Source organism: Tessaracoccus aquimaris (genome assembly GCF_001997345.1).
Taxonomy (GTDB): domain Bacteria; phylum Actinomycetota; class Actinomycetes; order Propionibacteriales; family Propionibacteriaceae; genus Arachnia; species Arachnia aquimaris.
Genome location: NZ_CP019606.1, coordinates 3,077,741 through 3,192,113, shown reverse-complemented (window position 1 = coordinate 3,192,113; position 114,373 = coordinate 3,077,741). Strand labels below are relative to the sequence as shown.

The window sequence follows — 114,373 nt, the reverse complement described above, 5'->3', positions numbered from 1 at the left end:
GTACGGGGCGTCCTCGTAGCTGTTGATCGTGAGCACCTGCGCGATCTTCTCGTCGGGCAGGAAGTTCATCAGCCCCGCGACGTGACCGCCCTTAGCGTCACGGCCCGCCTCCGGCAACTGCCACGCCTTCGACCGGTACACCCTGCCGAAGTTGGTGAAGAACAGGATCCACTGGTGGTTCGTGGTGGTGAACAGGTGCTGGACCTCGTCGTCGGCGCGCAGCGTGGCACCGCGCACTCCCTTGCCGCCGCGCTTCTGCAGGCGGTACTGGTCGGCGCGGGTCCGCTTCGCGTAGCCGCCGTGGGTGATGGTGACGACGACGTCCTCATTGGGGATGAAGTCTTCCTCGGAGAAGTCGCCGTCGGCCGCGACGATCCGGGTGCGGCGGTCGTCGCCGTACTTGTCGACGATCTCCTGCAGTTCGGCGGAGATGATCCGGCGCTGCCGGGCCTCGTCGGCCAGGATGTCCTTCAGGTCCGCGATCTTGCGCTCGCGCTCAACCAAGCGGTCGATGATCTTCTGGATCTCCATCGACGCGAGGCGGCGAAGCTGCTGGTCCAGCACTGCTCGCGCCTGGACCTCGTCGATGTCGAGCAGTTCCTGGAGGCCGGTGCTCGCCTCGTCCGCCGTCCGGCTCGCGCGGATCAGCGCGATCACCTCGTCGAGCATGTTCAGGGCCTTGACGAGCCCGCGGTCGATGTGGGCCAGCTTCTCCTCTTCGTCCAACTGCCACTGCGTGCGGCGGCGGATGACCTCGAGCTGGTGCTTGATCCACAGCGAGATGAACTGGTCCAGGCGCAGGGTGCGGGGCACCTCCTCGACGATCGCGAGCATGTTGCAGCCGAACGTGTCCTGCAGCGCGGTGTGCTTGTACAGGTTGTTCATCACGACGCGCGGCTGGGCGTCACGCTTGAGCACGATCACCAGTCGCTGCCCGGTGCGGGCCGAGGTGTCGTCGCGGATGTCGGCGATCCCGGTCAGCTTCCCGGAGTTGACCAGGTCCGCGATCCGCTGGGCGAGGGTGTCGGGGTTGACCATGTACGGCAGCTCGGTGACGACGAGGAGCTGACGACCCTTCGGGTCCTCCTCCATGTCGATCACCGCGCGCATCGTGACGGAGCCGCGCCCGGTGCGGTAGGCCTCCTCGATGCCGCTGCGGCCGACGATCAGGCCGCCGCCCGGGAAGTCGGGGCCCTGGATGCGCTGCATCGCGGCCTCGAGGAGTTCCTCGCGGCTGGCGCCTGGGTGCTCAAGCGACCACTGCACGGCGTCATTGACCTCGCGCAGGTTGTGCGAAGGGATGTTGGTGGCCATGCCGACGGCGATGCCGGTGGAGCCGTTGACGAGCAGGTTGGGGAAGCGGGCCGGGAGGACGACCGGCTCCTCCTCGCGGTTGTCGTAGTTGGGCCGGAAATCGACGGTGTTCTGCTCGATCTCGCGGACCATCTCGACGGCCAGCGGAGCCATCTTGCACTCGGTGTACCGCATCGCGGCGGCCTTGTCGTTGCCCTGGCTTCCGAAGTTGCCCTGCCCCGACACGAGCGGGTTACGCATCGCCCACGGCTGCGCGAGGCGCACGAGGGTGTCGTAGATGGCCGAGTCGCCGTGCGGGTGGTAGAGGCCCATGACCTCGCCGACCACGCGGGAACACTTGTTCCAGCCGCGATCCGGGCGGTAGCCGCCGTCCCACATGGCGTACAAAACCCGTCGGTGCACGGGCTTCAGCCCGTCGCGCACGTCGGGAAGCGCTCGACCGACGATGACGCTCATCGCGTAGTCGAGGTAGGAGTTCTGGATCTCGACCTGCAGGTCGATCGGATCGACGCGCCCCAGCCCAGGAGCCTCGATCTCGTCGGTCGTGGTCTCGTCCTTGTCGTCAGCCATGCTGCTTAACCCTCAATTGCCTAGTAAGTGATACGTGAGTGGGAGTCGGCTCAGATGTCGAGGAACCGGACGTCCTTGGCGTTGCGCTGGATGAACGTGCGGCGCTGCTCGACGTCCTCGCCCATCAGGATCGAGAACATCTGGTCGGCCATCGCCGCGTCCTCGAGCGTCACCTGCAGCAGGATCCGGTTCTCCGGGTCCATGGTGGTCTCCCACAGGTCGTCGGCGTTCATCTCGCCGAGGCCCTTGTAGCGCTGGATGGGGTTGACCTGCGGCAGTTTCTTGCCCTCGGCAAGGCCCGCGTCGCGCAAGACGTCGCGCTCGGAGTCGCTGTACGCCAACTCGTGCGGCGCGTTTGTCCAGCGGAGGCGGAACAGCGGGGGCTGCGCGAGGTAGACGTGGCCTGCGTCGATCATGGGGCGCAGGAAGCGGAACAGCAGCGTCAGCAGCAGGGTGCGGATGTGGGCGCCGTCGACGTCGGCGTCGGCCATCAGGACCAGCTTGTGGTAGCGCAGTTTGTTGAGGTCGAAGTCCTCCTGCATCCCGGCGCCGAGCGCGTTGATGATCGCCTCGACCTCCTTGTTGGCGAGGATCTTGTCGATGCGCGCCTTCTCGACGTTGAGGATCTTGCCTCGGATCGGGAGGATCGCCTGCGTGCGGGGGTCGCGGCCGCCACGGGCGGAGCCACCTGCTGAGTCGCCCTCGACGATGAACAACTCACACTCGGACGGGTCGGTCGACTGGCAGTCGACCAGCTTGCCGGGCAGGCCGGAGCCCCGAGCAGGCCCTTACGGGAGCGGGCCATGTCGCGCGCCTTGCGGGCCGCGATGCGGGCCTGCGCCGCCGACTGGGCCTTGCGGACGATGTCCTTACCCTCCGCCGGGTTGCGCTCCATCCAGTCGCCGAGGCGGTCGTTGAGCACGCGCTGCACGAAGCTCTTCGCCTCGGTGTTGCCCAGCTTGGTCTTGGTCTGGCCCTCGAACTGCGGCTCCGAGACCTTGATCGAGACGATCGCGGTGAGCCCCTCGCGAATGTCGTCGCCGGAGACGCGGTCCTCGCGCTTGCGGATCAGGCCCCAGGACTCGCCCCAACGGTTGACGGTGTTGGTGAGCGCCGCGCGGAAGCCTTCCTCGTGCGTGCCGCCCTCCTGGGTGTTGATGGTGTTGGCGAAGGTGTAGACCGAGTTGGTGTAGCTCGAGTTCCACTGCATCGCGATCTCGACGCCCATGCCCTGATCCGGGGCGTGCGCCTCGACGTCGATCACGGTCGGGTGGATCGCGTCCTTGCCGGAGGATAGGTACTTGACGTAGTCGGTCAGGCCGTTCTCGTACAGGAACTCGTCGTAGGGGGTGTCGGTCTCGCCCTCGTCGCCGGTGGCGATCTGACGCTCGGTGCGCAGGTCCATCAGCGAGATCCGCAGGCCCTTATTCAGGAAGGCCATCTCGCGGAAGCGGGTGGCGAGGGTGTCGTAGTTGTACGTCGTCGTCTCGAAGATCTCGGGCGAGGGGTAGAACGTGATGGTGGTGCCGGTCTCTTCGCTGGCCTCGAGCTGCTCCAGTTCCGTCACGGGCTCGCCGAGGTGGAAGGTCTGCTGGAAGCGGAAGCCGTCGCGGCACACGTCGACGATCAGCTTCTCCGACAGGGCGTTGACGACGGAGGAGCCGACGCCGTGCAGGCCGCCGGAGACCTTGTAGCCGCCGTTGCCGAACTTGCCGCCCGCGTGGAGGACGGTGAGGACCAGCGTGACCGTCGGGATCTTCTCGACCGGGTGCTCCTTGACGGGGATGCCGCGACCGTTGTCGCGCACGAGCACGCCGCCGTCGTCGAGGAGTTCGACCTCGATGGAGTCGCAGAACCCGGCGAGGGCCTCATCGACGGAGTTGTCGACGATCTCGTAGACAAGGTGGTGCAGGCCGCGTTCGCCGGTCGAGCCGATGTACATGCCCGGACGCTTCCGGACCGCCTCGAGCCCTTCGAGCACGGAGATCTGGTCCGCGTCGTAGTTACCCGTAACGGTGATGTCCGCCGCGTCGAGGAGGCCCTCCAGGCGCTCCTCCGGGGTGAAGTCCTCGTAATCCTGCATGTCTTCCGACACAATGCTCCTGACCACACACATTGGCGCCGGCGGTTACCGGCGCCTTTGAACGGGCCAATTCTACCGCCTCGCACCAAAATTCTGGGCATCGACCAGGGCGATTGCCCCTGAAACGCCCAATTTGCCCGCTTGGCGCGATTGGGGGTGCGGTCCGCGTGGGTCCCTACTTCCCCCGGATCCGGCACACGGGAGATCGTCCGACGCCTCAGCGGTTGCCCGATGGGCCCACCCCATCCTTTCGGACCGTCGGCTCAGCCCGGACGCCCCACCCGTATCCTGACGACGGAATCGAGCCGCAGAGACCTGGAGTGAACATGGAATGGGTGCTGCTGGTCGGCGCGGCGCTGCTGATCGGCGTAGCCAAGACGAGCTTCGGGGGTCTCGCGTCGCTGTCGGTGGCCATGGTCGCCCTGACGATGCCAGCAAAGGAGTCGACCGCGGCGGTCCTGCTGTTGCTGATCACGGGCGACATCGTCGCCGTGCTTCGCTACCGCAAGGCGGCCGACTGGAAACTGCTGCGCGGGTTGATCCCCGCCGTCATCCCGGGTCTGCTGCTCGGCGCCTGGTTCCTCTCGCTGGTGGACGACCTGGTCCTGAAGCGGAGCATCGGCGCGCTCCTGCTGATCTTTGTCCTCATCCAGTTGGCGACGAAGGTGTTTGTCAGGCAGCACGCGCGGGCGCCGCACGACGAGACTGCCGATGCCAAGCCCCACCGGGCGCTGACGCTCACGGCGGGCGTCACCGCCGGCTTCACGACCATGGCGGCGAACGCGGCGGGCCCCGTCATGGCGCTGTATCTGCAACTCGCACGGGTCGAGAAGTTGCGGTTCCTCGGGACGGGGGCGTGGTACTTCCTGATCATCAACATCGCCAAGACCCCGCTGACGGCCTCACTCGGGCTGTTCACGCCAGAGGTGCTCCGGACCGCGGCGTTCCTGGTGCCCGTGGTGCTGCTCGGCACCCTCGGCGGCATCGCCATCATCGGGAAGGTTCCCCAGCGGGCCTTCGACATCATCACGTTGATCACCTCGATCATCGCGGCCGGGGCGCTCATCATTCTCTGATGTTTGCTCTCTGACAATCCGCATGAATGCAGCACAAATAGCGCGCATTCATTGATGTGAATATTGCGCGCTATCCGTCGCTCTGAAATTGTGGTTGATGACAATCATCGCGGCCTGGCTCGGCTCTCACTGTGGAGAGATCGAGCACCGGCCGGGGGTCGGTCAGCGTGGCGGAAGCCAATGCAGCGACGCCGTTTCGCGCCGGGCGACCTCACGCTGGCTGGCGCGCCAGAGTTGGGCGTCCAGGTGTGGCTGGCTCGGATGCACGGTGCGCTCGATGACCCACAGGCTGAGCCTCAGGGCCCATCGGTCGCGCCAAGGGAGGCGGTCGAGCGATGGGACGACGATGACGGTGTCAGGGCTGGATCGGGGGGTGGTGGACTGGTGTGTGATGTTCACGAGGGTGCTTTCGACAGGAATCTGCGCGCGTCTGAGGGCGCGGTGGGACGGAATACGTCCCTGGGGTGGATGTGGTTGCGTGCTGCGGGGACCCGGTCGGGTCAGGCGCGACGCCCGGCGGAGGGCGCAGTGCTGCCAGTGCGAAGACGAACCGCCGTCGTGGCGATCTGGATCTGAATCATGGTGCGACCTCCTTCCTGTCGAATAACCGGGAGTAACACTAATACGCCTGCTAGGCATTCGTCAATACCGCCTCAAGATTTCTCTGCATTGGCGCTATTTCCCCGGATATCTCCGATGAAATGCTGGCCGGCCGACTCGCGGCATAAGCTTGCGGGGTGACGTCCATCGGCTTTCCGAACGCAGCGCAGGCCTTCTACCACGACCTGGAGGAGGACAACTCGCGCGAGTTCTGGGTCGCCAACAAGGACAGGTACGACGCAGACGTCAAGGCACCCCTGCTGGCCGTCGCGGCCCTGCTCGAGGAGGAGTTCGGGAAGGCGAAACTGTTCCGCCCCAACCGTGACGTGCGGTTCAGCGCCGACAAGTCCCCGTACAAGACCCACCAGGGCGTGTTCGTGTCGGTGGCGCCCGCCTGCGGGTTCTACCTCGAGGTCAACGCCACCGAGGCGATCGCCGTCGGCGGCTACTACGCCGCCAAGCCTGAGGCGCTGGCGCGCGTGCGCGCCGCCATCGACGACGAGGCGACCGGATCGCAACTCGACGACCTCCTGGCCGGCCTGCTCGCCGACGGATGGCTGAAGACCGGCGACGGCGTCAAGACCGCGCCGCGCGGCTACTCGAGGCAGCATCCGCGGATCGACCTGCTGCGGCACACGTCGCTCGCGGCCGAGCGCGAGGTGGTCTCCGAGTCGGTGGAGGCGTTCGCGGCCGAGGTCGCCGTCGCGTGGCGAAGGGTCGCGGCCCTGATCGACTGGTGCGCGGTGCGCCTGCGCGACTGACGCGCTACGCGGCCGGCGAATCGGTGCCGGTCGGCGCCTCTTCCGCGACAGCGGTCTCGGAGGCCTTGCCCGTCTCGGACGCGGTGGTGGCCTGCGTCGCGGTGCTGGTCTCAGTCGCGGTGCTGGTCTGTGTCGGAGTGCTGGTCTCTGTCGACCCCGCCGTCGGCGAACCGGTCGTCGTCGGTGTAGACGACGCGGAGGCGGTGGCGGAGGCGTCGGTGGTCGGCGTCGCGGTGGGCGAGCCTGTCCCGCTTGGGGTGACTGCCGGCGTCGTGCCAGGGCTGGGCGTCGTCGGGCTAGGTGGCGTCTGTGTCCCGGTCGGCGAAGGAGGTGTCGGGGTGGGAGTCGGGCTGGGGGTCTTCGCCGGCGAGGGCGTAACCCTCGGCGTGGGTGTCGGGCTGGGGCTCTTCGACGGCGTGGGCGTAACGCTCGGCGTGGCGCTCGCCGATGGCTTCGGCACCGACGTGTGCTGCATGCTCGACAGGTCGATCACCACGGGATCGCCGTTGAGCCAGGGCTCGGGGTCGGTGAACTGGCCGTTGACGATCACCTCGAAGTGCATGTGGCACCCGGTCGAATAGCCGGTGCTCCCGACCCGTCCGACACCGTCGAGCGCCTCAACCTTCTGGCCGACCCGCACGCCGATCGATGACAGGTGGTTGTAGGTCGTCACGACGCGGTAGCCGCGCAGCATCCCGTGGTCGACCTTGACCTGGATGCCGTTGCCACCGGCCCAGCCGGCCTTCACGACGGTGCCAGCCTGGGCCGCGCCCACGGGCGTTCCGCAGGGGACCGCCCAGTCGAGGCCGGTGTGGAGCTTCCAGACCCTCAGGATCGGATGGAACCGCATGCCGAACTTCGACGTGGTGCGTCCGTTGACGGGCCGCGTGAGGAGCGCGCCCGCCGCGGCCTTGCCGAGCGGCTTGACCGTCTCCTTCTTGATGGTCGCGGGCGCGGTGGGCAGCGGAACGGGACTGCCGGAGGGCCCGACGGCCTCCGGCGTGACGGCGTTGAGGGGGTCCAGGACGTGCTGGCTCGCGCCGGTCGCACCCTCCTCGGAGTAGACCGCGACCCGGGGGCCGTCGACGGCGCGCGTCGGATCGGCGGGCGGCGAGAGACTGGAGGTCGGCTGGATGTCGGGAACCGCTTCGACCGATGTCATCGGGTCGGCTACGACGTATCCCACCAAGCCGCACGCGACAAGGGCAGACAGCACTGAAGCGATCGCACGGAGCTTCACTGCATCCCCTCCCCCAAGTCCACCAGCCCCCATGGAACCACGGGGAACCGGCGAGCGGAAGGGGTTCGCCGCAATTGTGATCATTCAGCGGCGCGTCGCGCCGCCACCTCCCCTTTCGGGGCTACTCGCCCGGACGGCGGGCCGCGAACTTCACCCCGAGGGTGGCCGTCACCTCGACGTCCTCCGGGTCGAGGTCGAAGCTCGGCGCCCCATCGGCCATCGCCATGGCCATCTTCCCGCGGGCGAAGCCGTACGTGGGCGCGCCGTTGTCCTCTATCGACGACACCTCGAGCACGCTGCGCCCTGCGGCCTCGGCGATCCACTGGGCGCGACGCGAGGCGTCCGCGAAAGCGCCCGCGAGCACCTCGGGCTGGAGCTTCAGCATCGTCGCCTCGAACAGCTTCCAGTTGAGACCCTCGACCTGGACGCCCTCGGTGGTGGCAAGGGATCCGAGGAACGGCCCGACTCGGGTCAGGTCCTTGATCGTCACGCTGCCGCGCACCTGCGAGACGTGCTGGGGCTGGCCCGGCTTTCCCTCGTTGTCGTAGGGGATGTTCGTCCAGGTCCGTAGGGCGCTGAGGCGGGCTTCGCTGCCGCCGTCGTCGGCCACGACGGCGTCGAGCTCGGCCTTGACCCGTTCGGCGAGCTGGGCGGTGTCCCTCGCGACGGTGTCCCGATCGGGGCCGGTGAACGACAGCGACAAGGTGATCACGACGCACTCGGCGGGGAGGGTCACAGACGTGGTGCCAACAACAGAGATGTCCATGGCGCCAGCTTAGGGATCCGGTGACGGCCGCGCCCGCTGGCGGCGCAAACCCGTCGTCGGGCGTTGTCGGACGCGTCGACTCCCGGCCGATCGGCCCGTAGGTTGGGCTGGGCCGCAACGAAAACCGGCCGGAGGGCGTTGAGTAGGGGCATGGCAGGCAGTTTCGAGGAGTGGGTGCTGGGCGCGCAGGGCTCGCTCATCAACTACGCCTACCTGCTGTGCGGGGACCGCGAGGAGGCTCGTGACCTGGTGCAGGAGGTGCTGAGCGCCGTCTCACGCCGTTACGACGTCATCGTGGCCGACGGCAACATCACGGCCTACGCGAAGCGGTGCGTCACCAACGCCGTGATCTCGGCCCGGCGTCGCGCCAGGCCGGTGCTCGTCTCGCTGACGCACGAGATCGCCCGACCCGCCGAGAGCGACAAGGTGCCGGACAAGATGGTCGCGTGGCAGTTGTGCGCCGAACTGCCCCCGCGGCAGCGCGCGGCCGTCGTCCTGCGGTTCTGGGAGGACGCCAGCTTCGCCGAGATCAGCCAACTGCTCGACATCCCCGAGTCCACCGCACGTTCCCACGTCCACCGGGCGCTCGCCACGCTGCGCGAACGCCTCGGCGACGGTGCAGAGGAGACAGCATGACCGACCGCGCCGAACAGGCCTTCCGTGACGCCTTCGCCGAACACGCGAACGAGGCGCCCCTTCCGCTGCGCAGCGCCCCTCCGCCGCGTCGACGCAATCCCTGGCTGATCGCCGTCGCAGCGGCAGCACTGGTGGTCGCCGTCGCGGTCCCCGTCGGTGGGATCCTCCTGGACCGGGAGCCTCCGCAGGTTCCGATCGCCAACCCCGCGCCTGCGCCCCTGACCGCGCTGCCCGAGCCGGCGAACGGCTACACCTGGGCCTCGGCCCACGGCGTCGCCGCCGAGATCCCCGAAGGCTGGCTGCCGTCGTCGCTACGGGAGAGCGGGTGCGCGCCAGTCGCCGGCGCCCCCGTCCGTGGCTTCGCCGACCCCGAACCGGCGGACTGCCCCACCGCGGGTCGCTCCGGCGTGGTCCTGGAGTTCCTGCTCGGGCGTGAGCAACCCGTCGACAACGGTCCCGCCAAGACGCGGACCGTCGGCGGGGTCACGGTGTGGGTGGGAATGCCCGACGACCCGACCCCCGCGCAGGAGGCGCTCGCCGCGCGCATCCTGAAGAGCGCCGTCACGGTCGCCGTCGACGAGAACGCCTGCCCGAGCGAAATCCCCTTCACCGACGCGTCGGCGCGACCGGAGCCGTGGGACCTGACGTCGACCTCGCCCACCGGATCGATGTCGTACTGCTCCTATGCCTCCAGCGCCGCCGGCGTGACGCTGGAACGTTCGTGGGAGATCAAGGTCGACGACGCGGCCGCGCTGGCCATCGCGCTGCAGCAAGCCCCGGTCATGGAGAGCCCCGACCCGGCCTGCACCACGGATCGACCGGGCGTGCTGCGCGTCACGCAGGATGGCACGAGCCGCGAGATCTTCGTCCGCGGGGCGTGCGGGATTGACGACGGCGTCAGCGTCCGCGAGTACACGCCCGCGCTGTGCGAGGCGATCTACGGGTCCGTGATGGGGGTGGAGACCAACGGCGGGAACGTCGGCGGTTGCGCACCGGTTCCGCCCGGCTCCGAGCCCCCGCGATCGTCGGACGGGTCGGTCATCGTCAAGGACCTCGGGGAGCCGAAGCCCGGCTGGAGGTGGGTCACCGGCGAGGGGGTTGCCGTCCAGGTCCCCGATACGTGGGGCGAGTCGAACTGGCCCTGGGAGGGCCCGTGCGTGGGCACCATGCCCGAGACCCCCTACGTCGCGACGCCGGTTGGCACCGTCGCGGAGGTCGACTGCCCGCTCAAGGATGTGCCCGAGTCGGAGCGACCGCGGGTGATGCACCTCGAGTTCGGCCGCAGCGTCAACCAACTTTCGGGCGTCGGCGCCGAGGTCGGCGGGACGTGGATCATGGTCAGCTTTGGCGACCCGGAGCACGCCGTGGCCGACGAGAACGACCTGGCCACCGAGATCCTCGACAGCGCGGTGCCCTTCGAGCCCTGAGTCTCGGCCCGAGGGTCGCTGTTGGGCATGAGCCCGGTGAAGGACAGGCGTTGAGCAGCATTCCTAGCTCGCCTCCGATCTGAACGATCAAACGTTCCGCTCCCGCCATCGAACACGGACTACTGCTCAACGCGATGCCCACGCCCGCCGGGGAGAACGGGGTAGCACATCGCGGTCGTCTGGTGACGGGCACCTCCCCGAACGACCAAACAGGTCAGACCTATTCTGGAATTACTTGCCGGTCGGCAAGTAAAAGGGCCTGACGGCCCCAGACGAAAGGTCCACCAGTGACGAGCACCCTTGTTCTCGGCGGCACCGGCCTCCTCGGGTCCCACACCATCACCGAGCTTCTGAAGCACGGCTACGACGTCACCGCCGTGTCGCTGCCAGGCTCCGACAACGGAACCCTCCCGCAGAGGTCGACGCCGTCTGGGAGAACCTGTGCGACCTGCCCGACGAGCAGGTCCTCGACCTGTTCCGCGGCAGGCACGCCGTCTTCTACGCCATCGGTGCCGACGAGCGCACCGTCCCCGCGATCCCCGCCGCCCACTTCTTCTACGAGGCCAACGTCGTCGGGACGCAGCGCATCGCGCGCCTGGCGCGCCAGGCAGGCGTCAAGAAGTTCGTGCTCTACGGCTCCTACACCGCCGAGATGGGCGAGCGCTGGACCGACTTCGCTTACGGTCGCGACCCCTACCCGCGCACCCGCCTCGCGCAGGAGGAGATCGCCTGCCTCGAGGGCGAGGGCGCGATGGACGTCATGACGCTGCGGCTGCCCTACATCTTCGGGCTGGTCGGCGGACAGCGGCCGCTGTGGCAGTTCGTCATCGACACGGTGACCCACGTCAAGCCGATCGTCGGCGTGCTCGGAGGCACCACCTCCGCCGTGACCGCGCGCCAGGTCGGCCAGGCGGCCGTCGGCGCCATGGAGCGCGGCGAGCACGGCGCCAAGTACGCCATCAACGCCTACGACCTCAGCTACCTCGAGCTCAACCGGCTGGCCTGCGAGGCGATCGGGCGCGACCCGGAGGACGTCAAGGTCGTGCCGCTCGAGGCCGTCCTGCCCGCCTACGCCGCCCGCGACGAGGAGTGCCGCGCCAAGGGCGTCGAGCACGGCGTCCCGGTCGTGCACACCGCAGAGTTCCAGAACAGGCACGCCGTCAACGACCCGGCACAGACCATGGATCTGCTCGGCATCGAGCAGGAGGACGTGGTTGCGGCGATCGTCGAGTCGTTCCGGTGGTGCGTCGAGCACCCGATGGAGCGCCCCGCCACCTGAGGCGGGCGCGACCAACGCTCAGCCGTAGGTGTCGCGCGGCCCTCGGCCCTGCACGGACCGGGGCCCTTCTTCCAACTCGGCGCCTGGGGGCCGCGGAACTGGACGCGCAGCACGGTCCGCTCCCCCAGCGCCTCGTTCAGCCGGGCGACCAGCACCGAGGCCGTGTACTTCATCGCCTGTGCCCACGCCGTCGAGTCACAATCGACGATCAGCACGCCCTTGTCGTAGTTGACCGGGGCAGAGTGCTCCGCATTGGCCTCGCCGACCAGGTCGGGCCAGTGCCGCAGCACCGTCGACAGCCCGATGCGCCGCTTCCAGCCCCGCTCGACGACGACGCGGTCGAGCACCGCCCCCACCAACTGCGGGTCCCGGTCGTCCGGATGGGCACCGGAGCGCTGCTGCTCGACGACGCGCTGACGGCGACGCGGCTGCTTCGGGGCGGCCGGCTCAGGAAGGGCGACGACATACTCGGAGGCCTCAACGGTGGCCCGCGCGATCTCCGACGCGAGCTCGAGGCCCGTCGGGTCGTGCGGTTCCTGGCTCATGGCCCGAGACTACCCTCCGCCGCTGGAGTCGAGGCACCCTGGACCGACTCGAAATGTAAGCCACCTGTAAATTGGTGATGATTTTACAGTTGGGGCGACGACTCCACGACGCGCGCGATGTCGTCGACGGGCCTCCATTCCAGGCTCCGGCCGACCCTCGTCGAGAACAGGATCCCCATCGACTCCAAGGATGCGAGGTCGGTGCGAGCGGTCGGGAGCGTGATCCCGTGGCTGTTGGCGTGGCTCTTGACGGTGAATCTGGCGGTCGAGTCCGCCAGGGCTCGGGTGAACACCGCCAACTGTCGATGATTGAGCCCGAGCGATCGGACCCGCCGTGCGGCCTGCGCATCCTCAGAGGCCTTGCGCGACAGGTACTGGTCGAGGTCGTCGAGTGCCTGCTGGAGCGTCGTCAACTGGTGGATCACGAAGTAGGTGATGTCACCATGGTCGACCTCCGTATCCAGGTACGCGCGGGCGTACTTGGCCGGCGCCTTCGTCAGCCGCTGGGACAGCGACAGGAACTCAACCAGCCAATGACCCTCACGCAGGGCCACCCAGTAGAACAGGGCTCGAGCGGTGCGGCCGTTGCCGTCAACAAAATAGTGGTCATAACCGAACATGAAGTGGACGACGATCGCGCGCACAAGGGGGTGGAGCCAGGGCTGGCCTGCGCCGGCACCGTTCGCGAAGGCACAGAGCCGGGCCAGCCGGGCGGGGAGTTGATCGGCCGGGGGCGGCTCGTGGAGCAATTCGTCGTTGGCGCCTCCGACGACGACCCGCTCTTCCTCTGGGGTCTGGAGCCGTCCCTCATCGGCCTCATCAGAAAGCGTCCCGGCGGTCAGGAGGGCGTGCAGGTGCAGCACCGCCTCCTCCGTGATGTCCTCCTCGCGATGCTGGCGGATCCACTGCATGGCCGCGTAGTTGTTGGCCACCATGCGTTCGCCCTTGGTGCGGGGCGCACGCCCGGCCCGCAGCATGTCGTGAGCGACCCGACGCGTGGTGACGGCTCCCTCAAGGAGACTCGATGACACCGCCTCCTCCCGGATGGAGCTCAGCAGGAAGCGGTCCACCTGGGATTCGGGCATGCCGGGTACCGACGACGTCAAGGTGCCCGCCGTCCTGATCGAGACCTCATGCAGCAGTCGCTGCACGATGACGGGCTGGGCGACTCGGAATGGGTTGCCCAGCCGATCACTGAGGGGCAGCGGTTCGTAGCTCCTGCTGAACCGCACTCCCATCCACAACTGCTCATGGGTCAGGCCCGCGGGAGCCGGACGCCTGCGGAGCTTGTCCCAGGACGGGTAGTCCGGCATTGCGCGCGCGAGCTCGGTCGCACGGAACAGTTGAGTCATGTCGAGCTCGGCGAGCGTCGCACCATCGTCGGGAGGCGTTGCGGGCAGCTTCACACGTCAAGTGTAAGCCATCTGTAAATTGCTGAAGAATTTACAGGTGAGTGCTAATTCTCGTCCCTGGCGACCGTGCCCGCCTCGACGCGGAACCTTCGCTCCGCGGGAAACTCGGGGACGTCCGCGCCGACGGCGGCCGTGATGAGGACCTGCTCGGCCCCCTCGATGGCCGTCGCCAAGCGCTCGCGGCGCGCCACGTCCAACTCGGCGAACACGTCGTCGAGCACCAGCACCGGTTCGGTGCCGTCGTCGCGCACCAGCGTGAAGCCGCCGAGCCGCAGCGCGAGGGCGAGCGACCAACTCTCCCCGTGCGAGGCGTAGCCCTTGGCCGGCAGTGGGCCGATGTTGAGTTCCACGTCGTCGCGTTGCGGGCCGACGAGGGTGACGCCGCGCTGGATCTCGTCGCGCCGCAGTCGTTCCATGGCGGCGAGCAGTCGGTTCGCCAACTCCGCGCGCACATCCGGGGCGGCGGAGACGTCGTCGAGGTCGAGGATCGTCTTGTAGGTGGCGTCGATCTGGTTGTTGACGGGGGCGATGGTCTCGTAGGCGCGCTGCGCGTGGGGCAGCACGTCGGCGAGCGTGTCGAGGCGGGCGTGCAGCAGTTCGGCGCCGATCGCGGCGAGTTGGTCGTTCCAGACCGAGAGCGTGATCTCCTCGTCGCCGCCGGTGGGCGTCATGGAGCGTCCCGACATCGACTTCAGCAGGGCGTTGCGCTGCTTGAGGACGCGGTCCAGGTCCTGCCTGACGCCCGCCATCCGCGGCCAGCGGGTCACCACGAGGGAGTCGAGCCAGCCGCGCCGATCCGACGGGTCGCCGCGCACGATCGCGAGGTCGATCGGGGAGAACACCACGGTGCGCAGCGCGCCGATCAGGTCGCGGGGGCGCTGCAGCGGCGCGCGGTTCAGCCGCGCCACGTTGGAGCGCCCGTTCGCGATCTCCAGTTCGAGCGAGATGACGCGGTCATCGTCGGCGGACGCCTGCACCTTGGCGCGCACGATCGCGGAGTCGGCACCGGCCCGGATCAGCGGCGCGGTGGCGGCGACCCGGTGCGAGGTCATCGTCGACAGGTATTCGACGGCCTCGACGAGGTTGGTCTTGCCCTGACCGTTCGAGCCGACGAAGACCGTCACCCCCGAGGTGAGGTTGAGCGTGGCGGTCTCGTAGTTGCGGAAGTCGGTGAGGGCCAGTTCGGTGACGAACAGGTCTGCTCAGTCCTTCGACACCTGGACGGCGTGGCCGCCGAACTGGTTGCGCATGGCCGCGACCATCTTCATGGCGGGCGAGTCCTCCTGGCGCGACACGAAGCGGGCGAACAGGCTCGCGGCGATCGTCGGGACGGGCACGCCCATGTCGACGGCGGCGTTGACGGTCCAGCGGCCCTCGCCCGAGTCCTCGGCGTAGCCCTCGATCTCGTCGAGGTGGGGGTCGTCCTGCAGCGCGAGCACCATCAGGTCGAGCAGCCAGGAGCGGATCACGGTGCCCTCGCGCCACGACTCGAAGATCTCCGGCACGTTGGTGACGATGTCGGAGGCCTCGAGCAGTTCCCAACCCTCGGCGTAGGCCTGCATCAGGCCGTATTCGATGCCGTTGTGGACCATCTTGGCGAAGTGGCCCGCGCCGTGGCTGCCGGCGTGCACGAAGCCGAACTCGCCCTCGGGCTTGAGCGCCTCGAAGACGGGCATCGCGGTGGCGACGACACTCTCAGGGCCGCCGACCATGAGCGCGTAGCCGTTCTCGAGGCCCCACACGCCGCCGGAGGTGCCCGCGTCGAGGAACTCGATGCCCGCCTCGGCGAGGTAGGCCGCGTGCTTGGCGTCGTGGGTCCACTTGGAGTTGCCGCCGTCGATGACGATGTCGCCGGGGCTGAGCAGCGGGCGGAGCGTCTCGATGACGGGCGTGACCGCCTGGATCGGCACCATCAGCCAGATCACGCGGGGGCCGTCCAGCTTCGCGACGAGGTCGGCCTCGTCGACCGCGTCGGAGATCTCCTTGTTGCGGTCCAGCCCGACGACCTCCACGCCGCCGCGGCGGAGCCGCTCGCGCATGTTGCCGCCCATCTTTCCCAGACCGATCAGACCGACGCGCATGAGGACTCCTTGGTGTTCGAAGGTGGGCGGATGTGGGATCAGCCGGGCAGGCGCATCAGCATGATCACGTGGCGGTAGTCCGTCAACGGATCGGCGTCGATGCTGGCCAGCCCCATGATGAGGCAGGGCTTGCCGGGAAGCGTGAAGGAGAAGTGTGCGAACGGCGCGTCAAGGGCGGTCAGCGCGTCGAGCAGGTAGTGCGGGTTGAACCCGGCGTCGGTGATCGACTTCTCGTCGCCGACGACCTCGATCTCGGCCTCGAGCGCCTCGGAGGCCTGCGCCTGGTCGCCGGTGGCGGCCTCGAGCGCGATGTGGTCGTCGTTGATGCGCATCCGCAGCGGGGTGTTGCGCTCGGCGACGAGCGAGACGCGCTTGACGGCGGCGAGCAGGTCGGCGGTGCTGACGCGCACGGAGACCGTTGCGTTGACGTCCATCAGGTGGCGGACCTTCGGGAACGCCTGGCTGAGCAGGCGGGTGGTCGCCTCGCGGCTGCCCTTCGCGCCCTCGCCGACGAAGCCAGCGAGGCCCTCGCCCTCGGCCTCGGTGGTCGACAGGGCGATCGTGACGGACTCGCCGGAGGTCATCGACTTGGCGGTGTCCGCGAGCACCTTGCCTGGGATCAGGACGTTGGCCTCGACACCCGGGTTGCCGGGGTTCCAGGTGAGTTCCTTCAGCGCCATCCGGTAGCGGTCGGTCGCGAGCAGAGAAAGCTGTTCGCCGTTGATCTCGAGCTTGATGCCGGTGAAGACGTTGAGTAGTTCGTCGCGGCCTGCTGCGACGAAGACCTGGCCGACGGCCTTCTCGAACGCCGAGCCCTCGACCTGGCCGGTCTCGGTTGGCATGTCGGGAAGCGTCGGGTACTCGTCGACGGGAAGCGTCTGGAGCGTGAAGCGGGCCTGGCCACAGGTCAGCTCGACCCTGGTGTGGTCGGCGACCATCTCGACGGGCTTGTTGGGCAGCGAGCGCGCGATCTCGGAGAGGAGGCGGCCCGAGACGAGCACGGTGCCCTCGTCGCTGACGGTGGCCGGCAGCGTGACCTTCGCGGAGGTCGTCGAGTCGAAGCTGGAGAGCGTGAGGCCGTCCGCGTCGGCCTCCAGGAGCATGCCTGCGAGGATCGGTGCCGTCGGGCGGTTAGGGAGGCTGCGGGCCACCCAGGCCACGGCGTCAGCCAACGCGTCGCGCTCAACTCGAATCTTCACGAAGCTCCCCTTTGATGGTCCGTTGTGCAAAAGCTCGTCGCCAGCATCATAGCCGGGTGATCTGCAGGCCCGCTCACTCGGTCGCGATGGAATCGAGCACGTTGAGCCTGGCCGCCCGGCGGGCCGGTCCGACCGCAGCCAGCACCCCGAACAGGGCCGCGACGACGACGAAGACGGCCAACTGCCAGCCGGGGATCGCGAGCGTGTCGATCCCCTGGTCGTCGAGCAGCTTCACCAGGGCGGACCCGAAGATCACCCCGAGGACCACGCCGAGCAGGGCGCCGAGCGTCGCGACGATCACCGACTCGAGGGTCACCATGGTGCGCAGTTGCCCGCGGGTCAGGCCGACCGCGCGCAGCAGCCCCAACTCGCGGGTGCGTTCCATCACCGAGAGGCCGAGCGTGTTGACGATGCCGAGCACCGAGATGACGATCGCGAGTGCGAGCAGCGCGTAGATCACCGCGAAGAGCTGCCCGAACTGCGCGACGCGGGCCTCGACGAACTCGTGCACGTCGGAGACGGCGACCGTCGGGATGTCCTTGACGGCGGCCTGCAACCCGGTGCGGACGGCCTCCTGGTCGGTGCCGTCCTTGGTGAAGACGACCAGGTCGGAGACCAGCGAGGTGTCGGCGATCTTGGCGAGTGCCTCGGGGGTGATCACGATCTGCCCCGCCGGGAAGGCGGTGCCCCAGTTGTGGATGCCGGTGATCAGGACCTCGACGCTGCCCTTGGGGCCGGTCAGGTCGAGCAATTGACCGAGGGCCAATCCGTGTTCGGTGGCGTAGTCGGTGGCGAGCACCGCAGGCTGGACGTCGCCATCTGCCTGGAGCCCGCCCGCGAGCAGGTTGAGCGCGGTGCCGCGCTCGATGGCGTCCTTCGAGGCGGCGAAGATGCTTGTCGGCTGCTCCTGTCCCGCGACCTGAGCCGAACTGCGGAAGTACTCGTAGACTTCCGCGACGCCGTCGACCTGGCGCGCCTTCTCTGCGACCTTCGCGTCGAAGGGCTGGTAGCCGACCGGCGCGATCAGGAAGTCGCCGCGCTGGTCGGCGGAGAGCCGGTTGCCGAGCGAGGTGGTGGTGCTGGAGGCGAGGATCGCCACGGCGCTGACCAGGGTCAGGCCGATCATCAGCGTCGCGGCGGTCGCCGCGGTGCGCCGGGGTTGGCGGACGGCGTTGAGTTGGGCCAGCTTGCCGACCTCCCCGAAGCCCCTACGGAAAAGCAGGCCGAAGAGCCACACGATCGGGGCGCCGACGATGGCGGCCGCGAGCACCATGCCGATCAGCAGCAGCGCGGCTCCGGCCCCAAACCAGACCAGCGGTTGCGGCACGGGCAACCAGACCGCGCACACGATGGCCGCAACGCCGACCTCGATCAGCGCGATGCCCGCCATCGGCAGGCCTCCGACCTTCTCGGGCCCGGACTGCGCGGCGGCCGCGAGGGCCTCCACCGGGCGCGTCTTGGACGCACGTCTGGCGGGCAGATAGGCGGCGACGACCGTGATGACGATGCCGATCGCGTAGGAGGCGACGATCGTCTGCCACGTCAGTTGGGGGGCGACGGGGCCCAGATCCATGCCGACGGCGCGCAGCACGGACAGGATCGCCCAGGCGAGGCCGTAGCCGGCGAGCAAGCCGAGGGTCGCGCCAAGCACGCCGATGATCAGGGCCTCGAGCAGCACCGAGTTGCGCACCTGGGAGCGCTTGGCGCCGACGGCCCGGAGCAGCGCGAGTTCGCGCGAGCGCTGGGCGACGAGGATCGAGAACGTGTTGAGGATCAGCAGCGTGGCCACCAGCAGGGCGATGCCTGCGAAGACCAGCAGGAAGATATTCACGAAACCCAGCCCGACGTCGAGTTGGTCCTGGATGGTCTCGGCCATCGCGTGGCCGGTCTCCGCGACAAACCCCTCGGGGAGAACCGCCGCGACGGCCTTCGCGACGGCGTCCACGTCCGCCCCGGGCGAGGTTTGCACCCACGCGGCGTAGAACGTGTCCTGGCCCTGCTGGATGATCCGCTGGGCCTCCGTCGCGGTGAAGAAGAGGTAGCTTGCGCCCGCCGTCGAGCCTGCGCCGAAGGTTCCGGTGCCGACGAGCGTGAAGGATTGGATGCCGTCGCGCGGGGTGGACACCTCGACGGTGTCGCCGACCTGGTAGCCGCCGCGTTTCGCGGTGGAGGGGTCGAGGACCACCTCGCCCGCGGCCTCGGGTGCCCGTCCCTCGACGATCCTGGCTCCGGTCTGGCCGTCGGCGGCAGGGGTGTCGTGCCAGTTCATGGCGATGCCGGGGGCACCGACGAAGGACAGCAGGTTTCCGTCCTTGTCGAGCGGGTAGACCTGGGTGCTCGAGACGATCCCGACGGCCTTCTCCACGCCGTCGACGGCGCCGATCTGAGCGACCTGAGCGGGCGTCAACTGGGGCAGTTCGCTGGGATTGACGTTCTCGAAGCCGGCCACGCCGCCCGCCTCGGCGCTGACGTTGATGTCACCGAGGGCGCCCGTGACGATCTGGTCGACGCTGTCCTTGAGCAGGTTCGTGAACATCAGCGACCCCGCCACGAAGGCGACGCCAAGCACGATCGACAGGGCGCTGAGGATGAGTCGGACCTTGCGGGCCCACAGCGACTTCAGGGTTGCGCGAAGCATGATCAGTCCAGGGCCGCACGCCTGGCGAGCGAGCGCTCGACCGTTGGCTCATCGCCCTGCGGTTCGCCGGGATGCGTCGGGGCTTGGCCGCCGTCGCGATAGACCGCGGAGCGCGAGTCGTCGGCCGGGGTGGCGGCGTCGACCGAGGCCGAGGCATCCGCCGGGCGGTCGGTCGGCTCGGCGGTATCGGCGTCGTGGCGTGGGTAGATGCGGGCCATGGCGCTCAGCAGGTCCTCCTGGTTCGCGCCGCGCAGTTCGTCGACGATGCGTCCGTCGGAGAGGAACACGGCCCGGTCCGCGTAGCTGGCCGCGTGCGCGTCGTGCGTGACCATCACCACCGTCTGGCCGAACTCGTCGACGCTGCGCCGCAGGAAGCCGAGCACCTCGGCCGCGGAGGTGGAGTCGAGGTTGCCGGTCGGCTCGTCGCCGAAGACGATGTCGGGCCGGTTCATCAGCGCCCTCGCGCAGGCGACGCGCTGCTGCTGGCCGCCGGAGAGTTCCGACGGTTTGTGCGTCAGCCGGTCGCCGAGCGCCAGGGTGTCGATCACCTTGTCGAACCATGCCTCGTCGACCGTGCGACCCGCGATCGCCAGGGGAAGGACGATGTTCTCGCGCGCCGTGAGGGTCGGCACCAGGTTGAACGCCTGGAAGATGAAGCCGATCCGGTCGCGGCGCAGCACCGTCAGGGGCGTGTCCGCGAGACTGCCGACCGCGGTGTCGCCGATCCACACCTCGCCGTCGGTCGGTGTGTCGAGGGCGGCGAGGAGGTGCATCAGCGTCGACTTGCCCGAACCCGATGGCCCCATGATGGCGGTGAACTCGCCCTGGGTGACCTCGAAGTCGACGTTGTCGAGCGCCGTCACGACCGCCGAACCGGAGCCGTAGATCTTGGTGAGGCCCTTGGCCCGCGCTGCGATGCTCACGGCCCCAACCTACCAGCGGGCCGTCGCACGGAAATCGGCATGACTACCGCACTAGGCGGCCGCCGGGTCAGGCTGGTGAATGCCGAAGACGTTGCCGTCGGGGTCGGTGAAGTAGCCCTGCCACGCCATTCCCGGCAGCGCATACTTCGCGAGGGCGACCTGCCCCCGTTCGCCAGGATCGACTCCTCGGCCGCGTCGTAGTTCTCGACTCCCATGGTCAGCACCGCCGCGCCGATCGGGTTGTTCTCCGCGAGGGGCGCCTTGCGGACCATGAGGGCGCCGTTGATGCCTGGTTCATCTTCCGGGCCGGTGACGATGCCGAAGTAGGGCTGCCCGGCGTAGTCGGAGTAGTCCTCGTAGCCCCAGCCGAACACGGCTGCGTAGAAGTCCTGCGCGCGGCGCATGTCATCGACATGGATCTCGAAGTGGACGGGTCGTGACGTCATGGTGAGTTTCCCCTCTGGTGGTGGCCGTCCCATCGTGTCAGGCTTGACCGACAGATGAGCGGCGTTACCCACATGCGTGACTTTTAGTTCCTTGAAGTAATTACATCTTCTTCATACTCATCACCCCTGTTGATGCTGTGGATAACTGGCGAAGTGCCAAGCAGGGGTGGGTTTGACGGTGTTGATCCGCTGTGGATGGATCAAAAACTACACGTGGAGGATTTGTGGACGACCGATGGGCGGAAAGTTATCCACAACCCCTTCCCCAGCCGTGGACACATGGTTGTGCCCAGGCGCTGACTACCCTCAAGGCATGAGCTACGACGGTTACGACGTGGTCGCGGAGGCCTACGCGAATCACTTTCCGGGCATGGAACCGGAGGAGCCGGCCGAGCTCGGCGCGCTGGCGCGGTTCGCGGCGGAGGTGGGCGCTGGGGGTCTCGTCCTGGATGCTGGCTGCGGCGCCGGCCGCGTCGCGGGGCACCTGCGCTCGCTCGGGCTCCGATGCGTCGGGGTCGACCTCTCCCCCGGCATGCTGGCGATGGCGCGCCGCGACCACCCGTGGCTCCCGACCGCTGTCGCGACGATCACGCACCTGCCCATCGAAACAGGTAGCGTCGATGGCGTCATGTTCTGGTTCTCCACGATCCACATCGACGACAGGGACCTCGACCGGGCGCTTCTGGAGGCGGCGCGGGTGTTGCGTCCGGGCGGAGCCGTCATCGCAGGCTTCCAGACGGGCGACGGCCCTCGCGAGGTGGGAGAGGGCTACCGGGAACTAGGCCTGGACGTGCGGATGCTTCGCTACCACCGTCGGGTCGCCTGGATGGTCGATCGGTTCGAGCAGTCGGGCCTCTGGGTGATCGAGAGCGTCGACGCACCGCCAACGAAAGACGGTGGCGACGGGATCGGGGTGGTGCTGGGTCGCCGCTGAGCTCAGGACTGCTTGATCTGGTTGGTGAGCTCGGTGACCTGGTTGTAGAGAGCCCTGTCCTCACCGATCTTGTCCGTGATCTTGCGCACGGCGTGCAGCACCGTCGAATGGTCGCGCCCGCCGAACTTCGCGCCGATCTTCGGAAGCGACAGGTCGGTCATCTCGCGGCACAGGTACATCGCGATCTGGCGGGCCTGCGCAATCATCTGCACGCGGCTGCTGCCCGTGAGGTCGTCCATGGTGATGCCGAAGTACTGCGCGGACGCGTCCATGATCGCCTGCGCGTCGACCGGGGCGGCGTCGTCGGGCATCAGGTCGTTGAGGACATCCTCGGCCAGCGTGACCGTCATCTCCTGCTGGTTGAGGCTGGCGAGAGCGGCCACCCGGGTCAGCGCGCCCTCCAGTTCGCGGATGTTGGTGGGGATGCGCGAGGCGATCAGTTCCAACACCTGCGTGCCCGCCGTCAGGCGCTGCGACGCGACCTTCTTGCGGAGAATCGCGATGCGGGTCTCGAGGTCGGGAGGCTGAATGTCGGTCATCAGGCCCCACTCGAAGCGCGACCTGAGCCGCGGCTCGAGCGCCTCGAGCAGCTTCGGGGGACGGTCGGAGGTCATCACGATCTGCTTCTGCGCGTTGTGCAGCGTGTTGAACGTGTGGAAGAACTCCTCCTGCGTCTGGATCTTCGACTCCAGGAACTGGATGTCGTCGACAAGCAGGACGTCGACGTCACGGTAGGAACTGCGGAACTCCGCCGTCCGGTTCGACGAGATCGCGTTGATGAAGTCGTTGGTGAGTTCCTCGGTCGAGACGTACTTGACGCGCAACTGCTCGTAGTAGTTGCTGACGTAGTGGCCGATCGCGTGCAGCAGGTGCGTCTTGCCAAGGCCGGAGGGGCCGTAGATCATCAGCGGGTTGTACGACTTGCCCGGGGTTTCGGCGACGGCGGCCGCCGCGGCGTGCGCGAAGCGGTTCGAGGATCCCGCGACGAAGGACTCGAAGGTGTAGCGCGGGTTCAGCCGCACCTCCTGCGCCTTGGAACGCGGCAGCATCGGCTGCGGAGGCAGATCCGCGGGCGGCGCAGGCTCGGGGACGGGCTCCTCGAGCACCAACTCGGGGTTGATCATCACCGCCAGATGCGTGGGTTGTCCACATACCTCGCTGAGCCTGTCCTCGATCTGTGCACGCAGCCGTGTCTCGACCCGCTCGCGGGTCGTCTCGTCGGCGACGGCCAGCATCAGGGTGCTTCCGTGCATGTCCATGGGACGGGTTCGCCGTAGCCAGGCGCGGGATGAGAGGTCGGCATTGTCGACGACCTCGTCCCAAAGACCCGCCAGGTCCGGCGTAGGCGATTCGCTCACCGCACCCACTTCCCGGCGGTGCGCTTCCTGCCCGCCTCGTCGCTCGTCCACAAGGTTTTCCACAAGAGGGTATAACTCTTTCTGGAATGCTGCTCGCGAGGTGGACCTTGTGGATAACCAGCCGAGCAGAACAACGAAACTAGTGCTCTTCTGGGGCCTACGCAAGGCGAAAAGGACAACACGCCGGAGTGTCGACTGGACTACATCAGTGTTATTTGCTTAGTTGTCCGGCTGTACGCTTGCGGGTTTGGATAACCGGGCCCTGTCCACGTATCGTTGGACAGTCGCCAACTTTCGGCGCCACTTCCCCCTGCCCATCCGGGCAGTAGCCAACTTTTCGATGTAGAGGGAGTAATCCCATGAGTAAGCGCACGTTCCAGCCGAGCAATCGTCGTCGGAGCCGTACCCACGGTTTCCGCGCCCGCATGCGTACCCGCGCCGGCCGCTCCATCCTGAGCGCCCGTCGTCGCAAGGGACGCGTCGAGCTCTCCGCGTAAGGACCAGGGCGTCCGTGCTGCCGGGTCCGCGTCGCCTCAAGCGACCGAGTGATTTCGGTACCACCGTGCGGCGTGGCTCACGAGCAGCGACGCCGACCGTGGTTGTGCACGTTGGGCGCTCCAACCTCCAAGATCCACCCGAGTTCACCCGGGTGGGTTTTGTTGTCTCCAAGAAGGTGGGAAATGCGGTGACCCGCAACCGCGTCAAGCGGCGGCTGCGTCACCTCGCGTCCGACCTCGCCTCGCCGTTCGTGACGGACGTCGTCGTGCGGGCCCTCCCTGCTGCCGCCTCAGAGCCGCAGCGCCTCGGGGACGACCTGCGCGACGCCTGGAGCCGCGCGTTCACGAAGGCGGCGTCATGCTGAAGTACCCGCTGATCTGGTTCGTGAAGGGATGGCGCAGGTTCATCTCGCCGATGTACGGCGACGTGTGCAAGTTCCACCCGACCTGCTCCGAGTACGGGCTGACCGCCCTGGAGACCCACGGCGCCGTCAAGGGCGTCGCACTGATCGTCAAGCGCTTGTCCCGCTGCCACCCGTGGTCCATGGGTGGCGTGGACTACGTGCCTGGGACAGCGGCAGCCGCCGCCTGGGCGAAACAGAATTCTGATGTAACCCGGGACGCCACGTCCCAGCCGAATGAGGTGTCGTAAGTGATCGAACTGTTCGTCTCGCTGAACCTGTGGGACAGCTTCATGGGTGTGCTGTCCGCGATGATGCAGCCGCTCTACTGGGCGGTCTCCGGCCTGCTCGTCTTCTTCCATTGGGTCTTCTCGCCGGTGCTCGGCGCGGACACCGGGTGGACTTGGGCGCTGTCCATCATCATGCTCACTGTCACGATCCGCACGCTGCTGATCCCACTGTTCGTCAAGCAGATCAACTCGGCGCGCAACATGCAGATCCTGCAGCCAAAGATCGCCGACCTGCAGAAGAAGTACGGCGCTGACCGCGAGAAGCTCGGGCAAGAGACGATGAAGCTCTACCAGTCCGAGGGCGTCAACCCGATGGCGTCGTGCCTCCCGATGCTGATCCAGATGCCGATCTTCATCGCGCTGTTCCGTGTGCTTCAGGGAGTCTCGCAGGGACCCGTCCGCGGTCAGTGGCTCAAGGACGCGCCCGAGTTGGTCTCCTCGCTGCAGAACGCCGAGATCTTCGGTGCCCGGCTGGCCGGCCACATCTTTGGCGACGGCGGCTTCGGTGCCACCCAGATCCTCGGCATCGTGCTCGTGATCGCGATGGTCGGCGTCTTCTTCGTCACCCAGCTCCAGTTGATGCGCAAGAACATGCCGCCGGAGTCGCAGACCGGCCAGGCCGCGCAGATGCAGAAGATGATGCTCTACTTCTTCCCGGTCATCTACGCCGTGTCTGCCGTCGTCATCCCCATCGGCGTCCTGGTCTACTGGCTGACCTCGAACATCTGGACCATGGCGCAGCAGGGCATCCTGATCCGCAACAACCCCGCGCCGAACACCCCTGCCTACATCGACTGGGAAGAGCGGATGCTCGCCAAGGGTCGCGACCCTGAGGCCATCGTGCTTGCCCGCGCGGAGAAGCGTCGCAAGACCAAGAAGACCCCCGCTACGAGCCGTCTCAACCCCACCACGACCACGACGTCGGAGGGCGAGGAGACCACGGAGGCGCCGAAGGTCGTGCGTCAGCAGGTGACCAGGCAGACCGTGCGCACCACGGAGGATGGCCGCCGCGTCGTCACGCGTCAACAGCCGCGTGCCCAGTCGCGGTCCACCCGCAAGAAGAACTAGCTAAGCCACGCCCCGCGTGAGGGCACGAGGAGAGGAACTCCATGTCTAATCACGAGACCGAGGCGACGATGCTCGCCGAGGGCGACCTGGTCGCCGACTACCTCGAGGAACTGCTCGACATCGCAGACCTCGACGGCGACATCGAGAACTCGGTGCAGGACGGCCGCGCCTACATCGCCATCGACACCGACTCGGAGAAGCTGGTCGGCAAGGACGGCGAGGTGCTCGACGCGCTGCAGGAGCTGTGCAGGCTTGTCGTCATGACCGAGACCGGGCACCGCTCGCGGCTGATGGTCGACGTCGCCGGCTACCGCGCCCGTCGTCGCGCCGAGCTGGTCGTGATGGCCAAGGACGCGATCGCCGCCGTCCAGGAGACGGGCGAGCCCGTCCGGATGACCCCGCTCAACGCCTACGAGCGCAAGATCGTCCACGACGAGGTCGCAGCCGCGGACCTGGTCTCGGAGTCGGAGGGCGAGCCCCCGCACCGTCGCGTGGTCGTCCGCACGAAGTGAGCTCACCGGAGCTGGACGCTCGCCAGATCCTCACCGGGGCCTTTCCCGAGGGGGCTGGCGAGCTCGTGCGTTACGCGGAGATCCTCGGTACCCGCGGGATCGAGTGGGGCCTGATGGGCCCCCGCGAGGGTGACAAGATCTGGCAGCGCCACATCGCCAACTCCCTCTCGCTCGTCGACGCGATCGGCCAGGGCGTCGACGTCGCTGATGTGGGCAGCGGCGCAGGGCTTCCGGGGCTTCCGATCGCGATCGTTCGGCCTGACCTTCGCGTCACCCTCATTGAGCCCCTGCTGCGTCGCTCGACCTTCCTGACGGAGGCGGTCGACGAACTGGGGCTCGGCGACCGCGTCACGGTGCTGCGCTCCCGCGCGGAGGACTGCAGGGAGCGCTTCGATGTCGTCGTGTGCCGCGCGGTCGCGCCGTTGGAGAAGCTGCTCGGCTGGACCACTCGGCTGTTCCTGCCCTCGGGTGCCCTCGTGGCTCTCAAGGGGGAGTCGGCCGAGGAGGAGATCCGCTCGGCCGGGAAGCGCCTGACCGCGGACAAGTTGAGCGCCGAGGTGCTGGAACTCCGGGCGGCTCCTGGCGTCGACCCGACCCGCGCGATCCGCGTCACCGCGCGCTGAGCCCGGCTGCCTGGCGGCGGCTAGGCGACGAGAGTGAAGGCCGCCGCGAACAGGTCGAGCCCGGTGGGGTCCCCCTCGACGGCGACGATGCCCTGAGCCCGCGCCTCCTCCTGCGTCAGTTCTCCCGCGATGAGGCGCTTGATGTCGGGCGTCACGCGGAGCACGGTCGGTGGATCTGCAAGGGGTCCCGGAGCGAGGTGGAGCCCCTCGCCGTCGATCAGGATGCCGAGCACGATGTCGGCCAGGTGCAGTTCGATGACGCCTTCCATGGCGCCCGGCGTGGTGTAGGTGGTGCGTAGCGCCATCGCCAGCGACTCGGCCGTGACGCTCTCCCCGGCCTTGGCTCTCCCATCCGTTCTGCGCCCCAGCGTCCGAGCGCGACGAGTGTTGGCTCTAGTGCCCTCCCGTCGTCGGTGAGGGTGTAGGCCGTGCCGCGTCGGGGGCTCGTGACTGGCACGCGTTGGATGATGCCTGCGTTCTCCAGGTCCTTGAGGCGGGTGGCCAGCACGCTGGTGGGGATCGGGGCGAGGGAGTGCTCCAGTTCGCCGAAGCGGTGCGGTCCGCTGAACAGATCCCGGACGATCAGCAACCCCCACCTCTCCCCAGCACCTCGAGTGCACGGGAGAGGCCGCAATACTGTCCGTAGCCCCGAATCGCCATGGCCTCAGTCTAGCTCGAAAACTTTCCTTGACAAAGGAGACTTTGAAAGTCAAAGTAGAGCTACACAACCGAGAGGACAACGTCATGCGAAAGATCACCGCCCACCTGTTCAGCTCCGTCGACGGAGTGGTGGAATCCCCCAACCTGTTCCAGTTCGACTCGTTCGGCGAACGCGAGGGCGAACTGATGACCGAGGCCATGGACGGGGCCTCCGCAGCGATCATGGGCCGCGTCATCTACTCACAGTGGGCCGACTACTGGCCGCAGAACAACGAGGACTTCGGCCTGGTCATCAACCCCATGAAGAAGTACGTCGCCTCCTCGACGCTGTCGGGCGAGCTCGCCTGGGAGAATTCAACGCTGATCGACGGGGACCTGATCGACTTCGTCACCGAGTTGAAGGCCGGCGACGGCGGCGACGTCATCGTCTGCGGCATCTCGGTGATCGCCCAACTGCTGGCCGCGGATCTGCTCGATGAACTGATCCTGACGGTGCATCCCGTGTTCATGGGCGAGGGACGCAGCCTGTACGACTCCCTGGAGGCCCCGCTGCGCCTCGAGTTGGTCCGATCGGAGGCGACGCCGGTCGGCAATGCCTTCCTCACTTATCGGAAGCGCTCCGACTGAGTCGAGGGTCGGGCGCCGGCTGGATGCGGCAACGTCACGGGCGGGTCCCGGTCAATCGACCGGGACCCCGCTGTGTGTCGGTCGTGGCGTGCGATGTGGAGGTGATCGCGCGGATGGGCGCCATTGCCAATAGGAGGTGTCGCTTTGTCGGGGGGGGGTGATTGAGTGTTGCTGCCAATGCGCCCAGCAGTCGGGTGCGCCTGGACTCACCTCGCGCGGTCGGTGCCTCCTGCCGGTTCTCAGTCCGTGCTCATCCCGCCTGCAGCCTCCGTGTTCGCCCGTTCCACGTGAAACAGGCCCTAGATCGAGATAGTGATAAGTCGATATACCTATGTATCCGCAGGTTGCCTCGCGGATGTGTGATGGCTAGTGCGGCACTCCCCCAGTCGGCCAGCCTAGACCGTGGAGATGCTGCGCGACCTGTCCCCCACAAGGCCCCTGGTGTTGGCCGCCCGTCTGGCGAGATGCTCGGTACGCGCGACCCGGTCCTCGTGCTTGGGAGACCTCGGCTCTGGGACCAATAGGCGCCCGCCGGGGTGCTGGATCTGGACGCGAGGCGCCTGACTGGGCAGCCTCCTCGGGCTTTGGGCATTGGGCCCGCAGACGCCCGGTAAGGAGGTCCTGGGGATCCCTGTCCAGAGCCGGGCCGCGGTTCCCGGGTTTCGGTCGCTCAGTAGTGCGACGGACCGCGACCAACTCCGGCGCGTCCTGCGGACGTTGCTCGGGCTACCTCAGGCTTACGCAGGGTTCTCGAGCCACGAGAGGCGGCGATGTCGGGGAGAAGCGGGCGTTTCACGTGAAACGGAGGCCGGGGTTGAGGGTCCGGATCGTGTTCCTTGCGGTGCTTCGGTAGAGTTCTGGTGTACCAACGAGGAGGGCCACATGGCGTTGTTCTTTCGGAAGCGGAAGCCCCGTCTAGAGGACGAGGAACCCTGGAAGGACCACAGCAACGTTTCACGTGAAACGAGTGGGAAACCCCGTAGGGCACTTGACGGCCACACCGTCGAAGACGAGTACGGTGACGAACTCGTCGACCCGGCGTCCTTCGAGCACGCACAACTCCCCCGGCCCAAGTCCCCGCGGATCATCGTCGTGGCCAACCAGAAGGGCGGCGTCGGGAAGACGACCACCACGGTCAACATCGCGACCGCGTTGGCCCTCGGAGGCCTGAACGTTCTTGTGGTCGACAACGACCCGCAGGGCAATGCCTCCACAGCGCTGGGCATCGACCATGCTCCCGGGACCAAGGGCACCTACGAGGTGCTGATGGATCGGGTCGGCATCATCGAGCACGCCCAACCCTCGCCACACAGCCTCAACCTCCACGTGCTTCCCGCGGCGATCGACCTGTCGGCCGCAGAACTGGAACTCGTCAACGAGCGCGGCCGAGAGCACCGGATGCGCGACGCGATCCGTCAATACATCGACGAGTCCGGCGTTGACTACGTGTTCTTCGACTGCCCTCCCTCTCTCGGACTGCTCACACTGAACGCACTGGTGGCTGCCACGGAGATCCTGGTACCGATCCAGACCGAGTACTACGCGCTCGAGGGCGTCACCCAGTTGATGCGCACGATCGAACGCGTGAAGGGGAACCTCAACGACGACCTCGTGCTCAGCACCATCCTGCTGACGATGTACGACTCGCGCACCAACCTGTCCCGCGAGGTCGCCGACGAGGTCCGCAAGCACTTCGTCGCCCAGACCCTCGACACCGAGATCCCACGCTCGGTGAAGATCGCGGAGGCACCCAGTTATGGGCTTCCCGTCATCACATACCAACCCAAGTCGGTCGGCGCCCAGGCCTATCAGGCGGCCGCCGAGGAGATCGCCCGCCGAGGAGCAGAAGGATAGCCATGGCAACGAAGCAGAGTGGCCTCGGACGGGGTCTTGGAGACCTGTTCGCCCGCACCGATGAGGATCAGAGCACGCCACTGCAGGACGGTTCTACGTTCGCCGAACTGCCGCTAGAGCAGATCGTGCCGAACCCCCAGCAGCCCCGAACCATCTTCGACGAGGACGATCTGGCCGAGTTGGCCGCCTCCATCGGTGAGTTCGGCGTCCTGCAACCGGTCGTGGTGCGGAAGGCGGGCCGCAACTCGTACGAACTGATCATGGGGGAGCGACGCCTGCGCGCGAGCAAGTTGGCTGGCCGAGCGACGATTCCTGCAATCGTCCGTGGGACCGAGGACACCGCGCTGCTACGCGACGCGCTGCTCGAGAACCTGCACCGCGCCGACCTCAACGCCATCGAGGAGGCGCAGGCGTATGACCAACTGCTGCGCGACTTCGGCTGCACCAAGGAGGACCTGGCGAACAAGATCCACCGGTCGCGCCCTCAGGTATCGAACACCCTGCGCCTCCTGAACCTCCCTGAGCGGGTCCAGATGAAGGTTGCTGCCGGGGTCCTGAGCGCCGGCCACGCGCGAGCACTGCTCGGTTTGCCGGACGCTGAGTCGCAGGAGCGCCTCGCGGAACGGATCATCGCCGAGGGAATTTCGGTCAGGTCCACCGAGGAGATCGTGGCCCTCGGGAGGGGTCGCACCGAGCCGCGATCGAGCGTCAGCAGGGGGCCGCGGCTGCCGAACGAGCGGGAGCGGGACCTCTCCACGCATCTCAGCGATCACTTCGACACCCGCGTCAAGGTCAACATCGGCCGGAACAAGGGCAAGATCACGATCGAGTTCGCATCCGGGGACGACCTGGAGCGGATCATGGCCATCCTTGACGGCACAACGATCTAGTCATAAAGCCCCATACGGACAAACAGATAAATCGACATGTCAACTTAGAGAGAAGTCACTGTGTCTGAGAAGACCGTGGAACAGGTCATCATCGATCCCGAGGACATCCAGGGCGTCAAGGGAGCCCTCACCCGCTACCGCGTCATGGCGTGGGTGGTCGGCTGCCTGCTGGTCGTCCTGATGCTCGTCGGCCTGCCCCTGAAGTACATCTGGAACGATGGGCGCGTAGTCACCTGGACCGGTGTGCCGCACGGTTGGCTGTACGCCGTGCTGCTGATCACCGCCTACGACCTTGGCCGCCGCGTGAAGTGGTCCCTGAAGTGGTTCCTGGCGATCATGCTGGCGGGCACCGTACCGTTCCTGTCCTTCGTCGCCGAGCACTACGCGACCAGGAACGTCCGGGCGACCCTGGCTCGCTCGGAGGAGGCCGCCGCCTGAGGTCTCAGGAGACCTTCTGCGCCTCCCTGGCGAAGCCACGGGCGGCGTAGACGCCGAACGCGATGGCACCGGCCGCGAACACCCACCACTGCAGAGCGTAACCGCGATGGGTGGGGGAGCCCTCGGCCTCCGGTAGTTCGAGGGACGCCTTGGTCAGTCCCTGAGCCGCGGAGGCATCCTCCGGGAGCGTGATGTACCCGGCGATCAGCGGTGCGGGCCAGTCCTGTGCCAGTTCCTGGATCCGCAGGGTCGGGTGCTCGGCATCCGTCTGTCCGCCGGTGTAGGGCTTGTCCGGCGCGAGGAAGACGCCCTCGATGGACTGCTCACCCTCCGGCGCCAGCGGCACCTCGGACCCGGGCGACACCGCGCCGCGCACCACGGTGACGTTCCGGCCGTCGTCCATCCGGAAGACCGTGGCGACGCGGAGCGGGTCGCCGGTGCCGATCAGCGCCTGGTTCTGGGGCAGGTACTTTCCGGACGCCGTGACCCGGTGCCCGTAGATGTCGGTGATGACACCGTCGGCAGCGACGTTGTCCGCAAGCGCCACCGCGGGCTCCGCGGCCCGCTCCGCAGATACGTCGCGCGTCGACTCCTCGTAGGAACTCATCTGCCAGAGCCCGAGCATCACCATCACGACGGCGACCACCAGCCCCGCCGTCACGGCGAGGGCCTGCTTGGTGACGACGGTCATCTCAGCGCCCGGCGACGGCGACGAGCGCCGCGACGACCTCACCGACGCCGCGGCCTGCGGCCTCCATAGCGAGCGGGGCGAGCGAGGTCTCGGTCATGCCCGGAGCGACGTTGCCCTCGAAGAACACGGGGACCCCGTCGACGACGATCATGTCGATCCGGGAGATGTGGCGCAGCCCGAGGGCCACATGGGCAGCGACCGCGAGTCGGCTGGCGGCGTCGAGCACGTCGTCTGGCAGTTCGGCGGGGGTCAGGAAGCGGGTGGTGCCCGCGGTGTAGCGGGACTCGTAGTCGTAGACGCCGGACTCCGGCAGAATCTCGACGGCGGGCAGCGCGACCGGACCGTCGCCCTCGTCGATCACCGTGACGGCGATCTCGAGGCCCTCAAGGTAGGACTCGATGACCGCGACCGGGCCATAGGCATAGGCGGCCACCAGCGCGCTCGGAAGTTCGGCGGCAGAGTTCACCTTCGTGACGCCGAGGGCGGAGCCGCCGCGCGAGGGCTTGACCATCAGCGGGTAGCCGAGTTGTGCGCCGATGCTGTCCATCAGGGCAGGTGCGCCGAGTTCGCGGAAGATGTCGTGCGGCAGCGCGACCTGCCGAGGAGTCGCAAGGCCGGCCGCGCGCACCACCGACGTGGCGACCGACTTGTCGAAGGTCAGGCGCGAGGCGGCGCCGTCGGCACCAACGAAGGGGACCCCGAGGACGCCGAGCACTTCGCGGAACGCGCCGTCCTCTCCGAGGCCGCCGTGCAGCAGCGGGACGACAACGGGGTCGGTGGTGTCGCGCAGCAGCTGTACGAGGTCGGCGTTCACGTCGGCCTCGACGACGTCGCAGCCCACCTCGCGGAGGGCCTGGGCGACCCTGCGTCCGGACCTGAGCGAGACGTCGCGCTCGTGGCTGAGGCCTCCGGCGATCACGATGACGGTCATGTGGCGTGCACTCTCCTCGGTGGGGTCAGCTCAGGTCGGGGCCGGGGCCTGGTGCGCGCCGCGACTTCGTGGGGGACACGCGGACGCCGAACGTGCTCATCACCTCGAGCTCGTTGCGGATCACGCCCGCGAAGCGCTGCACACCGAGCTGGATGCGGTCCGATGTGGGGAAACAGTACGACAGCCGCACGTTGCGCGCGCCACCGCCGTCGGCGTAGAAGGCGGGGCCAGGCACGAACGCGACGCGCGCGTCGACGCCACGTGGCAGCATCGCCTGCGAGTCGACGCCCTCAGGCAGCGTGACCCAGACGAAGAAGCCGCCCGCCGGGTGCGTCCAGGTCGAACCCTCCGGCATGTACTCCTCGAGCGCGGCGAGCATGGTGTCGCGGCGCTCGCGGTACATGTCCTTGAAGACGCGGATCTGGCCCTTCCAGTCCTGCGTCGACAGGTAGTTGGAGATCGCGAACTGGCTGAACACTGGAGGGCACAGCGTCGCCGACTCCTGCGCGAGCACCAACTTCTCTCGCACCGCGTGCGGAGCGAGCACCCAGCCGACCCGGAAGCCGGGCGCGAACGTCTTGGAGAAGGAGCCGAGGTAGATGACGTTGTCGTCGAAGGAGCGCATCGCTGGGATGGGGTCCGCGTCGAGGGAGAGCAGGCCGTAGGGGTTGTCCTCGACGACGAGGATGCCCTCCGACTCGCAGACCTGCAGCACCTCGCGGCGACGCTCGAGCGGTTGCGTGACGCCGGAGGGGTTGTTGTAGTTGGGGATCGTGTAGAGGAACTTGATCCGCTTGCCCTCTGCTCTGAGCCGCGCGGCGGTCTCCCGGAGCGCGGCCGGGTCGATCCCGTCCGCGTCGGAGGCGATGTGGACGACCTCGGTCTGGTAGCTGAGGAAGGTCCCGAGGGCGCCGACGTACGACGGCGACTCGGCGAGCACCACGTCGCCCGGGTCGCAGAAGATGCGGGTGACGAGGTCGAGGCCCTGCTGGGAGCCTGCGGTGATGACGATGTCGTCAGGGTGCGCGGTGATCCCCTCCAGGGACATCACCTCGACGATCTGCTCACGGATGGGCAACTCGCCCTGGCCGGAGCCGTACTGCATCACCTGGGTGCCGTTGGTTGCGACCATCTCGGCCATCGACGCGGCGATGCTGTCGAGGGGAAGGTCCTTGATGTTGGGCATCCCGCCGGCCAGCGACACGATCTCGGGGCGGTTGGCGACGGCGAACAGTGCGCGGACCGCGGAGACCCGCATGCCGTTGGTGCGCTCTGCGTAGCTGTCGACAAACCGGTCGAGTCGGGTGTCGTGTCGTTCCTGGTCGGTCACGTCCATACCTTAGTTGGTGGGCTCAGCCCGCGACGGCCTGCTCAAAGTCACCGAGCAGCCCGCGGATCTCCTCCTCGTCCTGCGAGGAGAGCGCAACGACCATGAGGCCGGTGTTCTTGACGATGCCGCCGCAGCCGAGCGTCTCCTGCGCCGAGAAGTCGGTCGACGTGCCGCACAGGGTCGTGACCGGCTCCGGGGAGGTCGTCATGCTGGGGCCGACCGTCGCGACCGGCGCGGAGGTCGAGACGAAGCCGGCATCGGTCATGAACGTCGACACGTCGTCCTGCGGCCAGTGCATCAGCAGGACGATCGAGGCCGTCCCGTCGGTGTAGTCGGCGCGGGTGAGGCGGCCGTCCTCGGCCTTCTTCAGCTCACCGCGCACGTAGTTGCCGAGCTGCACGGGGGGTTCCATGGTGAGCTGCGGGGTCGGGGAGACGCTCGGTTGCGGCGTCGGCCCCGAAAATCCGCCGCCGAGCCCGATGCCAGCGATGACGGCGCCGATGATCAGCAGCGCCAGCAGGCCGAGGCCGCCGTAGACGACCCGTCGGGGGAGCGGAGGGTGCGGCCCGGCGCCCGAGGCTTCCACGGCCTTCCAATCGGAGTCCGTGTCCTGCGGGGTCGCCTCGTCGTCGGGCCGCTCGGTCATCAGCGAAGCTCGTCGATGGCCTTCTTCAGGGCGTTCTTCGTCTTGCCCCCGAGAGGGACTTCGCGACGCGGCCACCCTGGAAGAACTGCAGCGTCGGCAGCGACAAGATGCCCTGCTCCGCAGCCAGGTTCGGGTTGGAGTTGGTGTCCACCTTCACGAACTTCACGTCGCCGTATTCGGAGGACAGTTCGTCGATGATGGGCGAGAGCTGCTTGCACGGCGAGCACCAGTCGGCCCAGTAGTCCACGACCACGAGGCCATCTGCCATCAGCACCTCGTCTGCGAACGACGACTCGGTCACGTCTGTCACTGCCACTGTTGTCTCCTTGTTTGCTGAAGAGTTGATTCTAGTCTTCGGACGTCAGTCCGCGATGTCCTGCAGGTAGCGCTCCGCGTCGAGGGCGGCGGAGCAGCCGGTTCCCGCGGCGGTGACGGCCTGCCGGTAGGTGTGGTCGACGAGGTCGCCGCATGCGAAGACGCCGGCCTGGTTGGTGGCCGTGCTGCGGCCGTTGACGAGGACGTAGCCCTCATCGTCCAAGTCGATCTGGCCCTTGACCAGCTCGGAGCGCGGGTCGTGGCCGATGGCGATGAACACCCCGTTGACCTCGACGTCGCGCAGCGTGCCGTCGACGGTGTCACGCAGGGTGATCGACTGCACCGAGTTCTCGCCGTTGATGGACTCGACGGCGGAGTTCCAGGCGAACTCGATCTTGGGGTCCTTCATGGCGCGGTCGGCCATGATCTTGGAGGCGCGGAGCTCGTCGCGGCGGTGCACGACGACGACCTTGGTGCCGAAGCGCGACAGGAACGTCGCCTCCTCCATGGCGGAGTCGCCGCCGCCGATCACCGCGATGGGCTTGTCGCGGAAGAACGCGCCGTCGCAGGTCGCGCACCACGACACGCCCCGGCCCGAGAGGCGGTCCTCATCGGCAAGGCCGAGCCTGCGGTAGCCGGAGCCCATCGCCAGGATCACGGACTTGGCGCGGTACTCCACGTCGTCGGAGTCGCGCACCGTCTTGATGTCGCCGTCGAGCTGGACGGCGGTCACGTCGTCGGAGACAAGGATCGCGCCGAAGCGCTCGGCCTGGGCCCGCATGTTCGTCATCAGGTCGGGACCGTCGATGCCCTCGGGGAAGCCGGGGTAGTTCTCGACCTCCGTGGTGTTCATCAGCGCGCCGCCGGACTCGAGCGCACCCTCGAAGACGAGGGGCTTCAGGCTCGCGCGGGCGGCGTAGATGGCGGCCGTGTATCCGGCGGGGCCAGATCCGATGATGATGACGTCGTGGATCTGATCGGCTGCGGACATGTGGCGGCTCCTAAGGGTCAAGGGTGAGCGGTACCCGATTCTAGGCGCTGGGTACGGGCCGCCCAACCGGGAGGGCTCAGCGCTGCCAGTTGGATCGGTAGGAGAAGACCTTGTCGACCTCGTCGACGGGCACGTCCTCGAGGGTGGCGTAGCGCCACTTCGGGTCGTTGTCCTTGTCGACGAGCAGCGCGCGGACGCCCTCGACGAAGTCGCCCATCGGGATCACGGACTCGGCGAGCCGCAGGTCCTGGTTGAGGACCTCGCTGAGCTCCATCTTCTGCGCGTTGATCAGCGCGCGCAGCGTGACGAACACGGCGAACGGGGAGCGGGCGCGCAGGTCGCGACCCGCCTGGCGGGCCGCCTCCTCTGGGTGCGACTCGAGGGCCTGTGCGATCTCGACGGGGTCGTCGGAGGCGTAGCACTCCTCGATCCAGGCGCTCGGGTCCTCGAAGAGGGGAGCGGGCAGCGGACCGTCGGCCGACTCGTCGGCGAGGTTCAGCAGCAGCGCGTCGCCGCCGGTGAAGGTGGCAGACGTGAGCGCGATGTGGCGTCCGATCGCGCCAGCGCGGGAGAGTTGGTACATCACGCCGACGTCGGGGAAGAAGCCGATCTTGGTCTCGGGCATCGCCATCACCGTGTCGGCGTAGACGATGCGCCGGTCGGCGTGACCGCCGAGGCCGACGCCGCCGCCCATCGTGATGCCACGCATGTGCGAGCTGACGGGCTTGGGGTAGTTGGCCACCATCATGTCGAGCGCGTACTCGGTCTCGAGGAAGTGCAGCCAGGGGCCGCCCGCCTCGACGACGGACGCGAGGGCCCGCACGTCGGCGCCTGCGCAGAAGCCGCGCTCGCCGTTGGCGGTGATCTCGACGGCCGTGACGTTGTCGTCCTTGATCCAGGCCGTGAGGGCCTCGTACATGGCGTTCATCATGGAGTCGTCAAGGGCGTTGATCGCCTGGGGCCGATTCAAGGTGATGCGGGCGATGCCGTCGGTCACATCGGTCAGGAGCGTTTCGGACATGGGCGTCAGCCTACGGCAGCCACGCCGAAACAGCATTGCGACTGGTCACTACACATAAACGCCGTGTCGTGACTCCCCCGGCGAGGGTCAATTCAGTCGGATTCCGGGCTTCATCCTGGTCAGAACTGTGCGCGCGGTCTCCTGGTCGATCACCAGATCCGTCGCGACCCCGGCGCGCAGCGCGCCCAGGATCGGGGCCGTCTTGGAGAGGCCCGTGACGACGCAGATCCGGCGGGGCACCCGCTGCAGTTCCTTGGGCGTCATGCCGGTGGCGCGGCCGTTGAGCGGGATGTCGCGGTAGGAGCCGTCCTCGCGCAGCATCACGGTGCACACATCGCCGACCACGCCCAGGTCGCGCAGATCGCGCAGGTCGGACTCGCTCAGATAGTTCGACGCGTAGACGTGGGACTGCAGTTCGGAGTTGAGGCCGCCGACGCCGAACAGCGCGATCCGGCAGTTGGCCCGCACGCTGAGGATGTGCTGGGTGCTCTGCTCCCGCCACATCGCGTCACGGGTGGCCGGCTCGTCAAAGAAGGCGGGCAGCGCCAGCAACTGCTCCTGGCCGTTGAAGGCCTCAGCGAAGCGGTGCAGGATGCTCCCGACGTAGGGCAGCCCGGTCGTCTGGTGGTTGGCGCCGCCGTTGAAGCCTATCACGGTCACGCCGTGCAGGTCGCGGGGACGCAGGTGGGCCGCGATCGCCGAGGTCGTGGTGCCCCAGGCGACGCCGAGGATGTCGCCGTCGCGCACGGTGGCGGCGAGCAGGTCGGCGGCGGTGCGGGAGACCTGGTCGAGGCGGAAAACGCTGCTTGCGCCGGGTCGCACCTGGACGATGTGGGCCTGGACGTTGAAGTACTTCTGGAAGAGGTCGGCCATCCGGCCGAGCGGTCGCTCGGGGTCGACGATGGTGACGCGCACCAGGCCGCGGTCGCGGGCCTCCTTGAGCAGTCGGGACACCGTCGAGCGGGAAACGTTGAGTTGGTGGGCGATCGCGTCCATCGTCTCGCCCTGCACGTAGTACATGCGCGCGACCGTCAGCAATGACTCGCTGCTCTTGTCTGCCATGGTCCTCCCCTCTGACCGGCCATCATAGGGGGGAGGGCCCGGCCGAGCCGGGCCCCTCGCGTTTGTGGGAATACCTAGTAGCCACGCGACGAATCGGCCAACTCCTTCTCGGCCGTGAGCGCCTCGACGAACGCCTCGGTCGTCATCGGCTTGGAGAACATGGGGTAGTCGTAGGCGATCGCGTTGGCGTGTTCCTCGGGCGACGTGGCGCCCACGGCGTCGGTCAGCGTGATGACCTCGAAGCCCTTCTCGTAGGCGCTCCGCATGGTGGATTCGACGCAGCAGTTGGTCAGGAATCCGGCGAGCACGACGGTGTCGATGCCCTTGGAGCGCAGCACGAAGTCGAGGTTGGTCGAGCCGAACGCGTCGAGGCCGCGCTTGCCCTCGATGGTGATGTCGCCGTCCTTCGGGGTCAGGTCCTCGCAGATCTCGGCCCCCCACTCGCCGCGCACGAACGAGGTGGAGTCGACGACGCCCGCGAGGATGCCGTAGGGGTTCCTGGTGATCTCGCCGTAGCCGGGCGCGAACGAGATCGGGACGTGCAGGACGGCGCCGCCGGCCTCACGCATGGCGTCGGCGGCCTGGACGGCGTGCGGAACGGTTCCCGTCTCGTCCATCACCTGCTTGACGGCGTCGTGCAGCGTGCCTCCGGGCGTGGTGAAATCGTTCTGGAACTCGATCAGGACAAGGGCGGTTGATTCGGGCTTCATGGTGCTCCTTTGCACTGGTGGACCGATGCCAACTCTAGGCGCGGGGCACCGCACTTGGGAGCGGGATCGCGACGTTGCCGTGCACCCCCATACGACCCGCCCAACTGACCCCTGCACGAACGTGCAGACGGGTTGCGCAGAACGTGCAGAGGGGGGAATGTTGGCGTACGAGCAAAGGAGCATTCATGACGACGACCGTCCTGACACCGCAACAGCGCACAGACTCGCTGCGGGCCATGACAGAGGAAACCTTCGATGTGCTGGTGATCGGAGGTGGCGTCACGGGTGCGGGCATCGCACTCGACGCGGCCTCGCGTGGGCTGAGCACGGCGATCATCGAGGCCCAGGACTGGGCTTCCGGCACGTCGTCGCGATCCTCGCGCCTTGTCCATGGCGGACTGCGCTACCTCTACAACCTCGACTTCAAGCTGGTGGCTGAGGCGCTCAAGGAGCGCGGCCGCCTCCTGACCGTGATCGCACCCCACCTGGTGGAGGCGCAGCCGTTCCTGTGGCCGCTGAAGACCCCCGTCATCGAGCGCGCCTACTCGGCCGTCGGCGTCGGCATGTACGACGCGCTCGCCGTGATCGGTGCGGGCGGCAAGAAGACCGTCCCGATCCAGCACCACCTCTCCAAGAAGGGCGCGCTGCGCCGCTTCCCCGAGATCAAGCCCTCCGCGCTCTGCGGCGCCATCGAGTTCTACGACGCCCGCGTCGACGATGCCCGCCTCGTCATCACCCTGGTGCGCACCGCGCTCAAGTACGGCGCCCAGGCCGCCAGCCGCGTGAAGGTCACCGGCATCCTCAAGGACGCCCGCGGACACGCGAGCGGCGTCGAGGCCGAGGACCTCGAGACCGGCGAGAAGCTCACCATCAAGGCCAAGCGGATCATCAACGCCACCGGCGTGTGGACCGAGCAGACCCAGGACATGGCGGGCGGCAGCGGCGGCCTCAAGGTGCTGGCGTCCAAGGGCATCCACATCGTCATCCCGCGCGAGCGCCTCAAGGCCCAGACCGGTCTGTTCCTGCGCACCGAGAAGTCCGTGCTCTTCATCATCCCGTGGCAGCACTACTGGGTGATCGGCACCACCGACACCGCGTGGCACGAGCAGCTGGAGCACCCCGTCCCGACGTCGGCCGACATCGACTACGTGCTCGCGCACGCCAACGAGGTGCTCGACACCCCGCTGACCCGCGACGACATCATCGGCACCTACGCGGGTCTCCGTCCGCTGCTCCAGCCGAAGGTGCTCGACGAGTCGAAGTCGACGAAGGTCTCCCGCGAGCACACCGTCACCGAGGTCATCCCCGGCATGGTCGCCATCGCGGGCGGCAAGCTCACCACCTACCGCGTGATGGCCGAGGACGCCGTCGACTTCGCGCTGGGTGCCGCAGAGGCCAAGGCCCGCCCGTCGGTCACGTTCGACCTGCCGCTGCTCGGCGCCGACGGCTTCGAGGCCTCGGTCAACCAGGCCGAGCGCTGGGGCAAGAAGTACGGCTTCGACGCCGACCGGATGCACCACCTCGTGCGCCGCTACGGCTCCGAGCTTCCCGAACTGCTCGCCGCGATCGACGAGGACCCGACGCTCGCGCGTCCGCTCGCGACCGCCCCGCAATTCATCCGCGCCGAGGTCCACCGCGCGTGCACCGTCGAGGGCGCCCTCCACCTGGAGGACATCTTCATCGCCCGCGTGCGCCTCAACTCCGAGGCCCCCGACCGGGGCGGCTCCGAGGTCGACGAGATCGCCGACATCGCGGCGGCCGCGCTCGGCTGGGACAAGGAGACCACCGACAAGGAGAAGGCCAACTACCGCGAGCGGATCGCCGCGGAACTGGCGGCCCAGCAGGAGGCCAACGACGCCGCCGCATCCGCGGTGCGCATGGAGGCCCCCGACATCGTGGCAGGCGAGGTCCACTGACCCCACCGCGTCGAACCGCCGTCCCCTCGGGGGCGGCGGTTTCGCCGTCTCAGGAGGCCCTGAGGGTCGCGATCGGCGCCGTCGTCAGTCTCGAGGGGAGCGCGCCGAGCAACAGCCACACGGCGATCGGCTGCTCCAACGCGACGTTGAGGGCGCCGAGCACGCCGTAGACGGCCCTTCCATCGTTGTAGCCGATGGCGTAGGTGGCCCAGATGGCGAGCGAGGTCAGCGCCGCGATCAGCCAGAACCGCCAGCCGACGGCGGCCGGGACGCTGCGTCCAAGCCGGCCGACCTCGCGTCGCCCGGCGACCTGGAAGAACAGCATCCACAGCACGTAGTGCATCCCCTGCAGGAACGCGAACACCGCGAGGAACCGCAGCCCCATGGACGCGTCGGCGCCCGGGGGAGAGGCGGCCGCCACCAGGAAGGCCGGGTCGGCGATGCGTCCGACGGCGGCAGGTGGGTCCGGATTGACGAGGCCGCCGAGCGGGCCGAACAGCAGCAGCAGGGGAATCGCCGCGACCCAGAGCAGGTTCGCGACCACGAAGCCCAGCCGCGCGATCGGCCGGAACCTCCTCGTCCAGTCCCACAGGAAGATCAGCGGCACCACGTTGTGGCCGTGCGTGAGGAAGTGCCAGTACCAGGGCAGTTCCACAAACGACAGGGCGGTGACCGCGGCCACGACGCCGAGCGCGACGTAGCGCAGGGTGCCGCGGAGCCCGACCCACGCGGCGAAGCCGACGAGCGCCGCGCCGGCCAGCAGTTCGAGGTGGTGCCCGAGGTAGGGCGAGGCGACCGTGATCGCCCGGATCAGGACCATGGCGGCGACGAGCACGAGGAGCGTCCGCCCGATCGGCCCGTCGAGGATCGGCAACGTGCGACCCGTCAGGTAGCGCAGCGCGAGCAGCACGTGCAGCGGTCCGAGCGCGACGACGCTGAACGCGGCGAGGGCGTGGGGTTGCGCGACGGCCAGCGCCGCCAGGGCCGTGGCGGCGATCAGCAGGCCGACGGCAGGAGCGGCGAGGCTCCGGCCGTCAGGCACGCGGCGGGCGCCGCTTGTTGATGAGGATCCAGGCGGCGATGGCCAGCACCACGACCACGATGACGACGATCACGATGGTGGTCGTCCCGCCGGGAAGCAGGGGCTGTGGGGCGACGTCGAGCAGCAACATGGGGCGATCCTAGTTTCGGGGGCGGGCGCGGCGGCGGAGTTGGGCGATAGTCTCGGGCGATGCTGGCCTGGCTGATCGCCTTTCTGCTCACCTGCGCGGTGGAGGTCCCGGTGGTCGTCGCCCTCGCCAAGCGGGACGCGTCGGTGCGCGTCGGGCGGTTGGTGGCCGTCGCGTTCGCGCTGCAGGCGACGCATCCGTTGCTGTGGCTGCTCGACCCGCCGTCGCTGGGCTTGCTGCTGGTCGCCGAGGTGGGGATCGTAGTCGTCGAGGGTCTCCTGCTGTGGCGCCTCGCCCGGATGTCGGGGCCGACGGTCGCGCTCCTTGTCGCGCTGATCGCCAACTGCGCGTCCTTTGCGGTCGGGTTGCTGCTCGCGCCGCTGCTTGCGTCAATAGGCTGAGCGCATGGATGCGTACCGCGGATTGGGTGTTGCCTACTACCCCGAGCATTGGGACCGGTCACTGTGGGAGGACGACGTCGTCCGGATGCGCGAACTCGGGCTGGACACCGTCCGGGTCGCCGAGTTCGCCTGGTCGCTGCTCGAGCCACGCGACGGCGAGTTCCGGGTGGGCTGGTTCGATGACTTCCTGGCGATCTGCGAGCGCCACGGCCTGCGCGTGATCTTCTGCACGCCGACCGCGACCCCTCCGGTGTGGATGCAGCACGACCATCCGGGGATCCTGAACCGCGACCGCGAGGGGCACCCGTTCGACGGGCCGCGACGCAACTACTCCTACAACTCGGAAGAGTACCTGCGGTTCTGCGACCGGATCGTCGAGGAGGTCGCGCGGCACTACGGGTCGCACCCGGCCATCGTCGGCTGGCAGATCGACAACGAACTCAACTGCGAGATCGCCGAGTTCTTCTCCGACGGCGACCACGCGGCCTTCCGTGGGTACCTGAGGGACAAGTTCGGGACGCTCGAACGGCTGAACGAGGCGCTCGGCACCACCTTCTGGAGTCGCACCTATAGCCACTGGGACCAGGTCCGGCTCGCGGGCAAGGGCCTGCACGGGTCCATCAACCCGCACCTCGAGTTGGAGGAGAAGCGGTTCTTCTCCCGCAGCGCCGTCGAGTTCACCAGGCGCCAGGTCGAGATCCTGCGCCATCACCTCGCTGATGACGTGTGGATCACCACCAACGGACTGTTCCCCAACCTCGACTACGACGCCCTGATGGCCGCGGGCCTCGACTTCATCACCTTCGACTCCTATCCCAACTTCGCCTTCGACGTCGGCCGCTCGGCCACACCCGACGACATGCTGGACAGGGCCTGGAGTTGGAACCTGGCATGGACGCGGGCGATCTCGGCGACCTTCGGGATCATGGAACAGCAGGGCGGCGCGCACGGCTGGACCAACCGGATGGAGGCGCCGATGCCGAAGCCGGGGCAGTTGCGGCTGTGGAGTCTGCAGTCGGTCGCGCACGGCGCTGACCTGATCTCCTACTTCCGGTGGCGGACCAGCCCGATGGGGCTCGAGATCTACTGGCACGGGCTGAACGACTACGCCAACACCCCTAACCGCAGGCTGGACGAGGTCGCCTCGTTCGCGCGCGAATGGGAGGCGCTGGCCGATCTGCGCGGCGCCGTCTCCGAGGCGAAGGTCGCCGTCGTCAAGGACTACGACAACGAGTTCGACGCGTCCCTGGACGTGTGGCACGGCAGGGTGGCGCGGCAGAGCGAGGACGCCTGGTTCCGTGCGACCCAGCGGTCGCACACGCCGTGCGACTTCGTCTACCTGGGATCGGCGACCGCCGAGACCCTGGCGCGCTACGACCTGCTCGTCTACCCGCACCCGGCGATCATGACGGCCGAGGCGTCCGACCTGCTGCGCGGATACGTCGAGACGGGCGGCACGCTGATCTTCGGCGCGCGGACGGGCTACAAGGATGAGTCGGGGCGCTGCCCGATGCGGCCGATGCCTGGCCTCGTCGACGAGTGGGCGGGCGTGCGGGTGGCAGACTACACCCTGGTCGACCGGGCCCACGCTGACATGACGCTCGACTGCGACGGCGACCTTCTGCCCGCACCCGTGTTCAACGAGGTGCTGGAACCCGCCGACGACACGACCGAGGTCCTGGCGCGGTTCACCGCAGACCACTACGCGGGCGGCGTCGCCCTGACCCGACGTCGGGTGGGGGAGGGCGCCGTCTACTACCTGGGCGCCTGCTTCTCGGAGGACATGGTCGTCCGACTGCTGGAGACCTGCGGCGTCGCCTCGCCCTTGGGCGATGTGGTCGCGGCACCGCCGTCGATGGAGGTCGCCGTCCGTGCGGGTGCCGAGGGTGACAGATGGCTGTTCGTGCTGAACTACCTGCCCCAGGCTGGCGCCGTCGTGTTGCAGCGCGAGGTCGTCGACGCGTTCACCGGCGAGCCGCTGGAGGGCTCGGTGGAGGTGCCCGGCTACGGGGTGCTTGTCGCCCGGCTATGACCCGGGTGGTCAGGCCCTGCGCTGCTTCATTCTGATCAGGTCGAGCGCGACGACGGCGCCGAGGATCAGCAGCCTGCGGTCGGTTGCGACGGTGGGGTCGAACGAGACGACGTAGCGGCTGTGCCCGAGCAGGCTGCGCGAGATGCCAGCCCACTCGCGGGAGATGGTGGCCACGACGGCGCCCTGGTCGACGATCTCGAAGGTGTAGTCGAAGATCTCGCCCTCGAGGTCGAGGGTGCTGCCGTCGGCGGCCTTGATCGACACCCGGTTGCGGAAGAAGGTGAGCTGCTTGGTCAGGGTTGCGGCGTAGCCGCCGTCGGGCGTCCTCAATTCGAAGGTGTCGAGGCCGAAGTCCGGCACGTCGTCGATGATCAGCAGCGGGGTGCCGTCCGGCTCGCGCAGTTCGAACTTCCGCGGGCCCGCGAGGAACCGGCTGCCGTCGGAGTCGGTGCCCGCGAGTCGCCCGATCACCGAACCGTCGGCGCTCAGCAACTCGAAGTCGTTGGCCATGAACGCGGTGATCTGCTGCATGACGACCATGTCGTGGCCGAGCAACCCCCGGTTGAAGTGCGACGAACTCATGGCGACCAGTATCGGCCGACCGCGGTTCAGGCGGCGGATGTGCCAAGTCGTGCCCCCTTACTTCTAGCGGTGCGTGTCGGGTCGAGACGTGACGGGGGAGGAACTCCGGGAGCCCGCGCTCGTTCAGCCGAACCTCCCATCTATCCGGGGCCACCGGGCGACCGGTGGGCGGACCCGATTCGACGGGGAAGAAGCGCTCGGGCTCGACCAGCGCATGGTGGTGTCCGCAGAGCAGAACCAAGTTGTCCAGAGCTGTTCTTCCCTCCCGCCACCAAGGCGTGATGTGGTGGGCCTCGCACTGCTCATCCGGCTTGTCGCAGCCGGGGAATGCGCAGCCGAGGTCCCTCAGGGCGAGCGCCTTGCGGATCACCGGCGTCACGAGCCGGACCTCCCGCCCGACGTCGAGCACCTCCGAGGATGACCCGAGAACGGCAGGCACGAGGTCGGCGTCGCAGCACAACCGGCGAAGATCGCCTGGCGCGACGCGGTCGCCGCGGCCGAGAAGGCCCGACTGCTCCGCCAGATCGCGGAGCGCCTCCTCGCGCATCACGACCACGACCCGAGGGCGATCGCCGGACACCGCAGGAGCGACCCGGCCCCGCTGGTGTTCGCTGACCAGCCGGATCAGGGCATCGGCGTAACGGTGCGCGGAGGTCACCACGGGCGCGAGCGGATCGAGACGGTCCGCCCCGCTGGTGCGCTCCGACGCGCGGTACGACTCGAGCAGGCGCACCAGGGCCTCGCCCTCGAGCAGCGGGAGCGAACCGCGGAACAGCAGGGAGCCGTCCTCGGTGCGGAAGGTGAAGGACCGGTTCCGATAGGCACGACGACGTTGAAGGTCGAGCCGGGCGACCTCGCGCTCCGCGGCGCTGCGCTCATCGTCCTCGGGCGCGACCGCGTCGAGTACCGCCTGGGCCATGGTGCCGAGCCTGTCGGCATTGGTCGTCCTCGCAAGGCTCACCATGATGTCGGTCGCGCGCTCCTGCTGCTCCGCCGAGAGCGTCGCAGGGAGCGAGTCGAGCACGCTGGTGATCTTGCGGGCCTGCTCGGGGGAGACATCCCCGGCGAGGGCCGCCGACCTGACGGTGGGCCGGGCGTTGAGTTCGCGCCCGGCAAGGACCTGGCGGGCCGCCTCGCGACTGGTCGCATTGTGCTGGCTGGTGAGCCACGACGTCATCGACGTGCCCACCGCGCGATCGGCGACCTTGCGCCGGTCGGCGTCGGCGATCAGTACGGCCGAGTGGGACCTCAACCGCGCCTCGGAACGACGGATCCGGTCGATCACGTCAAGCTGTGCATGGGCGTCCACAGGCCACTCGACCGAGGGATGGCAGAGCCGTTGGAGCACGTCCTCGAGTTGCGCGACGAGGCTCTCGCCGCTTGTCAGCCCCCGATTCTGCTCCATGAACCAAAGCTACGTGTCCCCACCGACAAAATCGAACGCCCATGCGAATCTGTGGATAACTTCGACCCGGAAGTGAGAAATCCACCTCGAGGAGCGCCCCGACCCAACCGGCAGGGTCCAGTCCCGAGCCCGGCAACTGGGCTCCGGCCCCCCGCCCGCGACAACAGGCGATCACCGGGCGGGCTCCCGAATCATCGCCGCCACCGCATCGCGAACGCCTCGCGTCTTCACGCGGCGATCCAGGCGACTCCTTGGTAACCGATCGGCCGGGAACCTTCCCGTTTCGCGTCCCGGCGACACATACTGACGTTCTCCGACCATCCCGATGAAAGGACGTCAACGATGCCGAACCGCACCAGAAGAGGCCGGATCAGGCTGATCGCCGTCGCCGCGGCGCTGGCCTGCGTCGCCTCCACCTCACTCGCAGCACCTCCCGCCGCCTCAGGCATGACGAAGGCCGAGGAGTACCGCAACCAGTTGCTCGACCACTCCGCTTCGGCCCCCATGATGGCCGTCGCGCATCTGGGCGCCTGGCGTGACTCGTCCGAGAACTCGCTGACCGCCATCAGCCGGGCCGCGACTCTCGGGGTCCCCATCAACGAAATCGACCTGCAGGTCACCCGCGACAACAGGCTGGTCGTGATGCACGACTCGTCCGTCAACCGCACGACAGCCAGGACCGGTCTGACCACCTCGTTCACCCTCGACGAGCTGCGAGGCATGCAACTGCGTACCCTCAGGGGAGGCTCCCAGGCGCCGCTGACCAACGCGAAGGTGCCCTCGTTCGACGACGCGTTGAACGCGGCGAAGGACAAGATCCTGATCAACGTCGACAAGGAGGGCTGGAACCAGCGCGAGGCCGTCTGGGCCGCCGCCTCCGCCAAGGGGATGCAACGGCAGATCGTGTTCAAGAGCGACCGGTCCGCAGGCGAGGTCAAGCAGTTCCGCGACGCCCACCCCGAGGCGCTCTACTGCCACATCGTGCGTGCGACCAACTACCAGGAGGCGCTCACCATGCAGCCGGCGCCGCACTGCTACGAGGTGATCTACACCGGCGACAACGACGCGATCGCCTCACGGGACAGCATCGACGCGCTGCGCAACCGAGGCGCGCGCGTCTGGGTCAACACCATGTGGAGGGGCCTGGCCGGGTCGAACACCGACGAGGGGTCGTTGCGCGATCCCGCCCTCGGCTGGGCCCGGGTGAAGGGGCTCGGAGCCAGCATGATCCAGACCGACCTGCCGTCGGAACTGCAGCACTGGATCCGCACCGGGTCGACGACCAACGTCGGGCTTCCCGCCGGGGAGTCCGGGTGGCCGCGAGGAACTTCACGGGCGGCGCCGAGGGAGTTGCCTACCACGACGTCGAACCGGCCGACCTGGGCGGCAAGGGCAAACCGGGCCAGGGCGTCGACGTGTGCGACACCCAGGGCGCCATCCATCTCTGCTACATCAGGGGCGGTGAGTGGGTGAAGTACACCGTGGCCATCCCCTCGTCCGGAACCTACCGGGTCAAGGCGAGGACGTCGTCGAAGTACGCGGACGCCGGCTCGTTCCGGCTGGAGTTCCCCGGGTTGACGACGGCGTATGTGAGGGCGCAGAACACGACACAGCACGAAGCGTTCCTGCTGCAGGACGTCTCGGGCGGCGTCCCTCTCAACGCCGGTCAGGTGACCTTCACCTTCCGCGTCGCAGCGGGGCAGTCGAACTTCAACGTCGATTACTTCCAGTTCGAGAAGATCTGACCGCGACTGCCCTTGCCCTCAGTCCTCGGGTTCGCTCTCCCACCATCTGGCGGAGGTGACCTTCGGGTCGAGCATCAGGCGCTGGACGGCGTACTGAAGTCCGTTCGGGTCCCCGGTGTGTGAGCCGACGCTTGCCATCAGGCGCGTCCGGTCGTGCTTGAGTTGGCGGGAATCCAGCGCTCGCAGGGTGTACTCGTGCAGGTCCACCGTCTGGACGACGAGGGCGCGCACCCGCTGCTCGCTCTTCTCCGAGGTGATCACCTCCAGCACGTAGTCGGTCTCGTCCATCGCGTCGACGACGTCGTCCTGGAGTCGACGGTTGATGAACCGGCTGATGGGGCGAAGCAGGGTGTTGGTCGCGAGGATCGCCAGGCTGCCGACGGCGGCGAACCACACCATCCCCGCGCCTGCGAGCGAGCCGACCGCCGCCGCGCACCAGAGCGTCGCCGCGGTCGTGAGTCCACGGATGTTGGCCCCGTCGCGCAGGATCACGCCTGCGCCTAGGAATCCGATGCCGGAGACTACCTGCGCGGCGACCCGGGTGCTGTCGACGGTTCCTGTGGTGTTCCAGTCCACGGCGCCGACGATGACGAACAGCGCGGCTCCCCCGGCGACCAGGGCGTTGGTGCGGATGCCCGCGGTTCTGAGGCGCCACTGTCGCTCGAACCCGATCAGAGCGCCGAGCAGCACGGCGCTGACGGTGCGCACCGAGAGATCGGCGAGAAGTGCAAGATCCGGCATCGTGGCCTCCAAAATCGGGAACGTTCCCGTCAACCGAATGTACCTCATCGCGGCGCAACGATCCTCGTCCCAGATATGCCGAGAGGCTATTGCCATGCCTGAAGACTGCTGCTACCGTCATCCCTACCGGGAACGTTCCCGAACCAGTCCAGGATCCGAGAGGGTATCCATGCAGGCTCACTCCCCAACCGTGGTGGTCTTCGACATCGGCGAGGTGCTCTCCGAGGCGCCTGGACTCTTCGAGGAGTTGGCCCGTGCTCTCGGGCGCCCAGCCGACGAGGTCCGCGCCGAGTACTGGGCCGAGCGTGACGACTACGACAGGGGCGCCGAATGCGCCCCGTACTGGGGCGGCATCGCACGGCGACTCGGGGTCGAGATCTCCGACGACCTCATCGAGCGACTCTCCGGGATCGACAGCAACGCCTGGACCACCGTGCGGCCCGCCGCCGCCCACCTGCTGGAGGTGGCAGCTGAGGACAGGACGGTCGCCGTCCTCTCCAACGCGCCCCTGCCGATGGCCGCCGCGGCCCGCAACTCCGACTGGGCACCGCACGTCGAGCACTGGTTCTTCTCGTCCGAGCTGCGGATGGCAAAGCCGGACGAGGCGATCTACGCGGCCGTCACCGACGCGCTCGGCGTCGACGGCGGCTCCATCGCCTTCATCGACGACCGCGAACACAACGTCGCGGCCGCAAGCCGGGCAGGCTGGAAGGCGCACCTCTGGGTTTCGGACGACGACTCGCGCGCGTTCCTCCGGGAGCTCGGGTGATGGACGCCCATGCCCGTAGAGTCCGCCCCGAACGGGTCCCGCTCAACCGCGCGGAGACGGCGATCCTGGCGACGCTCACCGAGGCGGGCGGCGACGTCGTCGGACACCGCGAGCTCTGCCGCGCGGCCTGGGGGTCGTACGTGGCTCGCGGCGAGCGGCACCGGCTCAAGAGCGCCGTCCACCGGCTCCGCCGCAAGCTCGACGAAGGGCTCACCATCCAGAGCGCCCGAGGTGAGGGCTACCGCCTGATCCCGACAGATTCGACCACCACGCCACGATCCACACCCACGAACCCCATGAAGGAAGCATCATGAACACGTCAACGAAGACCCTGATCCCGCTTCTGGCCATCGGCATCGCCTTGAGCGCCTGCACCCCGGCCGCCGACCCGCAGGTCGCGGGAGGAGGCGGCGGCTCCGAGAGTGCAGGCGGCGGAAAGGTGTCGGTCGCCTGCAGCCAGGTGGAGGACTACTGCGAGGCCATGATCAAGCAGTTCCAGGAGGCCACCGGCATCGAGGCCAACTACGTGTCGATGGGGGCTGGCGCCGCCATCGCGCGCCTCTCGGCGTCGAAGGATGCTCCCGAGTTCGACGTGTGGGCCGGCGGCCAGGCGGAGAACCACCTCGTCGCGGCCGACCAGGGACTGATCGAGAACTACGTCTCCGGGAACGCCTCCAACCTCGACGAACAGAACACCGACAAGGACGGCATCTGGTCGGGCTTCTACACCGGGGCGCTCGGCTTCTGCTCCAGCGAAGAGCAGCTCGCCGCCCTCGGCCTCGAGGTCCCCACCTCGTGGGACGACCTGCTCGACCCCAAGCTGAAGGGCCACGTCGGCATGCCGCACCCCGCCTCCGTCGGCGCCGGCTACATGGCCATGTACGCCAAGTACGTCATCGACGGCAAGGACGAGGCAAAGACGATCGACTACTTCACCAAGCTCAACCAGAACGTCCTCCAGTACGGCAACGCCTCGACGACGGCGGGCGAGATGGTCGGACGGGGCGAGCTCGCCACCAGCATCTCGCTGGTCGCCGACTGCGAACGGCTCGCAGCCCAGGGCTACGAACTCACCGTCAGCTACCCGGAGGAGGGAGCAGGCTACGAGGTCGGCGCGGTCAGCGTCGTCAAGGGGGCCAAGAACCCGGAGAACGCCAAGAAGTTCTACGACTGGATCCTGACCACCGACTGGCAGAACGCCTACGGCGACATCCCCACCTACGCCCTGCCCGTCAACCCGGATGCCACCATCCGCGAAGGCGCCACCGACATCACCGAGCTGAACCTCGTCCCCTGGGACAAGCGCGAGGCCGCGGACCAGCGGCAGACGATGATCGACGCGTTCACGCAGCAGATCGCCCCCGCGCCCAAGGCCTGACGCCCGAGGAACAGCTCCCATGTCCACTCTGCTCACCTCCGCCGTCGAGGCCCCGACGTCGGGTCGGCCCCGCGCCAGGCGCTCGCCGCGGGTGCGGATCGACCGACCCTCGCTGCTGATCTTCATCTGCGTTGCGGCGGTGCTTGCGGTCATCGTGGTGTGGCCCATCGCGCAACTGCTCGTCACGGGCACGGTTCCGCAAGGGCTCGCCGTCATCGCCTCGACGTTCACGGAGCCGGCCAACCGCCGCATGCTGGGCAACACCCTGCTGCTTGGGCTGCTGACCGGCGTGATCGGCACCACGATCGGGCTCTGCTTCGCGTTCGCCCAGGTCCGCCTCCAGTTCCGGGGCCGCAGGCTCGTGCACTTCATCGCGCTGCTGCCGGTCGTCGCTCCACCGTTCGCCGTCGCCACCGCCGTCATCGTGCTGTTCGGCCGTAACGGCGTGATCTCGAAGGGCATCTTCGAGGTGCCCATCGACGTCTACGGGCTCCCTGGTCTCGTCCTTGTCATGTCGCTGTCGTTCTCCCCGATCGCCTACCTGACGATCCGGGCGATGCTCCTCAACGTCGACTCCGCGATGGAGGAGGCCGCCGCCAATCTCGGGGCGGGCGGCTTATACGCCTTCCGCACCGTGACGCTTCCCATGATCTTCCCCGGCATCGCGGGCTCGTTCCTCTTTCTCTTCGTCGAGGCGATCTCTGACCTCGCCAACCCGCTGGTCATCGGCGGCAACTACACCGTGGTCGCCAGCAACGTCTACTACGCCATCACGGGCGACTTCTCGATCGTGAAGGCTGCCGCCTACTCCCTGGTGCTGCTGGTGCCGGCCCTCGTCGTGTTCGTGCTGCAGCACTACTGGGTCTCCAAGCGCAGCGTCGTGTCGGTCACGGGCAAGCCGTCGCAGGCGCCCGCCCTGATCACCAGCCCGGCGCTGCGGGTGCCGATCCTTATCGTCGTCGGCCTCGTGAGCCTGCTGAGCGTTGCGATCTTCGCCACCGTCATCGTCGGCGGCTTCATCAAGATCATCGGCGTCAACAACTCGTTCACGCTCGACCACTACGCCCAGATCCTCACCGGACGCGCGCCCGGCGCCTTCCTCGACACGACAGTGCTCGCCATCATCGCCGCCCCCATCAGCGGGCTGCTGGGCACCATCGTGGCCTGGCTTGTCGTCCGGAAACTCGGCCGCCGGGTCGGCGGAGTGGTCGACTTCGTCGGCATGCTCGGCGTCGCGGTGCCTGGCATCGTGCTCGGCCTCGGATACGCCGTCGCCTTCTCCGTCCCTTACTACCTGCTCGGGCTGAAGGTTCCCGCCCTTGCCGGCGGCAACGGCATCCTCGGCGGAGCAGCCGCCATCCTGCTCGTCTACATCGTGTTCGCGCTGCCCGCCGGGCAACGGTCGTCGATCGCGGCCATCTCCCAGATCCATCCCGCGATCGAGGAGGCGTCGACGTCGCTCGGAGCCGACTCCATCACCACCTTCTGGAAGACGACGCTCCCGCTGCTGCGGCCCGCGCTGCTGGCCGGGGTCAGCTACGCGATCGCCAGATCGATGACCGCACTGACCCCGATCATCTTCATCACCACCCCTGAGACCCACATCGTCTCGGCGCAGTTGTTGGACGAGGTCGACACGGGACGCTTCGGCAACGCGTTCGCCTACTGCACGCTGCTGATCGCGCTCGTGCTCGCCTTCATGGGGCTGCTCGAGCTGGCGCTGCGGCGCTGGGGAAGGGTGGCTCCCCGTGTCTGAAGCGCCCACCATCACCAAGCAGTCCAGAAAGGTCGCCTCCATGGATGAGGTCAGCCCCGCCGTCGGTCGCGTGCAGTTGAGCAACGTCAGCAAGCGCTACCCCGGAACCGCCGACGCCCCGCCCGCCGTCGACGGCTTCAGCCTCGACATCCACCCGGGCGAGTTCGTCTCGCTGCTCGGCCCGTCCGGCTGCGGGAAGACGACGACGCTACGGATGATCGCAGGCTTCGAGACCCTCTCCGACGGGCGGATCACCCTCGACGGCGCCGACCTCGGCTCGCTGCCCCCCAACCGCCGACCCATGTCGATGGTGTTCCAGTCGTACGCGCTGTTCCCGCACCTGTCGGTGCGCGACAACATCGCCTACGGGCTGAAGCTGAAGAAGCTGTCCAAGGCCGAGATCAACCGGGAGGTCGACTCGGTCGTCGAGACCATGGGGCTGCAGTCCTTGGACAGGCGGGCCCCGCACCAACTCTCGGGCGGCCAGCAGCAGAGGGTCGCGCTGGCCCGCGCCCTCGTGATGCGGCCGAAGGTCCTGCTGTTCGACGAGCCGCTGTCGAACCTCGACGCGAAGCTGCGTGGCCAGATGCGGCTCCAGATCCGCAAGCTTCAACAGCAACTGGGCATCACCAGCATCTTCGTCACCCACGACCAGGAGGAGGCCATGACGATGTCCGACCGGATCGTCGTCATGTCGGGCGGGAAGGTGCACCAGGTCGACTCGCCCGAGAACGTCTACCGGCGACCGGAGACCCGCTTCGTGGCCGACTTCATCGGCACCGCGAACTTCATCGACGTCCACGTCCACGACGTCGTCGACGGACGGGCAGACGTGCGCGTGCTCGGCATGGCGCACTCCGTCGCCTCCCACCCCGCGGTCAGCGACACGTCGCCGTCGGTGCTGCTCGCGCGCCCGGAGGGCATCTCGCTGCGCCGGGCACCGGAGGGTGCCGCAATCGGGGCCGACGTCGGCAAGGTCGTCTCGGCCAGCTTCGTCGGCAACCGCATCGACTACGAGGTCGAGACCGAGGCGGGGATCCTACTCGTGTCCGACTCCGCGGACCACCGCGGCGCGAACGCCGACGACCTGGTGCAGGTCGTCGTCGACGCCGAGCGCGCCTGGCTGCTCCCGGACGAGGCCGCATGACGGTGCAGAGCGTCGACCTGACCAGGTACGGCGTCTACCTCAGGCCCTCCCCGGAGTTCGGCAGGCTGGTCGCGGAGGCGTTCGACGTCCTCAAGCGCCAATTCGGGCTGCGGGAGGCGGGCAGCTACCCGCCCCACGTGACGCTGGTGGGATCGATCGCGCTCGACCCCTCCGTCTCGGAGGAGGGCTTCCTGGACGAACTCGACGCCGCGCTCGCGGGCGCGCCCGCCATCACCGTCGTCAACGGCGGCATCGTGAAGCGTCCCGGCGACGGAATCGGATACGAACTCGGAAGCGGGGAGTCCTCGTCGTTCACGGACCTCGCGGGGACGCTCATGAACGCGGTCGCGCCGCTCCGCGTCTACCCCGACGGCGACTGGGACGCCCCGCTCCGGCGCCGCGATTCCCCGAGCGGTACCGCCCGCACCTGACGCTCGCGGGGCGCGAACTCGAGGGGGAGGACGCCCTCCGCGAGGAGGTGCACGACTTCCTGGTCGGGGCGGGGTTCTGCGGCCCGTCGACATTCCGCGGCGACACCGTCACGGCCTACCGCCTGCACGCGCCCGCGTGGACCTGCGACTACTGGAAGTCGATGAGCTGGGAGATCATGCGCAGTTGGCGCCTCTCCTGATAGACCGGTCGTCCCTCGCCTGGGAGTTCCCCCCCTGTACCTCAGGCGGGGGGCGGCCCTGACGTGCGACCCAGGACCATCTCGCCGCGCAGTTCGACGAGCCGGTCCTGCGCCCTGCCGCGCTCGATCTTGTCGATCAGCAGTTCGACGGCGGAGCGGCCGATCTCCGCGGCGGGCTGGCGGAACGTCGTCAGCCCGATGTAGGGGTTGGCGATCTGGCCGAGGCCATCGAAGCCGGTGACGCTGCATGCCTCCGGGACGGCGATGTCGGCGCGGCGGAGGAACTCGAGCGCGTCAAGGGCGGCCGTGTCGGTGGGGCACATCAGCGCCGTGACGCCCGACCCGTCGAACCTCTCGGTGAGGGCGTCGAGGGTGTGGTTGTCGTCGGGGACGGGCCAGACGTGTGCGGTCGCGCCTGCCGCCTCGATCCGCTCGACCATCGCAGCCGTGCGTGCGTGTTGGCTCAGCGAGTAGTCGCGGTCGACCAGCAGGACGGCGATGTCGCGATGGCCCAGGTCGAGCAGGTGGTCGGCGAGCGAGCGTCCGCCGTCGGCGTCGTCGCAGAAGACGGAGGTGATGCCCGCGCCGATCTCGCGTCGGCCGGCCACGACGATGGGCATCCTGCCGACGAAGGGGACGACGTCCTCGGACGGGAGTCGGGCCGACGCGAGCACGAGGCCGTCGACCTGCAACGAGACAAGGGTGGCCAGCGCCCGGCGTGCGTCCTCGACCTCGAGTTCGCCCGCGCTCGTCATGGTGACGACCCGGTAGCCGCGCCCCTCCGCCTCCTGCTGCATGCCGTTGATCAGCCAGGCGTAGTAGGGGCGGGTGACGTCGCGAAGGACGACGCCGATGTTCATGGTGCGCGAGGTGACGAGGGCCTGCGCCATGGCGTTGGCAACGTAGCCGAGCCTGCGGGCGGCGGCCTCGACCTTCTCGCGGGTGGCCGGGCTGACCTCTCCCTGGCCGCGGAGAGCGCGGGAGACGGCCGACTTGGACACGCCGGCCTCGGCAGCGATGTCGAGGATGGTCGGCACCTTGGGTCGCGCTGCCATGGGACCTCGTTTCCTGGAGTCCCGGGAATTCCCGGGAACGTTCTAGGCCACTATATCCACCGTCGTCGCCGACGCGGCGCCGCGCGCAAGTGCGCCGCCGGCCGCGGTTGTGGCCAAGGGACGCTCCTGCCCTATACTCGTCCAAGTCTCGGGGCATTAACTCAATTGGTAGAGTGCCACCTTTGCAAGGTGGAAGTTAGGGGTTCGAGTCCCCTATGCTCCACAGCAGAAGTCCCTAGTCAAACGCCTTTGACTAGGGAGTTTGCTTGTTTCACATTGGACTTGAGTGCCCTCAAAGGGACACCAAAGGACCGTTTCATGGAACGTTCGTGGAACGCCGTAGCCGGATTCTGCCCGGGTTACTCACGTCATGAGACGATTCGGATCAGTCAAGCGATTGCCCAGCCAGCGCTATCGTGCCTCGTTCGTACACCCCCACGACTCGGCTCGGAGAGTTGCAGCACCCATCACCTTCACCCACAAGGGCGACGCCGAACACTGGTTGCGACTCCAGCAGATCGCTATCGAGCGTGGGGAGTGGCTCTCGCCTGAGGAAGTAGAAGCAAGACGACCCCAACTCCTCACCCTTCAGGAAGTCTACGAACGATTCCTGACGCAGCGCCCCCGCCCTCTGGCTCTCTCAACGAAGACGGCTTACGAGCAGGATTGGCGTCTCCGGATCGTCCCCCACTGGGGGGCTGAGCGCAATATCAAGACCATCACTCACGATGAGGTCTGGCAGTGGCGCAAGGGTCCGCTTGGCGCCGAGCGGCGGCGTGACCGATCGACGTTGGCACTGTTCAACGAACTGCTGACCAAGGCTAGTCACTGGGGATGGATCGAGAAGAACCCCGCCACTGGCGTGAGCATCCCGCGCAAGACCAAGCCAATGGAGCAGCGTCACGTCTTCGACCTAGGTGACGTACGCCGCTATCTGGAGGCCGCCGAGCCACACCATGTCGCCATGCTGGCCACCGTGGCGTTAGGCGGGCTCAGATCGGGCGAGGTGAGGGGCTTGCGACGGATGGATCTCGATTTCGAGAAGCGGAGGATTCTGGTCGACATTGTCCAAGTTGGGGATCAATGGAGGCTTGCTGGAGGCCAGAGCGGAACGGTCGAATCATGCGAGTCCTAGGCTCTCTGCTTGCTGGAGTCTTGGCGGTCGTAGTGGCTCCGAGCGCGGCCCTGGCAGACACCGATGGCGGCGCCTTCATCAGCGAGCACACGGTCGTGGTGCGTGTAGAGACGGGCGGAGGCAAGGGCCAAGCAAATGCACCCACACGCCGCGCTCGCGGTCAGTCTGACTCGGGCGCCTCGGGATGCCTCACCGCCAGCGGCGCCCCTCTGCCTTGCTTCCAGTTTGGTGTCTCCTGGCGGCCAGATCTGCAGTGCTACGCCAGAATCAAGGCCACGCAGCCCCCCTTCACGGATGAAGTGTGGAAGGGCAACACCAGCGGGACGATCGTGGAGTGCCGCATTGGTACTGAGAACGGTTGGAACACTGGATGGGACGCATGGGTTGCTGCTGCGGACTTGCCTGAGCCCCCGGACCCTGAGGAGCTTGCGCGTCGTGCGGTGGCTCGGATGCAGCTGCAACCGATCCGGATGGGTACCTTTCCGAAGCTGGCAGAGCGATCCCCTGCTGATCTGGGGTACGTCGGGTGGAACGTCTGGTTGTGGGCCGATGCTCGATCGGACTCAACGTGGGGCCCGATTACTCGGTCGGTGTCCGAGCGCGGTTTCACCGTCACGGCCACGGCCCGCGTGGACAGGGTTGTGTGGGACATGGGCGACGGGAATCAGGTCGAGTGTGCTGCGGGGACTCCGTGGCAGAGCATCTGGACCCACAACGAGGCTTCCCCTGACTGTGGCCACCTTTACACGAAGGATGGGAAGTACCCCGTCACCGCGACCTCGCACTGGGTGGTCGATTGGGCCGGTATCGGAGAGAGCGGCGTCCTGACGCTGGCGCTGGACACGTCTGGCACGCTGCGCATCGCTGAGGTGCAAGTCGTCAATGTCAACGGAGGCTGATCGTGCGTGCGAAGGATCAGCGGGGGATGATGATTGCGGTCGAGACCGCGATCATCATTCCGGTGCTGCTCCTTGTTGTCGGGCTGCTGGTCGTGCTCGCCAATCAAGCCCTAGCGAATCTGGCCGTGTCATCGGCCGCGTCGCAGGCAGCTAGAGCGGCATCGATCGAGCGCGTCCCTGGCGCTGCGACCGGGGCTGCTCGAACCGTAGCCGGGTCGTCCCTGGCTGAGTCCGGCGTCAACTGCCGTTCCTCCAACGTCGCCGTCGACGCGAGCGGCCTCCGCGCACCACTGGGGACCCCTGCCAATGTGTCTGTCACGGTGACCTGCGAAGTCGACTTCGGAATCGGTCTTCCCGGCTTGCCCACCTCAAAGACGCTGTCCGCCACCAAGACGTCACCTGTCGACACGTACAGGACCCGACGATGAACGCCCAGGAAGCATTCACGAAGCCCCACGGTGAGCGGGGCATGGTGTCGGTGTGGGTGGCCGTGGCGATGGTGGCGTTCATCGTCATCGTCGGGCTCGGCGTGGATTTCGCCGGTCACGCCGCAGCCTCTCAGGACGCCAGAGGCGTCGCGGCCGAAGCCGCCCGCGCTGGAGGACAACACTTGACCATGGACTCCGGTCGGGCACGGCCCGACGTGAACGGAGCCATCCGGGCCGCGAACGCCTACGTGGCTGGCTCCCCGTACAGCGGAAGCACCAATGTCCGTGGTGGGGACACGGTCACCGTCACCGTGACCGGTAGGTACAGCACCCAGTTCCTGTCGATCATCGGGATCGACGCCCTGGCGCTGAACGAGACCGGATCCGCCACCGTCACCTCGGTTCTAGGAGGCACACAGCAATGAGACTCCTCCAACGGATCGCAGCCACCCTCCTCATGGCCGCCATCGTGATCGGCGCACCGTGGCTGCTGTTGCAGCTGGGACAACTCCCCGGCTTCCTCCCACCCTGGGACCAACTCAGCACCCTGCTCCTCAGCCCCGACAACGGACGACTCCTTCTCGTGATCATCTGGGTCGCAGCCTGGGCACTCTGGCTGTGGCTCACCGCCATCATCCTCACCGAAACCATCAGCGCACTCCGCGGCGTCAAAGCGCCCACCCTGCCCGGCGGCTCACTCGCCCAACCAGCCATCCGACTCCTCGTCATGGCCGCCATCGGCACCTTGGCCGCAGGCACCGCCGCAACACCCTCCGCCGCCGCCCCACCGATCATTGTCACCAACCCCGACATCCCGGCCGCCACCGCGCCCGCAACGACCAACCCCGCACAATCCACCCCGCAGTCGGTCGCCCCCACAGTGACTGTGGAGAAGGGTGACACCCTCTGGTCGTTGGCCGAGGAACACCTCGACGACCCTCTCAAGTGGCCCGAACTCTACGAGCTGAACCGTGGCATCGAGCAACCCACGGGCTACGCCCTGGAAGACCCAGACGCCATCGACGTCGGCTGGACCCTCAAACTCCCCACACCCCCTGCCACACAATCCCAAGAACAGGCCACGGCCCCAGCCGAAGCCTTCACTCCAACGACAGCCGATGCTGTGGCTGCCACGCCCGAACCCACACACGAGGTCAGCAATCCAGAGGCGGCACTGCCCCCAAGCGCGGTGCCATCGGCAACCCCAACATCCGTCCCAGCGCAGATCCCCGCCGCCGGCGTCAGCACCGATGACGACACCGAGGCCGCCCCGATCTTCGCCTGGCAGGTGGCCGGGCTCCTGGGCGCTGGCTCCTTCCTCGGGGCAGGTGTGGCCGCACTTCTGGCCCGCCGTCGACGCGAACAGTTCCGCACCCGCCGCCCCGGACGAACAATCGCAGAACCCAGCCGACACACTGCGCCAATCGAGATGACAGCCCACGTCGCTGCCGGGCTCTCCACCCGTCTGGTTCACCGCCTCGACGCCGTCCTCCGACGACTCCACGGAACCGTCGACATCATCACAGTCGCCGTCGCAACCGACGGAACCATCACCCTCACCACGAATGACCAGCTACCCCCACCGTGGGAACCCGGAACCGAAGGATGGACGCTCCCCACCGCCACTCCCGCTGACCAGATCGCGCCAGGGGATTCAGACGCCCCCTGCGCGTACCCCTTGCTGGTCACGATCGGCACCGACACGTCCGACCGGGTCATTCTCATCAACCTTGAGAACCTGGGACACATCACCGTGGGTGGTGACGCGGTCATGCGCGCTGACTTCGCCCGCTACCTCGCCGCCGAACTGGCTGTCAATCCCTGGTCAGAAGGGATCCGCGTCGCCTGCCACGGCCCGGCCGCCGACGCTATGGCTATGGCACCCGACCGCCTCGACGCCACCGACACCGAGGTGCTGGAGCTGGCGAGGCGAAACCAGAACCGCGCCGACCGCGGCGGCGCTACCGCACGGCTGGGTCGCGCGACGCTGGCCGAGGACGAGATCTGGGGAGCAGGTGTCGCTCTCAACCCCCACTCCAACACGGATCTCGCCGAACTCATCGCAGCACAACCGCGCCGAACTGGCATCGCACTCGTCAGCGAGTCCGCCGATGAAGCAACGCTCATGGTGACCGCCTCTGGCCGTGTCAGCGGACTGGGCCTCGAACTGACCGCCGTTGGCCTCACCGAAGACGAAGCCGCTGGGTGCGCAATCCTTCTGAAGACCACCACCCGCGATGACGAACCCCCACCCGCTGCCGACGAGCTGACCGACGTCACCGGCAACCTCCTCGAACACCACCGCGCGCTCCGCACAGATGGCACCGCACACCCGGGGCTTCTCCCGGAGGGTGACGAGGAGTACCTCGCCGAAACAGCAACCACTTCGGAAGACCTCAATGTCGTGGCAGCGCGCGTGAAGAGCTCCGACGCAAACGTGTTGGCCGACCGGGATCCCAGCCTCGACGAAGACGTGCGAATGTGGTTCTCCGACAAGTGCCCATACCCCCGCCTGTCCCTCTTGGGGCCAGTGAAGGCCCGCTGCTACGGCAAGCCAATTGCCAAGCAGAAGGCCTACTACACCGAAGCGCTCGCCTATCTTGCTCTCCACCCCAATGGCGTCACCGGAGATCAGCTTGCAGACGCCTTTGGCCTTACCGTTCCGCGAGCTCGCACCGCCATCTCGAACCTGCGGCAGTGGCTCGGCACCAACCCGCGTACGAGCGAGCCACATATCCCAGACGCCAAAGCCTCGCCCGAAGCACACACCCGCGGCATCGGGGTGTACGTCGTACAGGACCTACTCATCGACGCAGACCTCTTCAGGCGACTGCGTACCCGTGCCGTGGCCAAGGGCGCCGACGGGATCGACGACCTGGAGACCGCGCTAGAGCTGGTACAAGGTAGGCCCTTCGACCAGCTGCGGCCAGCTGGGTGGACCTGGCTCTTCGAAGGCGACCGCGTCGATCACCACATGATCTGCGCCGTCGGTGACGTCGCCCACATCCTCGTGACCCACCACTTGCACGCTGGCGACTACGAGGCCGCCCGCCGTGCGGCCACCGTTGCGCTGCAAGCCGACCGCGACTCTGAGACCGCGAAGCTGGACCTCGCCGCAATCATGGTCGAGACGGGCCACTCCGAGATGGCGCGCACCGCAGTAGCCGAAGCACTCGGCGAGGACGCCGTCCTGGACTTCACCCCGCGAGGACTAGAGATCGCCAACCGGCACAAGTGGCTTGGCGCTTAGGTTGCAGGTTGCTGCCACCAGAGACAAGCGCACTGGCAACTAGGACGAGGGCGCAGCATCTCTGAACAGAAGACGAGGGCGTCGGTGCCGGGGAGGAAGGTGGAGTCGCCATCGGGTTTCGATGACGGAAGTACGTGGGCGTGCGCTCAGTCGCAGGAGTCACACTGCCCGCTCAGTGGCAGCTCCAGTCGGCATGAAGGGCACACGCGAGCGCGCGACATCTCGGGCTGCCTGGGTCGCGGGGCGCTCTTGTCCTTGCGCAGCGCCGTCCTCTGCGGCCGGGCGTCGGCGGGTACGTCGGCGCCGTAGGCGCGGTAGCACAGCAGGCGGTCCGCATCCGCGACGTCGTTCAGCTCCTCCGTCTCGTCGATGGAGCCCGGCGGGTGCTCGCGGTTGTAGTAGCCGTCCCCGACTAGGCCGTCTCCCTTCTGCACGACCAGTGCGGTGAGCGGAGGCAGGTCCTCGGTCAGCGTGCGGATCACCACCTTGTCGAGCACCTTCCCGATCCAGTAGGACAGCACCGTGCGGGTGCGGTACCCGGTGACCTCCTGCAGCCGCTCGGCGAGGTCGGTGTAGGTGATGAAACCCTCGTACACGCTCGCCACCCGCTCCAGCTCCGGCAGGGTCGCCTCCGCCCAAGCGCTCATCGCCACCTGCCAGTTGACCTTCGAGTTCGGGTCGTCCACGTGCCAAGTGCCGACGCTCCGTCCACCCATGGGCTTCAGCTCCTCCCGCTCAGGCATCCGTGCGCTCCACGCTGACGTTGACCTTCAGCCTCAGCACCTTCGCCACGGCCTGCAGCGACGGCATCGCCACCCCGTACCCGGTCTCGATCCTGGCCACCGTCGGGCGAGACACCCCTGCTGCGACAGCCAACCCGTCCTGAGTCATGCCACGCTCCACGCGAACCTCGCGCACGGTTGCGCCGATCTGCTGCATCGCGGCGCGCAACTGCCTCATCGAGCGTCCCGGCCACTGTGTACTGCCATGGCTCCAGCGTATCAAGTCTTGATACTCTGGGGGAGTGAGCTGCAAGTCGGGACAGGGCGTGATCGCGCCGATGTGCGCGGGACCCTCGCTGCGCCCCGCTACGGTGTCTGTTGAGGCGCCCGTGGGGGCGCGCTCATGACGCTGCTGGTCGAGGAGCTGCTGGTGAAGTCCCGTGAACGGGTGAGGGCGTACGGTGAGGTGTTCACTCCGCGCCACATGGTCGACCGGATGCTCGACATCGTGGCCGACGACCTGGAGCTCGGGCCGGACTTCATCGACAAGACCTTCCTCGAACCCGCGGCCGGCGACGGCAACTTCCTCGTGGCGATCCTGGAGCGGAAGCTCAAGGCCGTCCAAGCGCGCATCCAGCCGGAGCTGTGGCCTCAGGAGTCGCTGTTCGCGCTCGCCTCGATCTACGGCATCGAGCTGCTGGAGGACAACCACGCCGACGCCAAGGCCGCCATGCTGAAGGTCTTCGTCGACTTCCACCGGTCGAACGGCACCGGCTGCGGACCGCGCACCGACCTCCACCGGGCGGCCGCCTTCCTGATCAAGACGAACATCCTGCGGGGCAACACGCTCACCGGACTCGACCACCGAGGAGAGGACCTGGAGTTCTCGTGGTGGCACCGCGACCCCGACGTCGCCGGAACCGTCCTGCGCGAGCCTTTCCGCTTCGCCAGCCTCCGCGAGGACTCGCTGTTCAATGTCCTCGAACCGCGGGGCTTCGTGCCGTGCGCTGTCGACCAGGTCCACCACGAGAAGAGGCATGATGGCTAGCCCCAGCATCGACACCTTCCGCGAGATCGTCCCGCTGATCTACTCCTACGACACGCCGGACATGCCCAAGTACGACGGTTGGGAGAAGATCGGCTACACCGAGCAGGGCACGGCCGACAAGCGCATCGCGCAGCAGGGCGGCCAGTTCAACATCCAGAAGCGAAAGCGGTGGGCCCGGCGCGCGTTCTTCAACACCGAGTCCGGCGGCTGGTTCCGCGACCATCACTTCCACGAGTTCCTGCGCCAGCAGAGGATCGAGCGCGAGACCCAGCCGAAGAGGACCGAGTGGCACCGCTTCGACAACGCGCCCAAGACCTCGCTGGACTACTTCAACGACTTCATCGGCAGCAACTTCGACGACCTGCAGGCCGGCGGCGAGGACGACTACGACCTGCGCCCCGAACAGCGACGCGCCGTCGACCAGGCCCTGGATGCCTTCACTGGCAGCTCCAAGGAGGTCCTCTGGAACGCCAAGCCGCGTTTCGGCAAGACCTTGACGACCTACCACTTGATGCGCGAGCTGGGCGTGAAGAAGGCGCTCATCGTTACCAACCGCCCGGCGATCGCCAACTCTTGGTACGACGACTTCACCCGCTACATCGGCCACCAGACCACGTTCAAGTTCGTCTCCGAGTCCGCCTCGCTGGCCGATCGCTCCCCGATGACGCGCGCCCAGTGGCGCCAGCACGCCATGGAGAACGAGGACCTTGACCCGCGTATCGTCGAGTTCGTCTCGCTGCAGGACCTCAAGGGGTCCCAGTACTTCGGCGGCGAGCACGCCAAGCTGAAGCACATCGCGGACTTCGAGTGGGACCTGCTGGTCATCGACGAGGCCCACGAGGGCGTGGACACCGCCAAGACCGACGTCGCCTTCGACCAGATCAAGCGCGACTACACGCTGCACCTGTCGGGAACCCCGTTCAAGGCGCTCGCCTCGGGCCGCTTCGACGCCGAGGAGATCTTCAACTGGACCTACGAGGACGAGCAGACCGCGCGCCAGAACTGGGACGACGAGAGCCAGGACAACCCCTACGCGGCGCTGCCGACCCTCAACATGCTGACCTACCAGGTCTCGCGTATGATCACCGACCGCCTGGCCGAGGGCGTCGCCATCGAGGAGGACGGCGAGAACGTCGACTACACCTTCAAGCTCAGCGAGTTCTTCTCCACCAAGGACAACGGCCACTTCCAGTACGAGGCCGACGTCATCCGCTTCCTCGACACCCTCACCACCAACGAGAAGTACCCCTTCTCCACGCCGGAACTGCGCGACGAGGTGCGCCACTCCTTCTGGCTGCTCAACCGGGTCGACGCGGCTAGGGCACTCCAGAAGCTGCTGGGGGTGCACCCCGTCTTCAAGGACTACACAGTGGTGCTCGCGGCCGGCGACGGCCGCCTCAACGAGGACGACCCGGCCGTGATCGGTAAGTCACTCGACAAGGTCCGCGAAGCGATCGCCGACGCCGAGGGCCGGGGCGGCAAGACCATTACCCTGTCCGTCGGGCAGCTGACCACCGGCGTCACCGTGCCCGAGTGGACCGCCGTGATCATGCTGGCCACCCTCGACTCCCCGGCGCAGTACATGCAGGCCGCGTTTCGGGCCCAGAACCCCCACACCTTCCAGCGCGGCGGCAGCGTTTACCAGAAGCAGAACGCCTACATCTTCGACTTCGCGCCGGAGCGCACCCTGCGGGTCTTCGACGCCTTCGCCAACAACCTGAACCCCAACCCGTCGGGCAATCCGTCCGTCCGCCAGAACAACATCCGGCGCCTTCTCAACTTCTTCCCGATCCTCGGCGAGGACTCCGACGGGACGATGATCGAGCTCGACGCCTCGCAGGTGCTGACCTTCCCGCAGGTATTCAAGGCCCGCGAGGTCGTGCGCCGCGGCTTCATGTCCAACCTGCTCTTCGACAACATCTCGGGCATCTTCCGCTACACCGAGCACGTCAAGGAGATCCTCGACAAGCTCCCCGTGGCGAAGCAGGGCAAGGCGATCAAGGGTGCCCCGATCGAACTGCCCGAGCCCATCCCCGTCACCGACCACCAGGGCAACGTCCAGGTCGACCACGCAACGGTCATCAACCCTAAGATCGCCGAGCTGGGCAAGCCCGTGTGGCGCGTCGTGGACCTGCCCAAGGCCTCTCCCGACGCGCCGGCGGCCAAGGCTGCCCGCCAAGTCGCGCGTGCCGTGTCCAGCATCACCAGCGACAAGCGCAAGGAGCTGCAGGAGGCCTACGACCTCACCGCGGCTCAGACCAAGCGCGACACCGAGCGCACCGAGAAGGTCGTCGAGGCCAAGGTCGAGCGCGCCTTTGTCGAGCACAACATCGCCACCAAGCATCTGGAGCACGAGGCCGAGGAAGCCGCCACCGAGGCGGACCGCAGCGCGGTCGAGGCCAGGATCGAGGAGGAGAAGGCCGCCTTCGCCGCCAGGATCCAGGCCATCGCCAACGAGGCCGTGGAGCAGCTCGTCCCCGAGATCGTCACCCGCGAGGAGCACCGCAAGGTCCAGAAGAGGGCCGACAAGTCGATGGACGAGGTGCGCGATCGCCTGCGCGGCTTCTCCCGCACCATCCCCATGTTCCTCATGGCCTACGGCACCAGGGACACCCGGCTGTCCAACTTCGACGACTTCACCCCCGACGACGTGTTCCAGGAGATCACCGGCATCACCGAGGAGCAGTTCCGCCTCCTGCGCGACGGCCAGGAGGTCATCGACGAGGAAGGCCAGACGGTGCGGGTACCCGGGCTCTTTGACGAGGCCGTCTTCGACCAGTCGATGCAGGAATTCCTCAATAAGAAGGAGGAGCTCGCCGACTACTTCGACGAGTCCCTGACCGAGGACATCTTCGCCTACATCCCGCAACCGAAGACCTCCCTGGTGTTCACGCCGAAGGCAGTCGTCCAGCGGATGGTCGACATCCTCGAAGACGCCAACCCCGGCATATTCCACGACCCGACCAAGACGTTCGCCGACCTGTTCTCGACCGCCGGGCTATTCCTGATGGAGCTAGTGCGCCGCCTCGACGCCGGCCTCGCAGACCAGATCCCCGATCAGAGCGAGCGGCTCAAGCACATCCTCACCAAGCAGCTCTTCGAGCTCAGCCACAACGAGATCCTGCACCGCATCACCATCGAGGCCGTGTCCGGCGGAGTAGTCGAGCGCAAGGAGTGGATGGAGGAGTCCAAGCACTACCGGTTCGAGAACCTCGCCACGATGACCCCCGACGAACGCCAGCAGCTTGTCGATGACATGCTGGCCGAAGGAGCATGACCATGACCAAGAAGTTCGACGTCGTCATCGGCAACCCGCCCTACCAAGAGGAGGCACAGGGAGAGGGAACGCGTGCCACGCCCTTGTATCACCTGTTCATGGACGCGGCGCACGAGGTGGCGGACAAGGCAGTGCTCATCACGCCTGCCAGGTTCCTGTTCAACGCGGGGTTCACGCCCAAGGCATGGAACGAGAAGTTGCTTGCCGATCCGCACTTGAGCGTGGCGCACTACGAGTCCGACTCCAAGAAGCTGTTCCCCGGCCTCACCGACCCCATCAAGGGTGGGATCGCGGTCACCTACCGCGACTCCCTACAGCAGATCGGGCCTGTCGGCTCGTTTGCCAAGCACCCTGAGCTGAGCACGATCCTCCAAAAGGTTCAGGAGACCGGGGGGCTCCCGCTGGAGAGTGCAGGGATCACGAGTTCACGCTCGTACCGCTACACGGAGAAGCTCTACGAGGACCACCCCGAGGCTCGGGCGTTGCGCCCCGAAGGCAACGCCGCACTGGTGAACACCAACGCCTTCGAGCAGTTCTCCTTCCTGTACTCGGAGGACAGACCAGCAGAGAGCGGCTTTGTCGCGATCAGAGGGGTCATCAAGAATCGGCGCGTCGCTCGATGGATCCGTTCCGACTACATCACCGGCCCCGACAGCTTCGACAAGTACAAGGTCGCCGTGGCGGCGGCCAACGGCTCGGGATCGACGACCGACTTCTTCGGGATCGCATTGAACAAGCCCCTTGTTCTCGGTCCCAGAATCGGAGTCACCCAGACCTTCATCACCATCGGGTCTTTCGACACCGAGGACGAGGCACGAGCCTGTCTGAAGTACATCAGCTCGAAGTTCGCACGAGCCATGCTTGGGGTCCTCAAGGCCACGCAGCACAATCCGGCCGCCACTTGGAAGCACGTTCCGCTCCAGGACTTCACCTACGCTTCCGAGATCGACTGGTCGAAGTCGATCCCCGAGATCGACCAGCAGCTGTACGCCAAGTACGGCCTCGACGACGACGAGATCGAGTTCATCGAGACCAACGTCAAGCCCATGGACTGACCCTCCCGATGAACGACGAGCCCCCGACTCCCTCATCAAGGAGCGGGGGCCATCCCGTCACTGACACACGACCTCAGACGAGCTCCCTGTCCGTCCAGGTCACCGTGTGCCCGAGTGCCCGCAGGGCGTCGGCAATGGACTCGGTGTCCTCGTCGCGGAACATCAGCGCCTCCCCATTAAGGCGGGTCTCCAGCACGGTGGCGTACTCGTCGACGATCTCGGCGGGCATCCAGTCCTCCATCTCCTGCTGCAGCCACGTCGGGTAGTCGCCGTCCGCTACGCCGGGGAAGTCGTCGGCCTCGAACGGTTCGTCGTCTTCTTGGCCCTCTTCGAACTCCCTCAGCGGCTTGCCGTCGACGACCACGGGGTTGCCTTCATCGTCTGTGACGGGCCACATCTCAATCACCTCGGACCACTCCTCCTCTGGGAGGAGCCGGCGCAGCTCGCCCCACGTCTTGGCGCTCTCCAGTGCCTCGTTGATCCGCCAGACGTGCTCAGCTGACTCCTTCAGCGCGAATACGGGGCCTTGGTTACCGCTGTTGTAGATGATCTCCATGCCTGAATCATGGCCGGGACCACTGACCCTTTCTGGGAGTGGACCCAACTTGGGCCGAAGCAGTCTGTGGAGATGAAGGCCTGCGGCCGGGGAAATCGACGCTCGGCTCGCTCTTGGCGTTGGCGGGTGACTTCTGCCTGTATCCCTTCGACCGGCGACACATTGTGGAGCTGGAGCTAAGGCAGTCTCGGGATTGTCCGTGCGAGCGGCCTCACCTTGAGCTCCCGCGACCACCAGGGGCGGAGTCATGGACGTGGTCTTGTCCACTCTTGGGGGTATGTGTGTTTTCCCTAGTCAAAGCCAGTTACCCCCTGCAGGGAAGCGCGGGAGAGGCGGTCAGGGGGTAGGTCTGTGGGGATGGTGTTTCGCGAGGTTCTGGGCAAACCTCGTGAAAGGAAACGCGATGAGCGTTCGGTCAGCCCTCAACATCGAACACCTTCTGGACACGGCAGATGCGTCGTGGCCGGAGTGGACATGGCCCGAGCCGTCACTGGCCCAGTTCAGCAGTTCCCAAGAAGTCGCATCGTGGCGTGGCACGGCTTTGTGGCAGGAGGACCGTGAGGTTCTGCTGGCTCTTGGCCGGCTGACTTTAGTGGATGAGTCGCGGACCTCGGCGACGGCAGTGTTGGTGTCGTTGGTGCTGCCGGCGTGTGAGTCGGTGGTGTCGATCCGGTCGAGGAACACGCGCGACTTTCGGCACCTCGAGGAAGTCGCGGCCGGCTATCTCTGGAGTGAGGTGGTCCAGTACCCCTGGAACGCGCCGCTTCGGGGTTGGATCCCTCAGGGCATCGCACGGCGTGTGGGGCGGGCTTTGGATCGGGAGTTCGGTTGGGGTGAGGCGTCGGAGCGGGTGTGGCGGGAACGTGCTGCCGTGTCTCCGGAAGCTCTCGAACGGGTCCCTGCTGGACGTTCGAACCGGGAGGCGTTGCAGTCGAGCGAGCTCTACTGGTGGGCGTTGAGTGAGGCGGGTTTGCCTCGTGAGGATCTGGACTTGTTGGTGGCGCTGGCGGTGTCGGCGTCTGATGAGGGGGCGACTGCTCGCGCCAGCGCGGGGATCACTGCCCGGGCTGCATGCCTTCGGGTGGCGGGACCGGGGGAGTCCGCAGATCAGGTGCAGTCGCGTGCGATCAGGGCGTTGAAGCATCTGCGCGCAGCGGCCCAGCCGGCTGCTTAGATCTCCCGCCGCTGTCGGTGGGGTTGGTGCGGGTTCTGAGGGTGTACACAGCCAGGAGGACCTCATGCCCGACGATGAGACGCAGCAGTTGATCACGGCCGCGAAGGCGGATGTGGAGGCGTGCGCCCAGTTGGAGTTCTGGGTGTCCCGACTGCGATGCGCGATCGAAGCGCGCCACCAGCTCCTGGATGTCTCGCCTGACGAGCTTCGCACCGCGCTGGAGTCGAACCGATGAGCGTGGCGCAGTGGTCGCTGGCAGAGTTACGCGCCGCGTACGCCTCTCAGGCGGAGCGCCGACTCCACACCATCACCGTCCCACAGCCCACCACAGTCGGCACCCCTGTCGGTGCGGTTGGGGTGCTGGGGGTCTCGGGTGGTGTGGGGACCACGACGGTCGCGCTCGCGCTGGCAGAGGCACTGAAGGTGAAGCGCCTTCTGGAGTTCGCCCCTCCCCATGCTTCGGGTTTGGCTGGTGCGGCCACCGACGAGCTGGGGGAGCGGGACGGGTGGCGTATCGGCGTGCGCGGCGAGCTTGAGCTGGCCCGGCGCATCGATCCCGACGACGCCCCGGGCAGCACCCCCGGTGAGGCGGTCCTCGACCTCGGGGCTTGGAGTGGCTCGGCCCTCGGGCATGACGTCGCGTGTCTGGTTGTGGTGGCTGGTGCCTCTGTTCCCTCGATCCGCCGGCTGGAGGCCTGCCTGCAAGTCATCGATGGACCCCGGATGGTGCCGGTGATCACACGTGCCGGGCGCCGGCTGCCACGTGACCTCGTGGGTGCAGCTGGACCGCGTGTTCGGGCTGCGTTGGCTGCCGGTGTGGTGCAGCTGTTGCCGGAGTGCCGCCGTCTGGCGTTGACCGGGTTGACGCCCGATCCGCTCCCTCGTTCCTTGCAGCAGTCGGCTGCAGGTTTGGCCCTCGTAGTGAAGGAAACCCCATGATGTTCTCTCTTGCCCTGTTCAAGCTCACCTCCGCCGCCACCTTGCTGCTGGTCCCGTCGGCGGATCCGGATGGTGCTCGGGGGAAGGTGTGCCCGGTTGCCCCGGAAGGGGCCCAGACGTTGGTGGATCAGTTCCTGGGTTGGTTCAGCTGGGCACTGGTGTGGATCGCGTTCCCCGCCGGCGTCCTGGCCGCGGTCGCCGCCGTGATCCTGGGAAAGGTCTTCTCCATGCCCCACGTCTCCAAGGGCGGCCTCATCGGGGTGTTCGTCGTGCTCGGCGCCGCCCTCCTCTACCTGGTCATCCCCGGGATCCTGGCCGGGTTCCTGGGCGACGGCTGCGTGGCACGGTGACCACAACCAAGGAGACCCGAGCCCACCTCACCCTCCTGGCTGCGGTGCTGGCCGTCACGCTGGTGATGATCACCGGACTCGGGTTCGCCATCCACTACGCCCTCACACCTACCCCCTCAGACACCGCTGCTTCTGTGGACGTACCCCCAGTTCTGGAGGTGTCGACGCGGGACGAGATCGCGGCCGCGCCGATGCTCGCCGTCTCCCGGGAGGCTGCCCGTGGGGGTACGCCCGCGCTGGGGCCCCTGCCGACCATCACCATCCCCCAGGGAATCATGACTGGTGCGGAGGGGGTACCCACGGGATACCCCCGTACCCCGAGGGTGCGGCCGGTCAGCTCAGCGACATCATGTGGTCGGTGCTGGGGTCCATGGACCTGACCCATGCCCGGGCGGTGAAGGATGCCTGGTTCGAGGATCCCTCCGGTGAGGTGTGGCCGGTGATGGTCCTGATCCAGGAGTTCCTGCGCGCCGGCCACCTCACCGACGGCCTGGAACCGGGGGCCACGATGCAGGTCGAACCGATGGCTGCCCAGATCAAGGGCTCCGACGGCGATGACTGGCATGTGGTGTGCGTGCTGGCGCAGCTCACCTACACCTACCGCGATCAGGCCCGCATGGCCTACGGGCATTGCGAACGCATGACCTGGATCGACCGGCGCTGGGTCATCGCAGCAGGATCTCACCCGGTACCGGCACCGTCGACGTGGCCGGGCACCGAGCTGGCGGTCGAGGCCGGTTGGCGGACCTGGGTGGAGGGCTGAGACCGACATGTGGGATGGCATCTCGGACATGTTCGCGGACCTCGCCTCGGCGGGCGGGAAGATCTTCGTCGACGCGTGGACCAGCATCTGCCTGACGGTGTGGAACGCCGGCCTGTGGCTGATGCGCGTCATCCTCGGCTTGGGGGACTGGTTCCTGACCCCCAACCTCGCCCCCGAAGGCAGCTCCTCACTGCTGTCGGTCTACGGCATCTCCTTGTGGCTGGCGCTCGGGTTGGCGATCGTGCTGCTCATCGTCCAGCTGATCTCCACCGCGCTGCGCCGGGATGCCGCCTCACTGGGGGCAGTGGTGACCGGGTCGGTGAAGTTCCTGCTCGTGTGCAGCCTCTGGTACGTCTACGGCGCCGCCCTGATCACCGCTGTGGCAGGCCTCAACACCGCACTGCGCCGGAGCCTGCTCGGCACCGCCGACATCTCCCAGTGGGAACCCGAATCCCTCAACCTGAGCGAAGCCACCGTCTCCGGGTCCACCGCCACCGTGCTCCTGCTGATGGGACTGCTGCTGTGGCTCGGCGCCTTGGCGCATCTGGTGGTGATGCTCGGCCGGGCCGTGTCCCTGATCGTGATCTCCGCCACCGCCCCCCTCGCGGCGGCCGGACTGATGTACAAGCCCTTCGAGGCGTGGTTCTGGAAGGCGTTTCGCTGGTTCCACGCCGCCGCGTTCGCGCCCCTGCTGATGACCTTGATGCTCGGCGCCGGAGTCCAACTCGCCAGCGGCGTAGCACTCGGGCTGGAGGATTCCGCCCAAGAAGCCATCGCACTGGCGTTGCCGAGCGTCGTGATGATCCTGGTCGCCGCCCTGTCCCCGGTCGCGCTGTTCAGGATGCTGGCCTTCGTCGACCCCGGCACCAGCAGCGGCGCAAGCTTCCGCGCCGGTCTCGCCGCGCCACGCACCATTTCTGAGGCGGCCGCGACCCACCTGACCCCCGGCGCCGAGACCGCCACCACCACCCGCAGCGCCAGCATCACCCCCTCCAGCCTCACCCCAACCACCGCCGGCGCCCCTGCAGCAGCCGGTGCTTCAGCCGGCGGTGTCGGTGCCGGTGGGGGAGCGGCTCGTGCCGCTGGCGCAGCTGGCCCTGCCGGGGTCGTCGCTGCCGGGGTGGTCTTGGGAGCGAAGCGGCTGGTGGACGGGTTCCAGAAGGCCGGGGCGATGGCCGCCGGTGTCGTGGCGGACTCGAACTCGACGATGGGCGTTGGCGACCAGTCCTACCCCTATGACCCTGCTGGTGACGTGCGCGTGACCCCGTCACGCCGACCCGATCGACCCACACAACAACCGAACCGGCGCCAGACGCCGATCCCAGTGAAGGAAGCGGAGGACCGCAATGGCGGCGAGAGTCTTTGACACCTACACCTCCCGAAGGCGGGAGCGATCTGGGGCCTGAGCGTGGCGCAGCTGGTCGGCTTGTCACTGGCCACGTTCCCGACCTGGATCGCGATCAGCCAGCAACGCTGGGCGGCGAGCCTCGGCTGGGCCGCGGTGTGGCTGCTCGTGCTCGCATTGACGGTGGTGCCGCTGGGTGGCCGCCCAGCGGTCGGCTGGCTCGCCGCCGCCGCGGCCTTCGCCACCGCCGGCCTCGCCGGGTGGCTCACGTTCCGGTCGAAAGCATCCCGCGGCGCGGTGCGTGACCTGGACGCGGTGGACATGCCCGGCGCGCTGGCCGGGGTGGAGGTCCTCGACGGCCCACCGACCGGGTGGGACCAGCGCCGGGTCGCGATCATCAAGAACTCCGCCGCCCGGACGTGGGCGATCACGGCGCGCATCCACCACGACGGGGTCGCGATGGCCACCGACCAGACCTGCAACCGCTACACCGCCGGCCTGACCGAACTCATCAACGCCGCCGCCCGAGGCGAACTGATCGACGAGATCCACCTGATGGTGCGCGCCACCCCCGACGACTGCACCGAACGAGAACTGTGGTTGCGCGCCAACATCGACCCCGACGCCCCCGTCACCAGCGTCGCCACCCAACTCGAACACCTGCGCTGGTCCCAAGCCGGGATCCGCACCGACACGTTCATCACGCTGGTCATCCCTGAGGCACGTCTCGCCCGCGAAGCACGCCACATGGGCGGCTCCCGGCAGGGACGCCTCAACACCATCTGGTCATTGGCCACCGAGATCGGCAGCATCCTCACCGGTCCCATGGGAGCCACCACCGTGACCTGGCTCACCTCCCCTGAACTCGCCGAAGCCGTCCGCCTCGGCTTCGCCCCCGGCGACCGCGACACCCTCACCGGTGCTGCCCACGAAGCCACCACCAACCCCGACGTCAACGCGCACGTGCCGTGGGCCCATGCCGGACCCAGCTACGCCACCGCAGCGGTGCGGCACTACGCCCACGACGCCTGGCACACCGTCACCTCCACCGTGAAGCTCCCCGAACGCGGCGCCACCATGGGCATCTGGGGCCACGTCCTGGCCCCCTCCGAACCGTTTGAACGGCGCTGCGTCACCGTTGTGTTTCCCATCGAGAAACAAACCGTGGCCGACCGCAAAGCAGCCCAAGCCGAGTTCGGGCAAAGCCTCGGCCAAGGACTGCGCGACCGGCTCGGGGTCCGCACCGGAGCCAAGGACGTCCACCGCAAACACAAACTCGACCAAGCCGAAGCCCAACTCGCGATGGGTGCCGCGATGACCCACCCCTACGCCGTGTGCTCCACCACCGTGCCAGCCACCGCCCCCATCGCCGAGTTCGGCCGACGCCTCGACGCCGCCATCCGCCGCGGCTCCATGGCACCCCAACGCCTCGACATGAGCCAAGACCTCGCCTTCGTCACCGCCACCATCCCCCTGGGCATCAGCCTGGCCCGAACCACCCGATAGGAACCCACATGGCCCGCACCATCGCCACCCTCCTATCCGACTTCGGCCACACCCTCCCCACCCGCACCCCCACCCCCAAAGAGTCCACGAGGCGTGAGTTCACCACGGCACCCTCATGGCGCGGCCGGCCCACGGCTGGGGCGGGGTGGGTGCCGTCACGGCCACCCGTCAAGCAGTACCGGATGACCTCCGATCAGGTGGGGATCTGGTGGCCGCTCCTGACCGCCAGCCCCCTCCCACCGACCGGGGCGGCGATGGGCACCGACGTCGCCAACGGCACCACCTTCTACGTCGACCCCCACGGCTGGGTCCTCGACGACACCATCCCCGTGACCAACCCCAACATCTTCATCTTCGGCAAACCCGGACGAGGGAAATCAGCCTGGGTCAAAGCGTTCCTCAACCGCATGCTCGCGTTCGGCTACCAAGCCCTCATCCTCGGCGACCCCAAAGACGAGTACGAAGTCATGTGCCGCCACTTCGGCGTCGAACCCTGGGCCATCGGCCCCGGCATGCCCGCCCGCCTCAACCCGCTCGACCCCGGACCCCTGGCCGCCGACTGGGACACCCTCGACGCCGACGAGCACCGCCGCCGCACAGCGATCATCTTCGGCCGCTGGGTCGTCCTGCTGCGCTCCCTCATCGGCTCACAAAGCATCGGACACCAGAAGGTTCCAGTCGGCCCCACCGAGGAACAGATCCTCACCACCGTCCTCAAGCACCTCACCCACGCCACCACCGACTCCCGTCAACTCGCCCCGATCGTCATCGGCCAGATCTGGCACGCCCTCCAATCCCCCGACCCCACCCTCATCGACGACCTCCGCTACGCGAACCGGGAAGAGTTCCTGCGCGACACCCGCCTCCTCCGCGACGCCGTCGCCCAACTCATCTCCGGGGCCATGGCCGGGATCTTCGACGCCCCCACCACCATCACCATCGACTGGACCGCCCCCATCCAATCCCTGTCCCTGTCGCGCCTCGAACCCCTCGGCGACGACGCCATCGGCATGGCCCTGATGTGCCTCAACTCGTGGGGAACCGCCATGCGCCAAGCCGGCGGCAGGCGACGCATCAACGTCCGCGACGAAGTCTGGCGACAACTGCGCCTGGGCACCAGCGCAGTGGCCTCCTTCGACGCCGACCTGCGCCTGTCCCGCTCCCACGGCGACATCGAGATCGCCAACGCCCACAAACCCTCCGACTACCTCGGCGCCGGCCACACCGGCTCCCAAGCCCAACAGATCGCCCAAGACCTCCTCCACCTCGGCGACATCAAAGTCCTCTTCGGTCAGGACGCCGAAGTCGCCGACGACCTCGAACAACTCCTCGAACTAGGACCCATCGCCCGCGACACCGTCACCGGCTGGGCCATGGGCAGCAAAGGCCGAGCCCTCGTCGCCGTCGGACCCCGCCTCCACAAAGTCCACCTCACCCTCCACCCAGACCTCGAGCTCCCGCTCACCGACACCAACCAAGCAATCACCTGAGACATGAAGACCCTCATCGCTGCCATCGCCGGGATCCTGCTGCTCGCACCACTCGGGATCATCGTGCTGTTCAGCGGCGCCCTCATCGCACCCCAAGCCCAGACCTACGACCTCAACGCCCACTGCCTCAACACAACGTTCACCGGCGATGCCGTGGAAGGTGTGCAGCTCGACATCGCCCAGATGGCCCGGGCACAGCTGATCTACCAAGTCAGCCTCGAGGTCGGAACCGGACCCCACGGCGCGATCGTCGGGATCGCGACAGCCATGCAGGAATCCAGCCTCGGCGCCAACCCCGCCGCGATGGCCGGCCCCAACCGAGACGGCGACTTTGGGCTGTTCCAGCAACGCTCACTAGTCGGGTGGTACGCCGACGGCGCCACCCAAGCAGAGAACCTACGGATCCTCGCCGACGACACCTACCAAGCCCGCACCTTCTTCACCGGCCACACCACCCGCAGCGGATGGCACATCCCCGGGCTAGTCAACATCGACCACTGGGAAACCCTCACCGTCGCCCAAGCAGCCCAAGCCGTCCAGATCAGCGCCTACCCCGACGCCTACGCCCGCCACGAACCCCTCGCCCGCACCCTCGTCGCCCGCTTCACCAACCAGCCAGCCGGCGGGATCCTCTGCGGCACCCTCGACCCAGCCCTCAACTGCCCACCCACCGGGCTGCGCGCCGAAACCGGGCAAACCCCCGACGCACTGCGGGTGATGCGATGCGTCCACGCCCGCTGGCCTCAAGTCACTCTCCTCGGCGTCCGACCCGGAGACCCACGCGACCACGGCACCGGCCGCGCCGTCGACATCATGATCCCCAACTACCGCACCCGTTACCTTGTTGGTAGCCCCAGTTGATGGGGCGACGGTCGCCGGGCCCGGCATGACTTACTGCCCCTGTCGTTGATGATCCGGGGGGTGTTGTCACCGGGTCTGGTGGCGTCGGGTGACCGCTGATAGGGACACGGCCCTTGTGAGGTCTCTTCGTAACGTGGATGCCGGCAGCTGACGCTTCACCATCCCACGACGACCGTCACCATCGATGAAAGGATGATGCTCGTCATGGAACAAGACATCGGCTTCAACGTTTGGTGCGGGCTCGACGTGGGCAAGCAGGCCCACCACGCCTGCGCGCTCGATGCTGCCGGAAGAAGGATCGCCGACAAGCCACTGCCGCAGGACCAGGCCCGACTCGAGGAGTTGTTCACCAGCCTGCTGGCCCATGGCCGGGTCCTGGTCGTGGTCGACCAGCCCAACACGATCGGAGCCTTGCCGATCGCGGTCGCCTCGTCGATGGGGATCCAGGTTGCCTACCTGCCCGGGCTGGCGATGCGCCGGATCGCTGACCTCCACCCGGGCAACGCGAAGACCGACGCCCGCGACGCGTTCATCATCGCCGATGCCGCCCGGACCATGCCCCACACCCTGCGCCGGGTCGACCTCGGCGAGGAAACCCTTGCGGAGCTGAAGGTGCTGGTCGGGTTCGACGAGGACCTCGCCGCCGAGGCAACCCGCCTGACGAACCGGATCCGCGGCCTGCTCACCCAGATCCATCCGGCACTCGAACGCGTCCTCGGACCCAAGTTGAGCACCAAGGCGGGGCTCGCGGTCATCGAGCACCTGGGCGGCCCCCAGGGCATCGGCAAGGCGACCCCATCCAGGTTGCTGCGAATTATCACGAAAGCCAACCCGCGTGGCGCGCAGGCCTTCGCCGATGCGATCGGGAAGGCCTTGAGTGAGCAGAGCGTGGTCGTGGCCGGCACTGCCGCGGCCGAACAGGTACTGCCCCAGCTCGCGGCGACCCTGCGGCAGACGCTGGATCAGCGCAGCCAGCTCGCGGCCCAGATCGAGAAGGTCGTTGATGCGCACCCTCTTGCCCCGGTCCTGACCTCGATGCCAGGCGTCGGGGTCAGGACCGCAGCCCGGATCCTCCTCGACGTCGGAGACGCCGCCGCCTTCCCGACCGCCGGACACCTGGCCGCCTACGCCGGCCTGGCACCCGTCACCCGCCGCTCAGGCACCAGCATCCGGGGCGAGTTCCCAGCCCGCTCAGGCAACAAGCACCTCAAACGCGCCCTGTTCCTGTCCTCGTTCGCCGCCTTGCGATCCGACCCCATCAGCCGGGCCTACTACGACCGGAAACGAGCCCAGGGCAAGAAGCACAACGCCGCCCTCATTTGCCTATCCCGACGCCGCTGCGACGTCCTCTACGCCATGCTCCGCAACCAGGAAACCTACCGAGCCTCCGAACCCTCGAAACAGTCCCTCGCGGCTTGACACGCAACATAGGGACACCCCCCAAGGCATCAGCCTCGGCACCGAGATCGCAGAATGGGCCAAGGCGAACGCCACAGGTCTAGGAGTGACCTACGTCATCTGGCGCGAACACCTCTGGTCCACCAACCGCACCGACGAAGGCTGGCGCCGATGCGGCACCACCGCCTCCTGCTACACCGGACCCGACCCCAGCGCCTCACACCTCGACCACGTCCACATCTCCGTCCACGGCAACACCAGCCCACCGGCCACCGGCCGGTTCGTGCTACCGCTCGACACCTACCGCCTCACCGCGCGCTACGGCCAGAAAGGGACCTACTGGGCCGCCAGCCACACCGGCCTCGACTTCGCCGCCCCCACCGGCACACCCCTCAAAGCCATCACCGCCGGCACCATCACCCGCATCACCCGCACCGGCGCCTACGGTCTCAGAACCGTGCTCACCACCACCGACGGAACAGAACTCCTCTACGCCCACCAATCCCGCATCCTCGTCACGGTTGGGCAGACCGTTCACGCTGGTGAGGTCATCGGGGCCGTCGGCGCCACCGGCAACGTCTCAGGCGCACACCTCCACCTCGAGATCACCGTGCGGAAATCCCGGCTCGACCCACTCATCTGGCTAAGGTCCCGAAACCTCAACCCGTGAGGTGCCACTCGCTGAAGACATCGGGCCGGCACCTATTTGACGATGGCGGCTGACCCCTTTCCAGAGGCAGCATTTCGGCTGTTGTAGTCGTCTAGAGTCGTCTTCATGAGAGACATGCCTTGGCGTCGCGCAATCATCAAGGTGCTTGCGGATGCGAAGGAGCCCCTCCATTACTCAGAGATCGCTCAGCGCATCCTTGACAACGGACTACGGCAGCAAGGAGGCGCTACTCCCGCCGCGACGGTTGCGGCGACGATCTCGATGTACATGCAGAGCGAACTGGCGCGCGTTGATCGAGGGGTCTACACCCTGGTCTCGGAGCTTCCGCCCCAGACCATGCGTCCCGATTCTGGAAAGCCAGCGACGGGTGCTGAAGCACCGCCCACAGCATCTTCTGGGGGCGACGTGGAAGAGACCGGGTTCCTCAACGCCTTCGGCATGTTTTGGCGTCGTGACGAGGTTGACTGGGATCAACGGGGACAGGCTCTGCTCGGCGCCCAACTTAAGGCCGCCCAACCCATCAACTTCGCGGAGCAGGTGGGCGTTTACATCCTGTATGCCGGAGACAGAGTCATCTACGTTGGTCGCTCGACCGAACCGCGGCTGGGTCCTCGCCTATGGGACCACACTCGCGACCGACTCACTGGCCGATGGGATCGATTCTCGTGGTTCGGGGTGCGCGCTGTTGCCGACGACGGAAGTCTAGGTTTCGTGCCGACGGGAAACTTCGCCGTCGAGATGTTAGTCGCCACGATGGAAGCCTTGTTGATCGAAGGGCTGGAGCCACCTCAGAACCGAAGGCGAGGGGACGGGTTCAACGCCACGGAGTTCATTCAGACGACCGATCCCCAGGTCGAGAGACGTCGTGCCCAGCAGTTCTTCCAACGCCTCACGGCTGGGGACTCATGATGCATTTGGCACCCGCCTGAAGGCTAGTGAGGAGCCCATGTTCACGAAGCTCGACGAACCCTTCGAGACGTCAGGTCTTTGGTGGTTGGCGGACGAGCCTGAGGATAAAGTCCCGGGCACGCTTCGTTACGATCCAGATGTTGGCCTTTCGCTGGCTTTGATCGGCTCCCTCCCAGAGCGTAATACGTCGCAACTCTCGAACGGTCTCACTGCGTACGACCAGTTTGTGGAAGCCTGGCCTGTGATCCATGGTGCTGCTGAGCGTCGTGAGGTAACCCTTCTTGACGTTCTTCCGATGGGAACGAAGAGGTCATTCGGCGGGCCAGTCCAGAGCCCCGACATCCAAACCGCAAGACCAGTTTTCGCTGTGATGGGTGCCCACCTCACTGGCAGGGATGAAGAAGTGTTCTCGTCCGTCGAGTTTTCGGTGGAGGACCTCGGTCTGTGGAGCGCATCAAGCGCAATTGAAATGTCGTGGAGGCAGGACGAGAGTCTTGGGTGCGTCTCGGCCGGGCCGGTCGAGGTTCCTGCGGTGGTAGTTGAGGGTACAGAGTTTCGTTTGGGGCACACGTTCGGGACAAAGTTCCTAGAGCGGAGTAGGGGCAGGCAAGCTGGCGGCTTCTGGGATGTTGTGTCCGTTCGAGTCACGCCGGCGTCGCCCTTCTCCCTAGAGAAAGCTTTGGAGGTGGTGAGCCAGATCCAGGACTTGGTCTCGCTCGCAACCCACAGAGCTTCGGGGTTGCTCTGGGTTCAGTTGCGGCGAGCTGAAGACGGCATCTCCACCCAGGGTCTCACCCGGTCGCGCCAGCCGGCAGACCTCATCTATCGAGGGACCGTTCGTGCTAGGAGTGATGCCCGTGCCTTGGACCAACACAGTGCGCTCTTCACCTGTGCCAGCCTTCCATTCGAGGACGTAGTGCCGCGGTGGTGTCACGTCCACGCGCGCGTTCGGGCGGCGACGAATATGGTCCTAGGGCTGCGTTATGCACCCGCGAAGTATGTGGAGAGCAACCTCATGGCTGCGGTCGGGGCGGCAGAGGTGCTGCACCGCAGCCTGGGCCTCGGAGGCAGGCCCTTTCCCGAGGATGAGTTCCGGAGGGTGCGCGACAAGCTGCTAGACCATGCGCCCGACGAGTACCACACCGCGATCAAGTCGGCACTTCGAAACGAACCCACTCTTCGTGACAGGCTGATGGCGCTGGCCAGCCGAATTGATCAGGAAGCAGTCAACAGGCTCTTGCCAGACGTAGAAAATTGGGCAGGTCGGACCACAAGGGCTCGAAACTCGTTCGCGCACGAGGGCCAGACGCCCAAGCACTCTGTTGAGGAACTGCACGCGCTCACCGAGGTGACGACCGCGATAGTGATCCTGAATCTCCTGCATGAACTGGGGGTGCCGTCAGAGCGCCAACGCGAGGTAGTTGTGGAGCACCCCCAGATGGGGTGTGTCAGATTAACGGTGGATCTGGTCTGGCGCATTTCAGTTGATTCGGCCTTCGAAGGTGATCGCGAAGGCGTTGAGTGCGGGCTTCCACCTCGTCACCCAGCGTGCCCGACCCCTGCCGGTGGGGTCAAGCGACCGAGTCACGAGGTAGAGGCACTTCAACGCGGCGGCGTCGTTCGGGAAGTGCCCACGCGCCCTGACCGCGCGGCGGTAGCGGGCGTTGAGGGACTCGATCGCGTTGGTGCTGCAGATGATGCGGCGGATCTCGACGTCGTAGTCCAGGAACGGGATGAACTCCGTCCAGGCGTTCTCCCAGAGCTTGCGGATCGCGGGATACATCGTGCACCACTTCTCGGCGAACTCCTCGAACCTCGCCTTCGCGGCGGCTTCGGTCGGCGCGGTGTAGACAGGGCGCAGGTCACGGGCGATCTGGTCCCAGTACTTGCGCGACGCGAAGCGGAACGTGTTGCGGATCAGGTGGATAATGCACGTCTGCACGACCGCGAGCTCCCACGTCGTGGTGATCGACTCCGGCAAGCCCTTCAGCCCGTCGCAGACCACGATGCACACGTCCTCGACACCGCGGTTCTTGATCTCGGTGAGCACGCCCAGCCAGAACTTCGCGCCCTCGCCGACATCGCCGGCCCAGATCCCGAGGATGTCGCGCTCCCCGGCCGTGGTGACGCCGACGGCGACGTAGAACGGCTTGTTGCGCACCTGCCCGTCCCGGACCTTCACCACGATCGCGTCGATGAACACCACCGGGTAGACCCGGTCCAGTGGACGGTTCTGCCACTCGGTCATCTCCTCGATCACCTTGTCGGTGATCTTCGAGATCGTGTCCTTGCTGACACTCGCCCCGTAGACGTCGTCGAAGTGCGCCGCGACCTCACCAGTCGTCAGCCCGCGCGCGGTCAGCGACAGGACAATCTCGTCGATCCCGTCCAACCGCCGCTGCCGCTTGCGCACGATCTTCGGCTGGAACGACCCGTCACGATCTCTCGGCACGTCGATCTCGACGGCACCGACCTCGGTGAGCACGGTCTTGGACCGGGTCCCGTTGCGCGCGTTCTCGCCGTTCGATGACGCGTGCTTCTCATAGCCGAGATGCTCGGTCATCTCCGCCTCGAGCGCGGTCTCGAGCACGGTCTTCGTCAGCCCGCCCAGCAGGCCTCCCGGCCCCACGAGGCTGACGCCCTGCTCCTTCGCCTGCGCAAGCAGCTGCTCGGCGATCTGTTGCTGATCGATGATCTCTCCCGTCACAGGATCGATCATCTCGATGGTCTGGCTCATAGCCCTTCCTTTCGGTCAGGCCAGTCCCAGATCCACCGTTTTGCTGACAGTCCCCGTTCCGACAATGCAAGAGGTGTGTGGCACTTCATAGGTAGGGGGTATGCGGATCGGACGGTAGTTATTGGCGCACAGGAATGGAGGGCGATGTCGGCGCAGACCGGAAGCTCTGTCAGTGGGCTCCCTTATGGTGAGGGTGGGCGTTCGAGAGGGGGCCCTGCGGGATGGACGTTGTCCGCTCGAGACGTTTGTCACGGAGATGCAATGACCTTGGACCTCACCACCACTCTTCAGATCATGGACTTGACCCCGAGGTATCGGGAGGCTCAGCACGGGCTCTATACAAGTGCGCTGACCCGGTCGCTAGAGGCCGACAAGTCTGGGGCGCTCAGGCTCATTGCACTCACGGGCCAGTTTGGTACGGGGAAGAGCAGCGTCATCGACGGGCTCCTCAAGGAGGGCCACGTCCAGACCATGAAACCGACGGTTATCTGGCTCTTCGGACCTGAGCGTGGGGTGAGCGGGGATCGGATGGCGGGCGTGTCGGCGGGGTGAAGGGGGTCGAGGCCCTCAAGAATCGGGGTTACCACACCACCTGATCTTCAAGGACCTCGACGATGCCCGATCCTACTTCCTGCTGCCGTGCCGCGGGCGGCTACTGCCAGCGCTGTGATCTTCTGGTCGGGTTGCCGGGGCTGCATGTGGTTGGCGTCGCCCGCGACGAGGCGGGGCTCAGGATTGAGGTCGAGTCCAGCGCCGACCAGGTGATGGGTTGCCCCGCCTGCGGGGTGATCGCGCATGCGCATGGCCGGCAGCGGGTCGAGTTGATCGACGCGCCGTGTTTCACGGCGCCGGTGAGGTTGTGGTGGCGGAAACGACGCTGGCTGTGTCCCGAACCGTCGTGTCCGGTGACCTCGTTCATGGAACAAGACCCCGACGTGGCGCGACCCAGAGCGCTGCTCACCAGACGCGCGACGTCGTGGGCGATCGGGCAGATGCGGCGGGAGAACGCCTCTGTTCAGGGTCTGGCTCGGCAGCTCGGCTGCACCTGGAAGACGCTGTGGCGGGCCGTCAAGCCGGTCCTTGAGACTGCCGCCGACGACGAGACCCGGTTCGCCGGTGTCACCTCGCTGGGCGTCGACGAACACATCTGGCATCACGTCTCCACCAAGCCCGTCGAGCTCGGCGGCCGCGGCCCGAAGGAGTTCACCGGCATGGTCGATCTGACACGTGACAAGGACGGACGAGTCCGAGCCCGGCTCCTGGATCTGGTCCCGGGCCGCTCCGGCGAGATCTACACGTCGTGGCTGCGTGACCGCGGCGACGTGTTCCGCAAGGGTGTTGAGATCGCCACGCTGGACCCGTTCCACGGTTACAAGAATGCGATCGACGACCAGTTGGAGGACGCCGTCGCGGTGCTCGACGCGTTCCACGTCGTCAAGCTCGCCACGGCTGCCGTTGATGAGGTCCGCCGCCGGGTCCAGCAAGACATCCACGGCCACCGCGGCCGCAGAGATGATCCGCTGTATCGGATCCGCAACGTCCTGCGTGCCGGGAAGGAGCATCTCACCGACCGGCAGAAGACCCGGCTCGAGGCGGCGTTCACCGTCGAGGACCGTCACGTCGAAGTCGAGGTCGCCTGGCACTGCGCCCAGCACCTGCGTTCGGTCTATCACCAGTCGAGTCCTGCTGACGGGCGTCGGGTAGCGGAGAAGGTCCTCGCCTCGTTCCCGACGTGTCCGATCCCGGAGATCGCCCGCCTGGGCCGCACCCTCAACCGATGGAGAGACGCGTTCCTGGGCTACTTCACCACCGGCGGCGCCAACAACGGCGGCACCGAAGCGATCAATGGCTTGATCGAACTCGCCCGCCGCGTCGCCAGAGGGTTCCGTAACCCCGACAACTACCGCCTCAGAATGCTCCTCATCGGCGGCGGTCTACGCCTCTGACCCCACGCTCAAGTCCGAAGAGCCGGTTATCTCCTTGGGGACTCTGGACCCGAAGCGCGTGGGCGATCGCCCCGACGCATTAACGAACTCGGGTCAAGGGAACACGAACAACCTGATCCAGAAAGAGATCGTCAAGCAACTTCTGTACTCAAGATCTCCTGGGGACATGCCTCTGTCCCGCTACCGCCGGCTCTCTCATCTGAAGCGCTGGCGTTTGATCCGGCAGTCCGTTGTCGCAGCCCTCGTCGGTGCTGCCGTCATGGCGGCCATTTCGTTCGGGGGCACCGTACAGACAGGCTGGAGGATTGCCCTTGGGGCACTTGGTGCAACGTTGCTCTGGGGGGTCTATCGCACGAGGCTGAGCAGCCGGTTGTCGTGGAGTGAGCTCAGGGCGGGCAATGGCCCTGGCAGCCTGACCCTCACAAACAACAGCAGCTGGTTCGACGAGTACCTTGACGAGATCGTGTACTTCTTTGACAGCTCCGGTTGCCGTCTAGTGATCTTCGAGGACCTCGATCGCTTCAAGGACCCGCAGATCTTCGAGATGCTGCGGGAACTGAACACTCTCCTGAACAATGCGGGACAACTCAAGAGGAAGAGTCAGCAACCCATCCGATTCCTGTGCGCTGTGCGTGACAGCGTTTTCGGCACGGGAGGAGGAGCTCAGCCGGCCGACGCCGAGGCCAGCGCCAAGGCGATCGAGCCGGAGGGGCACTGGGGGATGCTGATTCCGAAGCTGCTCGCAGAATCAAGCTCTTTGATCTCGTCGTGCCGATGGTCCCCTTCGTGTCTCCCCGCACCTCACACAGCCAGTTCGGTGAACTGCTTCAAAACGATCCGGAGAAACCCGCAGAGGGAGTTCTGAGAGTTGTGGCCCGGTTTGTCACCGACTACAGGCTCATCCTGAGCATCGTCAATGAGTATCGGGTCTTGGAGCGGGTGGTCCGAGGGGAAACCGGTCTCAAGGAGCTCGACCGCTCGAGGCTGTTCGCGATGGCGGCATACAAGACCTTGCGACCGTCCGACTACGATGGGATCCTTGCGGGATCAAGCCCGCTGAACCGGTTCCAGCAATCTTTCGATGATCTGAAGGTAACCGCACTCGAAGTACTCAGCGAGGCTGAGAGCCGGGTCAGGAGTGTCAGTTCCCTTCCTGGCCAGGGTGCCCGCGCGCGGCTGGGCGCGGCCCTGAGTGTGATGGTGGACCGGCTGAATGGTCAGGCCACCGAGCGTTCCGGCCAAAGGGCCTTTGATCCCAGCGCTCCAGACGACGTTGCATTCTGGAAGGGAGCAGTGGAGGCTGGAGTCCGTATCGGTGCACCACGCCTGACCGTCGACCTCCGACCTGATGACTTGGCGATCATGGCGGGCGAAGCCGGCGGGGCGATCGCGTGGGATGAGGCCCGTAACGAGGCCAAGACTCGGGATCTTGAGAACCTGAACGAGTGGAAGACTTGGGTCTCGCGTGCGACTTGGCAGGACATGATGCGCCCCCCTAGATCCCTGTACCTGGCTGCAACGGACGAGACAATTGAGGGGTTCACCCTGAGTGACCTTTCGGAGATGGGTATCGACAAGTTCACTGCCGCGCTGATCGCCCGTGGATACATTGACTCCCTCTTCACGATTTACGCTGTTCGTACGGATCCAGGTGAGTTGACAGCGAAGGCGCTGAACTACCTGATTCTGGTCGTCGAGGATCCCAAGGGACAGCCGCTCTTCGAGTACGAGTTCGACAACGATGATGCGGTGAGAAGGATGCTCAAGGCCGCAGGGCCAGAGTTCCTTGCCGACGAGCGGTGTTTGAACGTTCAGGTCTACGACCACCTCGTTGCCTTGCCAGCCAGTGACTCCGACTCCCCTTTCATGCTGACTTCGTGTGCACCGAGTGAGCTTGCCCGTCGCTTTCGACGGCTGTACCGATCGAAGGGCGCGCACATTCCTCGGTTCGCCAAGCTTGCGGCCCCGAATCTGACCTCGGCTTTCGTAGAGGTCGCTGATGAAGCAATGGATCCAGAGAAGGTCACAGCAGTGCTTGAAGCGACTCTGGTCGGTGCGTCACCCGATCGTGTCTACGACTCCAATGAGGCGGTTACGAACGCCCTCTCCAAACAGGCTCTTCCCATTTGAGAGTGGGACCGGGCTTGGTGGGCGTGAAGACGTAGGGAGCCTTGCCGCTGGGAGGATGTGAGTGTCTAGTCCACTCCTCACAACGAACAAGGCTCATGTCTGACGTTACCTCACCGACTCCTGCCACTCCCAAGATCACTGCGCCCGATGTGAACACCTTTGCCCGGATCGACGTCCTGGGTCTGCAGGTGAAGGCGCAGCAGGTGTGGCCCGACAAGACGATCTTGTACTGTGCACCGGTGCTGCCCGATAGCACCTGCCCGGCCTGCGGCGCGACGGGCGGCTGGCACGACACCTTCACTCGTTGGTTCACCCATGTGCCGGTTGGTAGGTCCTCCACGAAGCTACAGGTTCAGGCGCCGAGGTATCGCTGCCGCGGCTGCGGCAAGGTGTGGCGCCACCGGCTCAAGACAGTGGCGCAGCCTCGGTCGAAACTGACCAGGTCAGCGGTGTGGTGGGCGCTGCGGGAGGTGGTGCTGGACCATTGCTCGATCAGCGCTGTCGCGGCGGTGCTGCAGACGGCGTGGGGCACCGTCCACGACGCGGTCACCGAGCTGGGCCAGCAGGTCCTGATCGATCTCCCCGACAGGCTCGAGGGGGTCAAGGTTGTCGGGGTCGACGAACACTGCTGGCGCCACACCCACAGCGGTGACAAGTACGTCACCGTTGTCATCGACTTGACCCCGGCAAGGGACAAGACCGGCCCGGCCCGGTTGCTGGACTTAATCGAGGGCCGCTCGAAGCAGGTCTTCAAATCCTGGCTCAACGCCCAGAGCCTTGGGTTCAGGGCGGCCGTGGAGATCGTCGCGATGGACGGCTTCACCGGATACAAGAGCGCTACGGCTGAGGCTGTGCCAGACGCGACCACAGTGATGGACCCGTTCCATGTGGTCGCCTTGGCAGGTGACAAGCTGAACCGGACCCGGCAGCGAGTCCAGCGGGAACTCACCGGCGGCCGAGGCCTCCGCAATGACCCTCTCTACAAAGCCCGCAGGCTCCTCCACACCGGTGTGAACCTGCTCACCACCAGGCAAAACACACGCCTCGATACGCTGTTCGCGAGTGAGGATCACGCCGAGGTTGAAGTCACCTGGAGCGTCTACCAAAGCATCATCGCCGCGTACCGCGACAAGGACCGCACCGCTGGTCGCAGGGCGCTGACGAGAGTGATCAACTCGCTCAAGGCAGGTGTCCCGAAGGCCCTGATCGAGCTGGCTCAGCTCGGCCGGACTCTCCACAAACGCCGCGACGACATCTTGGCGTTCTTCGACCATCCCGGCACCAGTAACGGCCCCACGGAGGCCATCAACGGCCGGCTCGAGCACCTCCGCGGTATCGCCCTCGGGTTCCGCAACCTCGCCCACTACAGACTCAGATCGCTCCTCGAGGCAGGCGGCTTCAGACCCCAACTCCACTCTCATCTGTGAAGAGCCTCCAAACATCTCCCGTTGATGGGACTCTGGGCGACGGCTGACTCGGCCGAGTTGGCGCGGACCACGAGTGTGCTGGACACCCTTGGTTACATCGATTCGGACGTAACCAGGCAGCCAGCGTCCCTTGCCGGTGAGCTAGTCAAGCGCAACATGTACACCGTCAATGCGACCAACCTGAGGTACCTCACCGGACTAGAGGGGGACAATTCGCTGGCGCTAGATCGAGTGACGACTGCTCAGCGAGCTTTCATCTACGAGAACATCGCGCAGTATGTAGGTGAGCTTCGCTTGTGCACCGGGTGCTACAGCATTTCGGCCGACGCTGCGGTGGCTAGCATCATGAACGACATCTCGACCCTGGCGTCGGCCGAACCCAGCGGCGATGACCTCGACCTGCTGGTCTCACGACTCCCCACAAGCATCGGGCTCGAGCTCAGCGACTTGGAAACGATGTGGTGGCAGGCCGCACTCCATCATGGACGGGTATCGGTCAGTTGGCCAGGCCTAGCGGCGTACTTCCGCCAGTTCGGGGAGTTGCAGGCGTGGGAAGGGCTGCTTGCCACCATTGAGCCCCATGCGGTGCCGTTGCCAACAAGCGGGGTCACCGTGCCAGCCGACCTCCTTATCGCCCTCCTGCAACTTGAGGGCGTGGACCCGACCAGGAAGTTTGGTCTCCTCGCTCGCTCAGGCACAGCACTCGATCTTGGCGTTATTCCCTCCGCCTTGGATGGATTGCTGCCCGCCATGGTTGCGGAGGGCCTCATTCCTGATCGCCAGGATGTCTACGCGCGGCTCAAGGGCCAATCGATCGAGCTTCAAGAACTAATCGAGGTTTCAGCGGACATTACCGACTATCTCGACCCCGAGGTCCTAGACGACGAGGACTTTGACGCCATTAGCAGTTCCAACCGGCGCGACCTCATGGAGATCCTCTTGAGCGCGGCCAAGACCAGGGAGACGATCCCACCGTCCAGTGCTGAGAGATTGCTGACATACCTAGAGGAGCGCAATGAGAGTGTTGACAGCACTACGCTCTTGGTTGTCGGCCGGAGTCTGACGCATCGGAACGATCTCGCTCCCGTGATACCGGCGCTGGCGATCAACCACTCGGACTCTGAGTTGCTTGATTTGCTGGCAATTCTCCATGGCCAACTCGAAGGTATCGGTCGGACCCCAATCAAGGTCGACCCAGGTCACCTGCCCCTCGTGACGTTCCTCAGGGATCGTCGTCTTGTGACGTCCCGTTCCCTCGTCGGTGGCCGGGTCAGCGTAAAACCTCGAGCCTGAGGCGTCACCTAGTAGATCGAGCTTGTCTGCCCTCTGACCGGGCGTGACCACTGTCAACGCCGAGCCAAATCTGACCCCCTGGTAGTGTCGGAGTCGTTTTTCGCCACCGTGAGTACCGAGTTCTACGACCGCAGGAAAACGGCCCACCTTGGCAGAGGCCCGCCGCGAGGCGGCGCGCTGGATCGAAGTCGTCTACAACCGCCGACGCCGACATTCCGCGATTGGCTACACCACACGGGTCGACTACGAGTATCAACTCACCACCAATCGAGTTGAATCATCAATCAAGGATGAAGCCGCGTAAGCGGGCCGTGTCCACGATTTCCGGTCAAGCCCAGGGGCGCCACTGGGGTGCCAGACACTTGGCCACTCGATGCCCGCTTAGATTTTCGGCGGGGCAGAACGACCGCTTGGGTTGAGCTCCACAGACAGTGGTGAAGGTCCGGTCTTCGAGTCGGTGGACACGGGTGCGACACTGCCGAAGGCAGGTCGCTCTTGTAGGCGAAGTGGAGGTAGAAGGTGGTTGGCGTGCCTGTGCTTCTTCTTGCTCAATTCTCTTCGCTCACCGCCGCCCGGCGGGATGGTGGGGAAGAATGGCTGGCATGGCAGTGGTGAAGGTGATTGAGGTCGCGAGTGTGGTGGCCGGCCAAATCCTGTCCTGGTCTGGATTGCCACTCGTGGGGGAACGGTCGGAGCGGCGGGCTGCTTGGCAGCAAAGTATTGGCCCGCCAAGCGTGTGTCTGGGGTGGAGGAGCGGATACTGGCCCAGTTCGGTAGGCATGCCCCTGACCTCGGTTCGATTGATTGGATGGATGCGGATCGGGCAGCCTCCCGGGCGCTCGCCCACCTGGGGCTTGACCCGCTCGAGGTGATCGAGGATCTGGAGAAGGTGAAGCGATCCCTTGCCCCCGCACCGACCCGGAGCGACAGAAGCTGCGGCCGGACGCGCAGGATTGGTTCGATCGGATCGTGGATGCGTCACTCCACGTGCTCCAAGACGAGGCGCTGGAGAACCCGGACTTCTTGAGGAATGCGACCGTCCGCCTCCTGCGGTACCAGGCCGCACAGGGTGCGGATCACGCACGCCTCTCCGAGCAAGTCGAGGGGCTACCTGAGCAGGTCTGGCAGGTAGCTGCGTTGCCGCTCGCCGAGAGCTACCTGACTGAGCAGGTCGAGCCGCTCGCGATCTCGGACCCGGCCCGCCAGGTGGATCGTGCCCTGATGGAGGATTTCCTGGCCAGTCCTGACAGCGGCTGGTGGTGGTGGACGGCCCAACCGTGGGCCGGCAAGACGTCCTTCATGGCCGATCTGGCCGTGCGTCCCCCCGCAGGGGTGTTCGTCGCGGCGTTCCTCACAATGGGCCGGGATACGACGGCCAATGACCGCAGGGACTTCTTCGACAGCATCATGCCCCAGATCGCTGTCTGGGCGGGTCGATCGATGGTGCACCGCGCCGGCGCCCACTCCCCGTCGGAGCGACTGCGTGAGTTCCAGGACCTGCTTTCCGAGGCCGGGGACAACTGCCGCCGAAAGGGTCAGAGTCTGCTGTTGTTGGTGGACGGCTTGGATGAGGACAAGGGAACGGAGGGGTCGATCGCGGCGGCACTCCCCCCAACACTGCCGGTCGGGGTGAAAGTAGTGGTCGCGTCACGGACCATGCCAAGGCTCGATGTTCCTTACGATCACCCCCTCGCCACACCCCTGCACAGTCGCGAACTGAAAGCATCCCCAGGCGCGGTGGCTCGCCAAGAGCAGGCGTTCAGGGAACTGGACAATCTCTGGCTAGTGGGACCACCAGACCGGTTGGGTCGGACACTGGCCTGCCTGGTCGCGGCGGCCGAGGCTCCCCTCACGGCAATTGACCTGGCTGAACTTGCGTCTCGCGCCACCAATGACTTGATCGAAGTACCGACGGTCGAGGACATCCTCGGCGATCACGCGGCCCGCGTCTTCCACCGCGTCACGCTGCCTGGAGGGGATGGTTTCCGGCTCGGCCACGACACGCTCGATGACCGAGTCATCGAGATTCTCGATCCCCGCAACCCACGAGCGCACGTCGGAGGTGGGTGGGCACACCATAGGCAAGAGGTCCTGGCTCCTTGGCGGGCGTACCTCCACGAGTGGGTTGACACGTTCGCGGCGCAGGGATGGGCACGGACGACGACGCCGGGCTTCGCCGGTGAACCGTACTTCGCGCTGCTGTCCAAGACAGGGAACCTTCCCCGGATGACAGCGCTGGCAACCGATCTCGCACGCCATCGATACTTGTTCCATGTGACGGGCAGCAACTACGCCGCCTACCGCGAGGCACACGTCGCGGCCCAGGGCCACACGCATCAGGTCGAGCCCCACCTGCCAACGCTGACGATCCTGTCGGTCTACCTTGACGCGATGAGCGCCCAGCACAATCGCTTCCCGATCGAGATCTTCCGAGCATGGGCAGTGACCAAACAGACCGACCATGCCCTCGATGTCGCCGCCACCATCACCGACCCCGACCGGCAAGCGGAGGCGCTGGCCGCCCTGGTTGAGGCTCTCGCCCCCACCGACCCCGACCGGGCCGCGAAGGTCGCCGCCACCATCACCAGCCCCTACCGGCAAGCGGAGGCGCTGACCGCCCTGGCGAAGGCTCTCGCCCCCACCGACCCCGACCGGGCCCGGGGCCTGGTCCAGCGGGCCGAGGAGGTCGCCGCCACCATCACCGACCCCTACCGGCAAGCGCAGGCGCTGACCGCCCTGGCGAAGGCTCTCGCCCCCACCGACCCCGACCGGGCCCGGGGCCTGGTCCAGCGGGTCGAGGAGGTCGCCGCCACCATCACCAGCACCTACCGGCAAGCGGAGGCGCTGGCCGCCCTGGTTGAGGCTCTCGCCCCCACCGACCCCGACCGGGCCGAGGAGGTTGCCGCCACCATCACCGACCCCTACCGGCAAGCGGAGGCGCTGACCGCCCTGGTTGAGGCGCTCGCCCCCACCGACCCCGACCGGGCCGAGGAGGTCGCCGCCACCATCACCAGCCCCTACCGGCAAGCGGGGGCGCTGACCGCCCTGGTTGAGGCGCTCGCCCCCACCGACCCCGACCGGGCCGAGGAGGTCGCCGCCACCATCACCGACCCCTACCGGCAAGCGGGGGCGCTGACCGCCCTGGCGAAGGCTCTCGCCCCCACCGACCCCGACCGGGCCGAGGAGGTCACCGCCACCATCACCGACTCCTACGGGCAAGCGGGGGCGCTGGCCGCCCTGGCGAAGGCTCTCGCCCCCACCGACCCCGACCGGGCCCGGGGCCTGGTCCAGCGGGTCGAGGAGGTCGCCGGCACCATCACCGACTCCTACGAGCAAGCGGGGGCGCTGACCGCCCTGGTTGAGGCGCTCGCCCCCACCGACCCCGACCGGGCCGAGGAGGTCGCCGCCACCATCACCGACCCCGACCGGCAAGCGGGGGCGCTGACCGCCCTGGTTGAGGCGCTCGCCCCCACCGACCCCGACCGGGCCGAGAAGGTCGCCGCCACCATCACCGACCCCTACCGGCAAGCGGAGGCGCTGGCCGCCCTGGCGAAGGCTCTCGCCCCCACCGACCCCGACCGGGCCGAGGAGGTCGCCGCCACCATCACCGACTCCTACGGGCAAGCGGGGGCGCTGGCCGCCCTGGCGAAGGCTCTCGCCCCCACCGACCCCGACCGGGCCCGGGGCCTGGTCCAGCGGGCCGAGGAGGTCGCCGCCACCAGCACCGACCCCTACCGGCAAGCGGGGGCGCTGACCGCCCTGGCGAAGGCTCTCGCCCCCACCGACCCCGACCGGGCCCGGGGCCTGGTCCAGCGGGCCGAGGAGGTCGCCGCCACCAGCACCGACTCCTACCGGCAAGCGGGGGCGCTGACCGCCCTGGCGAAGGCTCTCGCCCCCACCGACCCCGACCGGGCCCGGGGCCTGGTCCAGCGGGCCGAGGCGGTCGCCGCCACCAGCACCGACCCCTACCGGCAAGCGGGGCGCTGACCGCCCTGGCGAAGGCTCTCGCCCCCACCGACCCCGACCGGGCCGAGGAGGTCGCCGCCACCATCACCGACCCCTACCGGCAAGCGGAGGCACTGACCGCCCTGGTTGAGGCGCTCGCCCCACCGACCCCAACCGGGCCGAGAAGGTCGCCGCCACCATCACCAGCCCCTACCGGCAAGCGGAGGCGCTGACCGCCCTGGCGAAGGCTCTCGCCCCCACCGACCCCGACCGGGCCGAGGAGGTTGCCGCCACCATCACCGACCCCTACCGGCAAGCGGAGGCGCTGGCCGCCCTGGCGAAGGCTCTCGCCCCCACCGACCCCGACCGGGCCGAGGAGGTCGCCGGCACCATCACCGACCCCTACCGGCAAGCGGAGGCGCTGGCCGCCCTGGTTGAGGCTCTCGCCCCCACCGACCCCGACCGGGCCCGGGGCCTGGTCCAGCGGGCCGAGGCGGTCGCCGCCACCAGCACCAGCCCCGACCGGCAAGCGGGGGCGCTGACCGCCCTGGTTGAGGCTCTCACCCCCACCGACCCCGACCGGGCCCGGGGCCTGGTCCAGCGGGTCGAGGAGGTCGCCGCCACCATCACCAGCCCCTACCGGCAAGCGGAGGCGCTGGCCGCCCTGGCGAAGGCTCTCGCCCCACCGACCCCGACCGGGCCCGGGGCCTGGTCCAGCGGGTCGAGGAGGTTGCCGCCACCATCACCGACCCCGACCGGCAAGCGCAGGCGCTGACCGCCCTGGCGAAGGCTCTCGCCCCCACCGACCCCGACCGGGCCGAGGAGGTTGCCGCCACCATCACCAGCCCCTACGAGCAAGCGGGGGCACTGACCGCCCTGGTTGAGGCGCTCGCCCCCACCGACCCCGACCGGGCCGAGGAGGTCGCCGGCACCATCACCAGCCCCTACCGGCAAGCGGGGGCACTGACCGCCCTGGCGAAGGCTCTCGCCCCCACCGACCCCGACCGGGCCGAGGAGGTCGCCGCCACCATCACCGACCCTGACCGGCAAGCGGAGGCGCTGACCGCCCTGGTTGAGGCGCTCGCCCCCACCGACCCCGACCGGGCCGCGAAGGTCGCCGCCACCATCACCAGCCCCTACCGGCAAGCGGAGGCGCTGGCCGCCCTGGCGAAGGCTCTCGCCCCCACCGACCCCGACCGGGCCCGGGGCCTGGTCCAGCGGGTCGAGGAGGTCGCCGCCACCATCACCGACCCCTACCGGCAAGCGGGGGCGCTGACCGCCCTGGCGAAGGCTCTCGCCCCCACCGACCCCGACCGGGCCCGGGGCCTGGTCCAGCGGGTCGAGGAGGTCGCCGCCACCATCACCAGCACCTACCGGCAAGCGGAGGCGCTGACCGCCCTGGCGAAGGCTCTCGCCCACACCGACCCCGACCGGGCCGAGGAGGTCGCCGCCACCATCACCGACCCCTACCGGCAAGCGGAGGCGCTGACCGCCCTGGTTGAGGCGCTCGCCCCCACCGACCCCGACCGGGCCGAGGAGGTCGCCGCCACCATCACCGACCCCTACCGGCAAGCGGGGGCGCTGACCGCCCTGGCGAAGGCTCTCGCCCCCACCGACCCCGACCGGGCCCGGGGCCTGGTCCAGCGGGTCGAGGAGGTCGCCGCCACTACCATCAGCCCCGACCGTCGAGCGGGGGCGCTGACCGCCCTGGTTGAGGCGCTCGCCCCCACCGACCCCGACCGGGCCGAGGAGGTTGCCGCCACCATCACCGACTCCTACCGGCAAGCGGGGCGCTGACCGCCCTGGTTGAGGCTCTCGCCCCCACCGACCCCGACCGGGCCGAGGAGGTCGCCGCCACCATCACCGATCCCGACCGGCAAGCGGAGGCGCTGACCGCCCTGGTTGAGGCGCTCGCCCCCACCGACCCCGACCGGGCCGAGGAGGTCGCCGCCACCATCACCGACCCCGACCGGCAAGCGGGGGCGCTGACCGCCCTGGCGAAGGCTCTCGCCCCCACCGACCCCGACCGGGCCGCGAAGGTCGCCGCCACCATCACCGACCCCTACCGGCAAGCGCAGGCACTTAGCCAGCTATTGCTGGCGCTACAGCAGGGTTCAGTACCCGCCCCCACCGAGCGCCTCATGGTCCGGTTGGTCACCAGAGCCCTTGCGTCGGGGAGATGGCAGGCGTGCCTATCGGTGCTTGACACTAAGCCCCTCAATGCGGCGGTAACCGCGGTGCTCAGCATGACGACGGCAGAAGTATGAACCATGCGCTGACATCACTACCTGCTTTCCTGGTGGCCGCTTCCGCGCCGAGGACCACCCCACAGCGGAGCGAGGGCGGAGCCAGCACAGCACGCCGCTTGGGTGCTAGGACACTGGGCAATCGAGAACTCGCTTCACTGGGTCCGCGACGTCACCAACGACGAAACCGCTCCCAAGTCCGCACCGGTTAGGCCGCTCGCGCCATGGCCACCCTGCCCAACACCGCCCTACAAAACCGCATCGCCGAAACCGGCGGCCGCCCACCAGCCGAATTGATCCGCTACTTCGAACTAGTCCACACCAACACCACCGAGACCTGACAAACCGCGAAACCGGACGGTCCATACCCCCACGACAGGTGTACGCGGCCGTCTCAGAAACCCAACAGCATTCCGAGACATCCCACAGGGCGTGCTCACACGAGCCGCTCACCGCGGAGAACAGGACCCGCGTGTGCACACAGTATGGGGCGCCAGCAGGAAACTGAAACGCTAAAGGGTGTGTCAGATTAACGGTGGATCTGGTCTGGCGCATTTCAGTTGATTCGGCCTTCGAAGGTGATCGCGAAGGCGTTGAGTGCGGGCTTCCACCTCGTCACCCAGCGTGCCCGACCCCTGCCGGTGGGGTCAAGCGACCGAGTCACGAGGTAGAGGCACTTCAACGCGGCGGCGTCGTTCGGGAAGTGCCCACGCGCCCTGACCGCGCGGCGGTAGCGGGCGTTGAGGGACTCGATCGCGTTGGTGCTGCAGATGATGCGGCGGATCTCGACGTCGTAGTCCAGGAACGGGATGAACTCCGTCCAGGCGTTCTCCCAGAGCTTGCGGATCGCGGGATACATCGTGCACCACTTCTCGGCGAACTCCTCGAACCTCGCCTTCGCGGCGGCTTCGGTCGGCGCGGTGTAGACAGGGCGCAGGTCACGGGCGATCTGGTCCCAGTACTTGCGCGACGCGAAGCGGAACGTGTTGCGGATCAGGTGGATAATGCACGTCTGCACGACCGCGAGCTCCCACGTCGTGGTGATCGACTCCGGCAAGCCCTTCAGCCCGTCGCAGACCACGATGCACACGTCCTCGACACCGCGGTTCTTGATCTCGGTGAGCACGCCCAGCCAGAACTTCGCGCCCTCGCCGACATCGCCGGCCCAGATCCCGAGGATGTCGCGCTCCCCGGCCGTGGTGACGCCGACGGCGACGTAGAACGGCTTGTTGCGCACCTGCCCGTCCCGGACCTTCACCACGATCGCGTCGATGAACACCACCGGGTAGACCCGGTCCAGTGGACGGTTCTGCCACTCGGTCATCTCCTCGATCACCTTGTCGGTGATCTTCGAGATCGTGTCCTTGCTGACACTCGCCCCGTAGACGTCGTCGAAGTGCGCCGCGACCTCACCAGTCGTCAGCCCGCGCGCGGTCAGCGACAGGACAATCTCGTCGATCCCGTCCAACCGCCGCTGCCGCTTGCGCACGATCTTCGGCTGGAACGACCCGTCACGATCTCTCGGCACGTCGATCTCGACGGCACCGACCTCGGTGAGCACGGTCTTGGACCGGGTCCCGTTGCGCGCGTTCTCGCCGTTCGATGACGCGTGCTTCTCATAGCCGAGATGCTCGGTCATCTCCGCCTCGAGCGCGGTCTCGAGCACGGTCTTCGTCAGCCCGCCCAGCAGGCCTCCCGGCCCCACGAGGCTGACGCCCTGCTCCTTCGCCTGCGCAAGCAGCTGCTCGGCGATCTGTTGCTGATCGATGATCTCTCCCGTCACAGGATCGATCATCTCGATGGTCTGGCTCATAGCCCTTCCTTTCGGTCAGGCCAGTCCCAGATCCACCGTTTTGCTGACAGTCCCACCGGGCGGACGTCGATCACGTTGCCCAACTGGTTGCCAACGATGCGATCGGGCAGAACGGCTACAACCTGTCGGTGTCGAGCTACGTCGAGGCCGAGGACACCCGCGAGGAGGTCGACATCGTCGCTTTGAACGCGGAGATCTCTCGGATCGTCGCCCGCCAGGCCGAACTGCGGGCCTCGATCGACGAGATCGTCGCCGACCTGGAGAGGGCGCAGTGAGTCGCATCGACGATCTCCTCGCAGAATTGGCGCCAAGCGGGGTCACCCATCGTCAGCTGGGCGAAGTTGCAGAGTACTCTCCTTCAAGGGTTGATGCTGCAATCCTGGATTCCACCACATTTGTCGGTGTCGATAGCCTGCTGCCAAACAAAGCCGGCCGTGTCCCGGCCGCGTATTCACCAAATACGGATCGCCTGACCTCGTACAAGCCTGGCGATATCCTAATCGGGAATATTCGTCCATATCTTAAGAAGATATGGCTTGCTGACAATAGTGGCGGGTGTAGCGGTGATGTACTCTGCCTCCGTATAAAGAGCTCTTTTGGTGGGCAAGTTGAACCGGACTTCCTGTTTTATTTACTATCATCGGATCGATTCTTCCACTTTGATATGAAGCATGCTAAAGGCGCAAAGATGCCGCGGGGTGATAAAGCCGCCATCTTGACCTTCGAAATCCCCTTGCCTCCGCTCGAGGTGCAGCGGGAGATCGTGAGAATACTGGATCAGTTCACCCAACTGGAAGCGGAGCTTAAAGCGGCTCTTCCCATTTGAGAGTGGGACCGGGCTTGGTGGGCGTGAAGACGTAGGGAGCCTTGCCGCTGGGAGGATGTGAGTGTCTAGTCCACTCCTCACAACGAACAAGGCTCATGTCTGACGTTACCTCACCGACTCCTGCCACTCCCAAGATCACTGCGCCCGATGTGAACACCTTTGCCCGGATCGACGTCCTGGGTCTGCAGGTGAAGGCGCAGCAGGTGTGGCCCGACAAGACGATCTTGTACTGTGCACCGGTGCTGCCCGATAGCACCTGCCCGGCCTGCGGCGCGACGGGCGGCTGGCACGACACCTTCACTCGTTGGTTCACCCATGTGCCGGTTGGTAGGTCCTCCACGAAGCTACAGGTTCAGGCGCCGAGGTATCGCTGCCGCGGCTGCGGCAAGGTGTGGCGCCACCGGCTCAAGACAGTGGCGCAGCCTCGGTCGAAACTGACCAGGTCAGCGGTGTGGTGGGCGCTGCGGGAGGTGGTGCTGGACCATTGCTCGATCAGCGCTGTCGCGGCGGTGCTGCAGACGGCGTGGGGCACCGTCCACGACGCGGTCACCGAGCTGGGCCAGCAGGTCCTGATCGATCTCCCCGACAGGCTCGAGGGGGTCAAGGTTGTCGGGGTCGACGAACACTGCTGGCGCCACACCCACAGCGGTGACAAGTACGTCACCGTTGTCATCGACTTGACCCCGGCAAGGGACAAGACCGGCCCGGCCCGGTTGCTGGACTTAATCGAGGGCCGCTCGAAGCAGGTCTTCAAATCCTGGCTCAACGCCCAGAGCCTTGGGTTCAGGGCGGCCGTGGAGATCGTCGCGATGGACGGCTTCACCGGATACAAGAGCGCTACGGCTGAGGCTGTGCCAGACGCGACCACAGTGATGGACCCGTTCCATGTGGTCGCCTTGGCAGGTGACAAGCTGAACCGGACCCGGCAGCGAGTCCAGCGGGAACTCACCGGCGGCCGAGGCCTCCGCAATGACCCTCTCTACAAAGCCCGCAGGCTCCTCCACACCGGTGTGAACCTGCTCACCACCAGGCAAAACACACGCCTCGATACGCTGTTCGCGAGTGAGGATCACGCCGAGGTTGAAGTCACCTGGAGCGTCTACCAAAGCATCATCGCCGCGTACCGCGACAAGGACCGCACCGCTGGTCGCAGGGCGCTGACGAGAGTGATCAACTCGCTCAAGGCAGGTGTCCCGAAGGCCCTGATCGAGCTGGCTCAGCTCGGCCGGACTCTCCACAAACGCCGCGACGACATCTTGGCGTTCTTCGACCATCCCGGCACCAGTAACGGCCCCACGGAGGCCATCAACGGCCGGCTCGAGCACCTCCGCGGTATCGCCCTCGGGTTCCGCAACCTCGCCCACTACAGACTCAGATCGCTCCTCGAGGCAGGCGGCTTCAGACCCCAACTCCACTCTCATCTGTGAAGAGCCCTTAAAGGGCTCTTCATACCTGCGGTGGGTCGAGGTTGAGTCCGCCGCCGATGAGGAGCATGCGTAGTCGGTAGTTCTCGCGGTTGCGGAAGCCTCTGGCGATGCGTCGGTGGAGCTCGATGAGCCCGTTGATGCTCTCGGTGCCGCCATTGGATGCGCGGCCGGTGTCGAAGTAGGCCAGGAAGGCGTCTTTCCACTGTCTGAGGGTGCGGCCGAGTCGGGCGATCTCGGGGATCGGGCAGGAGGGGAACCCGTCGACGACTTGCTCGGCAATCTGGCGGCCCTTGGCTGGGTCGGGGTGGGCGTAGGCGGCTCGAACCTTCTGGGCGCACTGCCAGGCGACGTGGACGGCGTCGTGGCGGTCATCGGCGGCGATCGCCGCGGCGAGGCGGGCGTGTTGCTTGTCTGTGAGCCGTTCGGCCGCGCAACGCAGGATGTTACGGATCCCGTAGAGCGGGTCGCCGGAACGACCCCGGTGGCCGTGGATCTCCTGCTGCACGCGGCGGCGGACCTCATCGACGGCCCGGCTGGCCAGAGCGACCACATGAAACGCATCAAGGACGGCGGTGGCGTCGGCGAGCTTGTCGTCGATGGCGTTCTTGTAGCCGCGGAACGGGTCCAGGGTGGCGACCTCGACCCCGGCCTTGAACCCCTTCCCGCGCTGGTCGAGCCACGTCTTGTACACGGTGCCCGAACGTCCCGGCACCAGATCGAGCAGCCGGGCATGGACGCGTCCGTCCTTGTCACGAGTGAGGTCGACCATGCCGGTGAGCTCCTTGGGGCCACGCTTGCGGGGGCTCACGTGGTGCCACAGGTGCTCATCCACCCCAAGCGTGGTCACGCCGGCGAACCGGGACTCATCAGCGGCGGCACGCTGCAGGATCGGCTCGATGCTGGTCCACACAGTCCGCCACGTGGTGGCCAACTGCCGAGCCAGCCCGGCGATGCTGGCGTGCTCGCGTCGGACCTGCTCGGTCGCCCAGCGACACGCCCGGGTGGTGAGCATCGCGCGTGGCTTGGCGATCTGTTCGTCCTGCTCGGTGAACACCCCTACGGGACAGGACGGCTCGGGACACGTCCACGTGCGTTTGCGCCAACGCACGCGTGTCGGGGCTCCGAAGCAGGGGATGTCGACCAAGGTGACCGTCCGTCGGTCATGGCTGCGGGCTACCACCCCGCAGGTCGGGCAGCCCATCATCGCTGGTGGGGACTCGACCTCGACCACCAGCCCGGCAGGTCGCCGGTCCACTCCGATGACGTGCACGCCGGGCAAGCCGACCAGACGGTCACAGTTGTCGCAGTAGGCGTCGTCATGGGGGCAGCGCGCAGCACACGTCGTAGGCTCAGACACAGTCGGGGTCCTCGGTGGATAAGAAGCTTGGTAACTCCTGATCCTGAGGGCCCCGACCCCTACCTCAGCCCACCCCGCTCACCCGGCGTGTCGCCCCCGACCCACCGCAAGTACGAAGAGCCCCTTAAAGCGGAGCTGAAAGCGCGTCGGAACCAGTACGTCTTCTATCGTGACTTGCTCTTGGATTTCGACGGCGAAATCCCTCGGCGGCCCCTGGGTGAGCTAGGTATCCTATTCGGTGGTCTAACTGGAAAGACAAAAACGGATTTCTCTCTCGGCAACGCGCGTTACGCTTCATATAAGAACGTGTTTTCGAATCTGGCTCTGGATGTGAATGCCGCCGATTTTGTTAAAGTAGGTCCCGCTGAAAAGCAGCGGTCATTGCTCTTTGGTGATGTCATTTTTACTGGATCTTCCGAATCGCTCGATGAGGTAGGGATGACCTCGGTTGTGACCCAAGAGTTGAACGAACCGATCTACTTGAACAGCTTTTGCATCGGATTCCGACCCCATGACGCAGGGCTTCTCGACCCCGAGTTTGAGAAGCATCTGTTCAGGTCTGAGAACATGCGGCGCCAAATCAAACGCACGGCAAACGGTGTCACACGGATCAATGTGTCAAAGGAACGACTCGCCAAGATTGAGGTTCCGCTACCTCCGCTGCCCGAACAGCGGCGTATCGCCGCCCTCCTGGATGAGCTGGATCTCCTGACCAATGGACTAGACGCGGGTCTCCCAGCCGAGATTGCCGCCCGACGCAAGCAGTACGAGTACTACCGCGACAAGCTCCTCACCTTCGACGAGGCGCCGGCATGAGCGATCCGCGCGCGTTCGACCCCATTGCCGTCTCGGATCAGAGCACCGTCGTCGCCGAGCACACGCCCGAGCCGTCGGGCAGCGACTACCAGTCCGAGGCCCAGCTCGAGACCGAGCTGATCGCGTTGTTGCGCAGCCAAGCGTACGAGTATCTGCCGATCACGTCCGAGGCGCAGCTGGTCGCAAATCTCCGCTCCCAACTGGAGGCGCTCAACTCCATCACGTTCTCCGAGGCCGAGTGGGAGAGCTTCTTCGCCAAACGGATCGCGGGCAGGAATGACGGCATCGTCGAGAAGACCGTCCGGATCCAGGAAGATCACGTCCAACTCCTCGACCGCGACGACGGCACCAGGAAGAACATCGCCCTGATCGACAAGGCGAACATCCACAACAACCGGCTCCAGGTGATCAACCAGTACGAGCTCGGCCAGGGTGAGGGCGGCGCCACGCACGCGAACCGCTATGACGTGACGGTGCTCGTCAACGGCCTGCCGATGGTCCACATCGAACTGAAGCGCCGCGGTGTCGACATTCGCGAGGCGTTCAACCAGATCGACCGCTACCAGCGGGACAGCTTCTGGGCCGGGTCCGGGCTGTTTGAGTACGTGCAGCTGTTCGTCATTTCCAACGGCACCCTCACGAAGTACTACTCCAACACCACCCGTAACCAGCACCTCAAGGAGGGCCAGGCGGCGGGCAAGAAGAGGCGCACCTCCAACAGTTTCGAGTTCACCTCGTGGTGGGCCGACGCGCAGAACAGGCCCATTCAGGATCTCCCATCTTTCGCCAAGACCTTCTTCGCCAAACACACGCTGCTGAGCATTCTGACCCGCTACTGCGTCCTCACGGACGATCGGCTCCTGCTCGTCATGCGGCCCTACCAGATCGTTGCCACCGAGCGGATCCTGCAACGCATCGCAGTGGCGACGAACTACAAGCGGCTCGGACGCCTCGATGCGGGCGGCTACGTCTGGCACACTACCGGCTCGGGCAAGACGCTCACGTCCTTCAAGACCGCCCAGCTCGCCTCCCGGCTGCCGAGCGTCGACAAGGTGCTGTTCGTCGTTGACCGCAAGGACCTCGACTATCAGACCATGCGCGAGTACGACCGCTTCGAGAAGGGCGCGGCCAACTCCAACACCTCCACGGCCGTGCTGAACCGCCAGCTGGAGGACGCTGGGGCGAAGATCATCATCACCACCATCCAGAAGCTCTCCAGCTTCGTGAAGGGCAACAAGACACACCCCGTCTACGACCAGCACACGGTGCTCATCTTCGACGAGTGCCACCGGTCGCAGTTCGGTGACATGCACACCGACATCACTAAGGCGTTCAAGCGCTACAACCTGTTCGGCTTCACCGGCACCCCGATCTTCGCCGCCAACAGCGGCAGCGGAGGAAACCCCCAGCTGAAGACAACCGAACAGGCCTTCGGCGACAAGCTACACACCTACACCATCGTCGATGCCATCACTGATAGGAACGTGCTGCCGTTCCGGATCGACTACGTCAACACCATCCAGGTTGGCGATGTCGTCGACGCTCAGGTCTCGGCCATCGACACCGAGCGGGCCTTGTTGGCGCCCGAGCGGCTGAGCCAGGTGGTGGCCTACACGCTCGAACACTTCGACCAGAAGACCAAACGTGATTCCCGCTACCGCCTTGGGGAGCGCAGGGTCAAGGGCTTCAATGCGATCTTCGCGACCGCCTCCATCGACGCCGCCAAGCGCTACTACAACCAGTTCCAGCTCCAACAAGAGGGGCTGAGCCCAGATCGGCGGCTCAAGATCGCGCTGATCTACTCCTACGGCGCCAACGAGGCCAGCGACGACGGCATCCTCGACGACGAGGCCTTCGACACCGACGCCCTCGTCGCCGACTCGCGTGAGTTCCTCGAGGACGCGATCCAGGACTACAACGACCTGTTCGGCGCCAGCTTCGACACGTCCTCGGACAAGTTCCAGAACTACTACAAGGACCTGTCCAAGCGGCTCAAGAACCGCGACCTCGACCTCGTGATCGTCGTCAACATGTTCCTCACGGGCTTCGACGCCACCACGCTCAACACGCTGTTCGTCGACAAGAACCTCAAGTCGCACGGGTTGATCCAGGCCTATTCGCGGACCAACCGCATCCTCAATTCGGTCAAGACGTACGGCAACATCGTCGCGTTCCGGAACCTGGAAGATGCCACCAACTCGGCCCTCGAACTGTTCGGCAACAAGGATGCTCGAGGTGTCGTGCTGCTCAAACCCTACGGCGAGTACTACTCGGAGTACGCGGACAAGGTCGACGAGCTCACCCGCCTCTTTCCTGAGGGACTCCCGATCGTGGGGGAGGCCGCGCAGAAGCAGTTCATCGCACTCTTCGGGGCAATCCTGCGGCTCGACAACATCCTCACTTCATTCGACGACTTCGCCGGTTCCGAGCTCCTCACGCCCCGCCAGCTACAGGACTACAAGAGCCGCTACCTCGACCTGCACGCCGAGTTCCGCAAGGGGGCCGCGGCGGACAAGGAGTCCATCGCGGACGACGTCGTCTTCGAGATCGAACTGATCAAACAGGTCGAGATCAACGTCGACTACATCCTGCTGCTCGTGCAGAAGTTCCGCGACGAGCATGGCGACGGTCGCGACAAGGAGATCCGGGCTGAAATCACCCGGGCTGTCGAGTCCAGCCCGACGCTGCGCGACAAGCGCGACCTCATCGAGGCGTTTGTCGACCAGGTGTCGATCGGCACCTCGGTGGACGACCAGTGGCAGAGCTACGTCGAGCAGCGCCGCCAAACGGAACTCGAAGAGATCATCGCGGACGAGAACCTGAAGCCGGATGAGACACACGTCTTCGTCGAAGCCGCCTTCAGGGATGGCTCGCTTCGCACAACGGGCACTGCCATCACGAGGATCCTGCCCCCCGTGTCGCGCTTCGCCCCAAGTGCTGGCCACGGTGAGAAGAAGCAACGCGTGATCGACAGACTCGGGTCGTTCTTCGAGCGGTTCTTCGGGTTGACTGGACGAGGGGAGTACCGATGAACGCAGAGATGCCGACGTGGGAGGGGTTCATGCTCCCGTCCCTTCGGGCACTCAGCGATGGCGAGATCCGTCATCGACGAGAACTGATGCCGTTGGTGGCGGGACAGGTCGGTCTCACGGAGCAGCAACGCAGCGTCGTCTTGTCGTCGGGCCAGCCTATGTATGAGAACCGGATCGGTTGGGCGCTGTCCTACCTCACCAATGTGGGTGCTCTTGATCGTCCTTCGCGAGGCAACTACCGCATCGCCGAGGCCGGGCGAGGGCTGCTCGAGCGGTTCCCTGAGGGGCTCAGGGAGCGCGACGTCTCCGCGCTCGCCGAGGACAGAGTGGGTGGCCTGTCACCCTACGTTGCCGCCCCCAGGGCGACGTCTGCGGTGTTGGAGGGCGCGCCGGCTATGGCGGAAACGAGCGGGCAGGCGATGACGCCGCTTGAACAGGTCGAGGAGGGCGTCGACCGTATCCACCGGGACGTGGCGCTGGAGCTCCTCCAGCGCTTGCGCGGTAAGGAACCCGCATTCTTCGAACAGGCGGTCGTCGACCTTCTCCTGGCGATGGGGTACGGCGGCACGCTCGGGTCTGGGGCGGTCACCCAGCTCAGCAATGACGGAGGCATCGACGGCGTCATCGACCAGGATCATCTGGGCCTCAGCCGGATCTACATCCAGGCCAAGCGGTACTCAGAGGGCGTCACTGTCGGCCGCCCGGAGGTGCAGGGCTTCGTCGGCGCAGTTCACGGTCGTGCGGACAGCGGCGTGTTCATCACCACAAGTCATTTCTCGAAGGGTGCGAGGGAGTTCGCCGACATGACTCCGACCCGCATCATCCTGATCGACGGGGCCCGGCTCACGGACCTGATGATCCGCTTCGGGGTTGGAGTCCAAATCCGAGAGACGTACAAGGTCGTCGAGATCGACGAAGACTTCTTCGCGTAGGGCCAACGGGGGATCTCGTTGCTGCTAGTTACGTCGCGGCCTTGCCGGAACAGGGCGATCGGGTTGCGCTGCGAGTGTGTCGAACTGGGTGCTGGCTAGGGCGCGCTCCGAGAACGTGACCAAGTCGAGAACCTCCCGCGCGATGTACGCGGTCGCGCCCCGCTCGATGGATCTGGGGATCAGAATGCCTGCCTGTCGCAACTCGTCAAGAGCCCCACTCGCTGCCGGATATGACACGCCGAGGATCTTCGCCAGCGTGGTCGCCGACACGACCGGAGCCTCGGTCAGTTGAGCGAGCAGTCGTGCCGTTGCCGAGTCTGCGCGCGGCACGGGGCGCATGCCGGTCGCAGTGCGGTGTGAAGTGAGGCGCTCAGTCCATTCACCACGAAGGGCCTCGATCTGACGCACGAGCGACTCGGACTGCTCGACCGCGATCTCTGCCGCTCCGACGAAGGTCTCCAACCACGCATTCGTTGCCCTGTTCGCCTCCGGGCTACCTGCGGGAGAGGCATGCCGGAAGGAGCTCAGGCCGCTGACGTACCTGTCCCTGAGGGTCGCCAGGACGAGGCTGATGGGGAGCACTGCGTCTTCTGTGAGCCCTCGTCGCGCGAGCACCGTGTGGATCAGCGCCCGCCCGACCCGCCCGTTGCCGTCGGTGAACGGGTGAATGGTTTCGAAGTGCGCGTGCACTACCGCGGCTTGAATGAGCGGAGAGTGCGCCGCGCCGTTGAGGTATTTTGTCAGGTCACCCATCAAACCAGGCACCATTGCCGGGTCGGGCGGAACGAAGGCGGCACCAATCGGCGTCCAGCGCGAGACGCCGATCCAGTTCTGCACTTCCCGGAGCCCATGATGGCGTGGTTCATCGGGCATGAGCGAACGGTGGAGCTCAACGACATCCTGGACGGTAACCGCCTCGGCTTCGACGAGCTTTGTCGTCGCCTCCCTCACGATCGTCATGTTGTTGGCAACAAGCTTGGCCTGTTCGCTGACACCGCGGACCGTCTCGGACTGGCCCAGCTCAGCGAGTGCCACCTGCTGCGCCGAGGGAGCAATTCCCTCGATGCGTGAGCTAGCGATGGCCTCCGAGCGAAGGAGGAAGCGGGCAATGCCTGCCAGGCCCTCGGCACCGGGACCGTTGAGCGCACGGATGTTGCGTTCGACCCGGCTGACGATGCGTGACAGGTCTCCGTCGACCGCGAGTCCGATGCCGTCGACGAAGTCGGGAGCGTAGCGATGATAGGCGCCCGCCTGCCGCTCGGCCTTAGGGGTACCGGAGTCGACACTCGATTCCCAGTGAGCTTCCTCCCATGTGGCCATAGGTGGTTTCCTTTCCCGTATCGTCAGCCTATCAAAGGATGAGTATTCAACCTTTGATAGATGACTCGATGTTCAAAGGAAAGCTTTGATAGGCGCTCGCGATAGACATCTCGATGACCAGCGAAACCGCTTCCTCGGAATCAGCCCCTACTGCCTAGCCAAGTCTCGGCGGCGGAAGCCTGCGAAGCCGACCGCCAGTAGGAACAGTGCGACCAAGGAGATCCACAGCAGGCCCCACCAGTCTGAGTCGGCGGACATCACGTTCGGGACGTGCCAGAACGGGCTGATGCCCAAGGCCCAATCGGGGAGCTTGAAGCTCGGGCCCAACAGCGTCAGGCCGAACGACAGCAGCACGCCCGCCCACGCAGCCGGTGGGACCGCCGGGCGGGCGCCGACCACGGCGACCGCGACCGCGACCACCGTCAAGACCGCGGGGATCGTCGAGACCGACTGCCGTAGCACGTCCCCGAAGGACAGGCCGATGTCGGCCGACGACGCCAACGCGGCGACGATCGTTCCGGCGATCACCACGAACAGCGCAGGCCCGAGCAGGGCGATGACGACGTTGCTGGCGAAGTATTTCGGGCGCGACACGGCGGTCGCAAGGACCGGCTCGACCCGGTCGTCGACCTCCTCGGCGCGCACGCGCAGCATCGTCTGGACTCCAGGCACAGAGGCGAGGATGCCGACCAGGCTCAGGATCATCACCACGAATGAGCCGATCAGTTCCTCGCGGGTCGCCGCGCCCGCAGCGAGGATCTGCTGCACGGCGGAGTCGTCGCCCAGCAGGTCCGGCACCGACGTCGTGAAGTAGCCGTACACGACGCCCAGCGCGGCGAACGCGACTGCCCAGGTGATCACTGGCCCACGGTTCAGCCGCAGCGCGAGGCCCCAGGCGGAACGCAGGCGACCGCGCGCTGGTCCCGGCCGCGGGGCGATGGCGCCGACGCCGAAGTCGCGCCGCGTCTGCAGCACGAACGCCACGGCCACCAGCACGACCGTCAGGCCCACGCCGAGCAGCAGCGGCCACCAGTGGTTCTCCGTCGCGGGATGCGTCTGCGACATCCAGCCGAGCGGGTTGGCCCACAGCACCCAGTCGGGTGCCTCGATCGAGAACGCGAAGCCGCGCGCCATGAACAGGATCCCGAACGCCGACGCGGCCAGCGTGTTGGCGGTGCGTGCATCCGACCCCAACTGTGCGGCGATGGCCGACACGCCAGTGAACATCCAGCCCGTCACGGTCATGGTCGCGGCCAGCAGCATCGACGCCTCCCAGCCGCCGCCGAACGCAACCGTGACGAGACCCGTCACGAGACCGAGCACCACACCCATGCCAAGCCCCATCGCAACCGCGGCCGTCAGGCGGGCGCCGCGTCCCATCACTCCTGAGGCGAGGAGTTCGGCCTGGCCGCTGTCCTCCTGCGCCCTTGTCGCTCGGGTGATCGCGAAGATCGCGCCGATCGCCGCGAGCAGGCCGCCGATGGCGAGCGAGCGCCAGGCGTTGAAGCCGTCGGTGGTGGTGAGGTCGCCTGCGTGGCCGAAGATCAGGCCGAGCGCTGGGTTGGTGCTGATCGCGAGCGAAAGGGCCGCCCGGTCGTGCTGCTCGGGGAACAGCCACGGGTAGACGATCACCGACGACGACGACAGCAGCGTCGCCAGCAGCACCCACGGCGCCAACAGCCGACCGCCGTGCTTCAGTTCGGCCCTCAGCAGCGGGAGGGCACCGGTCACAGGTGAGGCGCTCATCGGTCCTCGACGGTGTCGTACAGGCGGAGGAACAGCGACTCGAGCGACGGCGGCTCGACGGTGAGGGCCTCGATGCCGAACGGTGTCAGCCGCTCCATCGCCTCGCCGATGTGTGCCGAGTCGATGCTTGCCGACAAGCGGTGCCCCTCGACGTGCGCGTCGTCGAGCAGGGCGAGCGCGGCCTCGTCCGGCACACGGCCGAGCGTCGCGTGGATCGTCGAGCGGATTCCACTCTGCAGCTCGGCGAGCGTGCCCGACTGGACGATCCGGCCGTCGCGGATGATCGAGATCCGGTCCGCAAGGGACTCGACCTCGGCCAGGATGTGGCTCGACAGCAGGACGGTCGTGCCGCGCTGATTCGCGTCGGCGATCACCGACTGGAAGACGTTCTCCATCAGCGGGTCGAGGCCGCTGGTCGGCTCGTCCAGGATCAGCAGCTCGACATCCGAGGCCAGCGCCGCGACGATCGCGACCTTCTGCTTGTTGCCCTTCGAGTACTGGCGCCCGCGCTTGGTCGGGTCGAGCTCGAACCGGTCGACAAGGTCGCGGCGCCGCTCCTCGTTCAGGCCGCCGCGCAGCGCGCCAAGCAGGTCGATCGCCTCACCGCCGGTCATGCCAGGCCACAGCGACACGTCGCCCGGCACGTAGGCGCAGCGACGGTGAAGCTCGACGACGTCGCGCCACGGGTCCTTCCCCAGCACCTGCGCGATCCCGCCGTCAGCCTTCAGCAGGCCGAGCAGTACCCGGATGGTCGTGGACTTGCCCGCTCCGTTGGGGCCGAGGAAACCGTGCACCTGGCCCTTCGCCACGGTGAGGTCGACCCCCTTGAGAGCCTGGAACTTCCCGTACGACTTCGTCAGGTTCTCGACGTGGATCGCTCGCTCGTGCCCGCTCATCGGACCGCCTTTCAGGTCACCGCTGTGGTGGCTCGCCAAAAGTGTACGCCCTAATTCCACACGCGGGGAAATAGGGGTGGATATGATCCTGACCATGACCGATCCCGACGTCGACCCACCCAAGGGCGCCCGCCCCGTGGGCCGTCGTGCCGGGGAAAGCGGCACCCGGGAGGACATCCTCGACGCCGCGCTGACCCTGTTCGCCGAGCGCGGTTTCGACGGCGCGTCGATGCGCGCGATCGCGGACGCGGCGGGCGTCGATCCCGCGCTGATCCGGCACTTCTTCACAGACAAGCCCTCGCTGTTCGCGGCGGCGATGGCGGCCCACTCGGAGATCCCGCAGCGGATGGCGGAGGCGGTCTCGGGCGACCCGGGGCAGCTCGGCCGACGCGTCGCCGAGGCCTACCTGACCCTCTGGGACGACGCCGAGCTCGGACCGGTGCTCCAGGGCCTCGTCCGTTCCGCCGTCACGTCGGAGCACGGCGGCGAGTTGGTCGCGGAGGCCCTGTTCTCGCAGATGTCGAAGGTGCCCGAGGTGGCGGCCGCGCCGCCCGAGGCGACGCGCGGGGTGGCCCTCGCCGGGGCGCATCTGATGGGGGTCGCGCTCGCCCGCAACGTGCTCGGCCTCTCGGCGTTCACGGGCATGTCGCGCGAGGAACTCGTCGAGGCGGTCGCCCCGAGCATCCAGCGCTACCTGTCGCCGCTGGTCGAACGGCGCGCCAGCAACGACGATGGACCCGGCGCCTGATCTGCGATGTTGCGCGAACAGAGCGCGTCCCCGTCGCGAGATCGGTAGCGTGAAGGCACACGTAGACGACGGAAGGTGATGGTCAATGGCGACCGTGGTGCTGCTCGGAACCCTCGACACGAAGCGGGCCGAGTACGACTGGCTCAAGGGACAACTGCTCGCGGCGGGCGTCGAGGTGCTCACCGTCGACGTCGGCTCGTTCTCGGAGGCGTCGACGGCGGACGTCACGCCCGACGAGGTGCTGGCCGCCGCCGGGCTCGACGCGGCGGGGCTGCACGAGCGGCGCGACCGTGGCGAGACCATGACCGCCATGGGCCGTGGCGCCGCCGAGGTCGTGCACCGGCTCTTCGAGGAGGGACGGCTGCACGGGCTGCTCAGCGTCGGAGGCTCCGGCGGATCCTCTGTCGCGGCACCAGCCATGCAGGCGCTGCCGATCGGCGTGCCGAAGCTGCTCGTCTCGACCATGGCAAGCGGCGACGTGAGCCCCTACGTCGGGGCGGTCGACGCGACGCTGATGTACTCCGTCGTCGACGTCGCGGGCATCAACTCCGTCTCCAGCGTCGTGCTCGGCAACGCCGTCGCCGCCATCTCCGGCATGGCGAAGGCCTACGAGTCGCGCACCGGGAGCGAGGCGGGCGACGAACACGTACCGCTGGTCGGGCTCACCATGTTCGGCGTCACGACCCCGGCGGCCGACGAGGCGCGCGCCCGGCTCACCGAGCTCGGCTACGAGGTGCTCGTATTCCACGCCACCGGCACCGGCGGCCGCGCGATGGAGAAGCTGGTCGCGTCCAACCTCCTGGCCGGCGTGTGCGACCTCACAACCACCGAACTCGCCGACGACCTCGTCGGCGGCGTGCTCAGCGCAGGCCCCGACCGGCTCGAGATCGCGGGCAGGCTCGGCCTGCCGCAGGTGGTCAGCGTCGGCGCGCTCGACATGGTCAACTTCGGCCCGGCCGACACCGTCCCGGAGCGGTTCCGCGACCGCAACCTCTTCGTCCACAACCCGACGGTGACGCTGATGCGCACCACGCCGGAGGAGACGGCCGAACTCGGCCGACGCATCGCCGCAAAGCTGGCCGCCGCGACCGGCCCGACCGAGCTGTTCCTGCCCCTCAAGGGGGTCAGCGCCATCGACGTCGACGACGCCCCCTTCCGCGACGCGGACGCCGACGCGGCGCTGTTCGACGCGCTCCGCCAGGGGCTCAGTGGCAGCCAGGTCGCTATCGTCGAGCGCGATCAGGCCATCAACGACCAGGGCTTCGGCGCCGCAATGGCCGACGCCCTCGACAGGGCCATCAAGGCCCAGAAGGAGCAGTGACATGACCAGGGACGAGGTCCTCGCCCGATTCCGCGAGCAGGTGGCAGCGGGACGGCCCATCATCGGAGGCGGCGCGGGCACCGGCATCACCGCCAAGTCGGCCGAGGCCGGCGGCATCGACCTGCTCATCATCTACAACTCTGGCCGCTTCCGGATGGCCGGCCGCGGGTCGCTCTCTGGCCTGCTGCCCTACGGCGACGCCAACGCCATCGTGATGGAGATGGCCAACGAGGTGCTCCCCGTCGTCAAGAAGACCCCCGTGCTCGCGGGCGTCTGCGGCACCGACCCGTTCCGCGTCATGCCGCACTTCCTGCGCCAAATCAAGGACATCGGCTTCGCCGGGGTGCAGAACTTCCCGACGGTCGGGCTGATGGACGGCAACTTCCGTGCCAACCTCGAGGAGACGGGGATGGGCTACGGCCTCGAGGTCGACATGATCGCCCAGGCGCACGAACTCGGCCTCGTCACCGCCCCCTACGTCTTCGATGAGGAGCAGGCGGCCGACATGGCGAAGGCCGGGGCCGACATCCTGGTTCCGCACATGGGCCTGACGACCGCGGGCACGATCGGCGCCCACACCGCCATGACTCTCGAGCAGGCGGCCGAGAGGGTGCAGGCGCTCGCCGACGCCGCCAAGCGGGTCAACCCGGACATCCTCTGCCTGTGCCACGGCGGCCCGATCGCCGAACCGTCCGACGCCCAGTACGTGCTGCAACACACCGAGGGCATCGTCGGATTCTTCGGCGCCTCGTCGATCGAGCGGCTGCCCACCGAGGTCGGCATCCGCAAGCAGACGGAGGACTTCAAGGCCCTGACGTTCTGAGCTCGGGCTAGATCCGGTACTGCTGCGTCGGTAGCGGGACCGGGTCGGGGGTCAGGCCGACGCACCGTGCTGACAGTTCGGTGAACGGGTCAGGTTCCGGCGCGTCGCCGTCGCCCGTGGTTCGCTTGCGGGCCATGCGGTCTCGTTCGCGTCACACAGGCTCGGACGCCGCACCGGCCGCCGCCCCAGCCGACGGCGGCACGAGCGGGCCAGTGGCTCGTGCGCTCCGGTTCCGCCGCCCCCAGCCAGGGGTCTCGGACGACCGATGGGCGGGCAGCCGGGCCGGGCTTCGCTGGGGCGGGTACCTTGGGCCTCAGCTTTCGGCGACCGCCATTGGCTTCCCCGGGGCTCGACCTGCCTCGGAGATTTGGACAGGAGTCGCCCTGATGCAGAGCCCTACCCTCGAGTCGGCGCCCACGGTGCGCCGCTGGCAGAAGTACGTGGACACCACTGACTATCCGCCGCTGATCCGCGCCTACACCGAGGTCTCGCAGCGCGTGAAAGAACAAGGCCTCCTGCACCGGGCCCGATGGTTCTACATCGTGGTCGGCTCTGTGCTGGCCCTTGGCATGGGCGGGGCCATCACTGGTTTCGTGCTGCTCGGCCACAGCTGGTTCCAGTTGCTGATCGCGGCGGTCCTCGGGGTGCTGTTCACGCAGGTCGCGTTCCTGGCCCACGAGGCGGGACACAAGCAGATCCTCGCGACCGCGCCAGCCAACGACAGGCTCGCCCGCATCCTCGCCGGTTCGATCGGCATGAGCTTCTCCTGGTGGGACAGCAAGCACACCAGGCACCACGGCAACCCCAACCGGATCGCCAAGGACCCTGACATCGCCATCGACACCGTCTCGTTCGTCGAGGAGGACGCGGCAACAGCGCGCGGGCTGCGACGCTGGATCACGCGCCGTCAGGGCTGGCTGTTCTTCCCGCTGCTCACCCTGGAGGGGCTCAACCTGCACAGGCTGAGCTTCCAGCATCTCTTCTCGCGCGGCCCCGTGAAGTCGCGCTGGATCGAGCTGGCGATCGTGTTCGGGCGGTTCGCGCTGCTGCTGGTGCCGGTCTTCCTGTTCCTGCCGATCGGCATGGCGTTTGCCTTCATGGGCGTGCAGTTCGCGGTCTTCGGCCTCTACATGGGCTCGTCGTTCGCCCCGAACCACAAGGGCATGCCCGTCATCGCCAAGGACGCCAAGCTCGACTTCTTCTCCAAGCAGGTCCGCACCTCGCGCAATATCCGGGGCGGCTGGTGGGCCACCACCCTGATGGGTGGCCTCAACTACCAGATCGAGCATCACCTGTTCCCGAACATGCCGCGACCCCACCTGCGGAAGGCGCGTCTGATCGTGCGGGAGTTCTGCGACAAGCTTGACGTGCCGTACACCGAGGCCTCGCTGGTTGGCTCCTACGGCATCGTCATCCGCTACCTCAACCGCGTGGGCCTCGCCGCCCGCGACCCGTTCGAGTGCCCCATCACGGCGCAGTACCGGCGCGCCTGACGGGTCCCGCCTCGCCGTCGGAGCCTGTCGGCCCGTCTGCGGGGACCGAGCCGATCTGGTCGCCTGGCCTTCGGGCCGCGAAGATGGGTGGATGGAGACCTTCGAGGGAGCGCCCGTCGTCCACGCCGAGACCACCGAACAGTGGCGCGACTGGCTCGCCGGGCACCACACCGACGCCAAGCAGGCCTGGCTGGTGCTGAGCAAGGGCGGCGCCGTCAGCTACGACGACGCCGTCTGCCAGGCGCTGTGCTTCGGCTGGATCGACAGCGTCAGCAAGCCGCGCGATGAGACGACCCGCTACCAGCGCTTCGGGCCGCGCAACCCGGCGAGCACCTGGGTCAGGTCGAACCGGGACCGCGTCCAGCGGCTGACCGACTCGGGGGAGATGGCCCCGGCCGGGTTGGCGCTCGTCGAGGCGGCCAAGGCGAGTGGGGTGTGGGACCTGCTCGCCGATGTCGAGGAGGGCATCGTGCCTGACGACGTCCGAGCGGCCCTCGACGCGGTGCCCGACGCGGCCGCCACCTTCGACGCGTTCCCCGCCGGGGTGCGCAAGGCGATCCTGATGTGGATCGTCTCGGCGAAGCGGCCCGCGACCCGGGAGGCGAGGATCGCCACCACCGTCGAGAAGGCCGCCCGCGGCGAGCGGAGCGGGCCGTGAGCGTCACGATCGTCTCGGGCCTGCCTGGCGCGGGCAAGACGTCGGTCGCCCGGGCGCTGGCCGGTCGGCGCGACCGCGGCGTGCACCTCGACAC

The 114,373-nt window shown here is 67.0% G+C and carries 106 protein-coding genes, 1 tRNA gene and 6 pseudogenes (2 of these 113 cut by a window edge); 70 read left to right on the top strand and 43 right to left on the bottom strand.

Annotated features, from left to right (window positions below):
* Together gyrA and gyrB are read right to left on the bottom strand one after the other, a co-directional pair.
* A protein-coding gene (gene gyrA / locus BW730_RS14595; protein ID WP_077686897.1) for a DNA gyrase subunit A crosses the window boundary here: on the bottom strand, positions 1-1,884 show its 5' portion. Its footprint begins 717 nt before the window's first position; 1,884 of the gene's 2,601 nt are visible here — the first part of the coding sequence; its start codon is at positions 1,882-1,884; the stop codon falls past the left edge of the window.
* 50 nt (positions 1,885-1,934) lie between these two features.
* A pseudogene (gene gyrB / locus BW730_RS14590) lies at positions 1,935-3,967 on the bottom strand (DNA topoisomerase (ATP-hydrolyzing) subunit B).
* Positions 3,968-4,293: 326 nt separating this feature from the next.
* On the opposite strand from gyrB, the gene BW730_RS14585 reads away from it, so the two are divergent.
* Entirely contained in the window at positions 4,294-5,043 is a 750-nt protein-coding gene (locus tag BW730_RS14585) for a sulfite exporter TauE/SafE family protein (protein WP_226996840.1), read from the top strand.
* 162 nt (positions 5,044-5,205) lie between these two features.
* Here the strand turns inward: BW730_RS14585 and BW730_RS14580 are convergent, their stop codons facing one another.
* The gene (locus tag BW730_RS14580; RefSeq protein WP_077686895.1) at positions 5,206-5,442 is read right to left on the bottom strand and encodes a hypothetical protein; all 237 of its coding nucleotides are present in this window, start codon (positions 5,440-5,442) and stop codon (positions 5,206-5,208) included.
* Between the two features lie 338 nt (positions 5,443-5,780).
* Here BW730_RS14580 and BW730_RS14575 point away from each other — a divergent pair, with 338 nt between their 5' ends.
* Positions 5,781-6,404, top strand: coding sequence for a DUF2461 domain-containing protein (locus BW730_RS14575; protein ID WP_077686894.1), 624 nt, complete (start codon positions 5,781-5,783; stop codon positions 6,402-6,404).
* A 4-nt stretch (positions 6,405-6,408) separates the two neighbouring features.
* Here the strand turns inward: BW730_RS14575 and BW730_RS14570 are convergent, their stop codons facing one another.
* Positions 6,409-7,566: a M23 family metallopeptidase gene (locus tag BW730_RS14570; RefSeq protein ID WP_145952899.1), complete on the bottom strand. Its 1,158-nt coding sequence runs from the start codon at positions 7,564-7,566 to the stop codon at positions 6,409-6,411.
* Positions 7,567-7,765: 199 nt separating this feature from the next.
* A complete protein-coding gene (locus BW730_RS14565; protein ID WP_077686892.1) occupies positions 7,766-8,410 on the bottom strand; it encodes an SIMPL domain-containing protein in 645 nt (214 codons plus the stop codon).
* Positions 8,411-8,560: 150 nt separating this feature from the next.
* Here BW730_RS14565 and BW730_RS14560 point away from each other — a divergent pair, with 150 nt between their 5' ends.
* The 3 genes and pseudogenes from BW730_RS14560 to BW730_RS20415 form a co-directional block, all read left to right on the top strand.
* The gene (locus BW730_RS14560) at positions 8,561-9,046 is read left to right on the top strand and encodes an RNA polymerase sigma factor (protein WP_077686891.1); all 486 of its coding nucleotides are present in this window, start codon (positions 8,561-8,563) and stop codon (positions 9,044-9,046) included.
* A complete protein-coding gene (locus tag BW730_RS14555; protein WP_077686890.1) occupies positions 9,043-10,473 on the top strand; it encodes a hypothetical protein in 1,431 nt (476 codons plus the stop codon). Before BW730_RS14560 ends, BW730_RS14555 begins: the two co-directional genes overlap by 4 nt.
* Before the next feature lie 287 nt (positions 10,474-10,760).
* Positions 10,761-10,820, top strand: a pseudogene (locus tag BW730_RS20415) (hypothetical protein); the annotation flags it as partial.
* Between the two features lie 14 nt (positions 10,821-10,834).
* On the opposite strand, the gene BW730_RS20075 reads toward BW730_RS20415, so the two are convergent.
* Positions 10,835-10,963 carry a hypothetical protein gene (locus BW730_RS20075; RefSeq protein WP_257787348.1) on the bottom strand — a complete coding sequence of 43 codons (129 nt, stop codon included), beginning with the start codon at positions 10,961-10,963 and terminating at the stop codon, positions 10,835-10,837.
* On the opposite strand from BW730_RS20075, the pseudogene BW730_RS20410 reads away from it, so the two are divergent.
* Positions 10,913-11,209 (top strand): annotated as a pseudogene (locus BW730_RS20410) (NAD-dependent epimerase/dehydratase family protein); the annotation flags it as partial. The gene BW730_RS20075 and the pseudogene BW730_RS20410 sit on opposite strands and share 51 nt — an antisense overlap.
* 332 nt (positions 11,210-11,541) lie before the next feature.
* Here BW730_RS20410 and BW730_RS20405 read toward each other — a convergent pair.
* The 8 genes from BW730_RS20405 to BW730_RS14510 all read right to left on the bottom strand — a co-directional run bounded on the left by BW730_RS20405 (position 11,542) and on the right by BW730_RS14510 (position 20,996).
* Entirely contained in the window at positions 11,542-12,297 is a 756-nt protein-coding gene (locus tag BW730_RS20405; RefSeq protein WP_077686888.1) for a DciA family protein, read from the bottom strand.
* Positions 12,298-12,380: 83 nt separating this feature from the next.
* Positions 12,381-13,703, bottom strand: coding sequence for a Fic family protein (locus BW730_RS14540; protein ID WP_077686887.1), 1,323 nt, complete (start codon positions 13,701-13,703; stop codon positions 12,381-12,383).
* 50 nt (positions 13,704-13,753) lie between these two features.
* A complete protein-coding gene (recF, locus tag BW730_RS14535) occupies positions 13,754-14,905 on the bottom strand; it encodes a DNA replication/repair protein RecF (protein WP_077686886.1) in 1,152 nt (383 codons plus the stop codon).
* Positions 14,906-14,911: 6 nt separating this feature from the next.
* Entirely contained in the window at positions 14,912-15,790 is an 879-nt protein-coding gene (gene gnd / locus BW730_RS14530) for a phosphogluconate dehydrogenase (NAD(+)-dependent, decarboxylating) (protein ID WP_077686885.1), read from the bottom strand.
* Positions 15,791-15,828: 38 nt separating this feature from the next.
* Entirely contained in the window at positions 15,829-16,989 is a 1,161-nt protein-coding gene (gene dnaN / locus BW730_RS14525) for a DNA polymerase III subunit beta (RefSeq protein WP_077686884.1), read from the bottom strand.
* A 73-nt stretch (positions 16,990-17,062) separates the two neighbouring features.
* Entirely contained in the window at positions 17,063-19,627 is a 2,565-nt protein-coding gene (locus BW730_RS14520; RefSeq protein ID WP_077686883.1) for an ABC transporter permease, read from the bottom strand.
* Between the two features lie 2 nt (positions 19,628-19,629).
* Positions 19,630-20,550 carry an ABC transporter ATP-binding protein gene (locus BW730_RS14515; RefSeq protein WP_077686882.1) on the bottom strand — a complete coding sequence of 307 codons (921 nt, stop codon included), beginning with the start codon at positions 20,548-20,550 and terminating at the stop codon, positions 19,630-19,632.
* Complete coding sequence (locus tag BW730_RS14510) at positions 20,547-20,996, bottom strand: VOC family protein (RefSeq protein ID WP_226996839.1); 450 nt, start codon at positions 20,994-20,996, stop codon at positions 20,547-20,549. Before BW730_RS14510 ends, BW730_RS14515 begins: the two co-directional genes overlap by 4 nt.
* A gap of 313 nt (positions 20,997-21,309) precedes the next feature.
* Here BW730_RS14510 and BW730_RS14505 point away from each other — a divergent pair, with 313 nt between their 5' ends.
* Positions 21,310-21,930: a class I SAM-dependent methyltransferase gene (locus BW730_RS14505; RefSeq protein ID WP_158522684.1), complete on the top strand. Its 621-nt coding sequence runs from the start codon at positions 21,310-21,312 to the stop codon at positions 21,928-21,930.
* 2 nt (positions 21,931-21,932) lie between these two features.
* On the opposite strand, the gene dnaA is transcribed toward BW730_RS14505, so the two are convergent.
* The gene (gene dnaA / locus BW730_RS14500) at positions 21,933-23,297 is read right to left on the bottom strand and encodes a chromosomal replication initiator protein DnaA (RefSeq protein WP_193432389.1); all 1,365 of its coding nucleotides are present in this window, start codon (positions 23,295-23,297) and stop codon (positions 21,933-21,935) included.
* 350 nt (positions 23,298-23,647) lie between these two features.
* On the opposite strand from dnaA, the gene rpmH reads away from it, so the two are divergent.
* The 6 genes from rpmH to rsmG are packed head-to-tail and all read left to right on the top strand — an operon-like array spanning position 23,648 to position 26,679.
* Positions 23,648-23,785, top strand: a complete 138-nt coding sequence (gene rpmH / locus BW730_RS14495; RefSeq protein WP_077686880.1) for a 50S ribosomal protein L34 — start codon at positions 23,648-23,650, stop codon at positions 23,783-23,785.
* 14 nt (positions 23,786-23,799) lie between these two features.
* Positions 23,800-24,150 carry a ribonuclease P protein component gene (rnpA, locus tag BW730_RS14490; protein ID WP_077686879.1) on the top strand — a complete coding sequence of 117 codons (351 nt, stop codon included), beginning with the start codon at positions 23,800-23,802 and terminating at the stop codon, positions 24,148-24,150.
* On the top strand, positions 24,144-24,437 hold the full coding sequence (gene yidD, locus BW730_RS14485) for a membrane protein insertion efficiency factor YidD (RefSeq protein WP_193432346.1): 294 nt from the start codon (positions 24,144-24,146) through the stop codon (positions 24,435-24,437). The genes rnpA and yidD overlap by 7 nt, the downstream gene beginning before the upstream one ends.
* The gene (gene yidC / locus BW730_RS14480) at positions 24,438-25,544 is read left to right on the top strand and encodes a membrane protein insertase YidC (protein ID WP_418082020.1); all 1,107 of its coding nucleotides are present in this window, start codon (positions 24,438-24,440) and stop codon (positions 25,542-25,544) included.
* A 41-nt stretch (positions 25,545-25,585) separates the two neighbouring features.
* Positions 25,586-26,056 carry a Jag family protein gene (locus tag BW730_RS14475; RefSeq protein WP_077686878.1) on the top strand — a complete coding sequence of 157 codons (471 nt, stop codon included), beginning with the start codon at positions 25,586-25,588 and terminating at the stop codon, positions 26,054-26,056.
* Positions 26,057-26,067: 11 nt separating this feature from the next.
* Positions 26,068-26,679: a 16S rRNA (guanine(527)-N(7))-methyltransferase RsmG gene (gene rsmG, locus BW730_RS14470; RefSeq protein WP_145953001.1), complete on the top strand. Its 612-nt coding sequence runs from the start codon at positions 26,068-26,070 to the stop codon at positions 26,677-26,679.
* Between the two features lie 20 nt (positions 26,680-26,699).
* Here rsmG and BW730_RS19500 read toward each other — a convergent pair whose 3' ends face one another.
* Positions 26,700-26,984 carry a hypothetical protein gene (locus BW730_RS19500; RefSeq protein WP_226997254.1) on the bottom strand — a complete coding sequence of 95 codons (285 nt, stop codon included), beginning with the start codon at positions 26,982-26,984 and terminating at the stop codon, positions 26,700-26,702.
* Positions 26,897-27,268, bottom strand: coding sequence for a winged helix-turn-helix transcriptional regulator (locus BW730_RS20400; RefSeq protein ID WP_226996838.1), 372 nt, complete (start codon positions 27,266-27,268; stop codon positions 26,897-26,899). The genes BW730_RS19500 and BW730_RS20400 overlap by 88 nt, the downstream gene beginning before the upstream one ends.
* A gap of 155 nt (positions 27,269-27,423) precedes the next feature.
* Between BW730_RS20400 and BW730_RS14460 the strand changes: the two genes are divergently transcribed.
* The 4 genes from BW730_RS14460 (at position 27,424) to BW730_RS14445 (ending at position 31,148) form a co-directional block, all read left to right on the top strand.
* Positions 27,424-27,966 (top strand): dihydrofolate reductase family protein, encoded by a 543-nt coding sequence (locus BW730_RS14460; RefSeq protein ID WP_077686876.1) that lies wholly within the window; start codon positions 27,424-27,426, stop codon positions 27,964-27,966.
* 882 nt (positions 27,967-28,848) lie between these two features.
* Positions 28,849-29,820 (top strand): ParA family protein, encoded by a 972-nt coding sequence (locus tag BW730_RS14455; RefSeq protein ID WP_077686875.1) that lies wholly within the window; start codon positions 28,849-28,851, stop codon positions 29,818-29,820.
* 2 nt (positions 29,821-29,822) lie between these two features.
* Complete coding sequence (locus BW730_RS14450; RefSeq protein WP_077686874.1) at positions 29,823-30,710, top strand: ParB/RepB/Spo0J family partition protein; 888 nt, start codon at positions 29,823-29,825, stop codon at positions 30,708-30,710.
* A gap of 60 nt (positions 30,711-30,770) precedes the next feature.
* Positions 30,771-31,148, top strand: a complete 378-nt coding sequence (locus BW730_RS14445) for a DUF3817 domain-containing protein (RefSeq protein WP_226996837.1) — start codon at positions 30,771-30,773, stop codon at positions 31,146-31,148.
* A gap of 4 nt (positions 31,149-31,152) precedes the next feature.
* Here the strand turns inward: BW730_RS14445 and BW730_RS14440 are convergent, their stop codons facing one another.
* From BW730_RS14440 to BW730_RS14400, 9 genes and pseudogenes are all read right to left on the bottom strand, one after another.
* Positions 31,153-31,839 (bottom strand): SURF1 family protein, encoded by a 687-nt coding sequence (locus BW730_RS14440; RefSeq protein WP_145952896.1) that lies wholly within the window; start codon positions 31,837-31,839, stop codon positions 31,153-31,155.
* Between the two features lies 1 nt (position 31,840).
* Positions 31,841-32,770, bottom strand: coding sequence for a D-alanine--D-alanine ligase family protein (locus BW730_RS14435; RefSeq protein WP_077686872.1), 930 nt, complete (start codon positions 32,768-32,770; stop codon positions 31,841-31,843).
* Between the two features lie 25 nt (positions 32,771-32,795).
* Positions 32,796-34,106, bottom strand: coding sequence for an aminotransferase-like domain-containing protein (locus BW730_RS14430; protein ID WP_077686871.1), 1,311 nt, complete (start codon positions 34,104-34,106; stop codon positions 32,796-32,798).
* 16 nt (positions 34,107-34,122) lie between these two features.
* Positions 34,123-34,746, bottom strand: coding sequence for a hypothetical protein (locus tag BW730_RS14425; protein WP_077686870.1), 624 nt, complete (start codon positions 34,744-34,746; stop codon positions 34,123-34,125).
* Positions 34,746-35,014: pseudogene (gene trxA, locus BW730_RS14420) on the bottom strand (thioredoxin). The gene BW730_RS14425 and the pseudogene trxA overlap by 1 nt, the downstream one beginning before the upstream one ends.
* Before the next feature lie 93 nt (positions 35,015-35,107).
* Positions 35,108-36,052 (bottom strand): thioredoxin-disulfide reductase, encoded by a 945-nt coding sequence (gene trxB, locus BW730_RS14415; protein ID WP_077686869.1) that lies wholly within the window; start codon positions 36,050-36,052, stop codon positions 35,108-35,110.
* Between the two features lie 76 nt (positions 36,053-36,128).
* The gene (locus BW730_RS14410) at positions 36,129-37,073 is read right to left on the bottom strand and encodes an enoyl-CoA hydratase/isomerase family protein (RefSeq protein ID WP_158522683.1); all 945 of its coding nucleotides are present in this window, start codon (positions 37,071-37,073) and stop codon (positions 36,129-36,131) included.
* 87 nt (positions 37,074-37,160) lie between these two features.
* Entirely contained in the window at positions 37,161-38,135 is a 975-nt protein-coding gene (locus tag BW730_RS14405; RefSeq protein ID WP_077686867.1) for a sugar-binding transcriptional regulator, read from the bottom strand.
* A gap of 74 nt (positions 38,136-38,209) precedes the next feature.
* A complete protein-coding gene (locus BW730_RS14400) occupies positions 38,210-38,845 on the bottom strand; it encodes a cysteine hydrolase family protein (protein WP_077686866.1) in 636 nt (211 codons plus the stop codon).
* Between the two features lie 185 nt (positions 38,846-39,030).
* Between BW730_RS14400 and BW730_RS14395 the strand changes: the two genes are divergently transcribed.
* A complete protein-coding gene (locus BW730_RS14395; protein WP_077686865.1) occupies positions 39,031-40,761 on the top strand; it encodes a glycerol-3-phosphate dehydrogenase/oxidase in 1,731 nt (576 codons plus the stop codon).
* A gap of 49 nt (positions 40,762-40,810) precedes the next feature.
* Here BW730_RS14395 and BW730_RS14390 read toward each other — a convergent pair whose 3' ends face one another.
* On the bottom strand, positions 40,811-41,803 hold the full coding sequence (locus BW730_RS14390) for a hypothetical protein (RefSeq protein ID WP_077686864.1): 993 nt from the start codon (positions 41,801-41,803) through the stop codon (positions 40,811-40,813).
* Positions 41,796-41,933, bottom strand: coding sequence for a hypothetical protein (locus tag BW730_RS18670; RefSeq protein WP_158522682.1), 138 nt, complete (start codon positions 41,931-41,933; stop codon positions 41,796-41,798). The genes BW730_RS14390 and BW730_RS18670 overlap by 8 nt, the downstream gene beginning before the upstream one ends.
* 59 nt (positions 41,934-41,992) lie before the next feature.
* Between BW730_RS18670 and BW730_RS14385 the strand changes: the two genes are divergently transcribed.
* Together BW730_RS14385 and BW730_RS14380 are read left to right on the top strand one after the other, a co-directional pair.
* Positions 41,993-42,331, top strand: a complete 339-nt coding sequence (locus BW730_RS14385; RefSeq protein ID WP_077686863.1) for a hypothetical protein — start codon at positions 41,993-41,995, stop codon at positions 42,329-42,331.
* Positions 42,332-42,335: 4 nt separating this feature from the next.
* Positions 42,336-44,363 (top strand): beta-galactosidase, encoded by a 2,028-nt coding sequence (locus tag BW730_RS14380; protein WP_077686862.1) that lies wholly within the window; start codon positions 42,336-42,338, stop codon positions 44,361-44,363.
* A 9-nt stretch (positions 44,364-44,372) separates the two neighbouring features.
* Here the strand turns inward: BW730_RS14380 and BW730_RS14375 are convergent, their stop codons facing one another.
* Both BW730_RS14375 and BW730_RS20395 read right to left on the bottom strand, forming a co-directional pair.
* Positions 44,373-44,945, bottom strand: a complete 573-nt coding sequence (locus BW730_RS14375; RefSeq protein WP_077686861.1) for an LURP-one-related/scramblase family protein — start codon at positions 44,943-44,945, stop codon at positions 44,373-44,375.
* 268 nt (positions 44,946-45,213) lie between these two features.
* Positions 45,214-46,350: pseudogene (locus tag BW730_RS20395) on the bottom strand (HNH endonuclease signature motif containing protein); the annotation flags it as partial.
* A gap of 342 nt (positions 46,351-46,692) precedes the next feature.
* Between BW730_RS20395 and BW730_RS14360 the strand changes: the two are divergent.
* Positions 46,693-47,823, top strand: coding sequence for a glycerophosphodiester phosphodiesterase family protein (locus tag BW730_RS14360; RefSeq protein ID WP_077686859.1), 1,131 nt, complete (start codon positions 46,693-46,695; stop codon positions 47,821-47,823).
* Positions 47,820-48,095 carry a carbohydrate-binding protein gene (locus tag BW730_RS18665; RefSeq protein ID WP_237267967.1) on the top strand — a complete coding sequence of 92 codons (276 nt, stop codon included), beginning with the start codon at positions 47,820-47,822 and terminating at the stop codon, positions 48,093-48,095. Before BW730_RS14360 ends, BW730_RS18665 begins: the two co-directional genes overlap by 4 nt.
* Positions 48,096-48,113: 18 nt before the next feature.
* Here the strand turns inward: BW730_RS18665 and BW730_RS14350 are convergent, their stop codons facing one another.
* The gene (locus BW730_RS14350; RefSeq protein ID WP_077686857.1) at positions 48,114-48,836 is read right to left on the bottom strand and encodes an MgtC/SapB family protein; all 723 of its coding nucleotides are present in this window, start codon (positions 48,834-48,836) and stop codon (positions 48,114-48,116) included.
* A 169-nt stretch (positions 48,837-49,005) separates the two neighbouring features.
* Here BW730_RS14350 and BW730_RS14345 point away from each other — a divergent pair, with 169 nt between their 5' ends.
* The 7 genes from BW730_RS14345 to BW730_RS18660 are packed head-to-tail and all read left to right on the top strand — an operon-like array spanning position 49,006 to position 54,517.
* Positions 49,006-49,605, top strand: coding sequence for an HAD family hydrolase (locus tag BW730_RS14345; RefSeq protein WP_158522680.1), 600 nt, complete (start codon positions 49,006-49,008; stop codon positions 49,603-49,605).
* Complete coding sequence (locus tag BW730_RS14340; RefSeq protein WP_077686856.1) at positions 49,605-49,919, top strand: helix-turn-helix domain-containing protein; 315 nt, start codon at positions 49,605-49,607, stop codon at positions 49,917-49,919. The genes BW730_RS14345 and BW730_RS14340 overlap by 1 nt, the downstream gene beginning before the upstream one ends.
* On the top strand, positions 49,916-50,983 hold the full coding sequence (locus BW730_RS14335) for an ABC transporter substrate-binding protein (RefSeq protein ID WP_077686855.1): 1,068 nt from the start codon (positions 49,916-49,918) through the stop codon (positions 50,981-50,983). Before BW730_RS14340 ends, BW730_RS14335 begins: the two co-directional genes overlap by 4 nt.
* A gap of 19 nt (positions 50,984-51,002) precedes the next feature.
* Complete coding sequence (locus BW730_RS14330; protein ID WP_077686854.1) at positions 51,003-52,739, top strand: ABC transporter permease; 1,737 nt, start codon at positions 51,003-51,005, stop codon at positions 52,737-52,739.
* The gene (locus BW730_RS14325) at positions 52,732-53,886 is read left to right on the top strand and encodes an ABC transporter ATP-binding protein (protein ID WP_226996836.1); all 1,155 of its coding nucleotides are present in this window, start codon (positions 52,732-52,734) and stop codon (positions 53,884-53,886) included. Before BW730_RS14330 ends, BW730_RS14325 begins: the two co-directional genes overlap by 8 nt.
* Entirely contained in the window at positions 53,883-54,317 is a 435-nt protein-coding gene (locus tag BW730_RS14320) for a 2'-5' RNA ligase family protein (RefSeq protein ID WP_077686852.1), read from the top strand. Before BW730_RS14325 ends, BW730_RS14320 begins: the two co-directional genes overlap by 4 nt.
* A 47-nt stretch (positions 54,318-54,364) precedes the next feature.
* On the top strand, positions 54,365-54,517 hold the full coding sequence (locus tag BW730_RS18660; protein WP_158522679.1) for a hypothetical protein: 153 nt from the start codon (positions 54,365-54,367) through the stop codon (positions 54,515-54,517).
* A gap of 41 nt (positions 54,518-54,558) precedes the next feature.
* Here the strand turns inward: BW730_RS18660 and BW730_RS14315 are convergent, their stop codons facing one another.
* On the bottom strand, positions 54,559-55,572 hold the full coding sequence (locus BW730_RS14315; protein WP_077686851.1) for a LacI family DNA-binding transcriptional regulator: 1,014 nt from the start codon (positions 55,570-55,572) through the stop codon (positions 54,559-54,561).
* A 150-nt stretch (positions 55,573-55,722) separates the two neighbouring features.
* On the opposite strand from BW730_RS14315, the gene BW730_RS14310 reads away from it, so the two are divergent.
* The 6 genes from BW730_RS14310 (at position 55,723) to BW730_RS14285 (ending at position 61,284) form a co-directional block, all read left to right on the top strand.
* Positions 55,723-55,795 (top strand) — tRNA-Ala (locus tag BW730_RS14310).
* 147 nt (positions 55,796-55,942) lie between these two features.
* Positions 55,943-56,707 (top strand): site-specific integrase, encoded by a 765-nt coding sequence (locus BW730_RS14305; protein WP_145952895.1) that lies wholly within the window; start codon positions 55,943-55,945, stop codon positions 56,705-56,707.
* 449 nt (positions 56,708-57,156) lie between these two features.
* Positions 57,157-57,606, top strand: coding sequence for a hypothetical protein (locus BW730_RS14300; RefSeq protein ID WP_077686849.1), 450 nt, complete (start codon positions 57,157-57,159; stop codon positions 57,604-57,606).
* 2 nt (positions 57,607-57,608) lie between these two features.
* Entirely contained in the window at positions 57,609-58,034 is a 426-nt protein-coding gene (locus tag BW730_RS14295) for a TadE/TadG family type IV pilus assembly protein (protein ID WP_145952894.1), read from the top strand.
* Complete coding sequence (locus BW730_RS14290; protein WP_077686847.1) at positions 58,031-58,459, top strand: TadE/TadG family type IV pilus assembly protein; 429 nt, start codon at positions 58,031-58,033, stop codon at positions 58,457-58,459. Before BW730_RS14295 ends, BW730_RS14290 begins: the two co-directional genes overlap by 4 nt.
* Positions 58,456-61,284, top strand: a complete 2,829-nt coding sequence (locus BW730_RS14285; protein ID WP_077686846.1) for a LysM peptidoglycan-binding domain-containing protein — start codon at positions 58,456-58,458, stop codon at positions 61,282-61,284. Before BW730_RS14290 ends, BW730_RS14285 begins: the two co-directional genes overlap by 4 nt.
* 146 nt (positions 61,285-61,430) lie before the next feature.
* Here the strand turns inward: BW730_RS14285 and BW730_RS14280 are convergent, their stop codons facing one another.
* Both BW730_RS14280 and BW730_RS14275 read right to left on the bottom strand, forming a co-directional pair.
* Positions 61,431-62,027, bottom strand: coding sequence for a hypothetical protein (locus BW730_RS14280; RefSeq protein ID WP_077686845.1), 597 nt, complete (start codon positions 62,025-62,027; stop codon positions 61,431-61,433).
* Positions 62,020-62,244, bottom strand: a complete 225-nt coding sequence (locus BW730_RS14275; protein ID WP_145952893.1) for a helix-turn-helix transcriptional regulator — start codon at positions 62,242-62,244, stop codon at positions 62,020-62,022. Before BW730_RS14275 ends, BW730_RS14280 begins: the two co-directional genes overlap by 8 nt.
* A gap of 165 nt (positions 62,245-62,409) precedes the next feature.
* On the opposite strand from BW730_RS14275, the gene BW730_RS14270 reads away from it, so the two are divergent.
* The 3 genes from BW730_RS14270 to BW730_RS14260 are packed head-to-tail and all read left to right on the top strand — an operon-like array spanning position 62,410 to position 67,386.
* Positions 62,410-63,054 carry a DNA methyltransferase family protein gene (locus tag BW730_RS14270; RefSeq protein WP_077686844.1) on the top strand — a complete coding sequence of 215 codons (645 nt, stop codon included), beginning with the start codon at positions 62,410-62,412 and terminating at the stop codon, positions 63,052-63,054.
* Positions 63,047-66,331: a DEAD/DEAH box helicase gene (locus BW730_RS14265; RefSeq protein WP_077687671.1), complete on the top strand. Its 3,285-nt coding sequence runs from the start codon at positions 63,047-63,049 to the stop codon at positions 66,329-66,331. Before BW730_RS14270 ends, BW730_RS14265 begins: the two co-directional genes overlap by 8 nt.
* Before the next feature lie 2 nt (positions 66,332-66,333).
* Positions 66,334-67,386, top strand: a complete 1,053-nt coding sequence (locus tag BW730_RS14260) for an Eco57I restriction-modification methylase domain-containing protein (RefSeq protein WP_077686843.1) — start codon at positions 66,334-66,336, stop codon at positions 67,384-67,386.
* A gap of 73 nt (positions 67,387-67,459) precedes the next feature.
* Here BW730_RS14260 and BW730_RS14255 read toward each other — a convergent pair whose 3' ends face one another.
* Positions 67,460-67,942, bottom strand: a complete 483-nt coding sequence (locus BW730_RS14255) for a hypothetical protein (protein ID WP_077686842.1) — start codon at positions 67,940-67,942, stop codon at positions 67,460-67,462.
* A 403-nt stretch (positions 67,943-68,345) separates the two neighbouring features.
* Between BW730_RS14255 and BW730_RS14250 the strand changes: the two genes are divergently transcribed.
* The 13 genes and pseudogenes from BW730_RS14250 to BW730_RS20390 all read left to right on the top strand — a co-directional run.
* Positions 68,346-69,116, top strand: a complete 771-nt coding sequence (locus tag BW730_RS14250; RefSeq protein WP_077686841.1) for a hypothetical protein — start codon at positions 68,346-68,348, stop codon at positions 69,114-69,116.
* 64 nt (positions 69,117-69,180) lie between these two features.
* Positions 69,181-69,351, top strand: coding sequence for a hypothetical protein (locus BW730_RS18655; protein ID WP_158522678.1), 171 nt, complete (start codon positions 69,181-69,183; stop codon positions 69,349-69,351).
* Positions 69,348-70,055 carry a hypothetical protein gene (locus BW730_RS14245; RefSeq protein ID WP_077686840.1) on the top strand — a complete coding sequence of 236 codons (708 nt, stop codon included), beginning with the start codon at positions 69,348-69,350 and terminating at the stop codon, positions 70,053-70,055. Before BW730_RS18655 ends, BW730_RS14245 begins: the two co-directional genes overlap by 4 nt.
* Positions 70,052-70,405: a hypothetical protein gene (locus BW730_RS14240; protein ID WP_077686839.1), complete on the top strand. Its 354-nt coding sequence runs from the start codon at positions 70,052-70,054 to the stop codon at positions 70,403-70,405. The genes BW730_RS14245 and BW730_RS14240 overlap by 4 nt, the downstream gene beginning before the upstream one ends.
* 349 nt (positions 70,406-70,754) lie before the next feature.
* Positions 70,755-71,168 (top strand): hypothetical protein, encoded by a 414-nt coding sequence (locus BW730_RS14235; RefSeq protein ID WP_077686838.1) that lies wholly within the window; start codon positions 70,755-70,757, stop codon positions 71,166-71,168.
* Positions 71,169-71,175: 7 nt separating this feature from the next.
* Positions 71,176-72,534: a hypothetical protein gene (locus BW730_RS18650; RefSeq protein WP_077686837.1), complete on the top strand. Its 1,359-nt coding sequence runs from the start codon at positions 71,176-71,178 to the stop codon at positions 72,532-72,534.
* A 42-nt stretch (positions 72,535-72,576) separates the two neighbouring features.
* A complete protein-coding gene (locus BW730_RS14225) occupies positions 72,577-74,019 on the top strand; it encodes an SCO6880 family protein (RefSeq protein ID WP_077686836.1) in 1,443 nt (480 codons plus the stop codon).
* Between the two features lie 8 nt (positions 74,020-74,027).
* Positions 74,028-75,509 carry an ATP-binding protein gene (locus BW730_RS14220; RefSeq protein ID WP_077686835.1) on the top strand — a complete coding sequence of 494 codons (1,482 nt, stop codon included), beginning with the start codon at positions 74,028-74,030 and terminating at the stop codon, positions 75,507-75,509.
* Between the two features lie 3 nt (positions 75,510-75,512).
* Entirely contained in the window at positions 75,513-76,370 is an 858-nt protein-coding gene (locus tag BW730_RS14215; protein WP_077686834.1) for a VldE C-terminal domain-containing protein, read from the top strand.
* Positions 76,371-76,574: 204 nt separating this feature from the next.
* A complete protein-coding gene (locus tag BW730_RS14210) occupies positions 76,575-77,789 on the top strand; it encodes an IS110 family RNA-guided transposase (RefSeq protein WP_145952892.1) in 1,215 nt (404 codons plus the stop codon).
* A gap of 28 nt (positions 77,790-77,817) precedes the next feature.
* Entirely contained in the window at positions 77,818-78,438 is a 621-nt protein-coding gene (locus BW730_RS14205) for a M23 family metallopeptidase (protein WP_077686833.1), read from the top strand.
* 141 nt (positions 78,439-78,579) lie between these two features.
* Positions 78,580-79,347, top strand: coding sequence for a GIY-YIG nuclease family protein (locus BW730_RS14200; protein ID WP_237268056.1), 768 nt, complete (start codon positions 78,580-78,582; stop codon positions 79,345-79,347).
* 37 nt (positions 79,348-79,384) lie between these two features.
* Positions 79,385-80,692: pseudogene (locus BW730_RS20390) on the top strand (ApeA N-terminal domain 1-containing protein); the annotation flags it as partial.
* 135 nt (positions 80,693-80,827) lie between these two features.
* Here BW730_RS20390 and BW730_RS14190 read toward each other — a convergent pair.
* Positions 80,828-82,066 carry an IS256 family transposase gene (locus tag BW730_RS14190; RefSeq protein WP_418082052.1) on the bottom strand — a complete coding sequence of 413 codons (1,239 nt, stop codon included), beginning with the start codon at positions 82,064-82,066 and terminating at the stop codon, positions 80,828-80,830.
* A gap of 279 nt (positions 82,067-82,345) precedes the next feature.
* Between BW730_RS14190 and BW730_RS14185 the strand changes: the two genes are divergently transcribed.
* From BW730_RS14185 to BW730_RS14160, 6 genes are all read left to right on the top strand, one after another.
* Positions 82,346-82,636 carry a YobI family P-loop NTPase gene (locus tag BW730_RS14185; protein ID WP_077686831.1) on the top strand — a complete coding sequence of 97 codons (291 nt, stop codon included), beginning with the start codon at positions 82,346-82,348 and terminating at the stop codon, positions 82,634-82,636.
* Between the two features lie 62 nt (positions 82,637-82,698).
* Entirely contained in the window at positions 82,699-84,030 is a 1,332-nt protein-coding gene (locus BW730_RS14180) for an ISL3 family transposase (RefSeq protein WP_145952758.1), read from the top strand.
* Between the two features lie 58 nt (positions 84,031-84,088).
* Positions 84,089-84,895: a YobI family P-loop NTPase gene (locus BW730_RS14175; protein WP_145952891.1), complete on the top strand. Its 807-nt coding sequence runs from the start codon at positions 84,089-84,091 to the stop codon at positions 84,893-84,895.
* Positions 84,817-86,160, top strand: a complete 1,344-nt coding sequence (locus tag BW730_RS14170) for a YobI family P-loop NTPase (RefSeq protein WP_145952890.1) — start codon at positions 84,817-84,819, stop codon at positions 86,158-86,160. Before BW730_RS14175 ends, BW730_RS14170 begins: the two co-directional genes overlap by 79 nt.
* A gap of 95 nt (positions 86,161-86,255) precedes the next feature.
* Positions 86,256-87,587, top strand: coding sequence for an ISL3 family transposase (locus BW730_RS14165; RefSeq protein WP_077684545.1), 1,332 nt, complete (start codon positions 86,256-86,258; stop codon positions 87,585-87,587).
* A gap of 75 nt (positions 87,588-87,662) precedes the next feature.
* A complete protein-coding gene (locus BW730_RS14160; protein WP_145952889.1) occupies positions 87,663-88,880 on the top strand; it encodes a hypothetical protein in 1,218 nt (405 codons plus the stop codon).
* Positions 88,881-90,662: 1,782 nt separating this feature from the next.
* Here BW730_RS14160 and BW730_RS18260 read toward each other — a convergent pair.
* Positions 90,663-90,935 carry a hypothetical protein gene (locus BW730_RS18260; RefSeq protein ID WP_145952887.1) on the bottom strand — a complete coding sequence of 91 codons (273 nt, stop codon included), beginning with the start codon at positions 90,933-90,935 and terminating at the stop codon, positions 90,663-90,665.
* 219 nt (positions 90,936-91,154) lie between these two features.
* Between BW730_RS18260 and BW730_RS18255 the strand changes: the two genes are divergently transcribed.
* Positions 91,155-92,867 (top strand): hypothetical protein, encoded by a 1,713-nt coding sequence (locus tag BW730_RS18255; protein ID WP_145952886.1) that lies wholly within the window; start codon positions 91,155-91,157, stop codon positions 92,865-92,867.
* Positions 92,868-95,627: 2,760 nt separating this feature from the next.
* Here the strand turns inward: BW730_RS18255 and BW730_RS14140 are convergent.
* Entirely contained in the window at positions 95,628-96,866 is a 1,239-nt protein-coding gene (locus BW730_RS14140; RefSeq protein ID WP_418082052.1) for an IS256 family transposase, read from the bottom strand.
* Between the two features lie 146 nt (positions 96,867-97,012).
* On the opposite strand from BW730_RS14140, the gene BW730_RS18245 reads away from it, so the two are divergent.
* The 3 genes from BW730_RS18245 (at position 97,013) to BW730_RS14130 (ending at position 99,137) form a co-directional block, all read left to right on the top strand.
* Positions 97,013-97,159 (top strand): hypothetical protein, encoded by a 147-nt coding sequence (locus tag BW730_RS18245; protein ID WP_226996833.1) that lies wholly within the window; start codon positions 97,013-97,015, stop codon positions 97,157-97,159.
* Complete coding sequence (locus BW730_RS18240) at positions 97,156-97,710, top strand: restriction endonuclease subunit S (RefSeq protein ID WP_226996832.1); 555 nt, start codon at positions 97,156-97,158, stop codon at positions 97,708-97,710. The genes BW730_RS18245 and BW730_RS18240 overlap by 4 nt, the downstream gene beginning before the upstream one ends.
* A gap of 95 nt (positions 97,711-97,805) precedes the next feature.
* On the top strand, positions 97,806-99,137 hold the full coding sequence (locus tag BW730_RS14130; RefSeq protein ID WP_077684545.1) for an ISL3 family transposase: 1,332 nt from the start codon (positions 97,806-97,808) through the stop codon (positions 99,135-99,137).
* A gap of 19 nt (positions 99,138-99,156) precedes the next feature.
* On the opposite strand, the gene BW730_RS14125 is transcribed toward BW730_RS14130, so the two are convergent.
* The gene (locus BW730_RS14125; RefSeq protein WP_237268055.1) at positions 99,157-100,338 is read right to left on the bottom strand and encodes an ISL3 family transposase; all 1,182 of its coding nucleotides are present in this window, start codon (positions 100,336-100,338) and stop codon (positions 99,157-99,159) included.
* Between the two features lie 243 nt (positions 100,339-100,581).
* Here BW730_RS14125 and BW730_RS14120 point away from each other — a divergent pair, with 243 nt between their 5' ends.
* From BW730_RS14120 to BW730_RS14110, 3 genes are read left to right on the top strand one after another with little or no spacing between them, the layout of a single operon-like run.
* Entirely contained in the window at positions 100,582-101,310 is a 729-nt protein-coding gene (locus BW730_RS14120) for a restriction endonuclease subunit S (protein WP_226996831.1), read from the top strand.
* Positions 101,307-104,342, top strand: a complete 3,036-nt coding sequence (locus BW730_RS14115; protein ID WP_077686821.1) for a type I restriction endonuclease subunit R — start codon at positions 101,307-101,309, stop codon at positions 104,340-104,342. The genes BW730_RS14120 and BW730_RS14115 overlap by 4 nt, the downstream gene beginning before the upstream one ends.
* Positions 104,339-105,274: a restriction endonuclease gene (locus BW730_RS14110; RefSeq protein ID WP_077686820.1), complete on the top strand. Its 936-nt coding sequence runs from the start codon at positions 104,339-104,341 to the stop codon at positions 105,272-105,274. Before BW730_RS14115 ends, BW730_RS14110 begins: the two co-directional genes overlap by 4 nt.
* Positions 105,275-105,298: 24 nt before the next feature.
* On the opposite strand, the gene BW730_RS14105 is transcribed toward BW730_RS14110, so the two are convergent.
* The 3 genes from BW730_RS14105 to BW730_RS14095 all read right to left on the bottom strand — a co-directional run bounded on the left by BW730_RS14105 (position 105,299) and on the right by BW730_RS14095 (position 109,236).
* The gene (locus BW730_RS14105) at positions 105,299-106,594 is read right to left on the bottom strand and encodes a Fic family protein (RefSeq protein WP_077686819.1); all 1,296 of its coding nucleotides are present in this window, start codon (positions 106,592-106,594) and stop codon (positions 105,299-105,301) included.
* A gap of 147 nt (positions 106,595-106,741) precedes the next feature.
* Positions 106,742-108,340: an ABC transporter permease gene (locus BW730_RS14100; RefSeq protein ID WP_077686818.1), complete on the bottom strand. Its 1,599-nt coding sequence runs from the start codon at positions 108,338-108,340 to the stop codon at positions 106,742-106,744.
* Entirely contained in the window at positions 108,337-109,236 is a 900-nt protein-coding gene (locus BW730_RS14095) for an ABC transporter ATP-binding protein (RefSeq protein WP_077686817.1), read from the bottom strand. Before BW730_RS14095 ends, BW730_RS14100 begins: the two co-directional genes overlap by 4 nt.
* Before the next feature lie 94 nt (positions 109,237-109,330).
* Between BW730_RS14095 and BW730_RS14090 the strand changes: the two genes are divergently transcribed.
* The 3 genes from BW730_RS14090 (at position 109,331) to BW730_RS14080 (ending at position 112,128) form a co-directional block, all read left to right on the top strand.
* Positions 109,331-109,984 carry a TetR/AcrR family transcriptional regulator gene (locus BW730_RS14090; protein ID WP_158522677.1) on the top strand — a complete coding sequence of 218 codons (654 nt, stop codon included), beginning with the start codon at positions 109,331-109,333 and terminating at the stop codon, positions 109,982-109,984.
* An 85-nt stretch (positions 109,985-110,069) separates the two neighbouring features.
* Positions 110,070-111,305: a Tm-1-like ATP-binding domain-containing protein gene (locus BW730_RS14085; RefSeq protein WP_077686815.1), complete on the top strand. Its 1,236-nt coding sequence runs from the start codon at positions 110,070-110,072 to the stop codon at positions 111,303-111,305.
* A gap of 1 nt (position 111,306) precedes the next feature.
* Positions 111,307-112,128, top strand: a complete 822-nt coding sequence (locus BW730_RS14080) for a phosphoenolpyruvate hydrolase family protein (protein WP_077686814.1) — start codon at positions 111,307-111,309, stop codon at positions 112,126-112,128.
* 7 nt (positions 112,129-112,135) lie between these two features.
* Here the strand turns inward: BW730_RS14080 and BW730_RS20070 are convergent, their stop codons facing one another.
* On the bottom strand, positions 112,136-112,264 hold the full coding sequence (locus tag BW730_RS20070; RefSeq protein ID WP_257787347.1) for a hypothetical protein: 129 nt from the start codon (positions 112,262-112,264) through the stop codon (positions 112,136-112,138).
* A 250-nt stretch (positions 112,265-112,514) separates the two neighbouring features.
* Between BW730_RS20070 and BW730_RS14075 the strand changes: the two genes are divergently transcribed.
* The 3 genes from BW730_RS14075 to BW730_RS14065 all read left to right on the top strand — a co-directional run.
* On the top strand, positions 112,515-113,621 hold the full coding sequence (locus BW730_RS14075; RefSeq protein ID WP_077686813.1) for a fatty acid desaturase family protein: 1,107 nt from the start codon (positions 112,515-112,517) through the stop codon (positions 113,619-113,621).
* A gap of 91 nt (positions 113,622-113,712) precedes the next feature.
* Positions 113,713-114,279 (top strand): YdeI/OmpD-associated family protein, encoded by a 567-nt coding sequence (locus tag BW730_RS14070; RefSeq protein WP_077686812.1) that lies wholly within the window; start codon positions 113,713-113,715, stop codon positions 114,277-114,279.
* Positions 114,276-114,373, top strand: partial view of an AAA family ATPase gene (locus BW730_RS14065; RefSeq protein WP_158522676.1) — the 5' portion only. Its footprint extends 418 nt past the window's final position; 98 of the gene's 516 nt are visible here — the first part of the coding sequence; its start codon is at positions 114,276-114,278; its stop codon lies off the right edge, out of view. Before BW730_RS14070 ends, BW730_RS14065 begins: the two co-directional genes overlap by 4 nt.

Bases quoted from the DNA above. Each gene is read 5' to 3' on its own strand.
- BW730_RS14395 (WP_077686865.1), top strand. From the start codon at position 39,031: ATGACGACGACCGTCCTGACACCGCAACAGCGCACAGACTCGCTGCGG.
- BW730_RS14220 (WP_077686835.1), top strand. From the start codon at position 74,028: ATGGCCCGCACCATCGCCACCCTCCTATCCGACTTCGGCCACACCCTC.
- BW730_RS14300 (WP_077686849.1), top strand. From the start codon at position 57,157: ATGCAGCTGCAACCGATCCGGATGGGTACCTTTCCGAAGCTGGCAGAG.
- BW730_RS14455 (WP_077686875.1), top strand. From the start codon at position 28,849: ATGGCGTTGTTCTTTCGGAAGCGGAAGCCCCGTCTAGAGGACGAGGAA.
- BW730_RS14335 (WP_077686855.1), top strand. From the start codon at position 49,916: ATGAACACGTCAACGAAGACCCTGATCCCGCTTCTGGCCATCGGCATC.
- BW730_RS14280 (WP_077686845.1), bottom strand. From the start codon at position 62,027: ATGCCTGAGCGGGAGGAGCTGAAGCCCATGGGTGGACGGAGCGTCGGC.
- BW730_RS14375 (WP_077686861.1), bottom strand. From the start codon at position 44,945: ATGAGTTCGTCGCACTTCAACCGGGGGTTGCTCGGCCACGACATGGTC.
- BW730_RS14110 (WP_077686820.1), top strand. From the start codon at position 104,339: ATGAACGCAGAGATGCCGACGTGGGAGGGGTTCATGCTCCCGTCCCTT.
- BW730_RS14165 (WP_077684545.1), top strand. From the start codon at position 86,256: ATGTCTGACGTTACCTCACCGACTCCTGCCACTCCCAAGATCACTGCG.
- BW730_RS14285 (WP_077686846.1), top strand. From the start codon at position 58,456: ATGAGACTCCTCCAACGGATCGCAGCCACCCTCCTCATGGCCGCCATC.
- BW730_RS14235 (WP_077686838.1), top strand. From the start codon at position 70,755: ATGTGGTCGGTGCTGGGGTCCATGGACCTGACCCATGCCCGGGCGGTG.
- BW730_RS14185 (WP_077686831.1), top strand. From the start codon at position 82,346: ATGACCTTGGACCTCACCACCACTCTTCAGATCATGGACTTGACCCCG.
- BW730_RS14405 (WP_077686867.1), bottom strand. From the start codon at position 38,135: ATGGCAGACAAGAGCAGCGAGTCATTGCTGACGGTCGCGCGCATGTAC.
- BW730_RS14435 (WP_077686872.1), bottom strand. From the start codon at position 32,770: ATGACCGTCATCGTGATCGCCGGAGGCCTCAGCCACGAGCGCGACGTC.
- BW730_RS14215 (WP_077686834.1), top strand. From the start codon at position 75,513: ATGAAGACCCTCATCGCTGCCATCGCCGGGATCCTGCTGCTCGCACCA.
- BW730_RS14075 (WP_077686813.1), top strand. From the start codon at position 112,515: ATGCAGAGCCCTACCCTCGAGTCGGCGCCCACGGTGCGCCGCTGGCAG.
- BW730_RS14100 (WP_077686818.1), bottom strand. From the start codon at position 108,340: ATGAGCGCCTCACCTGTGACCGGTGCCCTCCCGCTGCTGAGGGCCGAA.
- BW730_RS14560 (WP_077686891.1), top strand. From the start codon at position 8,561: ATGGCAGGCAGTTTCGAGGAGTGGGTGCTGGGCGCGCAGGGCTCGCTC.
- BW730_RS14400 (WP_077686866.1), bottom strand. From the start codon at position 38,845: ATGAAGCCCGAATCAACCGCCCTTGTCCTGATCGAGTTCCAGAACGAT.
- BW730_RS14450 (WP_077686874.1), top strand. From the start codon at position 29,823: ATGGCAACGAAGCAGAGTGGCCTCGGACGGGGTCTTGGAGACCTGTTC.
- BW730_RS20070 (WP_257787347.1), bottom strand. From the start codon at position 112,264: ATGGCCCGCAAGCGAACCACGGGCGACGGCGACGCGCCGGAACCTGAC.
- BW730_RS14385 (WP_077686863.1), top strand. From the start codon at position 41,993: ATGCTGGCCTGGCTGATCGCCTTTCTGCTCACCTGCGCGGTGGAGGTC.
- BW730_RS14250 (WP_077686841.1), top strand. From the start codon at position 68,346: ATGAGCGTTCGGTCAGCCCTCAACATCGAACACCTTCTGGACACGGCA.
- BW730_RS14320 (WP_077686852.1), top strand. From the start codon at position 53,883: ATGACGGTGCAGAGCGTCGACCTGACCAGGTACGGCGTCTACCTCAGG.
- BW730_RS14340 (WP_077686856.1), top strand. From the start codon at position 49,605: ATGGACGCCCATGCCCGTAGAGTCCGCCCCGAACGGGTCCCGCTCAAC.
- BW730_RS14475 (WP_077686878.1), top strand. From the start codon at position 25,586: ATGTCTAATCACGAGACCGAGGCGACGATGCTCGCCGAGGGCGACCTG.
- BW730_RS14505 (WP_158522684.1), top strand. From the start codon at position 21,310: ATGAGCTACGACGGTTACGACGTGGTCGCGGAGGCCTACGCGAATCAC.
- BW730_RS14070 (WP_077686812.1), top strand. From the start codon at position 113,713: ATGGAGACCTTCGAGGGAGCGCCCGTCGTCCACGCCGAGACCACCGAA.
- BW730_RS14245 (WP_077686840.1), top strand. From the start codon at position 69,348: ATGAGCGTGGCGCAGTGGTCGCTGGCAGAGTTACGCGCCGCGTACGCC.
- BW730_RS14350 (WP_077686857.1), bottom strand. From the start codon at position 48,836: ATGCCGGATCTTGCACTTCTCGCCGATCTCTCGGTGCGCACCGTCAGC.
- BW730_RS14080 (WP_077686814.1), top strand. From the start codon at position 111,307: ATGACCAGGGACGAGGTCCTCGCCCGATTCCGCGAGCAGGTGGCAGCG.
- BW730_RS14270 (WP_077686844.1), top strand. From the start codon at position 62,410: ATGACGCTGCTGGTCGAGGAGCTGCTGGTGAAGTCCCGTGAACGGGTG.
- BW730_RS14315 (WP_077686851.1), bottom strand. From the start codon at position 55,572: ATGGCAGCGCGACCCAAGGTGCCGACCATCCTCGACATCGCTGCCGAG.
- BW730_RS14210 (WP_145952892.1), top strand. From the start codon at position 76,575: ATGGAACAAGACATCGGCTTCAACGTTTGGTGCGGGCTCGACGTGGGC.
- BW730_RS14265 (WP_077687671.1), top strand. From the start codon at position 63,047: ATGGCTAGCCCCAGCATCGACACCTTCCGCGAGATCGTCCCGCTGATC.
- BW730_RS14425 (WP_077686870.1), bottom strand. From the start codon at position 34,746: ATGACCGAGCGGCCCGACGACGAGGCGACCCCGCAGGACACGGACTCC.
- BW730_RS14330 (WP_077686854.1), top strand. From the start codon at position 51,003: ATGTCCACTCTGCTCACCTCCGCCGTCGAGGCCCCGACGTCGGGTCGG.
- BW730_RS14130 (WP_077684545.1), top strand. From the start codon at position 97,806: ATGTCTGACGTTACCTCACCGACTCCTGCCACTCCCAAGATCACTGCG.
- BW730_RS14125 (WP_237268055.1), bottom strand. From the start codon at position 100,338: ATGGGCTGCCCGACCTGCGGGGTGGTAGCCCGCAGCCATGACCGACGG.
- BW730_RS14360 (WP_077686859.1), top strand. From the start codon at position 46,693: ATGCCGAACCGCACCAGAAGAGGCCGGATCAGGCTGATCGCCGTCGCC.
- BW730_RS14520 (WP_077686883.1), bottom strand. From the start codon at position 19,627: ATGCTTCGCGCAACCCTGAAGTCGCTGTGGGCCCGCAAGGTCCGACTC.
- BW730_RS18670 (WP_158522682.1), bottom strand. From the start codon at position 41,933: ATGTTGCTGCTCGACGTCGCCCCACAGCCCCTGCTTCCCGGCGGGACG.
- BW730_RS14095 (WP_077686817.1), bottom strand. From the start codon at position 109,236: ATGAGCGGGCACGAGCGAGCGATCCACGTCGAGAACCTGACGAAGTCG.
- BW730_RS14380 (WP_077686862.1), top strand. From the start codon at position 42,336: ATGGATGCGTACCGCGGATTGGGTGTTGCCTACTACCCCGAGCATTGG.
- BW730_RS14085 (WP_077686815.1), top strand. From the start codon at position 110,070: ATGGCGACCGTGGTGCTGCTCGGAACCCTCGACACGAAGCGGGCCGAG.
- BW730_RS14305 (WP_145952895.1), top strand. From the start codon at position 55,943: ATGAGACGATTCGGATCAGTCAAGCGATTGCCCAGCCAGCGCTATCGT.
- BW730_RS14565 (WP_077686892.1), bottom strand. From the start codon at position 8,410: ATGGACATCTCTGTTGTTGGCACCACGTCTGTGACCCTCCCCGCCGAG.
- BW730_RS14190 (WP_418082052.1), bottom strand. From the start codon at position 82,066: ATGATCGATCCTGTGACGGGAGAGATCATCGATCAGCAACAGATCGCC.
- BW730_RS14555 (WP_077686890.1), top strand. From the start codon at position 9,043: ATGACCGACCGCGCCGAACAGGCCTTCCGTGACGCCTTCGCCGAACAC.
- BW730_RS14180 (WP_145952758.1), top strand. From the start codon at position 82,699: ATGCCCGATCCTACTTCCTGCTGCCGTGCCGCGGGCGGCTACTGCCAG.
- BW730_RS19500 (WP_226997254.1), bottom strand. From the start codon at position 26,984: ATGGCGCTACGCACCACCTACACCACGCCGGGCGCCATGGAAGGCGTC.
- BW730_RS14260 (WP_077686843.1), top strand. From the start codon at position 66,334: ATGACCAAGAAGTTCGACGTCGTCATCGGCAACCCGCCCTACCAAGAG.
- BW730_RS14345 (WP_158522680.1), top strand. From the start codon at position 49,006: ATGCAGGCTCACTCCCCAACCGTGGTGGTCTTCGACATCGGCGAGGTG.
- BW730_RS14105 (WP_077686819.1), bottom strand. From the start codon at position 106,594: ATGGCCACATGGGAGGAAGCTCACTGGGAATCGAGTGTCGACTCCGGT.
- yidD (WP_193432346.1), top strand. From the start codon at position 24,144: ATGCTGAAGTACCCGCTGATCTGGTTCGTGAAGGGATGGCGCAGGTTC.
- BW730_RS14440 (WP_145952896.1), bottom strand. From the start codon at position 31,839: ATGACCGTCGTCACCAAGCAGGCCCTCGCCGTGACGGCGGGGCTGGTG.
- BW730_RS14275 (WP_145952893.1), bottom strand. From the start codon at position 62,244: ATGAGGCAGTTGCGCGCCGCGATGCAGCAGATCGGCGCAACCGTGCGC.
- BW730_RS14090 (WP_158522677.1), top strand. From the start codon at position 109,331: ATGACCGATCCCGACGTCGACCCACCCAAGGGCGCCCGCCCCGTGGGC.
- BW730_RS18650 (WP_077686837.1), top strand. From the start codon at position 71,176: ATGTGGGATGGCATCTCGGACATGTTCGCGGACCTCGCCTCGGCGGGC.
- BW730_RS14240 (WP_077686839.1), top strand. From the start codon at position 70,052: ATGATGTTCTCTCTTGCCCTGTTCAAGCTCACCTCCGCCGCCACCTTG.
- BW730_RS14115 (WP_077686821.1), top strand. From the start codon at position 101,307: ATGAGCGATCCGCGCGCGTTCGACCCCATTGCCGTCTCGGATCAGAGC.
- BW730_RS18655 (WP_158522678.1), top strand. From the start codon at position 69,181: ATGCCCGACGATGAGACGCAGCAGTTGATCACGGCCGCGAAGGCGGAT.
- BW730_RS14585 (WP_226996840.1), top strand. From the start codon at position 4,294: ATGGAATGGGTGCTGCTGGTCGGCGCGGCGCTGCTGATCGGCGTAGCC.
- BW730_RS14430 (WP_077686871.1), bottom strand. From the start codon at position 34,106: ATGGACGTGACCGACCAGGAACGACACGACACCCGACTCGACCGGTTT.
- BW730_RS20405 (WP_077686888.1), bottom strand. From the start codon at position 12,297: ATGAGCCAGGAACCGCACGACCCGACGGGCCTCGAGCTCGCGTCGGAG.
- BW730_RS14570 (WP_145952899.1), bottom strand. From the start codon at position 7,566: ATGACATCGGTCGAAGCGGTTCCCGACATCCAGCCGACCTCCAGTCTC.
- rpmH (WP_077686880.1), top strand. From the start codon at position 23,648: ATGAGTAAGCGCACGTTCCAGCCGAGCAATCGTCGTCGGAGCCGTACC.
- trxB (WP_077686869.1), bottom strand. From the start codon at position 36,052: ATGTCCGCAGCCGATCAGATCCACGACGTCATCATCATCGGATCTGGC.
- BW730_RS14290 (WP_077686847.1), top strand. From the start codon at position 58,031: ATGAACGCCCAGGAAGCATTCACGAAGCCCCACGGTGAGCGGGGCATG.
- BW730_RS14510 (WP_226996839.1), bottom strand. From the start codon at position 20,996: ATGACGTCACGACCCGTCCACTTCGAGATCCATGTCGATGACATGCGC.
- BW730_RS14410 (WP_158522683.1), bottom strand. From the start codon at position 37,073: ATGTCCGAAACGCTCCTGACCGATGTGACCGACGGCATCGCCCGCATC.
- gnd (WP_077686885.1), bottom strand. From the start codon at position 15,790: ATGCGCGTCGGTCTGATCGGTCTGGGAAAGATGGGCGGCAACATGCGC.
- BW730_RS14140 (WP_418082052.1), bottom strand. From the start codon at position 96,866: ATGATCGATCCTGTGACGGGAGAGATCATCGATCAGCAACAGATCGCC.
- BW730_RS14255 (WP_077686842.1), bottom strand. From the start codon at position 67,942: ATGGAGATCATCTACAACAGCGGTAACCAAGGCCCCGTATTCGCGCTG.
- BW730_RS14460 (WP_077686876.1), top strand. From the start codon at position 27,424: ATGCGAAAGATCACCGCCCACCTGTTCAGCTCCGTCGACGGAGTGGTG.